Annotated in this window: 100 protein-coding genes (2 of these 100 only partly in view); 75 read left to right on the forward strand and 25 right to left on the reverse strand. The window is 71.6% G+C overall.

What is annotated here, in order from left to right; translation table 11 throughout:
• From QSK37_RS19425 to QSK37_RS19485, 13 genes are all read left to right on the forward strand, one after another.
• On the forward strand, positions 1 to 112 hold the final stretch of the coding sequence (locus QSK37_RS19425; RefSeq protein ID WP_285622921.1) for an ABC transporter permease. 998 nt of this gene lie to the left of the window's left edge; 112 of the gene's 1,110 nt are visible here — the last part of the coding sequence; the start codon falls outside the window, past its left edge; it ends in the stop codon at positions 110 to 112.
• A gap of 48 nt (positions 113 to 160) precedes the next feature.
• Positions 161 to 1,210 (forward strand): substrate-binding domain-containing protein, encoded by a 1,050-nt coding sequence (locus QSK37_RS19430; RefSeq protein WP_285622923.1) that lies wholly within the window; start codon positions 161 to 163, stop codon positions 1,208 to 1,210.
• 85 nt (positions 1,211 to 1,295) lie between these two features.
• Positions 1,296 to 2,528, forward strand: coding sequence for a Gfo/Idh/MocA family protein (locus QSK37_RS19435; protein WP_285622925.1), 1,233 nt, complete (start codon positions 1,296 to 1,298; stop codon positions 2,526 to 2,528).
• A 90-nt stretch (positions 2,529 to 2,618) separates the two neighbouring features.
• Complete coding sequence (locus QSK37_RS19440; RefSeq protein WP_285622926.1) at positions 2,619 to 3,404, forward strand: ThuA domain-containing protein; 786 nt, start codon at positions 2,619 to 2,621, stop codon at positions 3,402 to 3,404.
• A 94-nt stretch (positions 3,405 to 3,498) separates the two neighbouring features.
• On the forward strand, positions 3,499 to 5,961 hold the full coding sequence (locus tag QSK37_RS19445) for a PQQ-dependent sugar dehydrogenase (protein ID WP_285622929.1): 2,463 nt from the start codon (positions 3,499 to 3,501) through the stop codon (positions 5,959 to 5,961).
• Positions 5,962 to 6,027: 66 nt separating this feature from the next.
• On the forward strand, positions 6,028 to 7,194 hold the full coding sequence (locus QSK37_RS19450; protein ID WP_285622932.1) for an inositol-3-phosphate synthase: 1,167 nt from the start codon (positions 6,028 to 6,030) through the stop codon (positions 7,192 to 7,194).
• Entirely contained in the window at positions 7,191 to 8,099 is a 909-nt protein-coding gene (locus QSK37_RS19455) for an SCO3242 family prenyltransferase (protein WP_285572132.1), read from the forward strand. Before QSK37_RS19450 ends, QSK37_RS19455 begins: the two co-directional genes overlap by 4 nt.
• Positions 8,096 to 8,944, forward strand: coding sequence for a sugar phosphate isomerase/epimerase family protein (locus tag QSK37_RS19460; protein ID WP_285622935.1), 849 nt, complete (start codon positions 8,096 to 8,098; stop codon positions 8,942 to 8,944). The genes QSK37_RS19455 and QSK37_RS19460 overlap by 4 nt, the downstream gene beginning before the upstream one ends.
• Complete coding sequence (locus tag QSK37_RS19465; protein WP_285622938.1) at positions 8,941 to 9,555, forward strand: EboA domain-containing protein; 615 nt, start codon at positions 8,941 to 8,943, stop codon at positions 9,553 to 9,555. Before QSK37_RS19460 ends, QSK37_RS19465 begins: the two co-directional genes overlap by 4 nt.
• Before the next feature lies 1 nt (position 9,556).
• On the forward strand, positions 9,557 to 10,414 hold the full coding sequence (locus QSK37_RS19470; RefSeq protein WP_285622940.1) for a TatD family hydrolase: 858 nt from the start codon (positions 9,557 to 9,559) through the stop codon (positions 10,412 to 10,414).
• Between the two features lies 1 nt (position 10,415).
• Entirely contained in the window at positions 10,416 to 11,543 is a 1,128-nt protein-coding gene (gene eboE / locus QSK37_RS19475; RefSeq protein WP_285622942.1) for a metabolite traffic protein EboE, read from the forward strand.
• A complete protein-coding gene (locus tag QSK37_RS19480; protein ID WP_285622945.1) occupies positions 11,540 to 12,937 on the forward strand; it encodes an alkaline phosphatase family protein in 1,398 nt (465 codons plus the stop codon). Before eboE ends, QSK37_RS19480 begins: the two co-directional genes overlap by 4 nt.
• A gap of 21 nt (positions 12,938 to 12,958) precedes the next feature.
• Positions 12,959 to 13,969: a sugar phosphate isomerase/epimerase family protein gene (locus QSK37_RS19485; protein ID WP_285622948.1), complete on the forward strand. Its 1,011-nt coding sequence runs from the start codon at positions 12,959 to 12,961 to the stop codon at positions 13,967 to 13,969.
• Between the two features lie 73 nt (positions 13,970 to 14,042).
• On the opposite strand, the gene QSK37_RS19490 is transcribed toward QSK37_RS19485, so the two are convergent.
• Positions 14,043 to 15,533 (reverse strand): alpha/beta hydrolase, encoded by a 1,491-nt coding sequence (locus QSK37_RS19490; RefSeq protein WP_285622951.1) that lies wholly within the window; start codon positions 15,531 to 15,533, stop codon positions 14,043 to 14,045.
• Between the two features lie 147 nt (positions 15,534 to 15,680).
• The gene (locus QSK37_RS19495; protein ID WP_349497973.1) at positions 15,681 to 17,957 is read right to left on the reverse strand and encodes an ATP-binding cassette domain-containing protein; all 2,277 of its coding nucleotides are present in this window, start codon (positions 17,955 to 17,957) and stop codon (positions 15,681 to 15,683) included.
• A 63-nt stretch (positions 17,958 to 18,020) separates the two neighbouring features.
• Here QSK37_RS19495 and QSK37_RS19500 point away from each other — a divergent pair, with 63 nt between their 5' ends.
• From QSK37_RS19500 to QSK37_RS19560, 12 genes are all read left to right on the forward strand, one after another.
• Positions 18,021 to 18,983, forward strand: coding sequence for a helix-turn-helix transcriptional regulator (locus tag QSK37_RS19500; protein ID WP_285623546.1), 963 nt, complete (start codon positions 18,021 to 18,023; stop codon positions 18,981 to 18,983).
• Positions 18,984 to 19,039: 56 nt separating this feature from the next.
• Positions 19,040 to 19,555, forward strand: a complete 516-nt coding sequence (locus QSK37_RS19505) for a nitroreductase family deazaflavin-dependent oxidoreductase (protein ID WP_285622954.1) — start codon at positions 19,040 to 19,042, stop codon at positions 19,553 to 19,555.
• 84 nt (positions 19,556 to 19,639) lie between these two features.
• Positions 19,640 to 21,259: an IclR family transcriptional regulator domain-containing protein gene (locus QSK37_RS51460; RefSeq protein WP_349497974.1), complete on the forward strand. Its 1,620-nt coding sequence runs from the start codon at positions 19,640 to 19,642 to the stop codon at positions 21,257 to 21,259.
• A gap of 147 nt (positions 21,260 to 21,406) precedes the next feature.
• A complete protein-coding gene (locus QSK37_RS19520) occupies positions 21,407 to 22,186 on the forward strand; it encodes an amino acid ABC transporter permease (protein ID WP_285572144.1) in 780 nt (259 codons plus the stop codon).
• Positions 22,187 to 22,188: 2 nt separating this feature from the next.
• The gene (locus QSK37_RS19525; RefSeq protein ID WP_285572146.1) at positions 22,189 to 22,956 is read left to right on the forward strand and encodes an amino acid ABC transporter ATP-binding protein; all 768 of its coding nucleotides are present in this window, start codon (positions 22,189 to 22,191) and stop codon (positions 22,954 to 22,956) included.
• 26 nt (positions 22,957 to 22,982) lie between these two features.
• Entirely contained in the window at positions 22,983 to 23,804 is an 822-nt protein-coding gene (locus QSK37_RS19530; protein WP_285622960.1) for a substrate-binding periplasmic protein, read from the forward strand.
• An 18-nt stretch (positions 23,805 to 23,822) separates the two neighbouring features.
• On the forward strand, positions 23,823 to 25,718 hold the full coding sequence (locus tag QSK37_RS19535) for a CocE/NonD family hydrolase (RefSeq protein WP_285622962.1): 1,896 nt from the start codon (positions 23,823 to 23,825) through the stop codon (positions 25,716 to 25,718).
• A gap of 21 nt (positions 25,719 to 25,739) precedes the next feature.
• Complete coding sequence (locus QSK37_RS19540; protein WP_285622964.1) at positions 25,740 to 26,822, forward strand: DUF5937 family protein; 1,083 nt, start codon at positions 25,740 to 25,742, stop codon at positions 26,820 to 26,822.
• Between the two features lie 81 nt (positions 26,823 to 26,903).
• On the forward strand, positions 26,904 to 28,706 hold the full coding sequence (locus QSK37_RS19545) for a sensor histidine kinase (RefSeq protein WP_285622966.1): 1,803 nt from the start codon (positions 26,904 to 26,906) through the stop codon (positions 28,704 to 28,706).
• Positions 28,707 to 28,776: 70 nt separating this feature from the next.
• Positions 28,777 to 29,109 (forward strand): DUF3147 family protein, encoded by a 333-nt coding sequence (locus QSK37_RS19550; protein WP_285622969.1) that lies wholly within the window; start codon positions 28,777 to 28,779, stop codon positions 29,107 to 29,109.
• Positions 29,106 to 29,525, forward strand: coding sequence for a DUF3147 family protein (locus tag QSK37_RS19555; protein WP_285622971.1), 420 nt, complete (start codon positions 29,106 to 29,108; stop codon positions 29,523 to 29,525). The genes QSK37_RS19550 and QSK37_RS19555 overlap by 4 nt, the downstream gene beginning before the upstream one ends.
• A gap of 84 nt (positions 29,526 to 29,609) precedes the next feature.
• Complete coding sequence (locus QSK37_RS19560) at positions 29,610 to 29,906, forward strand: hypothetical protein (protein WP_285622973.1); 297 nt, start codon at positions 29,610 to 29,612, stop codon at positions 29,904 to 29,906.
• A 31-nt stretch (positions 29,907 to 29,937) separates the two neighbouring features.
• On the opposite strand, the gene QSK37_RS19565 is transcribed toward QSK37_RS19560, so the two are convergent.
• Both QSK37_RS19565 and QSK37_RS19570 read right to left on the reverse strand, forming a co-directional pair.
• Positions 29,938 to 30,381 (reverse strand): PPOX class F420-dependent oxidoreductase, encoded by a 444-nt coding sequence (locus QSK37_RS19565; RefSeq protein ID WP_285622975.1) that lies wholly within the window; start codon positions 30,379 to 30,381, stop codon positions 29,938 to 29,940.
• Between the two features lie 668 nt (positions 30,382 to 31,049).
• Complete coding sequence (locus tag QSK37_RS19570; RefSeq protein WP_285622977.1) at positions 31,050 to 31,613, reverse strand: dihydrofolate reductase family protein; 564 nt, start codon at positions 31,611 to 31,613, stop codon at positions 31,050 to 31,052.
• A gap of 127 nt (positions 31,614 to 31,740) precedes the next feature.
• Between QSK37_RS19570 and QSK37_RS19575 the strand changes: the two genes are divergently transcribed.
• Entirely contained in the window at positions 31,741 to 32,487 is a 747-nt protein-coding gene (locus QSK37_RS19575; RefSeq protein WP_285622979.1) for a TetR/AcrR family transcriptional regulator, read from the forward strand.
• 59 nt (positions 32,488 to 32,546) lie between these two features.
• Positions 32,547 to 32,864, forward strand: a complete 318-nt coding sequence (locus tag QSK37_RS19580) for a hypothetical protein (RefSeq protein ID WP_285622980.1) — start codon at positions 32,547 to 32,549, stop codon at positions 32,862 to 32,864.
• 32 nt (positions 32,865 to 32,896) lie between these two features.
• Here the strand turns inward: QSK37_RS19580 and QSK37_RS19585 are convergent, their stop codons facing one another.
• Together QSK37_RS19585 and QSK37_RS19590 are read right to left on the reverse strand one after the other, a co-directional pair.
• Entirely contained in the window at positions 32,897 to 33,970 is a 1,074-nt protein-coding gene (locus QSK37_RS19585; protein ID WP_285622982.1) for an enolase C-terminal domain-like protein, read from the reverse strand.
• Complete coding sequence (locus tag QSK37_RS19590) at positions 33,967 to 36,945, reverse strand: FAD-binding and (Fe-S)-binding domain-containing protein (RefSeq protein WP_285622985.1); 2,979 nt, start codon at positions 36,943 to 36,945, stop codon at positions 33,967 to 33,969. The genes QSK37_RS19585 and QSK37_RS19590 overlap by 4 nt, the downstream gene beginning before the upstream one ends.
• Before the next feature lie 90 nt (positions 36,946 to 37,035).
• Between QSK37_RS19590 and QSK37_RS19595 the strand changes: the two genes are divergently transcribed.
• The gene (locus tag QSK37_RS19595) at positions 37,036 to 38,823 is read left to right on the forward strand and encodes a thiamine pyrophosphate-requiring protein (RefSeq protein WP_285622987.1); all 1,788 of its coding nucleotides are present in this window, start codon (positions 37,036 to 37,038) and stop codon (positions 38,821 to 38,823) included.
• Positions 38,824 to 38,887: 64 nt separating this feature from the next.
• On the opposite strand, the gene QSK37_RS19600 is transcribed toward QSK37_RS19595, so the two are convergent.
• Positions 38,888 to 40,978 carry a catalase gene (locus tag QSK37_RS19600; protein ID WP_285622989.1) on the reverse strand — a complete coding sequence of 697 codons (2,091 nt, stop codon included), beginning with the start codon at positions 40,976 to 40,978 and terminating at the stop codon, positions 38,888 to 38,890.
• 186 nt (positions 40,979 to 41,164) lie between these two features.
• Between QSK37_RS19600 and QSK37_RS19605 the strand changes: the two genes are divergently transcribed.
• Both QSK37_RS19605 and QSK37_RS19610 read left to right on the forward strand, forming a co-directional pair.
• Positions 41,165 to 42,073 carry an ANTAR domain-containing protein gene (locus tag QSK37_RS19605; protein WP_285622991.1) on the forward strand — a complete coding sequence of 303 codons (909 nt, stop codon included), beginning with the start codon at positions 41,165 to 41,167 and terminating at the stop codon, positions 42,071 to 42,073.
• Between the two features lie 89 nt (positions 42,074 to 42,162).
• A complete protein-coding gene (locus QSK37_RS19610) occupies positions 42,163 to 42,588 on the forward strand; it encodes a ChaB family protein (protein WP_285622993.1) in 426 nt (141 codons plus the stop codon).
• Positions 42,589 to 43,101: 513 nt separating this feature from the next.
• On the opposite strand, the gene QSK37_RS19615 is transcribed toward QSK37_RS19610, so the two are convergent.
• Positions 43,102 to 43,668, reverse strand: a complete 567-nt coding sequence (locus tag QSK37_RS19615; protein WP_285622995.1) for a hemerythrin domain-containing protein — start codon at positions 43,666 to 43,668, stop codon at positions 43,102 to 43,104.
• 94 nt (positions 43,669 to 43,762) lie between these two features.
• On the reverse strand, positions 43,763 to 44,539 hold the full coding sequence (locus QSK37_RS19620; protein WP_285622997.1) for an IclR family transcriptional regulator: 777 nt from the start codon (positions 44,537 to 44,539) through the stop codon (positions 43,763 to 43,765).
• 84 nt (positions 44,540 to 44,623) lie between these two features.
• Between QSK37_RS19620 and QSK37_RS19625 the strand changes: the two genes are divergently transcribed.
• The 9 genes from QSK37_RS19625 (at position 44,624) to QSK37_RS19665 (ending at position 54,632) form a co-directional block, all read left to right on the forward strand.
• Complete coding sequence (locus QSK37_RS19625; protein ID WP_285622999.1) at positions 44,624 to 45,637, forward strand: ABC transporter substrate-binding protein; 1,014 nt, start codon at positions 44,624 to 44,626, stop codon at positions 45,635 to 45,637.
• A complete protein-coding gene (locus QSK37_RS19630; protein ID WP_285623001.1) occupies positions 45,634 to 46,641 on the forward strand; it encodes an NrtA/SsuA/CpmA family ABC transporter substrate-binding protein in 1,008 nt (335 codons plus the stop codon). The genes QSK37_RS19625 and QSK37_RS19630 overlap by 4 nt, the downstream gene beginning before the upstream one ends.
• Entirely contained in the window at positions 46,638 to 47,459 is an 822-nt protein-coding gene (locus QSK37_RS19635) for an ABC transporter permease (RefSeq protein ID WP_285623003.1), read from the forward strand. Before QSK37_RS19630 ends, QSK37_RS19635 begins: the two co-directional genes overlap by 4 nt.
• Complete coding sequence (locus QSK37_RS19640; RefSeq protein ID WP_285623005.1) at positions 47,456 to 48,193, forward strand: ABC transporter ATP-binding protein; 738 nt, start codon at positions 47,456 to 47,458, stop codon at positions 48,191 to 48,193. The genes QSK37_RS19635 and QSK37_RS19640 overlap by 4 nt, the downstream gene beginning before the upstream one ends.
• On the forward strand, positions 48,190 to 49,005 hold the full coding sequence (locus QSK37_RS19645) for an LLM class flavin-dependent oxidoreductase (RefSeq protein ID WP_285623008.1): 816 nt from the start codon (positions 48,190 to 48,192) through the stop codon (positions 49,003 to 49,005). The genes QSK37_RS19640 and QSK37_RS19645 overlap by 4 nt, the downstream gene beginning before the upstream one ends.
• Positions 48,998 to 50,107 (forward strand): LLM class flavin-dependent oxidoreductase, encoded by a 1,110-nt coding sequence (locus QSK37_RS19650; protein ID WP_285623011.1) that lies wholly within the window; start codon positions 48,998 to 49,000, stop codon positions 50,105 to 50,107. The genes QSK37_RS19645 and QSK37_RS19650 overlap by 8 nt, the downstream gene beginning before the upstream one ends.
• Positions 50,104 to 51,024 (forward strand): ABC transporter substrate-binding protein, encoded by a 921-nt coding sequence (locus QSK37_RS19655; RefSeq protein ID WP_285623014.1) that lies wholly within the window; start codon positions 50,104 to 50,106, stop codon positions 51,022 to 51,024. Before QSK37_RS19650 ends, QSK37_RS19655 begins: the two co-directional genes overlap by 4 nt.
• A 69-nt stretch (positions 51,025 to 51,093) precedes the next feature.
• Positions 51,094 to 52,794 (forward strand): ABC transporter ATP-binding protein, encoded by a 1,701-nt coding sequence (locus QSK37_RS19660; RefSeq protein WP_285623016.1) that lies wholly within the window; start codon positions 51,094 to 51,096, stop codon positions 52,792 to 52,794.
• Complete coding sequence (locus tag QSK37_RS19665; RefSeq protein WP_285623019.1) at positions 52,791 to 54,632, forward strand: ABC transporter ATP-binding protein; 1,842 nt, start codon at positions 52,791 to 52,793, stop codon at positions 54,630 to 54,632. The genes QSK37_RS19660 and QSK37_RS19665 overlap by 4 nt, the downstream gene beginning before the upstream one ends.
• A gap of 101 nt (positions 54,633 to 54,733) precedes the next feature.
• Here the strand turns inward: QSK37_RS19665 and QSK37_RS19670 are convergent, their stop codons facing one another.
• Together QSK37_RS19670 and QSK37_RS19675 are read right to left on the reverse strand one after the other, a co-directional pair.
• A complete protein-coding gene (locus QSK37_RS19670; protein ID WP_285623021.1) occupies positions 54,734 to 56,308 on the reverse strand; it encodes an aldehyde dehydrogenase (NADP(+)) in 1,575 nt (524 codons plus the stop codon).
• Between the two features lie 9 nt (positions 56,309 to 56,317).
• Positions 56,318 to 57,529 (reverse strand): CaiB/BaiF CoA transferase family protein, encoded by a 1,212-nt coding sequence (locus tag QSK37_RS19675; protein ID WP_285623024.1) that lies wholly within the window; start codon positions 57,527 to 57,529, stop codon positions 56,318 to 56,320.
• A gap of 186 nt (positions 57,530 to 57,715) precedes the next feature.
• Between QSK37_RS19675 and QSK37_RS19680 the strand changes: the two genes are divergently transcribed.
• Positions 57,716 to 58,768 (forward strand): LacI family DNA-binding transcriptional regulator, encoded by a 1,053-nt coding sequence (locus QSK37_RS19680; RefSeq protein WP_285623027.1) that lies wholly within the window; start codon positions 57,716 to 57,718, stop codon positions 58,766 to 58,768.
• Positions 58,769 to 58,797: 29 nt separating this feature from the next.
• On the opposite strand, the gene QSK37_RS19685 is transcribed toward QSK37_RS19680, so the two are convergent.
• The 4 genes from QSK37_RS19685 to QSK37_RS19700 all read right to left on the reverse strand — a co-directional run bounded on the left by QSK37_RS19685 (position 58,798) and on the right by QSK37_RS19700 (position 63,217).
• On the reverse strand, positions 58,798 to 60,003 hold the full coding sequence (locus QSK37_RS19685; protein ID WP_285572211.1) for a fumarylacetoacetate hydrolase family protein: 1,206 nt from the start codon (positions 60,001 to 60,003) through the stop codon (positions 58,798 to 58,800).
• A gap of 4 nt (positions 60,004 to 60,007) precedes the next feature.
• Positions 60,008 to 60,787, reverse strand: coding sequence for an enoyl-CoA hydratase/isomerase family protein (locus tag QSK37_RS19690; protein ID WP_285623030.1), 780 nt, complete (start codon positions 60,785 to 60,787; stop codon positions 60,008 to 60,010).
• Between the two features lie 10 nt (positions 60,788 to 60,797).
• Entirely contained in the window at positions 60,798 to 61,919 is a 1,122-nt protein-coding gene (locus QSK37_RS19695; protein ID WP_285623032.1) for an ABC transporter substrate-binding protein, read from the reverse strand.
• Positions 61,920 to 62,035: 116 nt separating this feature from the next.
• Positions 62,036 to 63,217: a hypothetical protein gene (locus QSK37_RS19700; protein ID WP_285623034.1), complete on the reverse strand. Its 1,182-nt coding sequence runs from the start codon at positions 63,215 to 63,217 to the stop codon at positions 62,036 to 62,038.
• Positions 63,218 to 63,449: 232 nt separating this feature from the next.
• Here QSK37_RS19700 and QSK37_RS19705 point away from each other — a divergent pair, with 232 nt between their 5' ends.
• The 6 genes from QSK37_RS19705 (at position 63,450) to QSK37_RS19730 (ending at position 70,584) form a co-directional block, all read left to right on the forward strand.
• A complete protein-coding gene (locus tag QSK37_RS19705; protein WP_285623036.1) occupies positions 63,450 to 64,274 on the forward strand; it encodes an FHA domain-containing protein in 825 nt (274 codons plus the stop codon).
• A gap of 199 nt (positions 64,275 to 64,473) precedes the next feature.
• Positions 64,474 to 66,042: an N-acyl-D-amino-acid deacylase family protein gene (locus QSK37_RS19710; RefSeq protein ID WP_285623037.1), complete on the forward strand. Its 1,569-nt coding sequence runs from the start codon at positions 64,474 to 64,476 to the stop codon at positions 66,040 to 66,042.
• A gap of 11 nt (positions 66,043 to 66,053) precedes the next feature.
• On the forward strand, positions 66,054 to 67,475 hold the full coding sequence (locus tag QSK37_RS19715) for a GntT/GntP/DsdX family permease (RefSeq protein WP_285623040.1): 1,422 nt from the start codon (positions 66,054 to 66,056) through the stop codon (positions 67,473 to 67,475).
• Positions 67,472 to 68,206 (forward strand): serine hydrolase, encoded by a 735-nt coding sequence (locus tag QSK37_RS19720; RefSeq protein ID WP_285623042.1) that lies wholly within the window; start codon positions 67,472 to 67,474, stop codon positions 68,204 to 68,206. Before QSK37_RS19715 ends, QSK37_RS19720 begins: the two co-directional genes overlap by 4 nt.
• A gap of 147 nt (positions 68,207 to 68,353) precedes the next feature.
• Positions 68,354 to 69,379 (forward strand): alpha/beta hydrolase-fold protein, encoded by a 1,026-nt coding sequence (locus tag QSK37_RS19725; RefSeq protein WP_285623044.1) that lies wholly within the window; start codon positions 68,354 to 68,356, stop codon positions 69,377 to 69,379.
• Positions 69,376 to 70,584, forward strand: a complete 1,209-nt coding sequence (locus QSK37_RS19730; protein WP_285623046.1) for an alpha/beta hydrolase — start codon at positions 69,376 to 69,378, stop codon at positions 70,582 to 70,584. Before QSK37_RS19725 ends, QSK37_RS19730 begins: the two co-directional genes overlap by 4 nt.
• Here QSK37_RS19730 and QSK37_RS19735 read toward each other — a convergent pair.
• Both QSK37_RS19735 and QSK37_RS19740 read right to left on the reverse strand, forming a co-directional pair.
• Positions 70,565 to 70,756 carry a hypothetical protein gene (locus QSK37_RS19735; RefSeq protein ID WP_285623048.1) on the reverse strand — a complete coding sequence of 64 codons (192 nt, stop codon included), beginning with the start codon at positions 70,754 to 70,756 and terminating at the stop codon, positions 70,565 to 70,567. The two genes, QSK37_RS19730 and QSK37_RS19735, sit on opposite strands and share 20 nt — an antisense overlap.
• Complete coding sequence (locus QSK37_RS19740; protein ID WP_285623050.1) at positions 70,753 to 71,151, reverse strand: hypothetical protein; 399 nt, start codon at positions 71,149 to 71,151, stop codon at positions 70,753 to 70,755. Before QSK37_RS19740 ends, QSK37_RS19735 begins: the two co-directional genes overlap by 4 nt.
• A 100-nt stretch (positions 71,152 to 71,251) precedes the next feature.
• Between QSK37_RS19740 and QSK37_RS19745 the strand changes: the two genes are divergently transcribed.
• Positions 71,252 to 74,968 carry an RHS repeat-associated core domain-containing protein gene (locus tag QSK37_RS19745; RefSeq protein WP_285623053.1) on the forward strand — a complete coding sequence of 1,239 codons (3,717 nt, stop codon included), beginning with the start codon at positions 71,252 to 71,254 and terminating at the stop codon, positions 74,966 to 74,968.
• Positions 74,961 to 75,323, forward strand: a complete 363-nt coding sequence (locus QSK37_RS19750; RefSeq protein WP_285623056.1) for a hypothetical protein — start codon at positions 74,961 to 74,963, stop codon at positions 75,321 to 75,323. The genes QSK37_RS19745 and QSK37_RS19750 overlap by 8 nt, the downstream gene beginning before the upstream one ends.
• A 127-nt stretch (positions 75,324 to 75,450) precedes the next feature.
• On the opposite strand, the gene QSK37_RS19755 is transcribed toward QSK37_RS19750, so the two are convergent.
• Positions 75,451 to 75,723 carry an HD domain-containing protein gene (locus tag QSK37_RS19755; RefSeq protein ID WP_285623059.1) on the reverse strand — a complete coding sequence of 91 codons (273 nt, stop codon included), beginning with the start codon at positions 75,721 to 75,723 and terminating at the stop codon, positions 75,451 to 75,453.
• A 483-nt stretch (positions 75,724 to 76,206) separates the two neighbouring features.
• On the opposite strand from QSK37_RS19755, the gene QSK37_RS19760 reads away from it, so the two are divergent.
• Complete coding sequence (locus QSK37_RS19760) at positions 76,207 to 76,752, forward strand: hypothetical protein (RefSeq protein ID WP_285623062.1); 546 nt, start codon at positions 76,207 to 76,209, stop codon at positions 76,750 to 76,752.
• Between the two features lie 11 nt (positions 76,753 to 76,763).
• Positions 76,764 to 77,636, forward strand: a complete 873-nt coding sequence (locus tag QSK37_RS19765; RefSeq protein ID WP_285623064.1) for a DMT family transporter — start codon at positions 76,764 to 76,766, stop codon at positions 77,634 to 77,636.
• Here the strand turns inward: QSK37_RS19765 and QSK37_RS19770 are convergent.
• The 6 genes from QSK37_RS19770 to QSK37_RS19795 form a co-directional block, all read right to left on the reverse strand.
• A complete protein-coding gene (locus tag QSK37_RS19770; protein ID WP_285623551.1) occupies positions 77,616 to 78,722 on the reverse strand; it encodes a glycosyltransferase in 1,107 nt (368 codons plus the stop codon). The genes QSK37_RS19765 and QSK37_RS19770 overlap by 21 nt on opposite strands.
• A 5-nt stretch (positions 78,723 to 78,727) precedes the next feature.
• Positions 78,728 to 79,507 (reverse strand): polysaccharide deacetylase family protein, encoded by a 780-nt coding sequence (locus tag QSK37_RS19775; protein WP_285623067.1) that lies wholly within the window; start codon positions 79,505 to 79,507, stop codon positions 78,728 to 78,730.
• A gap of 130 nt (positions 79,508 to 79,637) precedes the next feature.
• Positions 79,638 to 80,420, reverse strand: coding sequence for an IclR family transcriptional regulator (locus QSK37_RS19780; protein ID WP_285623069.1), 783 nt, complete (start codon positions 80,418 to 80,420; stop codon positions 79,638 to 79,640).
• 45 nt (positions 80,421 to 80,465) lie between these two features.
• On the reverse strand, positions 80,466 to 82,103 hold the full coding sequence (locus tag QSK37_RS19785; RefSeq protein ID WP_285623071.1) for an FAD-binding protein: 1,638 nt from the start codon (positions 82,101 to 82,103) through the stop codon (positions 80,466 to 80,468).
• Between the two features lie 5 nt (positions 82,104 to 82,108).
• Positions 82,109 to 82,531 (reverse strand): Ohr family peroxiredoxin, encoded by a 423-nt coding sequence (locus QSK37_RS19790; RefSeq protein ID WP_285623074.1) that lies wholly within the window; start codon positions 82,529 to 82,531, stop codon positions 82,109 to 82,111.
• Positions 82,532 to 82,550: 19 nt separating this feature from the next.
• Positions 82,551 to 83,621 carry a cyclase family protein gene (locus QSK37_RS19795; RefSeq protein ID WP_285623076.1) on the reverse strand — a complete coding sequence of 357 codons (1,071 nt, stop codon included), beginning with the start codon at positions 83,619 to 83,621 and terminating at the stop codon, positions 82,551 to 82,553.
• Positions 83,622 to 83,840: 219 nt separating this feature from the next.
• On the opposite strand from QSK37_RS19795, the gene QSK37_RS19800 reads away from it, so the two are divergent.
• From QSK37_RS19800 to QSK37_RS19850, 11 genes are all read left to right on the forward strand, one after another.
• Positions 83,841 to 84,707 carry an isocitrate lyase/PEP mutase family protein gene (locus tag QSK37_RS19800; protein ID WP_285623078.1) on the forward strand — a complete coding sequence of 289 codons (867 nt, stop codon included), beginning with the start codon at positions 83,841 to 83,843 and terminating at the stop codon, positions 84,705 to 84,707.
• A gap of 5 nt (positions 84,708 to 84,712) precedes the next feature.
• Positions 84,713 to 86,017 carry a 3-isopropylmalate dehydratase large subunit gene (locus QSK37_RS19805; RefSeq protein WP_285623080.1) on the forward strand — a complete coding sequence of 435 codons (1,305 nt, stop codon included), beginning with the start codon at positions 84,713 to 84,715 and terminating at the stop codon, positions 86,015 to 86,017.
• Positions 86,017 to 86,556 (forward strand): LeuD/DmdB family oxidoreductase small subunit, encoded by a 540-nt coding sequence (locus QSK37_RS19810; RefSeq protein WP_285623082.1) that lies wholly within the window; start codon positions 86,017 to 86,019, stop codon positions 86,554 to 86,556. Before QSK37_RS19805 ends, QSK37_RS19810 begins: the two co-directional genes overlap by 1 nt.
• A 1-nt stretch (position 86,557) precedes the next feature.
• Positions 86,558 to 88,192: an alpha/beta fold hydrolase gene (locus tag QSK37_RS19815; protein ID WP_285623084.1), complete on the forward strand. Its 1,635-nt coding sequence runs from the start codon at positions 86,558 to 86,560 to the stop codon at positions 88,190 to 88,192.
• A gap of 52 nt (positions 88,193 to 88,244) precedes the next feature.
• Complete coding sequence (locus QSK37_RS19820; protein ID WP_285623086.1) at positions 88,245 to 89,414, forward strand: ABC transporter substrate-binding protein; 1,170 nt, start codon at positions 88,245 to 88,247, stop codon at positions 89,412 to 89,414.
• Between the two features lie 19 nt (positions 89,415 to 89,433).
• Positions 89,434 to 90,318 (forward strand): branched-chain amino acid ABC transporter permease, encoded by an 885-nt coding sequence (locus QSK37_RS19825; protein WP_285572243.1) that lies wholly within the window; start codon positions 89,434 to 89,436, stop codon positions 90,316 to 90,318.
• A complete protein-coding gene (locus QSK37_RS19830) occupies positions 90,318 to 91,211 on the forward strand; it encodes a branched-chain amino acid ABC transporter permease (RefSeq protein ID WP_285623088.1) in 894 nt (297 codons plus the stop codon). The genes QSK37_RS19825 and QSK37_RS19830 overlap by 1 nt, the downstream gene beginning before the upstream one ends.
• Complete coding sequence (locus QSK37_RS19835; protein ID WP_285623091.1) at positions 91,208 to 91,972, forward strand: ABC transporter ATP-binding protein; 765 nt, start codon at positions 91,208 to 91,210, stop codon at positions 91,970 to 91,972. The genes QSK37_RS19830 and QSK37_RS19835 overlap by 4 nt, the downstream gene beginning before the upstream one ends.
• 19 nt (positions 91,973 to 91,991) lie before the next feature.
• Complete coding sequence (locus tag QSK37_RS19840; protein ID WP_285623094.1) at positions 91,992 to 92,720, forward strand: ABC transporter ATP-binding protein; 729 nt, start codon at positions 91,992 to 91,994, stop codon at positions 92,718 to 92,720.
• Positions 92,717 to 94,342, forward strand: coding sequence for a class I adenylate-forming enzyme family protein (locus QSK37_RS19845; protein ID WP_285623096.1), 1,626 nt, complete (start codon positions 92,717 to 92,719; stop codon positions 94,340 to 94,342). Before QSK37_RS19840 ends, QSK37_RS19845 begins: the two co-directional genes overlap by 4 nt.
• A 102-nt stretch (positions 94,343 to 94,444) precedes the next feature.
• Positions 94,445 to 94,882: a GrpB family protein gene (locus QSK37_RS19850; RefSeq protein WP_285623099.1), complete on the forward strand. Its 438-nt coding sequence runs from the start codon at positions 94,445 to 94,447 to the stop codon at positions 94,880 to 94,882.
• An 88-nt stretch (positions 94,883 to 94,970) separates the two neighbouring features.
• Here the strand turns inward: QSK37_RS19850 and QSK37_RS19855 are convergent, their stop codons facing one another.
• Complete coding sequence (locus tag QSK37_RS19855; RefSeq protein ID WP_285623102.1) at positions 94,971 to 97,028, reverse strand: 3-keto-alpha-glucoside-1,2-lyase-like domain-containing protein; 2,058 nt, start codon at positions 97,026 to 97,028, stop codon at positions 94,971 to 94,973.
• 14 nt (positions 97,029 to 97,042) lie between these two features.
• Between QSK37_RS19855 and QSK37_RS19860 the strand changes: the two genes are divergently transcribed.
• From QSK37_RS19860 to QSK37_RS19925, 14 genes are all read left to right on the forward strand, one after another.
• Positions 97,043 to 98,128 carry a LacI family DNA-binding transcriptional regulator gene (locus tag QSK37_RS19860; protein ID WP_285623105.1) on the forward strand — a complete coding sequence of 362 codons (1,086 nt, stop codon included), beginning with the start codon at positions 97,043 to 97,045 and terminating at the stop codon, positions 98,126 to 98,128.
• A 198-nt stretch (positions 98,129 to 98,326) separates the two neighbouring features.
• Entirely contained in the window at positions 98,327 to 99,793 is a 1,467-nt protein-coding gene (locus tag QSK37_RS19865; RefSeq protein WP_285623108.1) for a sulfatase-like hydrolase/transferase, read from the forward strand.
• 53 nt (positions 99,794 to 99,846) lie between these two features.
• Positions 99,847 to 101,139 (forward strand): ABC transporter substrate-binding protein, encoded by a 1,293-nt coding sequence (locus tag QSK37_RS19870; protein WP_285623111.1) that lies wholly within the window; start codon positions 99,847 to 99,849, stop codon positions 101,137 to 101,139.
• A gap of 16 nt (positions 101,140 to 101,155) precedes the next feature.
• Entirely contained in the window at positions 101,156 to 102,097 is a 942-nt protein-coding gene (locus QSK37_RS19875; protein WP_432705576.1) for a carbohydrate ABC transporter permease, read from the forward strand.
• Positions 102,087 to 102,989, forward strand: a complete 903-nt coding sequence (locus tag QSK37_RS19880; protein ID WP_432705577.1) for a carbohydrate ABC transporter permease — start codon at positions 102,087 to 102,089, stop codon at positions 102,987 to 102,989. The genes QSK37_RS19875 and QSK37_RS19880 overlap by 11 nt, the downstream gene beginning before the upstream one ends.
• Before the next feature lie 66 nt (positions 102,990 to 103,055).
• A complete protein-coding gene (locus tag QSK37_RS19885; RefSeq protein WP_285623112.1) occupies positions 103,056 to 104,882 on the forward strand; it encodes a glycoside hydrolase family 2 protein in 1,827 nt (608 codons plus the stop codon).
• A 248-nt stretch (positions 104,883 to 105,130) separates the two neighbouring features.
• A complete protein-coding gene (locus tag QSK37_RS19890) occupies positions 105,131 to 105,544 on the forward strand; it encodes a hypothetical protein (RefSeq protein ID WP_285623116.1) in 414 nt (137 codons plus the stop codon).
• A gap of 25 nt (positions 105,545 to 105,569) precedes the next feature.
• Positions 105,570 to 107,495, forward strand: a complete 1,926-nt coding sequence (locus tag QSK37_RS19895; RefSeq protein ID WP_285623117.1) for an Hsp70 family protein — start codon at positions 105,570 to 105,572, stop codon at positions 107,493 to 107,495.
• Entirely contained in the window at positions 107,479 to 108,951 is a 1,473-nt protein-coding gene (locus QSK37_RS19900; protein ID WP_285623120.1) for a hypothetical protein, read from the forward strand. The genes QSK37_RS19895 and QSK37_RS19900 overlap by 17 nt, the downstream gene beginning before the upstream one ends.
• Entirely contained in the window at positions 108,951 to 110,504 is a 1,554-nt protein-coding gene (locus tag QSK37_RS19905; protein WP_285623125.1) for a hypothetical protein, read from the forward strand. Before QSK37_RS19900 ends, QSK37_RS19905 begins: the two co-directional genes overlap by 1 nt.
• Positions 110,501 to 110,758: a hypothetical protein gene (locus QSK37_RS19910; RefSeq protein ID WP_285623128.1), complete on the forward strand. Its 258-nt coding sequence runs from the start codon at positions 110,501 to 110,503 to the stop codon at positions 110,756 to 110,758. The genes QSK37_RS19905 and QSK37_RS19910 overlap by 4 nt, the downstream gene beginning before the upstream one ends.
• Before the next feature lie 29 nt (positions 110,759 to 110,787).
• Positions 110,788 to 112,320: a tetratricopeptide repeat protein gene (locus QSK37_RS19915; RefSeq protein ID WP_285623130.1), complete on the forward strand. Its 1,533-nt coding sequence runs from the start codon at positions 110,788 to 110,790 to the stop codon at positions 112,318 to 112,320.
• Complete coding sequence (locus tag QSK37_RS19920; protein WP_285623133.1) at positions 112,317 to 114,005, forward strand: toll/interleukin-1 receptor domain-containing protein; 1,689 nt, start codon at positions 112,317 to 112,319, stop codon at positions 114,003 to 114,005. Before QSK37_RS19915 ends, QSK37_RS19920 begins: the two co-directional genes overlap by 4 nt.
• Positions 114,002 to 115,343: the 5' end (the start) of a hypothetical protein gene (locus tag QSK37_RS19925; protein ID WP_285623136.1), read on the forward strand. Its footprint extends 2,177 nt past the window's final position; the window shows 1,342 of its 3,519 coding nt (coding positions 1-1,342); it begins with the start codon at positions 114,002 to 114,004; its stop codon lies beyond the right edge, outside the window. The genes QSK37_RS19920 and QSK37_RS19925 overlap by 4 nt, the downstream gene beginning before the upstream one ends.

The raw sequence follows: 115,343 nt of genomic DNA on the forward strand, positions 1-115,343 counted from the left end.
CAACAATCTCACGACCGCGACCCAGCAGATCGCCAAGGGCGTGATCATCGTGATCGCGGTGCTGTTCCAGCGGCTGCTCGCCGAACGTCGAGCCGGGTCCGGTGCCTCCTGACCGTCTCGCCGCCTCCCCTGCACACCCGGTGCTCCGAAAGGTGATGACATGACTTCGAGCCAAGCGCGAGACGTTCGCCGCCGCGGTTTCCTGTTGAGCGGCACCCTCGCCGGGGCGGGGGCGCTCGCCGCCGCCTGCACCAGCAACGCCGAGCCTGAGGCGAAGGCGCCCGCGGCGGCGACGGCGGGCGGCGCCAACGACAAGCCCGGGAAGAAGGTCACCGTCGGGTTCGCCGGCCCGCAGGCCGACCACGGCTGGCTGAACGCCATCAACGAACAGGCCAAGAAGGAGGCCGGGAGGTACTCCGACGTCGACCTGAAGATCACCGAAGGCTCGAACGACGCCGCCCAGCAGGCGAGTCAGATCCAGACGCTGATCAACCAGAAGGTCGACGTCCTGGTCATCCTGCCCGCGGACGGCAAGCAGATGACGCCGACCGCCCGCAAGGCGATGGACGCCGGCATTCCGGTCATCAACCTCGACCGCGTCTTCGACACCGCCCAGGCGTACCGGATCTGGATCGGCGGCGACAACTACCGCATGGGTCTGAACGCCGGGAACTACATCGGCCAGCGGCTCGGCGGCAAGGGCACCGTGGTCGAACTGGCGGGGATCGACACGCTCCCGCTCACGCAGGAGCGCTCCAAGGGCTTCGACGACGCGCTGAAGAACTATCCGCAGATCAAGAAGGTCGGCCGGGCGGCGGCGGAGTTCAACGTGCAGACCGGCCAGGCACGCATGGCGGAGCTGCTCCAGGCGCACCCGAAGTTCGACGCGCTGTGGAACCACGACGACGACCAGGGCGTCGGCGCACTCCAGGCGATCCGGCAGGCCGGCCGCACGGACTTCTTCATGGTCGGCGGCGCGGGGGCCAAGAGCGCGATGGACTCGATCAAGAAGGACGACAGCGTGCTCAAGGCCACCGTGCTCTACCCGCCGACGATGGCCGCGTCCGCGATCCGGGTGGCCCGGCTGCTCGGGCAGAGCAAGATCATGAGCGACCTCGCCGAACAGGAGCTGCCCTCCTCGATCACCCTGTTCTCCGCGGTCGTGACCAAACAGAACGTCGACACGTACCTCCCGTTCGCATTCGAGTGAGGCGAATGTCCCGCCCGTACGGCACGGGCGGCACCACAGGGGGGATCGGCTCAGCGATGACCAACGGAAGAGGACGGCGAAACCCATGACGCACGCAAGCAGGCCGACGCTCGGGGTCGGCATGGTCGGCTACGCCTTCATGGGGCGTGCGCACTCCCAGGCCTGGCGGAACACCGCCGCGTTCTTCGACCTGCCGTGCACGCCGGCGATGGTGGCGCTCGCCGGCCGGTCACGCGACCAGGTGACCGCGGCCGCGGAGCGGCTCGGCTGGGCATCGGTCGAGACCGACTGGCGCGAGTTGATTCGCCGCGACGACGTGCACGTCGTGGACATCTGCACTCCCGGTGACGCCCACGCCGAGATCGCGATCGCCGCGCTCGACGCCGGCAAGCACGTCCTCTGTGAGAAGCCGCTCGCCAACACGGTCGCCGAGGCGACCGCCATGGTGGAGGCGGCCGAGCGCGCGGCCGCGAACGGCGTGCGGGCCATGGTGGGCTTCAACTACCGGAGGGTCCCGGCCCTGGCGCTGGCCCGCGGCCTCGTCCTCGACGGCCGCCTCGGCACGATCCGCCACGTCCGCGCCCAGTACCTGCAGGACTGGATCGTCGACCCGAACTTCCCCCTGGTCTGGCGGCTGGAGGCCGACAAGGCCGGATCCGGCGCGCTCGGCGACATCGGCGCCCACATCATCGACGCCGCCCAGTACGTCACCGGCGACCGGCTCATCGGCGTCAGCGCGCTGCTGGAGACCTTCATCAAGGAGCGTCCCATCGCGCAGGCGTCGGCGGGCCTCGACGCCACCGTGGACGGCGACGACCGGCGCGGGAGGGTGACCGTCGACGACGCCGCGCTGTTCGCCGGCCGGATGTCCGGCGGCGCCCTCGCGTCCTTCGAGGCCACCCGCTTCGCGACCGGCCGCAAGAACGTGCTGCGCCTGGAGATCAACGGGTCGGCCGGCAGCCTGGCCTTCGACCTGGAGTCGATGAACGAGCTGTCGTTCTACGACCACACCGAGGATCCCCGCACCGCGGGCTTCCGCCGGATCCTCGTGACCGAACCGAGCCACCCGTACGCCGGCGCCTGGTGGCCGCCGGGCCACGTGCTCGGGTACGAGCACACCTTCACCCACGAGGTGAAGGACTTCGTGGAGGCGATCGCCTCCGGCACCGACCCCGAACCGTCGTTCGCGGACGGTCTGCAGGTGCAACGGGTCATTTCCGCCGTCACGCACAGCGCCGCCCACCACGGTGCCTGGACCTCCGTGGAGGGGGCGGAGGACGCCGCGCGCGCTCCCTCGCCCACCGCGACGACCGGCTGACACGAGAGGAGGCGCGCTCACCGCGGCGGTGGCCCGGCCACCGCCCCCATCACCTGCCATTGACCCGGACGCTCCGCATGGAGGACTGTCATGTCAGGCAAACGGCTATCCCTTCTCAGCACACTGGTCGCGATGCTCGTCCTCGCCGGGACCGCCGCGCATGCGGAAACCCCGTCGTTCCGTGTGCTGGTCTTCTCCAGGACCACCGGATTCCGGCACGACTCGATCCCGGACGGCATCGCGGCGATCCAGAAACTCGGCCGGGAGCACGGCTTCGCCGTGGACACGACCGAGGACGCCACCCGGTTCACCGACGAGAACCTCGCCCGGTACCGGACCGTCGTCTTCCTCTCCACCACCGGTGACCCACTCGACCTGCCGGAGGAGAAGGCGGCGTTCCAGCGCTACGTCAACCACGGCGGCGGGTACGCCGGCGTGCACGCCGCGGCCGACTCGGGCTACACCTGGCCCTGGTACCGCGACCTCGTCGGCGCCTACTTCCGCAGCCACCCCGCGCAGCAGAACGCGACGGTCGACCTCGTCGGCCAGGGCGCGCCCTCCAACCGGGGCCTGCCGAGGCACTGGACCCGGTTCGACGAGTGGTACAACTACCAGACCAATCCGCGGGACGCCGGCGTACGCGTACTGATGACGCTGGACGAGCACTCCTACGATCCCGGCCCCGACGCCATGGGCGACCACCCGATCAGCTGGTGCCACCGCTACGACGGCGGACGCGCCTGGTACACGGGCATGGGCCACACCAAGGAGAGCTACACCGACCCGCTCTTCGTCCGGCACCTGCTCGGCGGCATCGAGATGTCCGCCGGTGTGACCAGGTTCCCGTGCGACGCCGAGGGCACAGGCGGTGCCTGACCCCTCATGCGAATGACGGTCGGGCGCGCGTCGCACCGCGCGCCCGACCGGAGCGGTCAGCCCCGCCCCGAGCTCGCAGAACGGAGACGAAATCGTGGACCGACCATGGTCAAGACTACTGCGCGCGACCTGCGCGCTGGCGGTCGGCGCCGGGCTCGCGCTCAGCGCCGGCACCGCCGGAGCCAAACCCCTGCCCCACGCGACCAATCCCCTGCCCAAGGCCGCCACGGCCGACTTCCAGCAGGTCACCCTCGCCAGGGGACCTGACGCGATGGGCGAGCCGATGGCGATGGCGATCCTGCCGGACGGCAGCGTCCTGCACGACTCGCGCGACGGCACCGTCTACTACAGCCAGGACGGCGTGACGAGCGTCGTCGCCCACCTCGACGTCTACACGCACGACGAGGACGGTCTGCAGGGCATCGCCGTCGACCCGCAGTTCGCCCAGAACCACTGGGTGTACATGTACTACGCCCCGAAGCTGGACACACCGACGACCGACGCGCCGGAGGAGGGCACGGCGGCCGACTTCCAGCCGTACTACGGCTACAACCAGCTCTCCCGGTTCAAGTTCACGGACGGCAAGCTCGACCTGAGCAGCGAGCAGAAGATCCTCAAGGTCGGCCCGACCAACCGCGGCATGTGCTGCCACGTCGCGGGCAACATCGACTTCGACGGGGCGGGCAACCTCTACCTGACCGCCGGAGACGACTCGAACCCGTTCGAGTCCGACGGGTACGCCCCGATCGACCGGCGGTCCACCCGGAACCCCGCCTTCGACGCGGAACGGTCCGCGGCCAACACCAACGACCTGCGCGGCAAGCTGCTGCGGATCCACGTGAACAAGAACGGGTCGTACTCGATCCCGCGCGGCAACCTGTTCCCGAAGGGCACCGCCAAGACCCGCCCCGAGATCTACGCGATGGGTTTCCGCAACCCGTTCCGGTTCACCGTGGACCGCAGGACCGGCGTGGTGTACCTGGCGGACTACGGCCCGGACGCGCAGAACGCGGACCCGAACCGCGGGCCGGAGAACACCGTCGAGTTCGACCGGATCGCGGGGCCCGGCAACTTCGGGTGGCCGCTGTGCATCGGCGAGAACACGCCGTACCGGCAGTACGACTTCGCCACCGGCACCGCCGGGCCGCCGTTCGACTGCGCGCACCCGAAGAACGACTCGCCCAACAACACCGGGCTGCAGAACCTGCCGCCGGCGCAGCCCGCCTGGATCGCGAACCACTACGCGGGCAACCCGGCGTACCCGCAGCTGGGCGGTGAGGGCGCGCCGATGGGCGGCCCCGTCTACCACTTCGACAAGAAGCTGGACTCCCCCGCGAAGTTCCCCGCCTCCTACGACGGGAAGTTCTTCCCGTACGAGTTCGGCGCGCACTGGATCAAGCCGATCACGATGGACGGCAAGGGCGCGATCCAGTCCATCGAGACGCTCACCGACGGCCAGGACTGGTCGCAGCTGAAGGAGCCGATCGACGCCGACTTCGGCCCGGACGGTTCGCTGTACGTCCTGGACTACGGCAGCAACTGGTTCGGCGGGTCGCTCGACGCGGCTCTGTACAAGCTGGAGTACGCACCGGGTGACAAGTCCCCCACGGCGAACATCACCGTGGACAAGACCTCCGGGCAGAGCCCGCTGACGGTCCAGTTCGACGGCACCGGCTCGACCGACCCGGAGAACGACGCGCTGACCTACGCGTGGGACTTCGACGGCAACGGAACCACCGACTCCACCGAGGCCAAGCCGTCCCACACGTACTCCGGCAACGGGCAGTACCACGCGAAGCTCACGGTCACCGACCCGAGCGGCCGTTCGGGCACCGCGGCGGTACTCGTGACCGCCGGGAACACCGCCCCGACGATCACCTTCACCGAACCACCGAACGGGCTGACGTTCGGCGACGGCCAGCAGCAGGCGTGGAAGGTCCAGGTCGACGACCCGGACGGCACCGTCGACTGCTCCAAGGTCCAGGTCGAGTACTCGCTCGGCCACGACCAGCACGCGCACAACCTGTCCCAGGCGACCGGCTGCAGCGGCACGTTCACGCTGACGACCGCCGGGCACACCGACGCCGACAACTTCTACGGCATCTTCAGCGCGAGCTACACCGACACGTCCCCGGCCTCCGGGGTGCCGGACCTCACGTCGAAGACGCAGATCGTCCTGCAGCCCAAGGACAAGCAGGGAGAGTTCTTCCAGTCCGACTCCGGCGTCCAGGTCACCGCGGTGAGCGGCGCCCAGGGCAGCGCCGTCACCTCGATCAACGATGGTGACTGGACGGAGTACGACCCCTATGACCTGCAGGGCGTGAGCTCCATCGGCTTCCGGGTCGCCGCGAGCGGGTCCGGCGGCACCATCGAGGTCCACGCCGACTCGCCCACCGGAACCCTCCTCGGCTCGGCGAAGGTGACCGACACCTCCGGCGCTTTCACCACCGTGAGCGCGCCGGTGACCGATCCAGGTGGCACGCACAAGCTGTTCCTGGTGTTCAAGGGCGGCGACGGTGACCTGTTCACCCTCGACGCCTTCACCATGAACGGCTAGCCGTTCACCGGCGGCCGGCCGGGCGACCCCCGGCCGGCCGCCTCCGTTCCTGCGGAAGGGGAACACATGACCACGGGAGTATGGCTGGTCGGGGCGCGTGGGTCCGTCGCGACCACCGCGGTGGTGGGGGCGGCGGCGGTCGCCGCCGGGCTCACCCCGCCGACCGGTTGTGTCACCGAGTCGCCGGACTTCGCCGGCACACCGCTGCCCGACCTCGGTGACCTCGTCTTCGGCGGCCACGACGTCGCCGGCGCCGACCTGACCAAGCGCGCCGAGCAGCTCGTACGGTCCGGGGTGGTTCCCGCGGGGCTGCCCGAACTGGTCGCGGACGGCCTGGCCGCGGCCGACGCGGAGATCCGGCCGGGCGTCCGCGTCCCGGTGGACGCGCGCGACCAGGCCACGGCGGCGGCCGCCCTGGCCTCGGACATCGCCGCGTTCCGCGAACGCCGTGGTCTCGACCGCGTCGTGGTCATCAACGTGGCGTCCACCGAGCCACCGGCCGACGAGCACCCGGCGCACGGATCCCTGGACGCCCTGTCCGCCGCCCTCGCGTCCGGGAACGACGTGCTTCCGGCGAGTTCCCTGTACGCGTACGCGGCGCTGACCGCCGGCTGCCCGTACGTGGACTTCACCCCCTCGACGGGGGCCCGCCTGCCCGCCCTGGACGAGCTCGCCCGCCGGCGCGGCGTGCCGTACGCCGGCCGGGACGGCAAGACCGGCGAGACGCTGCTGAAGTCGGTGCTGGCCCCGATGTTCGCCCAGCGGGCCCTGCGCGTACGGGCGTGGTCGGGCACGAACCTGCTGGGCGGCGGCGACGGCGCCACCCTGGCCGACCCGGCCGCGGCGGCCGCCAAGAACGCCTCCAAGAGCCTCGTCGTCGGGGAGACCCTCGGCTATCCGGTCGACGGCCAGGTGCACATCGACTACGTCTCCGATCTCGGCGACTGGAAGACCGCGTGGGACCACGTCGTCTTCGACGGTTTCCTCGGCGCGCGCATGAGCCTGCAGTTCACCTGGCAGGGCTGCGACTCGGCGCTGGCCGCACCGCTGATCCTGGACCTCGCCCGGCTGATGGATCTGGCCCACGCGTCGGGGCGGGCGGGACCGGTGAACGAGCTCGCCTTCTTCTTCAAGGACCCGGTCGGCGCCGACGGCACGACCGGAGGACCGGGCGTGGACCACGCGCTCGCCACGCAGTACGCGACGCTCCGCTCCTGGGCGGCGTCCCGATGACCGACGCCGGCGGGCCGCTGCCCTCGCCGCGCGCGGTCGCGGAGCTCGTTCGCGCGCCCGCGGCCCTGACCGTTCCCGGCGACACGCTGGCCGGCGCGGCGGCCGCCGGCTGGCCGTTCGGCGCGGCGACTCCCGTGCTGGCGCTCTCCTCGACCCTCCTGTACTGGGCCGGGATGGCCCTCAACGACTACGCCGACCGCGACCTCGACGCGGTCGAACGGCCGGAGCGGCCGATCCCGTCCGGGCGGGTCCGGCCGGGCTTCGCCCTGGGCCTGTCGGCGGGGCTCACCGCCGCCGCGATCGGCGCCGCCGGGCTCGCCGGCGGCCGGCGGGCGCTCGGCGTCGCCGTACCCCTCGCGGCGACCGTGTGGGCGTACGACCTGGCGCTCAAGGCGACACCGGCCGGTCCGGCCGCGATGGCCGCGGCCCGTGCCCTCGACGTGCTGCTCGGCGCGGGCACCGGGCGGCTGCGCGACGCGCTGCCGCCCGCCGCGCTGGTCGGGACGCACACCCTGGCGGTGACCGCGCTCAGCCGGCGCGAGGTCACCGGCGGCGGCCCCGTGCTGCCCGCCACGACGCTCGCCGCGACCGGAGCCGTCGCGCTGTCGGCCGCGGCCTGGCCGGTACCCCGGCGGGGGCAGGGCCGGGCGGCGCGTCTGCTGCGGCAGGCCGCGGGCGCCGGCCTGCTGGGTTCGTACCTGTCCACGGCGGGGCGTGCGCAGCTGGCCGCCGTCGCGGATCCCGGTGCCGACCGTATCCGCCGGGCGGTCGGCGCCGGGATCCTCGGGCTGATCCCCCTGCAGGCGTCGCTGGCGGCCCGGAGGGGCGCGTTGCCGGCGGCCGCGGCGGTGGCGGCGGGCTTCCCGCTCGCGCGCCGGCTCTCGAGAAAGGTGTCCCCGACGTGACGCTGAGGTACGGCTACGGCACCAACGGATTCGCCAACCACCGGCTCGACGACGCACTGGAGATCATCTCCGGCCTCGGTTACCGAGGCGTCGCCCTCACGCTCGACCACAACCACCTCGACCCGTACGCGGACGACGTGTCCCGGCAGGTGGCGGCGCTGGCGGGCCGGCTGGAACGGCTCGGCCTCGGCGTCGTCATCGAGACCGGCGCACGGTACCTGATGGATCCCTGGCACAAGCACGCGCCGACGCTGGTGAGCGACGACGGCCGGGAAAAGCGGATCGACCTGCTCGTACGGGCGGTGCGGATCGCGGCCGACCTCGGCGCCGAGGCCGTGTCGTTCTGGAGCGGCATCAAGCCGGCCGGCGTGCCGGACGCGGTCGCCGCCGACCGCCTCCTGGCCGGCTGCGCGAAGGTCGCCGCCGCGGCCGACGAGGCGGGCGTGCCGCTCGGCTTCGAACCGGAGCCCGGCATGTTCGTCGAGGACCTCGACGGCTACGACCGGCTGTTCGAACGGCTCGGCCGGCCGCCGTGCTTCGGCCTCACCCTGGACATCGGCCACTGCCGCTGCCTGGAGCGCCAGTCCGTGCCCGACTGCGTGCGCCGCGCCGGGTCCCGGCTGGTCAACGTGCAGATCGACGACATGCGCCGGGGCGTGCACGAGCATCTGGAGTTCGGCGAGGGAGAGATCGACTTCCCGCCGGTGCTGGCCGCGCTCGGTGAGATCGGCTACGCGGGCCTGGTCGCGGTGGAGCTCCCCCGGCACAGCCACGCCGCCCCGGACGTCTGCCGGAGATCCCTGGACTTCCTTCGCGCGGCCGAGCCGGTCGAGGGGGCGGCGTGAGCGACCTGCGGCGAATCCTGGACGCGCACCTGACCGAGAGCGGCGCGCAGTGGCTGGACGCCGCCGCCGAGCGGATCGCCGCGGACGCCGGCGCGATCCGGCCGTTGTTCCCCGCCGTCGGGCGGCACTGCGGGCGTGCCCCGCTCGACCCGGCGGCGGACGGGCACGGCTGGACGGTCGATGACGCCGGGCGTGCGCTGCTGCTGACGTGCCTGCCGCTCACCGGCCCGGCACTGGCCAGGGAGGTCGGCGACCTGTACCGGTACGGGGACGCGGCGGAGAAACGCGGTGTCCTGCGCGGACTGCACCTTCTCGGGCTGGGCGACGAGGCGCTGCCGCTCGTCCACGACGCGCTCCGTACCAACGACACCCGGTTGATCGCGGCCGCCCTCGGCCCGTACGGCGCGGCGCGTCTCGACCCCCACGCGTACCGGCACGGGGTGCTGAAGTGCGTCTTCACCGGTGTGCCGCTGGCCGCGGTGGCCGGGTTGCGCGAGCGTCGCGACGCCGAGCTCGCCCGCATGTTCACCGCCTTCGCGCGCGAGCGGGTCGCGGCCGGGCGCACCGTACCGGCCGACGTCTGGCTCGTCACCGACCCAGAGGAGGACTGAGATGCGCATCTTCGACCCGCACATCCACATGACCTCACGGACCACCGACGACTACGAGGCGATGTACGCGGCGGGCGTCCGCGCCCTGGTCGAGCCGGCGTTCTGGCTGGGTCAGCCGCGAACGTCGGTCGGCAGCTTCACCGACTACTTCGACGGGCTCGTCGGCTGGGAGCCGTTCCGCGCCGGGCAGTTCGGCATCCGCCACCACTGCACGATCGCGCTCAATCCCAAGGAGGCCGGCGACCCGCGGTGCCGTGGCGTCCTCGACGTGCTGCCGCGTTACCTGGCGAAGGACGGCGTGGTCGCGGTCGGCGAGATCGGCTACGACGCGATGACGCCCGAGGAGGACTCGGCGTTCGCCGCGCAGCTACGGCTCGCCGTCGAACACGACCTGCCGGTCCTGGTTCACACGCCGCACCGCGACAAGGCCCTGGGCACACGACGCTCGCTCGAGATGGTGGCCGAGTCCGGCATCCCGCCCGGACGGGTGGTCATCGACCACCTGAACGAGGTGACGGTCGGGCTGGTGCACGACTCCGGCTGCTGGATGGGCTTCTCGATCTACCCGGACACGAAGATGGACGAGGAGCGCATGGTGCGACTCCTCGGCGAGTACGGCACCGACCGGATGCTGGTGAACTCCGCCGCCGACTGGGGGCGCAGCGATCCGCTGAAGACGGCCAGGACCGGCGCGGCGATGCTCGCCGCGGGCTTCACCGAGGACGACGTCGACAAGGTGCTGTGGCGCAACCCCGTCGCCTTCTACGGGCAGAGCGGTCGGCTCGACCTCGGCGGGATCGACATCGCCGAACCCACCGCGACGTACGCCGGCAACTCGGTGCTGCGCGGGGAGCGCTGAGATGCGCTTCCGGCATCCCGACGGCACGCTCGTGCACCTCGCGTACTGCACGAACGTCCATCCCGCCGAGGACCTCGACGGCGTGCTCGCGCAGCTCACTCGCTACGCCGAGCCCGTACGCGAGCGGCTCGGCGCCGGCACGCTCGGCGTGGGACTGTGGCTGGCGGCCGACGTCGCGCGGGCGCTGGCCGACGACGCGGCCCTCGCCCGCCTGCGCGGCGAACTCGCCGCACGCGGGCTCGAGGTGGTCACGCTCAACGGGTTCCCGTACCGCGCCTTCCACGCCCCCGTGGTGAAAAGGGCGGTGTACGTGCCGGACTGGACGGAGCGGGCGCGGCTGGACTACACGCTCGGCCTCGCCCGCATCCTCCAGCGGCTCCTGCCGGACGACGCGGCGCGGGGCAGCATCTCGACGCTGCCGCTCGGCTGGCGGACCCCGTGGCCCGCCGAGCGCGACGCCGCCGCCCGGCGGCAGCTCGACCTGCTGGCGCGGGAGCTGGCGCGGCTGGACCGGCCGGTGCGCGTCGCGATCGAGCCCGAGCCCGGCTGTGTCATCGAGACGACGAGCCGGTTGCGGCGCACGCTCGCCCAGGTCGACCCCGAGTGGATCGGGAGCTGCCTGGACCTGTGCCATCTCGCGGTCGGGTTCGAGGACCCGGCCGCCGCCGTGGCCGCGGCGAAGCCCGTGGTCAAGGCGCAGGTGTCCGCCGCGCTCCAGGCCGACGAGCCGGCGGATCCGGAAACCCGCCGGGCACTCGGGGCCTTCGCCGAGCCGCGTTTCCTGCACCAGACCCGCGCCGCCGACGGCCGCGCCTGGGACGACCTCGGTGAGGCGCTGTCCGCCGGCGGGCCGGGCCCGTGGCGGGTGCACTTCCACATCCCGCTGCACGCCAAGCCCGAGCCGCCCCTCGCGACCGCGCACGACACGCTGACCGACACGCTCGGCGTCCTGCTCGGCGGCCCGGAAGCACTTGTCGACCACCTGGAGGTCGAGACGTACACGTGGGACGTCCTGCCCGCCGAGCACCGGCCCGGCGGTGCGCGCTCGCTCGTCGACGGCATCGCCGACGAGCTCGCCTGGACCCGTGACCGGCTGCTCGCCCTCGGACTCCGCGAGGTGATCACATGAACGACACGAACCGCCGGCCGGTCGTCGTCCTCGACGTCGTCGGCCTGACCCCGCGCCTGCTCCCCCACATGCCGAACGTCGCTGCGGTGGGCGCGTCCGGCTTCTCGGCCGGGCTCGACACCGTATTCCCCGCCGTCACCTGCTCGGCGCAGGCGACGCTGCTCACCGGGACGTCACCGCGGGACCACGGGATCGTGGGCAACGGCTGGTACTTCCGCGATCTCGGCGAGGTCTTCCTGTGGCGCCAGCACAACGCGCTGGTCCAGGGCGAGAAGGTCTGGGACGCGGCGCGCCGCCGGTACCCCGGCTTCCAGGTGGCCAACGTGTGCTGGTGGTACGCCATGGGCGCCGCCACCGAGCATCTCGTCACGCCCCGCCCGATCTACCACGCCGACGGCCGCAAGTCGCCGGACTGCTATACCCGCCCGCCGGAGCTGCACGACGAGCTGACCGCCGAGCTGGGCCCGTTCCCGCTGTTCTCGTACTGGGGGCCGACCGCGTCGATCGCCTCCTCGCGCTGGATCATCGCGGCCGCGCGGCGGATCCTCACCGCGAAGGACCCCGACCTCACGCTCGTCTACGTGCCGCATCTGGACTACGACCTGCAGCGCTACGGGCCGGACGGGCCCGAGGCGATCGCCGCCGCGCGCGAGGTGGACGCCGCGCTCGGCCCGCTGCTCGACGCCGCCCGGGACCGCGGCGCCGCGGTCGTCGTGCTGAGCGAGTACGGCATCACCGCCGCGCACCGGCCCGTGGACGTCAACCGTGCGCTCCGGCGGGAGGGCCTGCTGGAGGTGCACTCCCAGGCCGGGATGGAGTACCTCGACCCGTGGGCGTCGCGTGCCTTCGCCGTCGCCGACCACCAGGTCGCCCACATCTATGTCGCCGACTCCGCCGACGTCCCGCGCGTACGCGACATCGTGGCCGCGCTGCCGGGGGTCGCCGAGGTCCTCGACCAGGCGGGCAAGGCGGCGTACGCGATCGACCACCCGCGCGCCGGCGACCTGGTCGCGGTGGCCGAGCCGGACGCCTGGTTCACGTACTACTACTGGCTCGACGACGCGCGGGCGCCGGACTTCGCGCGGACCGTGGAGATCCATCGCAAGCCCGGCTACGACCCGGCCGAGCTGTTCTTCGACCCCGGCGACCGTGCGGTGAAGCTGCGGGCGGCCGCGGCACTGGGCCGGAAGAAACTCGGCCTGCGCTCGACGCTGTCGGTCGTCTCCCTGGACCCGTCCTGTGTACGCGGCAGCCACGGCCGGCTCCCCGACACCCCCGCCGACGGCCCGGTGCTGCTCTGCTCCGACCCCGGACACGGGCGCGAGACGTACGCGGCGTCCGAGGTGAAAGACCTGCTCCTGCGGCTGAGCGGACTGCCCAGCCGGACACCGTGACGACGACTCCCGGAGGAAACCATGCCGCGACCGATCACCCTGTTCACCGGACAGTGGGCCGACCTTCCGTTCGAGGAGGTGTGCCGGCTCGCCTCCGGCTGGGGCTATGACGGCTTGGAGATCGCCTGCTGGGGCGACCACTTCGAGGTCCCCAAGGCGCTGGAGGACGACGGGTACGTCCGGGGCCGGCTCGACATCCTGGACAAGTACGGTCTGAAGGTCTGGGCGATCTCCAATCACCTCGTCGGGCAGGCCGTCTGTGACCACCCGATCGACGAACGCCACCAGGCGATCCTGCCGGCGCGCATCTGGGGTGACGGTGACGCCGAAGGCGTGCGACGCCGCGCCGCCGAGGAGATGAAGGACACGGCGCGGGCCGCCGCCGCGCTGGGCGTCCGTACGGTCGTGGGCTTCACCGGTTCGTCGATCTGGCACACGGTCGCCATGTTCCCGCCGGTGCCCGAGTCGATGATCGAGGCCGGGTACCGGGACTTCGCCGACCGCTGGAATCCGATCCTCGACGTGTTCGACGAGGTCGGTGTCGGGTTCGCGCACGAGGTGCACCCCAGCGAGATCGCCTACGACTACTGGACGACCGTGCGCACGCTCGACGCGATCGGGCACCGCGAGGCGTTCGGCCTGAACTGGGACCCCTCGCACTTCGTCTGGCAGGACCTGGACCCGGTGAACTTCCTGCTCGACTTCGCCGACCGGATCCGCCATGTCGACTGCAAGGACGCGAAGGTGCGCACCGGCGACGGCCGCCGCGGCCGCCTGTCGTCCCATCTGCCCTGGGCCGACCTGCGCCGGGGCTGGGACTTCATCTCCACCGGGCGCGGCGACGTGCCCTGGGAGGACTGCTTCCGCGCGCTGAACGCCATCGGCTACGACGGGCCGATCTCCATCGAGTGGGAGGACGCCGGCATGGACCGGCTGGCCGGCGCGCCCGACGCGCTCGCCTACGTCCGCCGGCTCGCCGAGATCGAACCCCCGGCCGCCGCGTTCGACGCCGCCTTCGGCTCCGGCGACTGAGCCCGGGATCCCCGACCGGCGGAGGTCACCTGGTGGCCTCCGCCGGTCGCGGCTTCACCGGCGCGGGCGCCGGTCAGGCACTGCAGCGGGTGCCGGGTGCGGGGGCCTGGCCGGTGAGCAGATAGTCCACCTCGTTCTGGCGGGCGCAGGAGGAGTTGTACAGGGCGGTGTGCCCGTCTCCGTCGTAGGTGAGGAGCCGGCTGCCGCTGATCTGCCGGGACAGGCTCCGCGCCCACGCGTACGGAGTCGCCGGGTCGTAGGTGTTGCCGACCACCAGGACGGTCGGTACTCCGGTGATGCGCTGCGGAGCCGGGGGGTCGGCCGCCTTGACCGGCCAGCCGGCGCAGCCGGTCGTCCAGTCCCAGTACTCCGAGTACCGCCACATGTGCGGGGCCGCCCCGCGGACGGCGGCCAGCCGGACCCGCAGGTCGGCGTAGCCGTGCAGGCCGGGTGGGAAGTCCTGGCAGCTGATCGCGCGGTAGGCCGGGTAGGTCGGGTCCAGGCCGACCACGGCCTGCCCCAGCGCGGACGCGTCCGACGGCGTCTTCTCGGCGGCGGCCAGCGCGGTGCCCAGCTGCGGCCACAGGAAGCGCATCGTCAGGTAGGCGTAGGTTCCAGAGGTGACCTCGGCGGCGGTCAAGGGCCGCCCCAGCGCCGGGTCCTGGACCTCGCCGCGACCGGCTCGCGCGAGGAGGGTGTCGAAGTCCGCGACGACGTCACCGCCCTGCGGAGCGCAGCCGCTCGCCGTCGCGCACCAGGCCGCGAAGCGGCGGAACTCGCGTTCGATCGCCGCGGACTCGTCGACCACGTCCCGGGTCATCGGGCGGGTGTGGTCCACGGCGCCGTCCAGCACCATCGCCCGTACCCGGCCGGGGAACAGCCGCGCGTACGCGGCGCCCAGCTCCGTGCCGTAGGAGACGCCGAGCCAGGAGATCCGCGACTCACCGAGCGCGGCACGGACCGCGTCGATGTCACGCGCCGCGCTGACGGTGTCCACGTGGCCGATCAGCGGGCCGGTCGTCTTCGCGCAGTCGAGCCCGTGCCGGCGACTGCCGGCGACCATCCGCCGGTACTGCGCCCGGTTCTGCGGAAGGGTCGGCGCGGCCGGGTCGTACACCGGCGTGGAGCAGCGGACCGGCGTGCTGTCCCCGACCCCGCGCGGGTCGAGACCGATCAGATCGAAGCGGTCGCGCAGCGGTTTCAGGTCGGCATGCCCGAGCAGCATCCCGCCCTGGGCGACCGTCGCGGTCCCCGAACCGCCCGGACCGCCGGGGTTGACCAGCAGCGCCCCGACCCGGTGCGACGTGTCGGTCGCGCGCAGCCGGTCCACCGCGATGCTGATCTTCTTCCCGCCCGGGTGGGACCAGTCCAGGGGGACGGTGACGGTGGCGCACTCCAGCTGCGGGGCGGTGTTCTCCGTATGGCAGTCGCGCCACTTCGGCGACGACGTGACCTGGCCGTCCGAGGCGCGGGTCCCCGCGGTCACGGCCGGGGCCGAACACGACCCCGTGGCCAGGACGGCGGCGAGGGCCGCGGCCATCGCCGATCCGGATCGATATCTCAACGACTCTCCACTGGCTGAGGGGGAACGGCGGCGCACCGTGCGGGCCGCGCTGTGGATGATCGCAGCCGGCGACACCGCGCCGCATCACACTCCGGGCGGACCTCGTCGCCGTCCGTGTGCGACTCCGGGCCGACCTTTCGCGCGACCTCAAGCCGAGGCTTCGTGCGACCTCGGGCGGACCGCCAACGCCGCCCCGGTGGCCGACTCGCGGCATTCGGCGAGCCGTTCGGGGATCCCTTCGAAGAGGACCCGGCCGCCGTGGCGGCCGGGGCCGGGGCCGAGGTCGATCACCCAGTCCGCCCGGCGGATCACCTCCAGGTCGTGCTCGATGACGACCACGGTGTTGCCCTTGTCGACCAGCCGGCCGAGCACGTCCAGCAGGGTGTCGATGTCGGACAGGTGCAGCCCGGTCGTCGGTTCGTCGAGAACGTAGAGGGTGTGCTCGTCCGGGCGTGCGAGCTCTCTGGCGATCTTCAGACGCTGGCACTCGCCGCCCGACATCGTGGTCAGCGGCTGGCCGAGCCGCACGTACCCGAGGCCGACCTCGGCGATGTGACGCAGGGCGCGGACGATCCCGGGATCGCGGAGCCGCCGGGTCGCCTCGCCGACGGTGAGATCGTCCACGTCCGCGATCGTCAGGCCGTCGACGGTGTGGGTGAGGACCTCATCGGTGAACCGTCTGCCTCCGCACGCCTCGCACACGGACTCGTGTCCGTCCATGAAGGCGAGATCGGTGCGGACCACGCCCACGCCTTCGCACGCCGGGCAGGCGCCGGCGGAGTTGGCGCTGAACAGCGCGGCGCTCACGCCGTTGCGCCGCGCGAACAGTCTCCGGATCGCGGGTGCGACACCGGAGTAGGTGAGCAGGGTCGAGCGGCGGTTGGCGGTCACCGGGCGCTGATCGACCACCGTGGCCGGATGCCGGTCCACGAGCTCGGCGACCAGACTCGACTTGCCCGATCCGGCGACGCCGGTGATCACCGTCAGCACTCCCACCGGGACGTCGACGCTGACGTCCCGAAGGTTGTTGCGTCCCGCGTTCTCGATCCGCAGCCTCCCGTTCGCCCCGCGCGGTCGACGGGGAGCGGGAGACTCGCGTAGCCCGCGCCCGGTCGGGGTGCCGGCGACGAGCAGATCGTCGAACCCGCCGTCGAACACGACCCGTCCTCCGTCGTCGCCGGCACCGGGACCGATCTCCACGATCCGGTCGGCGACACGCATGACGCCGGGATCGTGCTCGACGACGAGGACCGTGTTCCCCCGGTCCCGCAACAGCGTGAGCAGGCCGGTCATGGACCGGACGTCGTGCGGGTGCAGGCCCACGGTCGGCTCGTCGAAGACGTACAGCATCTCCGTGAGGCTGCTGCCGAGGTGCCGCACCGTCTTGATGCGCTGGGACTCTCCGCCGGACAGCGTGGTCGTCGGCCGGGCGAGCGACAGGTATCCCAGCCCGATCGCGGTCAACGCCGTGAGCTTCTCGCGCAGCGCCGCGACGACCGGGGCGACGTTCGGCTCCCGCACCCCGGCGATGACGCCGGCCAGCTCGCCGATCTCCAGCCGGCTCATCTCGACGATGGTGCGGTCGAGCACACGCGCCGTACGGGCTGCGGCGCCCAGCCGTTCGCCGTGGCAGTCCGGGCAGGTCGCCGACCGGGTGAACCGGTCGAGCACGGCCTGTTTGCGCTCCGACAACTGGTCCGCCGTGTGCAGGTAGAGCCGCTCGAAGAGCTCGACCAGGCCCTCGTAGTCCTTCGGCGGCCGGGGCGTGAGCCGTGCCGCCGCGGCGCCGCCGTGCAGCAGGGCCTGCCGCTCGTCGGCGGTCCACTCCCGTAGCGGTCTCGACGGGTCGAAGGAGCCGATCTCGGCGTACCGCCGGTACCGGTACTGGCCGTTGTCGAACCCCGGCAGCAGGATCGCGCCGTGGTCGAGCGACCGGTCCGGATCGAGCATCCGCTCCGCGTCGGGGGTGAGCGTCTCCCCGAGGCCCGCGCAGGTGGGGCACATGCCGGCGGGGTCGTTGAACGAGAAGTGGTTCGACTCCCCCACGTACGGCTCGCCGATGCGCGAGAACAGCAGCCGAAGGTAGCTGTAGGCGTCGGTGATGGTTCCGACCGTCGAGCGCGCGTTGCCGCCCAGGCGTCTCTGGTCGATGACCACCACCGGCGAGAGCCCCTCGATCAGGTCCACCTCGGGGCGGCTCCACTGGGGCAGGCGGTTCCGTACGAACGGCGGATAGGTCTCGTTCAGCTGGTACCCGGCCTCGGCCGCGATGGTGTCGAACACGAGCGAGGACTTGCCCGACCCCGAGACTCCCGCGAACACCACCAGTGCGCCGCGCGGCACGTCGAGGCTCACGGCCATCAGGTTGTTGGTGCGCGCACCACGGATACGGATCATGCGCTGCGTCTGCTGGAAAGGGGCCACGTCGCCACCGTAGGAGCAGACGCGGTCAGGCCATGACCGCAATAGAGTGGGGCCGTGCTCGACATGACGCACCGCACCCTCGAACTCCTGGCCCACCTGCAGACGGGCCGGCGGTTCAGCGGTGAGGAACTCGCCGCGCGCCTGGACGTCAGCCCGCGCACGTTGCGCCGCGATGTGGAGCGGCTCCGCGAGTACGGCTACCCGGTCACGACCCGGCCCGGTCCCAGCGGCTTCTACCAGCTCTCGGCCGGCCGGACGCTACCGCCGCTCATCCTCGACGACGACGAAGTGGTCGCGACGCTCGCCGGACTCGCGCTGCTCGGCTCCACCACGGCACCCGATTCCGCCGCGGACTCCCGGGGCGGAATCGGGCCCGCCGCCGATCGCGCGTACGGCAAGATCGACCAGTTCCTCCCGAAACGGCTCCGGCCACGCGTCACCGCCTTCCGGGCGACCGTCGAAGCCGCGCCCCAGTTCGCGCCCAACGTCGACGCCGACGTCCTGGCGATCCTCGGGTCCGCCTCGGCCCGGCACGAACGCGTCACCTTCACGTACACGAGCCGGACCGGCGGCACGACCGCACGCCGGGTCGAGCCCTACCGCCAGGTCCACTTCCGGCTGCGCTGGTACCTGCTCGCGTGGGACCTCGACCGGGCCGACTGGCGTACGTTCCGGCTCGACCGCGTCAGCGCGATCTCGGCCACCGGAACGCCCTTCACGCCCCGGCCACTGCCGGCCCGGTCCGCCGCCGCGTATCTCCGCGAGGAGGTGTCCGCGGGGCGTCACCAGGCCGTGGTCGTCGTCGACGCCCCGCCCGCGGTGGTCGGCGACGCGCTGAGATTCCAGGACTTCGACCTGGTGCCGCTGCCGGGAGGCCGGAGCCGGGTCACCGCCTGGGTCGACTCCTTCGAATGGCTCACCCTCAACCTCGTCCCCATCGGAGCGGACTTCCTCATCGAGGAACCGGCCGAATTCCGTGACCGCTGCAGAGAACTCGCCTCCCGGCTGAAGCGGGCCGCCCACTGAGCGGATTACGCTCGTCAATCGTCATCGTTGATCGAACAGAGCGCGGTGAAGCCGACATGGGTGATCACAGCGAGCAGTTCCGGGCCTACCTCGCAGGTCATCGGCGTAATCCCCTGACGACCACGCTCACCGGAGCCCGCGTCCTCAACGCATTCCAGGTGCCCTGGTTCAGAATCGCTCCGCCGCGCGGTTTCGGCGTCCTCACCACCGTCGGCCGCAAGACCGGAAAGACAAGGCGCACGTGCGTACGGGTGATCCGGAGCGGCCAGAAGGTCTTCCTCGTCTCTCTGACCGGTTCAGGCGCGGCGTGGTTTCTCAATGTGAAGGCGAACCCACAGGTGAGGCTCCGCATGAGAGGGGGAGGCTTCGACGGTCTCGCCCGCGAGATCACCGATCCGGCCATGATCGAGGAAGGCCGGCGGATCTACTCAACCACCGTGAATCCCTTCGACCACCTCGAGTACCGCATGCATCGCACCGGCACTCCGACCGATGAGAAGATCCGCGCGATGCACGAGAAGTGGTACACGGACGGAACACCGGTCGTCATCGAGTTGTCCGCCGGGCGGTAGCCGGACCCACGGAGACGAGGCCACGGCGCCGTCACGCCCGTGCCGGTACGGTTTCGGCGAGGGCCTGCGCGCCGAGGAGAGCAGATGACGCACGTGACCACCGAGGTGGCACGACCGCGGGAGGCGGTCGGGCCGCTGATCCGGGGGTCGGCCGTGCTGCGCGCACTGGCCGCGGCCGGCGGACGCGGGAGCGCGAGCGGGCTCGTGCGTGAGACCGGGCTGGCGCGCTCCACGGTCGACCGGAGTCTCAGCACCCTCGCGCATCTCGGCTACGTGCGACCGGACGGCCGCGACACGGTGCTCGCGCCCCGGCTGATGGAACTCGGCAACGCCTACCTGACGGCCTGCGGACTTCCCGATCTCCTCGGCGCGGTCGCCGGGCGGCTCGCCGGCGAGCTGGACGAGTCGGTGTGGATCACCGTCCCGGATCGGGACGGCGTGCGTTTCGTCCATCATGCCTCCCGGCGGCGCGCGGTGTCGGTGGCGTTCCGCGTCGGCGAGCTCCTTCCCGCGGAGTGCGGGATGGGAGGGTCGCTGTTCGCGGCCGAGTGGTCCGGCGACGCATGGCGGTCCCGGCGGCGCGGGGAGACCGGCGACGCGGCCGTGTCCCCTGGGGCGGAGTCGTTCGAGGCACGGATCGTCCGCGCGCGCCGGGACGGCTGGGCGCTCGACGACCGGCTGCTCGACCCGGGACTGGTCGCCGTCACGATGCCGGTACGCGACCGCACGGGGCGTCAGGTGTGCGCCGTGAACGTGGTCGGCCACACCAGCCGGCACAGCGCCGGATCGCTGCGGGAGGCGGGCTTGCCCCGGCTTCGCGAGGCCGTCGCGGCGATGGAGGGCGTGCTGGCGGCCGCCGTCGCTCCGGCGTCGCGGCCCGTTCCGGCCGTGCCGCGGGAACAGGTGGCCAAGCGGGACCTGGGCGCGGAGTTCGTGGCGTCCTTCGCCCGCGGCCTCGGTGTCATCACCGCCCTGGGCGTGCCGTGGGCCGGGCTGCCGCTCACCGCCGTCGCCGACGCCACCGGCCTGGCCCGCGCCACCGCCCGGCGCTCGCTGATCACGTTGGCGCACCTCGGCTACGTGGTCGCGCAGGACGGGCTGTTCAGGCTGACACCACGGGTGCTGGACCTGGGCTTTCCCTGCCTGTCGGCGCTGACGCTGCCGGAGATCGCCCAGCCCCACCTGGCCGCCCTCGTCGCGAGGGTGCGCGACTCGGCGTCCATGGCGGTCCTCGTGGGCGACGACATCCAGTACGTGGCCCGCGTTCCCACCGTCCGCATCATGAGCGTCGACATCACGCTGGGCACACGGTTCCCCGCGCACGCGACGTCGATGGGGCGTGTCCTGCTCGCCGGCCTGCCGCCCGGCGAGCGCGGCGAACGGCTGCGGCGGGCGGACCTGCGACCGCTGACCTCCCGTACCGTCACCTCGCCCGTACGGCTCGAGGCCATCCTCGGCCGGGCCGATCGCGACGGTTACGCCCTGGTGGAAGAGGAGCTGGAGGAGGGGCTGCGGTCCGTCGCGGTGCCGGTCCGCGACCTCGACCGCCGGGTCGTCGCCGCCATCAACGTCTCGATGCACGCCGGCCGGATCACGGCCGAGCAGGCCCGTGAGTCCGTTCTTCCGCCCCTCCGCGACACGGCGGCGCGGATCGAGCGGGACCTGCACGTGGCCGGGCGCTTCCTCAAGATCCGTACTTCCTGAGAGAGGCCTGACGCGGCCCCGGTGAGGCCATGCCGTGCTGTCCTGCCCCAGCCGCGGCGTTCATAGGATCTCAATTACCACTTAGGCGCAATCGTCCCGGTCAGCGGCTTGGGCCGCCCCTATGCTGCGAGCGCCGACGGCACCCGGGTGAACGGCGAAACAAAGATCGGAGCGGCCGTGCACGACTTCTTCCATACGTTCTTCGACTGGTCGGAGATCGCCGGCGCTCTCCCGTCGCTCCTTGGCGAGGGGCTGCGGAACACGCTCCTGATCGCGGTGCTGGCGATCATCTTCGGCCTGGTCTGCGGCATGCTGCTGGCGGTGTTGCTGCTGTCCCGCAGGCGGCTGGTCCGGCTCCCGGCCCGGATCTACGTGGACGTGTTCCGCGGGCTGCCCGCGATCGTGACGGTGAGCCTGATCGGCCTGGGGCTGCCGGCGGCGGGCATCCGGCCGTTCGGGCGCAGCCCGCTCGGGTACGCGGTGGTGGCCGTCGGCCTCATCTCCGCGGCGTACTGCGCGGAGATCTTCCGGGCGGGCATCCAGGCGGTGCCCGCCGGGCAGATGCAGGCGGGCCGCAGCCTCGGGATGTCCTACCTGAAGACGATGCGGCTCGTCATCGTGCCGCAGGGCGTCCGCAACGTGCTGCCCGCGCTGACCGGCCAGTTCATCGTGGACGTCAAGGAGAGTTCGCTGGTCTACCTGCTGGGCCTCAGCGTCGGGCAGCGCGAGCTGTACTTCATCGCGCAGGAGCGCCAGGCCGCCAGCTACAACGCGTCCGCGCTGGTCGCCGCGGGGCTCTGTTACCTCGTCATCACCATCCCGCTGACGTACTTCGTCAACTGGCTCGACCGGCGGATGCGGGAGGGCCGGCCCGCACGGGCGGGCGCGGAGGAGCCGCTGCCCGAACCGGCACTCGCGGAAGGATGAGCATGCCGACCACACCCCCACCGGCCCGGCCGGCCCCGCCCGGCTCGGCGATCAGCGTGCGGGACCTGCGCAAGTCCTACGGCCGCAACGAGGTGCTGCGCGGCGTCACCTTCGACGTGGCGCCCAGCGAGGTGCTGTGCGTGCTCGGGCCCTCGGGGTCGGGCAAGTCGACCATGCTGAAGTGCCTCAACCTGCTGGAGACGCCCACCGCCGGCAGCGTCGTGGTGGGCGGGGTGACGCTGACCGATCCCGGCGTGGACATCGACGCCGCACGGACCCGGATCGGCATGGTGTTCCAGCACTTCAACCTCTTCGGTCACCTCAGCGCGCTGGACAACGTCACCCTCGCGCTCCGGCACGTCAAGAAGGTCTCCAAGGCGGAGGCGGAGGAGATCGGGCACTCCCAGCTCAAGCGGCTCGGCCTCGGTCACGTCGCCCGGCACCGGCCCGCGAACCTGTCCGGCGGGCAGCAGCAGCGAGTCGCGATCGCGCGGAGCCTGGCCATGCGGCCGGAGGTGATGCTGTTCGACGAGGCGACCTCCGCGCTCGACCCCGAGCTGGTCAAGGAGGTACTGGCGGTCATGCGCGAGCTGGCCGGCTCCGGCATGACCATGGTCGTCGTCACCCACGAGATCGGCTTCGCCCGCGAGGCGGCCGACCGGGTGATCTTCATGGACGAGGGGCTGATCGCCGAGGACGGCGACGCCCGCGAGCTTCTGGACCATCCGCCGGGCACCCGCTTCCGCGAGTTCCTCGCGCAGGTCCTGTGAATCCCCTACTTCCGAAGGAAACAGCGATGTTCAGAACCCGGCTCCTCGCGGTCGGCGTGGCCGCCGCCCTGTCCCTCACCGCCTGCGGCGGCGGATCGTCCAAGGACGACCGGTACGGCCTGGAGACCGCGGGCACCATCGAGGCGGCCGTCTCCACCGACCAGCCCCCGTTCGCGACCGCGTCCAAGGGCGGCGCGCCGCAGGGGTACATCGTCGACATCACGAACGAGGTCGCCCGGCGGCTGGGACTCAAGGTGAGCTACAAGGCCAGCACGGTCCCCGCCGCGCTGCAGGGCCTGACCTCGGGTCAGTACGACCTCGCCGCCAGCGGGCTCGGCGTGACCGCGGAACGCCAGAAGCAGGTCGCCTTCACCAAGGCGCTGTACTGGAGCACGACCGCCGTCGTCACGCGGAAGGACGAGAGCGCCACCAAGGTCACCGACTTCGGCGGCAAGAAGGTCGGTGTGGTGACCGGCACCGTGCAGGAGGCGTTCATCGAGCAGAAGATGACCGGCGCCCGGGAGGTGAAGTTCGCCAACCAGAACGCCGCCGTCTCGCAGCTGCTGTCGGGCAACCTCGACGCGTTCGTGGTCGGCGGCCCGGACGCCGAGGCCTACCTCAAGCAGTACCAGAAGCTGAAGATCGCGGTCTCCGCCCCGGTCGACCACCCGACCTCCATGGCGGTGCAGAAGAAGAACACCAAGCTCCTGGGGGCGGTCGACGCCCAGGTCGCCGCGATGGTCGGCGACGGCACGTTCCTGCGGATCTACAAGAAGTGGTTCACCGAGGCGCCGGCGGACGGCCTCGTCTCCGCGTGGCCCGCGCTGAAGAGCCAGCTGGGGAGCTGAGCCGGCGAGATGACATCGGTGAACACGGAGCCGGCGGCGGATCGGATCCCGCTGCCGGACGGGGGCTCGGTGTGGCGGCGGGTCGTACGGACCCCGATGCGCGACGGCGTCGAACTGGTGGCGGACCTCTACACCACCGATCCGACGCCGGAGCGGCGCCCGGTGCTCTTGGAACGCACTCCGTACGGGCGCCGGGCCCGCCGCGAGTCGGACGGTCTCGGCCGCGACGGCCGGCCGATCATGCCGGACGAGTCCGCGGCCTACTTCGCCCGGCGGGGATTCAACGTCGTACGGCAGGACTGCCGGGGACGCGGCGACTCCGAGGGAACGTTCGTGAAGTACCTCGGTGAGGCCGCGGACGGCTACGACACCGTGGACTGGATCGCCGCGCGGGACTGGTGTGACGGCCGGGTCGCCACGACCGGTGTCTCCTACTCCGCGCACACGCAGACCGCGCTCGCGGCGCTGTCCCCGGACCATCTCGCGGCGATGTTCGTCGACTCCGGCGGATTCGCCAGCGCGTACGAGGCGGGGATCCGCATGGGCGGCGCCTTCGAGCTCAAGCAGGCCACGTGGGCGTACCGGCACGCGCTGGGCAGCGTCACCGCCCAGCGCGATCCGGTCGTGGCCGCCGCCCTGCGGTCCCAGGACCTGCGCGCCTGGTTCCACGCCATGCCCTGGCGACGCGGCGCGTCGCCGCTCCGGGCGACGCCGGAGTACGAGGACTACCTGCTGCACCAGTGGGAGCGCGGCGCGTTCGACGAGTTCTGGCAGCAGCTGGGGCTGTTCGGCCGGGGCTACTACGACCGGTTCCCCGACGTGCCGAGCCTGCACATGGTGAGCTGGTACGACCCGTACGTCCGGACCGCCGTGGAGAACTTCCAGCGGCTCGGCGCGGCCAAGTCCAGCCCCGCGTACCTCGTCGTCGGGCCGTGGACCCATGGCGCGCGCAGCGTCCGTCACTCCGGGAACGTGGACTTCGGCCCCGAGGCGACCCTGGACGGCAACCTCGCCGCCGACTACTGGGACTTCCGTGCCCGCTGGTTCGCCCGGCACCTCGGCGTGCGCCCGGACGGCGCGGAGGCTCCGGGCGGGGAGCCGGCCGACCCGCCCGTCCGCTACTTCGTGATGGGCGGCGGCAGCGGGCGGCGGACCGCCGAGGGCCGCCTCGACCACGGCGGGCACTGGCGTACGGCCGGAGACTGGCCGCCGCCCGAGGCCACGCCACTCCGGCTGTACCTGCGGCAACGGGGCGCGCTGAGCGCCGAACCGCCCGCCGCGGGCGCCGACGACCGGCTGGAGTACGACTTCGACCCCGCGCGCCCGGTGCCCACGATCGGCGGGCAGATCACCTCGGGCGAGCCGGTCATGGTGGGCGGGGCGTTCGACCAGACGCCGACGGAGGAGACCTTCGGCTGCGAACCGCCGTACCTCCCGCTGGCCAGCAGGCCGGACGTGCTGGTCTTCCAGAGCGAGCCGCTCGACCGGGACGTCGTGCTGGCGGGGCCCGTGGAGGTGCGGCTGTCGGTGTCGTCGAGCGCGCCCGACACCGACTTCACGGTCCGGCTGATCGACGTGCACCCGCCGAACGACGACTATCCCAACGGCTACGCGATGAATCTCACCGACGGGATCCTGCGCTGCCGCTACCGCGACTCCTACACGGAGCCGTCGCCGATGCGGCCGGGCGAGGTGTACACGATCACCGTGCCGGCTCCCGACACGGCCAACCTCTTCGCGGCGGGACACCGGATCCGCCTGGACGTCTCCTCCAGCAACTTCCCGCGCTTCGACGTGAACCCGGGAACGGGCGGGCCGGAGGCCACCGAACGGCGGCGCGTGGTGGCGGTCAACACCGTTCACCTCTCCCCTGAGCATCCCTCGTGGCTGCGCGTGCACGCCCTGCCGGGGTGACGGGGCCCCTACCATGCAGGCGTGGTCGTAACGCTCGACGTCGATGAGGCTCTGCCCGTGCACTTCACGGCCGGAGCCTCACCGATGTCCGAGCTCCTGGCCTGCCTGCACGCGCTGGCCGAACCCGAGCACCACCCGGAGTCCAGGGCCTGGCTGACGTCGGCGCGGGAGCGCATCCCCGACTCCCTCGTCCAGCGGCTGAACCACTACGCCCCGCTGTGGGCGCGGTACCGCTGCCGGCTGCTGTTCCCGCTGCGCGGCCCGCTGGACCGCGACCTGCCCGCCGAGCTGCGCACCCTGGCAGGCTACGACCAGCGGATGTTCGTCTCACTCGCGGCGAGCGGTATCCGAGGCACGTCCTTCGAAGGCGTGGACGATCTCCACGACACCGTACGGCAGCAGGCGTTCATCAAGGCCAGCGAGCGCCGGTCCTTCTCGCGCGGCGAGCTCGCCCGTGCACTGATCGACGACCCCGAGGCGTTCCGCGCCGGGCTGGTCGAGACGCTCGAACGCTGCGCGGACACCTTCTTCGAGGCCGAGTGGCGGCGCGTCGGCCCGCATCTGAAGGACACGGCGGCGCGGGTGCGCGGCCAGCTGCGCCGCGAGCCGCCGGCCGCCGTACTGGCCTCCGTCACGCCGACCGCCAGCGTCACCGAACGGCCGACGCGTGTCCGCTACGACAAGCTGCAATCGGCGTTCGGGAAGGTCAGTGACCACGGGTGCTTCCTCGTGCCCACCCTGCACGGCTGGCCGCACCTCATCCTCAAGCTGGACCCCGGCCTGCCGTTCGTCGTGCACTTCGTGGGCGGCGACTGGGAGCAGCGCCCGGCGGTCCCGCAGTCCCTGATCCGCGACCGGCTCGCCGCCATCGCCGAGCCCGGCCGCTTCGAGATGTGCCGGCACCTGCTCGGCGAGCCGATCACCACGTCCGAGCTGGCCGTCCGCATGGGGATCTCCGAGCCCCAGGTCTCCCGGCACCTCAAGCGGCTGCGCCAGGTGGGGCTGGTCACGTCGCGCCGCGAAGGCCGGATGATCTACCACCGCCTGCACGCCCAGCTACTTCTGGGACTGGGTTCCGACGTTCTGACGACGATCATGCGCTGATCTCGATCACGACGCCGGAGCTCTTGCGCCGCCGACGTCGCTGGACGCGCGAATCGCCGTACGGCGCGAGTACATTGAGATATGCCGTCGGGCCTGCCCGTGATCGTGGCGCGCCGGAACCGCCCTCCACTCGCACTGGGGATCGTGGTGGCGCTCTCGTGCGTCGCCGTGGAGACGGTGATCGCCGTGTTCCTCTCGCAGGTCACGCCCGCCCGGTCGCTGGGGGTCGTGTACCTGCTCGGCATCGTGGCGGTGGCGGCCGTCTGGGGCCTGTGGTTCGGGATGGCCACCGCGGTGATCAGCACCCTGGCCATGGACTACTTCCTCACCCCGCCGACGGGCAGCCTGACCCTCGGCAAGGCCGAGGACTGGACGGTGCTCGCGGTCTTCCTCGCCGTCACCCTGCTGGCCGGCTCGATCTCCCGGTTGACCAGGTCACTGGCCCTCGAGATCGACGCGCGCGGGGAAGCCGACCTGGCTGCCGGCCTTTCGCGTGTCCTCCTGGAGACGCCGGATGTCAAGGCCGCGGAGCCTGCGGCCGCCCGGCTGCTCGCGGAGACACTCGATCTTCCGTACGCGGCGATCGAGCGCGACCCCATCCCCGGCGACGGACGGCACGTGGCCTTCCCGCTGCGTGAACGCGGTGTCCCGGTGGCCTCGCTCCTCGTCCCCACCGGCCTGCCGCGGTCGACGCTGCGGCGTCTCCGGGAGCGGGTGGTGCCCTCGCTGGAGATCCTGCTGCGGGCGGCACGGGAACGCGAGCGGGCCGCGGACCAGCAGGTCGCGCTGCGGCGCCTGGCGACGCTCGTCGCGCGGGGGACCCCGCCGGAGGAGCTCTTCGGCGCGGTCGCCCGCGAGGCGGGGCAGGTCCTGGAGGCACGGCACGTGGCGGTGGTCCGGTACGAGCCAGGCGCCACCGCCACCAACGTCGGCGTCTGGAACCGAGGTTCGGTCGCCACGATGCCCCTGGGGTTCCGCTGGCGGCTGGAGCGGGGCGGCGCAGCGGAACTGGTGGCGCGGACGGGCGAGACGGGACGGGTCGGCCCCATCCGCCCCATCGAGGGCGCGGGCGAGTTCCTCACCTCGCTGCAGCGGATGGGCGTCACGGCCGCCGTCGGCTGCCCGGTCACGGTCGGCGGGCGGCTCTGGGGCGCGGTGGTCGTCACGTCGACGTCCGAGCCTCTGCCCGAGGACGTCGAGAACCGCATGCGCGACTTCACCGACCTGCTGGCCACCGCCATCGCGAACGCCGAGAGCCACGAGAAGCTGGAGGCGTCACGGGCCCGTGTGATCGCCGCGGCCGACGCGACCCGGCGCCTGATCGAACGCGATCTGCACGACGGGGTCCAGCAACATCTGGCCGCGCTCATGCTCGAACTGCGCGCCGCGACGGCCACCGCGCCGGCCGATCCGGAGGAGATCGCAGGAGTGCTGTACCACACCGTGCTCGGTCTGGACGAGGCGCTTGAGGATCTGCGGGGACTCGCCCGCGGACTTCATCCGGCGCTGCTGTCCCGGCAGGGGCTCGAGCCCGCGATCAAGGCGCTCGCGCGCTGCTCCCCCGTCCCGGTCGAACTCAGCGTCTGCGGCGACCGGGTCGCGGAACGGACCGAGATCACCGCTTACCACGTCGTCTCGGAGGCGTTGGCGAACGTGGCCGAGCACGCCGACGCGTCCGTCGCCCACGTGGACCTGACGATCGAGGACGCCGCCGTCCGCCTGTCGATCCGCGACGACGGCACGGGAGGAGCCGACACCGCCCACGGGACGGGACTCCTCAGCATCAGAGACCGCGTCGAGGCCATCGGCGGCAAACTCGAGATCAGCAGCCCGCCGGGCGGCGGGACGTCGCTGTTCGCCGAGATCCCGATCACGGGCGACTGACGGCGCGTGTGGATCGGCGGCCACGGCGGGGAGGATGACAACACGCGAATGTAGCGGCCGCGGGGGTGACATGATCGAGGTGGCGCTGAAGGCGCTGTTCGGAGGGCTGCTCGTCGTCGTGTTCGCCCTCATCTCCGAGGTGACGACACCGAAACGGTTCTCCGGCGTGTTCTCGGCGGCGCCGTCCGTGGCCCTCGGCAGCCTCGCGGTGACGCTGGTGACCAAGGGCGAATCCGACGTACGGGCCGCCGCGGCCGGCATGGTGGCGGGCGCGATCGCACTGCTCATCTACAGCGTGGTCGCGGTCCGGGCGCTGCGGAGGTTCGGCCCGCTGGCCGGTGCGGCCATCGCCGTCATCCCGTGGTTCGTGGTCGCCGGTGCGTGCGCCTGGGTGCTGCCGTGAGCGCCGGGCGCTCCGGCCCGCCGCACGTCAGGGTGAGGATCGGCCGCGTCCGCGAGGTACGGGCGAAGGCGCTGCTCGTCCGGTTCGCGTTCGGCGCCGCCGTCTCGACCGTCGCCGGGGTGGTCTCCACCGTCTTCGGCCCGCGGGCCGGCGGTGTCCTCCTCGCGTTCCCCGCCATCCTGCTCGCGTCCCTGACGCTGGTGGCCAAGGAGGAGGATCTCCGGGCGGCGCGGGACGACGCGCGCGGTGCCGCGATCGGCTCGGTGGGCATGGTGGCGTTCGCGATCGTCTGCGCGGTGTCGGCTCACGCGGTGGGCGGCTGGGTCGCGCTGGCCGTGGCCACGCTCGCCTGGGTTGTCGTCTCGGTCGCCGGATACCTGCTCGTACGCCGCCTGGGGCACGGAGCGGACGAATAGCCCGTCGCGGCGACACCACGGCATTGATCATTGCCATGTCGTATGGAATCGTTCCCACACCGGCTCCGATCGCGGCCCTGTCCCGTGGGGGACCGTAGGGCACGTGTTCGCGGATCGACGGGCCGACGCACCCCGGAACCGCGTCGCCGCCCGGCGGCGTGCGCGATCGCCGCGCTGTGCGTGGCGTCGGCCGTCGTCACGGGAACGGCGGCGGACGCCGTCACCACCCCGAGGCAGGCGTACGCCGCCCCGGCGGTGTGGCCCGCCCCGCAGTCGGCGCGGGCCTGGTCGCGCGGCTTCCCGCTCCCCTCCTCCCTGCGGCTGGTGGCGGGCGCGGACGCCGACGCGGCGGCCGTCGGGCTCGTCCGCTGGGACTCGTAAGGAGATTACGCGCCTGGGCCAGCGGCTACGGCTACCGGGAGACATCGCGGGAGTTGTACCCCTGCAGGTGCGCCGGACGCGCCGATCCGGCCGGCACGAACTCGCCGATATTCCAGCTGATGATCCGGTGCGGGTGAAGGTGGAGCGTTTCGTGGCTGAAGCCGGGAATGAGCGGAGGGTCTTGGGAGACGATCTCGATCCGACCGCGTATCTCGATCCCTCGTCCGGTCTGGCCGATGGGGTTGGGAGTCTCGGCCTGATCGTCAACCACGAAAGAGACCCTGGGGTCAGCCTTGACGTTCCGGAACTTCTGGCTCTTGGACAGCTCGGGGCCGCCGATCTCAATTATGCCGCTGTCGGGGTTGACCCAGAAGGCGACGGGGTGCGCCTGCGGGGCGCCGTCTGGCCCGATAGTGGCCAAACGTCCGAGCGGATGCTTCGTCAGGTACTCCAGCTCGGCATCGGTGAAGGTCATGCATCCAACATAAAACCTGAACCAAAGTTGAGGTCAAGGGCCTTAAGCCGCCCGCATCGATTTGCCCACACGGCGGCTTTCGATGTCGTCAGCTGGGGTTGGGAGCTGGCGAGTCGAGTCAATCGAACGGACAACGGCGAGGCTCGTCGACCCTCCGGCTCATAAATCGACCTGCTCTGTCAGAGATCACGAGCCATGGTCGCGAACTCCCGACGAATTGCCAGAACCGTCACCTAGATGGGCTCAACGCACGGTGACTGACGACCATGGCCGAAGAACAAGACCCCGCCAGTTCCCCGAACCCAAGGGCCAGAACCGTCGAAAGAGCCTGAAGGCTCGTGGGTTCATCGTGAGGACCCTTCGGTTCGCACGAACTCTGGGCTTTCCTGGGGTGCCACCGGAATACGGCAGAAACGGGCCGCGTGTTGGTCACGGGTTAGCGAGGTGAGCGTCCCAGAGAGATGATCGAGGGCGTCAGGGGCGATGGGGCGAACAGGCCCGGGTCAGGCCGTGGCGGGCGCTGAGGCCCTCATGCGTCCGATCGTTCGCGAAACCCGGCCTGGGGCCACAAGGGCAACCAGGCAAAGCAGTCACTCTTCCATCATGACCGAAACCAATTTCAACGTCCCCTGGGCGGTAACGCCCAGCCCGGTCCGTGGCCGATCGGCTCAGCGGCGGACGCGGTAGCGGATGTGGGTGGCCTCGGGCGTGTCGAGCACCTGAATGATCTCCAACTCGATCTCCGACGGCAGGACGTCGAACAACCGGCGCCCTGCGCCCAGGAGTACTGGAATGTGGTGGATCTGCACTTCATCCAGCACTCCGGCCTCAAGGGCCTGCTGCACCGTGTACGCGCCGCCACGAATCTGGACGTCCCGTTCCCCGGCGGCGGCCTTCGCCTGCGCCATCGCGCTTTCGATCCCGTCGTTCACGTAGGTCACCAGCGGATAGCCCCACCTGGCGGCCGGGCTGGGCGGCCGGTGGCTGGGGACGAAGATCGGGGCACCGCCATGAGAACCGCCCCAGTGGTCCATGAGCTCAGCGGTCCGCCGTCCCGCGAGGATCGCACCAGCCCCGTTCCATTCGTCTTGGAACTGCTTGACCAGCCCGGGATGCTGGTCCGAGTCAGCCCACTTGTGCAGCCGCTCGCCATCGTTGCCGCCGAGGAAGTCGTTGGGATCGGCGATGTACCCGTCGAGGGACATCGACATGTCGAGCACTGATCTGGACATGGCCCACTCCTTGTTTCACGGCGTGGCCCCTCGGCCACCGCCTGCTCCCGGGTCCGGAGATTAACTGTGTCCCAAGAACACTGTGTACGGTAGAGACAGTTCTGGCGGATGGCAAGCGGGAGGCGACGTGGCGGTCAACGAGGATCCGAGGACCCTGGCGGAACTGTTGTGGGGCCTGCGGAAGCCGCGCATCAGAGGCCCCAGGCCCGCCTACGACCTCGCCCGGCTGGCCGACACCGCCGTCAAGGTCGCCGATACCGAGGGTCTGGAGGCGGTCTCCATGCACCGCATCGCCGCCGAGCTCGGCCTCACCAAGATGGCCCTGTACCGCTACGTCAACGGCAAGACAGAGCTGATGGCCATCATGATCGAGGCGGCGGTCGGCACACCCCCCGACCTGAGCGGGGCGGCCGGCTGGCGGGCCAAGCTGGAGGAGTACGCCCGCGGACTGTCCACCGCCTGGCGGCGCCACCCCTGGCTGCCGTCGGTCACCGTGGGCGACCGCGTCATGGGCCCACGTGAGACCGCATGGGCCGAAACAGCCCTCAGCGCCCTCACCGACACCCCCCTGACCGAACACGAACGGCTCGACGCGGTCATGATGGTGTCCCACCACATCCGCGCCACCCACCCGGCCGCCACCCAAGGCACTCAGACCTGGACGGACGGCAGCGCCGCCCCCATCATGCGCGAGCTGCTACTCCTCAACGCCAGCCGCTTCCCGCTGCTCGCCACCACCGTGGCCATCCCCTCAACCACCACCACCCGGGAATTCGGCCTCCTGGCCCTCCTCGACGGCCTCGACCGCACCATCACTCAACGCACCCACAACAACGGCGACGAACAAACGGCTTCGCGCCCAGATCCTCCGTAAGCGGCGACCACCAGCGGGCCCCGAACACGATCTGCCCACCGACGGCCGGATTCCGGCTGGTGCCACTCCCGCGCCCCTGTGAGTCTCCTCAGGAACCGGAGTCGAGCAGATCGCCGCTGCTGCGTCTGCTGACCCTGGACGGCACGCTGAGCGTCCTCGGCCGGGCCGGCGAGATCCCGCTGCGGATCATGGACCTGATCTACGGCCGGAAGAAGCCGACCTCCTCGGGCACCGGCGGTCGTGCCGGCACCAGCCAGATGCCGGCCTTCTGCGCCGAGCACGGCATCACCGCCGACATCGAGCTGCTCCCCCCGCCCGTGTCCAGGAGGCTCTCACCCGCCTGGACCAGGGCGACGTCCGCTACCGCTTCGTGCTGAACCTGTCCGACGTCGACCGAGGCGCAGGTGGTTCAGGCGACTCGGTAGGGCTCGGCGTCCGGGCGCTTGAACTCCAGCCCCAGCCCGGGGGCGTCGTCGCGCGGGCGCACGGTGCCGCCGGCCGGGTCGAGGACGCCGTCGAAGAGCATCGACTCGATGCGCACGTGGTCGTGGAACCACTCGATGTGGCGCGCGTTCGGAATCGCGGCCATGGCGGCGGCGTGCAGGTGCGGGGCGCAGTGGGCGGACAGGTCCTTGCCGTGGGCGCGGGCGAGCCCGGCGACGCGCAGGAACTCGGTGATCCCGCCGATCCTCGTCACGTCGGCCTGGGGGCAGTCGACGACGGGCAGCAGCCGGGCGAAGTAGGGCAGGTCATAGCCGTACTCACCGGCCGCCACCTCGCACGTCACCGCGTCGCGTACGGTCGCGAGCCCGGCCAGGTCGTCGGAGGAGACCGGCTCCTCCAGCCACCGGATGTCGGTGACCCCGGCGACCCGGATCGCCTGTTTGGCGCTGTAGGCCCCGTTGGCGTCGGCGAACAGCTCCGTACCGGGCCCGACGGCCTCCCGGGCGAGGCGCAGGCGCTCGACGTCGCGCGCCTCCCGGCCTCCCCATGCCTCCCCTATCTTGATCTTGACGCGGGGGATGCGCTGCTCGCCGGCCCAGTGCTCGAGCTGCTCGCGCGTCCGCGCGTCGTCGTAGGTGGTGAAGCCGCCGGAGCCGTACACGGGCACCTCCTCCTGGACGGCACCGAGCAGGCGGTGCAGCGGCAGGCCGAGGCGGCGCGCCTTCAGGTCCCACAGGGCGCAGTCGACGGCCGAGATCGCCATGGAGCACGTGCCGGGGCGGCCGGCGTTGCGGACCGCGCGGCACATGCTCTCGTGCGCGGCGGGCGGGTTCAGCACGCCGCTCTTGGCGACCTCGGGGGCGAGCAGCTCGGCGACCACCCCCGTGATGGTCGCGGGGCCGTACGTCCAGCCGATGCCGAGCAGGTCCTCGGCTCTCGCCTCGACCAGGACGATGGTGGTCGAGTCCCACTCCAGCGTGCCGTCCGCCTCGGGGGCGTCCGTCGGGATCGTGTAGGCGGACGCGGATATCTCAATCACGAGACCTCCGTCGGCGCCTTGGCGGCGGGGGTGCGCTCACCGGCCTCCTCCGGGCACAGCAGCTCCGCGAGCAGCTCGGCCAGGTGCTTGGGCTTCGCCCGGGTGCCGGCCTCGATCTGGGTGCGGCAGGAGAAGCCGTCGGCGAGCACGGTGGTGCCGGGGTCGGCGTCGCGCACCGCCGGCCACAGGCCCAGCTCGGCGGCGCCGACGGAGACCTCGTAGTGGCCGCGTTCGAAGCCGAAGTTGCCGGCCAGGCCGCAGCAACCCTCGTCCAGCACCTCCGCCTGGACGCCGACGCGCCGGAGCACCTCGGTGTCGGCCTCGAACCCCCAGATGGCGTGCTGGTGACAGTGTGTCTGGGCGATGGCGGTACGGCCCGTGCCCGGCGGGGGCGCGGTGATCGCCTGCGGCGCCCGGTCCAGGAGGAACTCCGCCAGGGAGTGCGTCTGCTTCGAGAGCCGCTCGACGTCCGGGTCGCCGGCCAGCAGCTCCGGGGCGTCCGAGCGGAAGACCGCGCCGCAGCTGGGTTCGAGAGCGATCACCGGCACTCCGGCGCGCAGCCGGGGCGCCAGGGCGTCGACGGTCCGGCGCAGCACCCGCCCGGCGGTGGCGAGCTGCCCGGTGGAGATCCAGGTGAGTCCGCAGCACAGCGGGACCGGCGGCATCTCGACCCGGAACCCGGCCGTCTCCAGCACGCGAACGGCGGCCCGGCCGATGGCGGGATGGAAGTTGTTGGTGAAGGAGTCCGGCCACAGGACGACCGACGGCCCGTCCGCCCGCGGGCCTCCACGGCGTTTGAACCAGTCGGTCAGGCGTTCGCTCGCGAACCGGGGCAGGTCCCGGCGCTGGTCGACGCCACCGGCGCGTTTGACCACCCGGTCGAGCCCCGGCGCGTGCGTCAGGGCGTTGACCGCTCCCGGCGCGGCAGCGGCCAGGCGCGCCCACAGCGGCAGCCAGCCCATCGAGTAGTGCGAGAGCGGGCGGGGCCGCCAGCGGTAGTGGTGGGCGAGGAACTCGGCCTTGTAGGTCGCCATGTCGACGTTGACCGGGCAGTCGCCCCGGCATCCCTTGCAGGCCAGGCACAGGTCGAGGGCCTCGTGCACGTCCTTGGACCGCCAGCCGTCGGTGATGACGGCGTCCTCGCCGCCGCCAGGCATGCCGCGCATCATCTCCATCAGCAGCCGGGCGCGGCCCCGCGTGGCGTGCTTCTCCTCCCGGGTGACCCGGTAGCTCGGGCACATCACGCCGCCGGAGGAGGAGCGGCACTTGCCGATGCCGACGCACCGCGCCGCCGCGTGCGTGAACCGGCCGTGGTCTTCGGGATAGTGGAAGTAGGTGCGCGGCTCGGCCGGGTGGTAGCCCAGGTGGTCGAGGTTCTCGTCCAGCCGGAACACCCCGGGCGTGCCGACCGCGGTCTCGGCCTCCCGGGGCGAGGCGACCTTTCCGGGGTTCATCCGGTCGTCCGGATCGAAGATCTTCTTGTACCGGCCGAACAGCTGGACGACCTCGTCGCCGAACATGATCGGCAGCAGTTCGCCGCGGGACTGGCCGTCGCCGTGCTCGCCGGACAGCGACCCGCCGTAGGAGGCGACCAGGCGCGCGGCGCGCTCGACGAACCGGCGGTACTTCTCGGCCCCACCGGGATCGTCGAGGTCGAAGGCGATCCGCGTGTGCACGCACCCCTGGCCGAAGTGCCCGTACAGGGACGCCGACCCGTAATCGAACTCCTCCAGCAGGCCGCGGAAGTCGCGCAGGTAGTCTCCCAGCCGGTCGGGCGGCACCGCCGCGTCCTCCCAGCCCTCATGCGTGTCCGGGCCGCCGGGTGGGTACGCGGTCGCGCCCAGGCCGGCCTCGCGGACCTTCCACAGCCGCTCCTCTTCGCCCGGATCGTCGAGGAACGACACGCCCGGGCCGTGCTCGGACCGGTGGATGTCGGACAGCAGGCGGTCGGCGCGCTCGTCGGCCTCCTCCTGCGTGTCGCCGCCGAACCGGACCATCAGCCACCCCGACCCCTCGGGCAGCTCACTCAGCACGCCCTGCTTCGCCACGTGTTCGACGCGGGCCAGGTCGATGAGCGTGTCGTCGATCCCCTCCAGGGCCAGCGGCTCGTGCCGGGCCACGGTCGGCACGGCGTCGCCGGCGGCGGCGATGTCGTCGTAACCGAGGACGACGAGGGACTGGTACGCCGGCACCGGGACCAGTGAGATCTCCGCCTGCAGGACGGTCACCAGCGTCGACTCGCTGCCGACGAGGGCCCGGGCGAAGTTGAAGCCCTTCTCGGGCAGCAACGCGTCGAGGTTGTAGCCCGAGACCCGGCGCGGGATGTCCGGATAGCGGGTACGGATCAGCGCGAGGTTCTCCTGCACCAGGTCGTACGCCGCCCGGTAGATCTCCGCTCGCCGCCCTCCCTCGGCGAGGATCCGGTCGTATTCCTCCTTGCTGGTCGGCCCGACCCACATCCGGGTGCCATCGTAGGTCAGCACCTCCATACGGATCACCGAGTCGGCCATCTTCCCGTACGCCTGGGCCGACGCGCCGCAGGAGTTGTTGCCGATCATCCCCCCGATCGTGCACGTGTCGTGCGTCGACGGTTTCGGGCCCACCATCAGCTTGAACTTCGAGAGTTCGGCGTTGAGGTCGTCCAGGCAGGCACCGGGCTCGACGAGGGCTCGCCTCCGCTCGGGGTCCGCCGACACCAGGCGACGGCAGTACTTGGACCAGTCGATCACCACGCCGGTGTTGCAGCACTGTCCCGCCAGGCTCGTGCCCCCGCCCCGGGAGAACACCGGCACACCGTGCTCACGGCACACCGCGACGGCCTCCGCGGCCGCGTCGACGTTCCGGGGCACCACCACGCCGATCGGCACCTGCCGGTAGTTGGACGCGTCATGTGCGTAGTCGGCACGCGACCCGGCGTCGAACCGCACCTCGCCGTCGACGCGCGCCGCGAGATCGCGGAGAAGTGTCTGGGACATATGAAATCGGTTACCCGTCCATCGGGTTTCAATCGCGCTGCCCGGGAAGCGAATTCCCCAGAGCACCCCATACCGCGGAAGGATCTGATCATGGCGCCCACTGTCGGCGACTACCTGCTCGAACGCCTGCGCGAGTGGGACGTGGAGCACATATTCGGTTATCCGGGCGACGGCATCAACGGGATCATCGCGGCGCTCGGCCGAGCCGATGACAGCCCGCAGTTCGTCCAGGCCAGGCACGAGGAGATGGCCGCCTTCCAGGCGGTCGGTTACGCGAAATTCACCGGGAAACCGGGCGTCTGCATGGCCACCAGCGGACCGGGCGCGATCCACCTGCTGAACGGCCTGTACGACGCCAAGCTCGACCATGTTCCGGTGGTGGCGATCGTCGGGCAGACCGCCCGCAGCGCGATGGGCGGCAACTACCAGCAGGAGGTCGACCTGCTGAGCCTGTTCAAGGACGTCGCGAGCGCGTACGTGCAGATGGCGACCGTCCCGGCGCAGCTGCCCAACCTGATCGACCGGGCCATGCGGATCGCCCTCGCCGACCGCACTCCCACCGCCGTGATCATCCCGGCCGACCTGCAGGAGGAGGCCTACGAGGGGCCCTCGCACGCGTTCAAGAACGTCCCGTCATCGGTCCCCGGCTACACGCCTTCGGTGACCCGCGCCCCCGACACCGAGGTGACGCGCGCCGCCGAGATCCTCAACGCCGGGTCGAAGGTGGCGATCCTCGTCGGCCAGGGGGCCCGGTCCGCCGCGGCGGAGGTCATGGAGGTCGCCGAACTCACCGGCGCCGGAGTGGCCAAGGCACTGCTCGGCAAGGACGTCCTGCCCGACGACCTGCCCTACGTCACCGGCGCGATCGGCCTCCTCGGAACGCGCCCGTCGTATGAGCTGATGCGCGACTGCGACACCCTGCTGATCGTCGGATCCAACTTCCCCTACAGCCAGTTCCTGCCCGAGTTCGGGGACGCCAGGGGAATCCAGATCGACATCGACGGCCGCATGATCGGCATGCGCTACCCGACCGAGGTCAACCTCGTCGGCGACGCGGCCCAGACGCTGCGTGCGCTCATCCCCCAGCTGAACCGGGCCGAGGACCGATCCTGGCGCCAGACCGTGGAGGACAACGTCGCCCGCTGGTGGGGCACCGTCGAGCGGCAGGCCATGGTGGAGGCCGACCCGGTCAACCCGATGCGGCTGTTCTGGGAGCTGAACTCCCGGCTCCCCGACGACGCGATCATCACCGCCGACTCCGGCTCGGCCGCGAACTGGTACGCCCGCGACCTGAAGATCCGCGGCGGCGTCCGCGGTTCGCTCTCGGGCACCCTGGCGACCATGGGACCGGGCGTGCCGTACGCGATCGGCGCGAAGTTCGCCCACCCCGACCGGCCCGCCATCGCGTTCGTCGGCGACGGCGCCATGCAGATGAACGGCCTGGTCGAGCTCCTCACCATCAGGCGCTACTGCTCCGAGTGGTCCGACCCGCGGCTGGTCATCGCCGTGCTGCACAACAACGATCTCAACCAGGTCACCTGGGAGCTGCGCGCGATGGGCGGCGCGCCGAAGTTCGAGGAGTCCCAGACCCTGCCGGACATGTCCTACGCCACGTTCGCGCGCTCCATCGGCCTGGAGGGCATCGAGGTGAGCAAGCCCGAGGCCATCGGCCCGGCCTGGGAGAGCGCCCTGGCCGCCGACCGGCCGGTCCTCCTCGACGTCCACTGCGACCCCGACATCCCGCCGATCCCGCCGCACGCGGAGTTCGAACAGATGAAGGACGCCGCCGAGGCCATCATCAAGGGCGACCCCGACGCCCGCGGGGTGGTCAAGAAGGGGCTGAAGACCAAGGCCCAGGAGCTGTTCGGCCGAAACTGAGCGCCCGCGTCAAGCCGAAGCCCGCCGGGGAGTCTTCCCCGGCGGGCTTCGGCTCGCTCGGCGGTCAGGCGGGAACGGCGCTCAGGTCACGCTCGGGGTGACGGTGGGCCGCCACCGCCGTGACGAACGCCTCGGTGAAGTCGCCGTCCGCCGTACCGCCGGTCACCACGCCCTGGTCGGCGACGGTCTCCCGGTCGCTTCGCCGTACGGAGGTGAGCCGGGCGACCTCCAGCAGCGAGACGCCGTCGCCGAGGGCGCCGATCGCCTTGCCGTGCTTGAAGGCCTCGCTGACGAAGTGCACCGCGTCGCCGTCGCCCGCCAGCGCCTGGACGGAACGGTCGCCGCCCGGCACCAGCACCGCGTCGTACAGGACGGAGGCGACCGTGGTCAGTGGCCGGGTGACCTCGACGTCGTCCCCGGCGGCCGCGCTGAGCGACCCGTCGACGGCGGCGAGCACCTCGCACGTCGCCCCCGCCTCGGTCAGCGCCGTCATGGCCGCCCGTACGTGGTCGCCGTCCACGCCGTCGGCGGCCAGGATCGCGATCTTGCGCGTGGCGACCGTGTCGGTGGGGCTGTTCGCCTGGCTCAGCGCCGGAGAGCGCTGGTCGCTCACCGGCCCCGCGGGTTCGGCCGGCGGCTCGACGCCGATGCCCTCGGCGACCCTGGTGGCCAGGTCGTGGTGGACGTTGGCCAGGTTCCGTACGACGCCCTCGCGCACGTGCATGGGCTCGACCTTGCCGAGCTCGAACCGGAACGCCGCGACGATGTGGTCCTTCTCCCAGTCGGCCATGCTGTTCCAGAACAGCGTGGCCTGGGAGTAGTGGTCGGCGAAGCTCTCGCTGCGCTTGCGGATCTTGTTGCCGTCGACGCGTTCCTGGAAGTGCGCGTAGCCGTCGCCCGCGATCGCCGGGCATCCGCCGCCGAGGGAGTTGGGGTGGTACGCGGCCCGTCCGCGGTGCACCGTCGTCTGGTGGTAGCCGTCGCGGTGGTGGTTGCTCACCTCGTTCAGCGGCCGGTTGACCGGCAGCTGGGTGAAGTTGGGGCCGCCGAGGCGGATCAGCTGGGTGTCGAGGTAGGAGAACAGCCGGGCCTGGAGCAGCGGGTCGTTGGTGAAGTCGATCCCGGGCACGACGTTCGCGGTGTGGAAGGCGACCTGCTCGGTCTCGGCGAAGAAGTTGTCCGGGTTGCGGTTCAGGACCATGCGGCCGACCGGCCGTACCGGCACCTGCTCCTCCGGGATGATCTTGGTCGGGTCGAGCAGGTCGAAGTCGAAGGCGTGCTCGTCGGACTCCGGGACGAGCTGCACGCCGAGCTCCCACTCGGGGAAGTCACCGTCGTTGATGGCCTCCCACAGGTCGCGGCGGTTGAAGTCGGGGTCCTTCCCGGCGATCTTCTGGGTCTCGTCCCAGACGAGTGAGTGGGTGCCGAGTTTCGGCTTCCAGTGGAACTTCACGAACGTGCCCTCTCCGGCCTCGTTGACGAGGCGGAACGTGTGCACGCCGAACCCCTGCATCATGCGGTAGCTGCGCGGCAGCGCCCGGTCCGACATCAGCCACATCATCATGTGCGTCGTCTCGGGCTGGAGCTGCACGAAGTCCCACAGCGTGTCGTGGGCCGAGGACGCCTGCGGGATCTCGTTGTGCGGCTCGGGCTTCACCGCGTGGACGAAGTCGGGGAACTTGATCCCGTCCTGGATGAAGAAGACGGGCATGTTGTTGCCGACCAGGTCGAAGTTGCCCCGCCGCGTGTAGAACTTCGTCGCGAAGCCCCGCACGTCCCGTACGGTGTCGGCCGACCCGCGCGAACCCGCGACGGTGGAGAACCGCACGAAGACCGGGGTCCGCACGCCCGGGTCGGTGAGGAACTCCGCCGCCGTCACCCCGGCCAGCGCGTCGCCGTAGGCCTCGAAGTAGCCGTACGCGCCCGCGCCGCGGGCGTGCACGACGCGTTCGGGGATCCGTTCGTGGTCGAAATGGGTGATCTTCTCGCGGAAGTGGAAGTCCTCCATCAGCGTCGGACCGCGCTCGCCGGGACGCAGCGAGTTGTCGGTGTCGCTGACGGCGACGCCCTGGTCGGTGGTCAGAACCGCCTCTTCCGGGGTGGCCCGGACGGCGTCCAGCTGCCGATCCTTGTCGGTACGGTCCTCGGCCGGCATCACATCTCCCTTGAGTCTCGGGGCCGTGGGGGTGCCGCTCTACCCGGCCGCCGCGAGGTAAACAGCGTGGTTTGACTAGGCGGCGGCGAGCGGACAGGCTGGTCAGGTCCGATGCGGTCGTGAAGCAGCCGCGCCGCTCTCACATCGGGTCCACCTCTGGTGGCCCGAAGGCGGTGGGAGAGCGCGATGAGCACTGTGGAGCCGACCTGGCGGGCTCCGGCCCCGGAGGAGACGTTCGGCGGCGAGGTCGCCGGGAGTCCGCCCGCCGTGGGACCGGTGGAGGCGGAGATCGTCGCCGAGCTGGCCGAGCTGCGAAAGACGGTGCGGAACCTGCGCCGGCAGACCCGGTCGAACCGCGTGGTCTCGCGCGCGGTGGGGATGTTGCAGGAGCGCTACCGGCTGGCCGACGACCGGGTGGCCTTCACGATGCTGGCCCGCACCTCCCAGAACCACAATCTGCCGGTGCGCACGCTGGCATCCGCGTTCGTCGCGGCACCGCGGCCTCGCCACCCGCGCGAACGGTGGTTCGCCGGACGCGGCCGGTGGGCGGCTCCCCCGGTGAGCAAGCTGCTGCCGGGACGGCCGCCGGGACGGCTGAACCGCACCGACCTGGTGCGCGCCCTCCTGCGACAGGTGATGGAGATCTCCGGTGCCCCGATGGGGAACGTGCAGCTGGTCGACGTGGCCTCGGGCGGCCTGGAACTGGCCGCGCACCACGGCCTGACCGACGAGTTCGTCGACTTCTTCCAGCACGTCGGCGAGGACACCACCTCTTGCGCCCTGGCCGCCCAGCAGACGACCCGGGTGAGCGTCTCCGACGTCGCCACCACGTCGGCGCTGGATGACGACTCCCGCATCCACGTCCTCGCGGCCGGCAGCCGCTCCTGCCACAGCACACCCCTGCTCGACGCCGCGGGACGATGTGTCGGCGTGGTGTCCTCGCATCACGAGCGGCCCGCCAGCACGTTGACCGACGTCCAGACCGCCGAACTGGATCGCGTGACCGCCCAGGCCGGCCGGTGGCTGCAGTGGCACGACCGGACCACCGTCCTGGACGCGTTGGAGGACCTGCACGCCCTCGCCCTCGGTCGCTGACCCCGCCGCGGGTCCGCCGTCAGGGAGGTGTGGGCGCCGCCTGCGGGGTAGGTCCTGCCGTGACGGGGATCCGTTCCACGGGAGGAGAAATGCCGAAGACCACCAAGAAGGGCACGGCCAAGCAGAGCGAGCTGCCCGACACGATCAAGCGCTCCGACGCGAAGGCCCAGCGCACGTTCGCCAAGGCCCACGACGCCGCGGTCCGGGAGTACGGCGAGGGCGAGCGGGCGCACCGGGTCGCGTACGGCGCGCTCAAGCACACCCACGAGAAGGTCGGCGACCACTGGGAGCCGAAGAACAAGGGCGCCAAGGGCCCGTCGGACGAACAGTCCAAGGGCGGCCGCGGCACGTCACGCCCGTCGGCGGGCGGCGTCGACGCCAACGCCTCCAAGCAGCACCTGTACGAGCTCGCCAAGGAGATGGACGTCCCCGGCCGGTCACAGATGACCAAGAAGGAACTCGTCAAGGCGCTGCAGAAGGCCAACGACCGCGCCACCGCCAAGGCCCGCTCCTGACGTCCCGCACCGAGACCGGAAGCACGTCACCGGCTCCGGGCCGCCGTCGCCTCCGGCGGTGATCCGACTCGCCGCCTCCGGAGTGAGCCGATCACCGCCGTAGGTGGCACGAGCCGCCAGCCCTGCCCGCGCCGCCCGGAACGGCCCGACCCGGCACGGCCCGGCCGCACGGGTACACGCTCGCTGGGTCACCGATGGCGGCGGGCCATGTCGCACACGACTCTCAGACTCGACCCTCCCGCGCCGGAGGTCGGGGTAGCCGATGGCGGGCTTCTTCTGTGAGCAGAGAATTCTCCTGTCAGAAGAGCCCCTGGAGACGAACACCCACCTCTCGCCCGGACACGTCGGGTCCTCCCAGTGCCGGGAATCCGCGCCGATGACGGGCCGGCCGTGGGGTGGCCGTGCGGAACGCCCGGCCGCACCTCGGCCTTCACGTAACAAGACCGCTTCGAATCGATCAGCCGGCCACCGCCGGCTCCGGCGTAGCCGATCGCCGCAGGAGGCGCGGGGAGCTCAGTCCTGTCCGCGGCCGGTGGCGGCGTCGCGGACCCGGTCGGCTGCCGCGACCGCCGGGCCGGCGGCCTTGAGGATGCCCGGTTTCGGTGGCGTGTGCGGGTGCGGGCGGGTGGGGGCGATCTTCTTGCCCTCCTCGACCTTGTGGCCGAGTTCCTCCGCCTCCTCGGCGCTGAGTGCCTTCTCCATCGCCGGCCAGACGTTGTCCTCCTCGTAGGCGATGTGTTCGCGCCCGTCGGTGATGAAGCGTCCCACCAGTTCCTCGAACTGCGGATCGTCGGTCTTCATGCCGATCAGGTCGTTGAGGACGAACTTGGCGGCCACCTCCTGCTCGATCGCGTGATCCGCCAGGGCGTCTCCGTCCTCGAGGTGGTCGCGTACCGCCGGCCAGAAGTACTCCTCCTCGACCGCCTCGTGTTTGGACTCCTCGATGGTCAGTTCCTCGACCAGCTTCTCCCGCAGCGTCAGCTGGTCGGGGTTCGCGCCGGACGCGGCGGTCGGGCCTCGCTCCAGCTCGGCCAGGGCCCGCTTGACCTCTTCATGATCCTTGCGCAGTACCTCGAACACGTTCCCCATGATGTCCCCCGCTCAAGTAGGCTCCACGATTTTCACGCTACGCGCGGCACCGTCGCCGGAAACGGCCCGGGGGCCTCCGCACGGGTCAGGCGCGGCGGCGCTCGTCGGGGTGGAGGAGCAGGACTTCGAGGGCACGGGCGCAGGTCTGCGCATGGCCCAGGAACCAGGGCATGCGCGCGTCGGTGAGCACCTCCGGCGTGGATCGTACGGCGAGCGCGAAGCGGGCGTGGCCGGCGCGGTCCAGCAGCGGGACGGCCAGGGTGCGGATCCCCTCGGCGGACTCGCCGTCGTTGATCGCGTACCCGGCGGCGCGGACGCGCTCGATCTCGGCGCGCAGGCTGGGCAGGTCGGCGATGGTACGGCCGGTCAGCGGGCGGAGCGGGCCCAGCTCCGACAGGTCGTCCTCGCCCGGCCGTGCCCAGGCCAGCAGCACCTTGCCGAGGGCGGTGGAGTGCAGCGGGCGGCGCAGCCCGATCCCGGTGTCGTTGCGCCGCACCGAACCGCCGGAGACCAGCACGACATGCGTGCCGCCGCGGATCGCCAGGTCGGCGGTTGCCCCGGTGACCTGGGCGAGATGGTCGAGCTCCGGGCCGGTCCTCTGCAGGCCGCGCTGGTGGTAGGACAGGAGGCCGAGTTCCACGACGGACGGGCCGAGCCGGTAGCGGGCGGTGCCGTCGTCCTGGTCGAGGAAGCCCGCCCGTACGAGGGTCCGCGCGAGCCGGTGGGCGGTGGAGGAGCTGAGGTTCAGTCGCCGGGCGATGTCGGAGGCGCTGAGCGCGGCGCCGTTGTCCCGGAAGCAGTGCAGGACGTTCAGGGCGCGCAGGACCGCCTGGGTTCCGGTCGGAGTGTTCGTCCGCGGCATGTCCCGCCTTTCGCCGAGCCGTTCTGTTTCCCATCATATGAAATCTAGATTGAGTTGGTAGGTTTTGTCGTAAATACTTCCCGCATGGTCACCTCACGTCCGGACACCCTGTGGTTCACCCGCTGTCCCGTCCCCACCGCCACCGGCATCGCCGCGGATCAAGGCTGGCTGGCGGCCGAGTTCGCCGCGGACGGCATCGCCGTCCGGTCACTGCAGGAGTCCGGGGCCGGCGATGTGCGCGGTGAGCACTTCCGGCACCGGCTGGCCACGCTGTTCCGTGAAGGCGGGAACGTTCCCGCGCTGTGGGCGAGGTCCGGCGGCGCGCCGACCCGGCTGGTCGGCCTGACCTGGATCGAGGAACGGCAGGTCATCGTGGCGCGGCCGGGCTCAGGCATCGAAGGACCCGACGACCTGAAGGGCCGGCGGCTGGCGATCCCGCACCGCGCCATCGAGATCGACTTCTGGCGGGCGATGGCCCTGCGCGGATTCGACGGTGCGCTGCGCCAGGCCGGGCTGAGCCTGGACGCCGCCGTGCCGGTGGACCTGGACGGCGACGTTCCCGGTCAGTGGGAGGCCGAGCTCACCGCCCTGCGCGAGGGCCGGGTGGACGCGGTCTACACCAAGGGCGCGGTGGCGGTGGAGGCCGCCGCGCGCCACGGCGCCGAGGTGGCCATCGACCTGGACTCATTCGCCGACAGGCGGTCGCGGGTCAACAACGGCACACCTCGCCCGATCACCGTCGACCAGCGGCTGCTGGACGACCACCCCGACCTGGTCGTCCGCTTCCTGGCGGTACTGCTGGGCGCCGCCGACTGGGCCGCGGACCGGCCCGCCGAGGTCGCGCGCATCCTGCAGGACGAGACCGGGTCGGGTCCGGCCGGGGTGGCGGGCGCCTACCGCGGCGACTACCACCGCGGCCTGCACGCCGGCCTCGACGACGGCCGCCTCACGCTGCTGGCCGAGCAGGAGGAGTTCCTGCGGCGCCACGGCTTCCACGACACCCCGGTGGACGTCACCACCTGGGCCGACCCCGCACCGCTGGCCGAGGCTCGCGCCCTCGTCCCGCGCCTTCCCTTCATCGCACAGGAGCAGTCATGACACGCACGCTTTTCCGGCGCCACACCCTGGCCGCGGGCCTGCTGGCCGCGCTGCTGGCGGTGGCGGGCTGCGGCGGGTCGGGCGGCGACGCGGCCAGTGCGGCCGACGCCGCCGGCGGCCGTACGGTCACCATCCGCATCCCCGACCCGGGCAACGCGGGCGTGCTGGCCCGCGGCAAGAAGGACGGCAGCCTGGCCAGGGCACTGGCCGCCGTCCACGCCAAGGTGGCCTGGACCGGAAGCTCCGGGCCGTTCGCCCCCGCCGCGCAGGAGCTGAACGCCGACAAGCTGGACATCGCACAGGGCTCGATCACCTCGGCCATCGCGGCGCTCGCCCAGCGGCCCGGTTTCAAGCTGTTCGCCCAGGTCGCCCCCGACAAGACCGGCGAGGGCATCCTGGTGCGCAAGGGCTCGCCGATCACCTCCGTCGGCGCCCTCGTGGGGAGGAAGGTCGCCGTCAACAAGGGCGGCACCGCCGAGTACCTGCTGCTCAAGGCGCTGGCCCAGGCGAACATCCCGGCCGACCGGGTGACCCGCGTGTACCTCAACCCGGCGCAGACCGCCCCGGTGTTCAACTCCGGGAAGGTGGACGCCTGGGCGGTCTGGGCGGCGTACTCCCTCCCGGAGATCGCCGCCACCGGCGCCCACTTCCTGGTGAACGGCGGCCAGATCGGCTCGCAGAACTACTCGGTGTTCGCCGTCCGCACCGGCTTCGCGGACGCGCACGCGGACGTCCTCCGGGTGCTCTACACCTACCTGCACGACCAGAGCCTGCGGGAGAAGCAGAACCCGGCGGACTTCGTCAACGTCTTCACCACCTCCGGCCCGCAGGCGGTCAGCGGGACCGCGCGGCGGCTCACCATCGACGACGTGAGCAAGGGCGCCCCCACCGGCGTGATCGGCGAGACGAACCTCGCCGACTTCGCCCAGGTCGCCGAGTTCTTCGCCGACCAGAAGATCACGCCTACCCGGGTGGACGTGCGGCCGTACGTGGTGCGGCTGTGACCACCGCGTACCCCGATCTCGTCGTCCCGCGGCCGGACCTGCCCCGGCCGAGACGCCGGGGCGTGACACCGGTCCTGCGTACGGCCGGGCCGCTGGCGCTGCTGGCCGGCTGGTGGGTCGCCTCGGCCACCGGGGTGCTCACCCCCGACGTGCTGGCCTCCCCCGCCACCGTGGCGAAGGCCGCCGGGGAGCTCTGGTCGGACGGCCAGCTCACCGACGCGCTGGGGGTCTCGTTGACGCGGGCCGTCCTCGGCCTGCTCTTCGGGCTGACCGCGGGGCTGGTGCTGGGCGTGGTGACCGGGTTCTCCCGGCTGGGCGAGGAACTGCTGGACTCCCCGCTGCAACTGCTGCGGGCCCTGCCGTTCCTCTCCCTGGTGCCGCTGTTCATGGTCTGGTTCGGGATCGGTGAGACGGCCCGGGTGATCCTCATCGCGGTCGCCACCACCTTCCCGATGTACGTCTCGACCGCCGGCGGGGTGCGCACCGTCGACCGGCGGCTGCTGGAGGCCATGCGGTCGTTCGGGCTGGGACGGTGGCGGCTGGTCGCCGAGGTGGTGCTGCCGGGCGCGCTGCCGTCGCTGCTCGCCGGCTTCCGGCTGTCGATGACCCTCAGCGTGATCGCGCTCATCGCCGCCGAGGAGATCAACTCCACCTCCGGCATCGGCTACCTGATGACCCAGGCGCAGAGCTTCTCCCGTACCGACATCCTGTCCGTCTGCGTGCTGATCTACGGGCTGCTCGGGCTGGCGGCCGACCTGGTCGCGCGAGGCGCGGAGCGGGTGCTGATGCCGTGGCGGCCGAGAGGGGCGGCCCGATGAGCGTCGCCGTGCACATCGAGGGGCTGCGCCGGACCTTCGGCGCCCGGTCCGTCCTGGACGGGCTGGACCTGGACATCCGGCGCGGTGAGTTCGTGGCGCTGCTCGGCGCCAGCGGCACCGGCAAGACGACGCTGCTGCGCATCCTCGGCGCGCTCGAACGGCCCGACGCCGGGACCGTCCTCGTGCCCGAGGCGCGCACGATCGTGTTCCAGGAACCGCGTCTGGTGCCGTCCAAGCGGGCGCTCGGCAACGTGATCGTGGGGCTGCCGCGCACCGCGGAGTCCCGTGAGCGCGGCCTGCGAGCCCTCGCCGAGGTGGGCCTCGCCGACCACGCGCGGGCCTGGCCGCACACGCTGTCGGGCGGCGAGGCGCAGCGGGTGGCGCTGGCACGCGCCCTCGTACGCGAGCCGGACCTGCTCCTGCTCGACGAGCCGTTCGCCGCTCTGGACGCACTGACCCGGCTGCGGATGCAGGATCTGGTCGCCGATCTGGTCCGCACCCACCGTCCGGCGGTGCTGCTGGTCACCCATGACGTCGAGGAGGCGATCAAGCTCGCCGACCGCGTGGCGGTGCTCAGGGACGGCCGGCTCGTCACCGACGAGACGGTGGCCGCGGAGCGGCCCCGCGACGCCACCGATCCCGCGTTCACCGCGCTGCGCCGCCGGCTGCTGGCCGACCTGGGCGTACGGGAGAACGAACCGGCCGTGGAGTCCATCGAAGGGGGACGACGTTGACCCGTTTCCACATCACCGTGCCCACCCGCGCGCCCGAACGGGTGGAGCTGCCGGAGTTCGTCACCGACCTGCGTCCGCCCGACCGCGGCACGGGCCACCGCCTGGTCGGCCGGGCCGCCGAGCTGGCGGGCCTGGACGGCGCGCTGGTGCCGTTCGACCCCGGCGGCCTGGAGTCGCTGGTGGTCGCGGCGGGACTGCTGCGCGACTCCCGGCGTATCGAGGTGATCGCGGAGTTCCATCCGGGCATCGCCACGCCCGTCTACGCGGCGAAGCTGTCGGCCTCGTCGCAGCGCTACGCCGGCGGACGGCTCGGCTGGCGGCTCGTCGTGGACCTGGACCCGGCCGTCGCCCGCGCCCAGGGCGACTTCCTGACCGGCGCCGCCCGGTACGCCCGCGCGGCGGAGTTCCTCACCGTCGCCCGGGGCGTCTGGGACGGTTCCGGATTCGGCTTCGACGGCGAGTACTTCCAGGTCCTGGACGGCGGGCTGCCCGCGTCCCGCGCGCCGCGCCCGTTCCCCCGCGTGTACCTCTCGGGTACCTCGGACGAGGCGCTGGAGCTGTCCGCGAACCACGCCGACGTGCACGTGCTCGACCCCGGCGACGATCCGGCGCTGGTGCCGGACGGGGTCGCCGCCGCCGTCCGGCTACCGGTACGGGCGGGGCCGGACGAACAGGTGGCGGCGGAGATCAGAACGCACCTGGACCGGGGCGTCACGGAGTTCTTCCTCGAACCCGCCGCGCCGCTGGACGACGCCTACCGGATCGGGCAGCGCGTCCTGCCACTGCTGGAACAGGAGGTACGGCATGGTTGACATCTACTGGCGGATCGCCATGGAGGGCGACGCGCCCGCGCTGCGGCTGGGCGACATCACCCGGGGCGGCTTCGGGCCGTTCCTCCCCGGCAGCCTCGGCCCGGGACTCCGCGCCGGAGCCTCCGACGGGTACGGCCCGCTGGACTACATGGCCGAGGTGGCGCGCTCCACCGAACAGGCGGGCTTCGTGGGCGGGCTGATGCCGTCCTTCCCGCAGACCGACGACCCGTGGGCCGCGGCCGCCGCGCTGGCCCACGACACCAGCACGTACCGGTTCATGATCGCCTTCCAGCCGGGGTTCCTGCACCCGGTGCAGGCGGCGCGGATGTCGGCCACGCTGCAGGCCGCGACCGGCGGCCGGGTCGTGTACAACATCATCTCCGGCGGCGGCGGTCCGCAGCAGCTCTGGTGGGGCGACCGGGTCGACCACGACGACCGGTACGCCCGTACCTCGGAGTTCCTCGACGTGCTCAAGGGCGTGTGGCACGGGCCGTACGACCACGAGGGCCGGTTCTACCGGGTCGAGGGCGGAGCGCTGCCGCCGGAGTTGCGCGGGCAGCCGTTCCCGGAGATCTACTTCTCCGGGTCCTCCCCCGCCGCGATCGCCGCCGCCGGCCGTCACGCGGACTACTACCTGTCCTGGCTGGAGCCGTTCGACGCACTCAGCGAGAAGTTCGACCTCGTACGCCGCCACAGTGACACTCCCCCGAAGTTCGCCGTACGGGTGGACGTGCTGGCCCGGGAGACCGAGGAACAGGCGTGGGAGGAGATCGAACGCGGCTGGGAACGTCTCGGCGAGACCGAGCGGACCCCCGAGGCCAGTGAGTCGGTCGGCTGGCGCCGCGGCCGGGAGTTCACCGCGGGCACCGGTGACTCATACCGCGATCTGGAGGTCCAGCCGAACGTGTGGGGCGGCTTCAACCGGTTGCGCCCCGGCCCGCTCTTCGGCCTGGTCGGCGACTACCACCAGGTCGCCGCCCGGCTCGACGAACTCATCACGCTCGGCGTGGACGCCTTCATCCTCGCCGGCGTGCCCCATCTGGAGGAGGCCCAGCGCGTGGGCCGCAACGTTCTTCCCCTGTTGAAAGGAAAACCGTCATGACCCTGCGCGTCGGATACTTCCCGCAGAACAACTCCCTGTGGGTGCTGCGGCTTCGGGGCGTCCTGGAGCGGTCCGTCCCGGACGTGGAGTGGGTGGACCTGCGGTCGCTGCCCGCCGGGGAGCGGCCGAAGCCGACCGAGGGCCTGCCGTCGGCCCACGGCGACCACCTGTTCGACGGCGGCTACGACTTCATCGGCACCGGGTCCACTCCGCCGGTCACGGCCCAGGCCAAGGGCCACGACGTGGTCTACGTCGCGATCTCCGGGCCGCGGGTCGAGAACGGCCGCCTGGTCGTGCCCGCGGAGTCCCCGATCGCCACGCCCGCCGACCTGAAGGGCCGGCGCGTCGCCCTCGGACACGGTTCCTGGCAGACCACGTTGCTCCTGTTCGCCCTGGAGCAGGCCGGGCTGAGCTGGCGCGACATCGAGCCGGTCGACGCGTACGGCAACGCCACCGAGCTGTTCCTGAACGGCGAGGTGGACGCCTGGGTCGGTTCCTACCCGCACCTCACCGAGGTGGAGCGGCGCGGCCCGGTCCGGACGATCATCGAGACCGACGGGTTGTTCAGCCACCGCTCGCTGTGGTTCACCAGCCGGGCGTTCGCCACCGAACGGCGCGGCGAGTTGGCGGCGATCGTGGCGGCGCTGCAGGAGAGCGACGCCTGGATCCGGCAGAACCCGCGGGACGCCGCCGCGCTGTTCGCCGCCGACGACGGCGGGGACCTGGACGCCTGGGAGCACGCGCTGCGCACCCGGCCGTGGGGGCTGCGCCCGGTCACCGGCGACTTCGTCACCGAGCAGCAGCGCGCCGCCGACCTCTTCCACGCGAACGGCCTGATCGAGCGGAGAATCCAGGTCGCCGACGCCGTACTGCCGGAGATCAACGCGTTGATCGAGGAGACCGCGTCCGATAGATGAGACGCCGGTCCCGTGACGTGAGCAAGCAGATAAGGTAAGCCTTACCTATATCGCTGCTCCGGAGGGCGGATGAGGCGTCTTCGGCACCGGAGGGGGTCCGCGCTTCCCGCCGGGCGCTCCGTCCTGACCCGGGCCATCGCGGGACAACGCCGGCCCGCTCTGCTCGGCTCCGTGCTGATCAGCGGTCATCAGGCGGGCGAGGCGCTCGTGCCGTTCCTGATCGGCGTCGTGATCGACCAGGCGGTCGGCGGCGGACCCGGCGGGCTGGCGCTGTGGCTCGGCGTCCTCGGCGCGGTGTACCTGACGCTCAGCTTCAGCTACCGTTTCGGCGACCGGGCCGCCCAGCGCGCGTCGCAGCAGGCCGCGCACGAGCTCCGGCTCGCGCTGACCCGGCGCGTCCTCGACCACCGGGGCGGCGCCGAGGCCGGACGGCTGCCGGGCGCCCTGGTGAACATCGCCGCCGGGGACGCGGCACGCGTCGGCGCGGTCGCCGCGATGGTGCCCTCCGCGACCGCCGCCGTCGGCGGGCTCGCGCTGACCGCGGTCCTGCTGCTGATGATCTCGCTGCCGCTCGGCCTGCTGGTCCTGGTCGGCGCGCCGCCGTTGCTCTGGCTGTCGCACCGGCTCGGCAAACCGCTCGAACACCGCAGCGAGACCGAGCAGGAGCACGCCGCACGGGCGTCGGGCGTGGCGGCCGACCTCGTCTCGGGGCTCCGGGTGCTCAAGGGCCTCGGCGCCCAGCGGCACGCGCTCGACCGTTATCGGCGCACCAGCCGGGAGTCGTTGCGCGCCACCGTACGGTCGGCGCGGGCGGAGGCGACCTACCACGGTCTGACGATCGCGCTCAACGGCGTGTTCCTCGCCGTCATCGCCCTGGCCGGCGGGCGGCTGGCGGCCGGCGGGCACATCACCATCGGCGAGTTGGTCTCGACGGCCGGTCTCGCCCAGTACCTGCTGACCCCGCTGACCACCCTGGCGTGGGTGAACGGCGTGTTCGCGCAGGGCCGCGCGTCGGCCCGGCGCATCGCGACGGTGCTGTCGAGTCCGCCGGCCGTGACACCGGGCCCGCTCCCGGTGCCCGACCCCGCCGCCGGGAAGATCGCCCTGCGCGGCCTGTCCGGCACGGGCCTGCGCCGGGTCGACCTGGACATCACCCCCGGCGAGTTCGTCGGCGTCGTGGCCACCGACCCGGCCGCCGCGTCGGCGCTGCTCGCCCACCTCGGGCGTGCCGCCGACCCGGAGGAGGGCTCGGTCGAGCTGGACGGCGTCGCCCTCACCGACCTGCACCCGGGCGAACTGCGGGCCGCGATCCTCGTCGCCGGGCACGACGCGCGGCTGTTCGACGGCACGGTCCGCGACAACCTGGCCGCCGACATGGGCCTGGACGCGGCGCTGGTCGCGGCCGGCGCCGACGAGGTGGTCGCGGCCCTGCCGGCCGGGCTGGACACGGTCCTCGACGAGCGCGGCCGTTCGCTGTCCGGCGGGCAGCGCCAGCGCCTGGCCCTCGCCCGTGCGCTCGCCGCCGATCCTCCGGTGCTCGTCCTGCACGACCCGACCACCGCCGTCGACACGGTCACCGAGTCCCGCGTCGCGGAGGGCCTCCGCGCGTTCCGCCGCGACCGGACCACCATCGTGGTCACCACGAGCCCGGCGCTCCTGGCCGTCACCGACCGGGTGGTCCTCCTCGACGAGGGCGCGGTCACCGCCCAGGGCACGCACACCGCACTCGTGGCGGAACACTCCCGCTACCGGGCGGCGGTCCTGTCATGAGTGAGCGGGAACTGCTGCCGGTCGCGAGCGGACGGCGGACCCTGCGTTCGGTCGGCGCGCTCCTGCGGCCGCGCGTCTGGACGGTCGTCCTTGCCCTGGCGGTCCTCCTCGCCGGAACGCTGGCAGGGCTGCTCGTCCCTCCGCTGGTGGGGCGCATCGTCGACCTCGTCACCGGACGCCGGGGCGCGGGCTCGATCACCTGGCCCGCGATCCTGCTGGTCGCGGCGGCCCTCGTGCAGGGCGCGCTGTCCGCCGCCGGGCTCGCCGAACTGGCGCGGGCCGGAGAGAACGCGCTCGCCGAGCTGCGGGAACGCTTCCTGGCCCGCGCCCTGCGACTTCCCTTGGACCAGCTCGAGCGCGCCGGGTCGGGCGACCTCACCTCGCGGGTCACCGGCGATGTCACCGTCATCGCCGAGGCCGTGCGACGAGCGCTGCCCGCGCTGATCGGCTCGCTGCTCACCATCGTCTCGACGTTGGCCGGGATGGCCGTGCTCGACTGGCGGTTCCTGCCGGCCGCGCTGGTCGCCGTACCGGTGCAGCTGCACACGGCGCGCTGGTACTCGCGGCGGGCCGGGCCGCTGTACGCCGAGCAGCGGGCGGCGGCCGGGGCACAGCAGCACGCGCTGCTCGGCACGATCGACGGAGCCGCGACCCTACGGGCGCTGCGGCTGACCGGCCGTCACCTCGGCCGGGTGGAGCGGCGCTCGCAGGTGGCGGTCGACCTGTCCCTGCGCGGCGTGGCGCTGCGGACGCGGTTCTACAGCAGGCTCCACGTCGGCGAGTACGCCGGGCTGTGCGCGGTGCTGGCCGTGGGGTTCGTCCTGGTACGCGACGGATCGGCGACGGTCGGCGGCGCGACGGCCGCCGCGCTGTACTTCCACGGGTTGTTCGGCCCGATCAACATGGCGCTGGCGCTGGTGGACGACGCCCAGTCGGCGGCCGCCGGCCTACGGCGGCTGGTGGGCGTCGCCGACGTACGGACGCCCGCCGAGAAGGACGGCGCCGACGTACGGACGGACGGAGCCGCCACCCCGACGGACGCAACCGCCACCCCGGCAGACGCAACCAGCACCCCGGCAGACGCAACCGCCACCCCGGGGGACTCAGCCGGCACCCCGCGGGGCGCGTCGGTCACCGCGCGGGCGCTGGGGCACGCGTACGTTCCGGGTCGTGCCGTGCTGAGCGACGTCACGTTCGACGTGGCGGCCGGTGAGCGGGTCGCGCTGGTCGGCGCGAGCGGCGCGGGCAAGACGACGCTGGCCAAGCTGATCGCCGGCGTGCACCGGCCCGGCACGGGCTCGGTCCTGGTCGGCGGCCGCCCCCCGGTGCCGGGCGCGCACGTCGTGCTGGTGACCCAGGAGGTCCACGTGTTCGCCGGAACCCTGGCCGACGACCTGCGGCTGGCCGCGCCGGACGCGACCGACGCGGAGCTGTGCGCGGCCCTCGACCGCGTCGGCGCGCTCGGCTGGGCCGAAGGGCTCCCGGAGAGGCTGGCGACCCGGGTCGGCGACGGCGGGCACACCCTGACCGTCGCGGAGGCACAGCAGCTGGCGTTCGCCCGGCTCGTGCTGGCCGATCCCCGGGTCGTCATCCTCGACGAGGCGACCGCGGAAGCGGGCAGCGCGGGCGCCCGGGTCCTCGAGGCCTCGGCCGAGGCGGCGCTGGAAGGACGGACCGCGCTCGTCGTCGCCCACCGCCTCACGCAGGCCGCCGCCGCCGACCGCGTCATCGTGCTGGACACCGGCCGGATCGCCGAGACCGGCACGCACACCGAACTGCTCGCCGCGGCAGGAACCTACGCCGCCCTCTGGTCCGCCTGGTCACAGCAGCGCCGATAGCGCGAGCGAATCCGAATAGCGGGTGTTCCGCCAGGCACCCCCTGGACGCCGTGAGCCCGCGCCGGCCGGGCGCCCCACGGGATCGCCCGGCCGGCGCGTCCCTAGCGGCGGGCGCCGTCGATGCGGCGCGGCAGGCCGTAGGCGTTGTCGTCGGACACCTCGGGCGGGAGCAGTTCGGCGGGCACGTTCTGGTAGCACACCGGACGCAGGAACCGGCGGATCGCGAGCGTGCCGACCGAGGTGGTGCGCCCATCGGAGGTCGCCGGGTACGGTCCGCCGTGCACCATCGCGTGGGTGACCTCCACGCCGGTGGGCCAGCCGTCGAACAGGATGCGTCCCGCCCGTTCCTCCAGCAGCGGCAGCAGCGCCGCCGCGACCTCCCGGTCGCCCTCCCCGTGGTGGACCGTCGCGGTCAGCTGGCCGCGCAGCGCCGCGGCCACCTCGCGCAGCTGTTCCGGGTCACGGCAGATCACCACGGTGGACGCGGCGCCGAACGCCTCGTCCTGGAGCTCGGGACGCCCGAGGAAGACGTCGGCCGCCACGGAGAACAGCCGCGCGACGCCGGCGTTCTCCCCCTCTCCCGGAAGGCCCGCGCAGAGCTCCCGTACGCCGTCGGTCGCCAGGAGGCCGGCCGTGGACCGTTCGTAGGCGGCGTGGATGCCCTCGGTGAGCATGGTCTGCCCGGTCGTCGCGGCGAGAACGCGCACCGCGGTGGCGAGGAACTCCGTCAGCTCCGGGCCGTCGACGGCGACGATCAGACCCGGGTTGGTGCAGAACTGACCCGCTCCCAGGGTCAGGGAGCCGGCGAACCCCTCGGCCAGCCCGGCGGCGCGTTCCCGCAGCGCCCCCGGCAGCAGGAAGACCGGGTTCACGCTGCTCATCTCGGCGTACACCGGGATCGGCACGGCGCGGGCGGCGGCCGTCCGCTGCAGGGCCAGGCCGCCCGCCTGCGAGCCGGTGAACCCCACGGCGCGGATCCGCGGGTCGGCGACCAGTGCCTGCCCGACCTCGTTGCCCGCCGCGAAGAGCAGGGAGAACACGCCCTCGGGCAGCCCGCTGTCGCGGACCGCGTCCGCCACGGCGGAGCCGACGAGTTCGGAGGTGCCGAGGTGGGCGCTGTGCCCCTTCACCACCACGGGGCAGCCCGCGGCCAGCGCCGACGCGGTGTCGCCGCCCGCCACCGAGAAGGCCAGCGGGAAGTTGCTCGCCCCGAACACCGCCACCGGGCCGACCGCCAGATGACGTTGCCGCAGGTCGGGCCGTGGAGCGGGCCTGCGGTCGGGCAGGGCCGGGTCGATACGCGTGTCCGCCCACTCCCCCGCCCTTACCTCGTCGGCGAAGAGGCGGAGCTGGGCGGTGGTGCGGTCGCGCTCGCCGCTGATCCGGCCGCGTGGCAGGCCGCTCTCGGCGACCGCCCTGTCGACCAGTTCGTCGCCCAGGTCCTCGATGCGTTCGGCGATCCGCTCCAGGAAGGCGGCCCGTTCCCCGGGCGACGTCGACCGGTACGCGACGGCGGCCGAGGCCGCGCGCTCGCAGGCGTCCGCGACGTCCTCATCCGTGCCCGTGCCGTAGGCGGGCTCCAGGGACGCGCCGGTACGGGGGTCATGCGACGTGATCGCCGGACCGGATCCCGGACGCCGTTCGGCGCCGATGAACATGGTTCCCTTCAGGGGCATGAGTGTTCCTTAGAGAGGGTTGCGGGCGGCCGGGCGCGCGCGGACGATGACCTGGTCCTTCGCCAGCCGGTCGATCCGGTCCTCGCTAAGGCCCAGTTCGCGGAGCACCTCGTGGCTGTGTTCGCCGTTGACCGGGGCCGGCCGGTCCACGGCCTGGGCGCTGCGCGAGAGCTTGAAGGGAAAGCCCGGCGTCGTCACGGTGCCCTCGGTGGGATGGTCGTAGGTGACGAACGAGCCGTTGTGAAGCACCTGGGGGTCGGTCAGCAGGTCGTCGTAGCCGTAGACCGGCCCGCACCACACTCCCGCGGCGCCGAGTTCCTCGATCCACTCCGTGGTGGTCCGCTTGCGCAGGTTCTCCTCCACCAGCGTGGAGATCGCCTCCCGTTCGCGGAAGCCGTCGCGCTCCGCCTCGTACGCGGCCAGGCGTGGGTCCTCCATCAGCCGGGCCAGGACGGCGGGCTCGGCGAACGAGAGCGCCAGGTAGCCGTCGCCGGTCGGGAAGATGCCGTAGGGCGCGCGGATGTAGCTGTGCGCGTGGATCGCCTCGCCTCGGGTCTGCGGCACCCCGCCCACCGTACGGACGCTGATCTCCTGCATCTGCGCGGCGATGATCGCGTCGAGCATGTTGACCTGGACCAGCTGCCCCTCCCCCGTCCGCTGCCGGTGGAAGAGCGCGGCGAGGGCGCCCTCGAAGGCGGAGTAGGCCGCGAACGCGTCCACCAGGAAGTACGGGGCCGGGGTCGGGGGCTCGCCCGGCCGCCCGGCGCTGAAGAGGGCCCCGCTCATCGCCTGGAGCAGGACGTCCTGCCCGGGGCGCCGGGCGTACGGCCCGGTCTCCCCGTACCCGGAGATGGACACGTAGACCAGGTCCGGCTTGACCGCGCTGAGGGTCTCGTAGTCCACGCCGAGCCGCTGGGCGACGCCGGGCCGGTAGTTCTGCAGGAACACGTCCGCCGTGGCCACGAGGTCGCGCAGCAGCCGGCCGCCCGCCTCGGACTTCAGGTCGATCGACAGGCTGCGCTTGTTGCGGTTGAGCGACAGGAACGAGGCGTTGACCTCGTTTCCGCGGGCGCCGCCGGCGGCGGCGTGCCGCTGCCACTCGCCACCCGGCGGCTCGACCTTGATCACGTCCGCGCCCAGATCCGCCAGCTTCATGGCGGCGAACGGCCCCGACATCGCGATGGACAGGTCGAGGACGCGAATTCCTTCGAGAACCTTCATGAACCGCCTCTTCACCCAGCGACTGAAAGCACGAGCGTTCCAAGGTCATGTTAGCGCTATCGTCAGCGCTAACAAAAGAGCGGCCCAGGAATGGACAACGGCCACGTGACGCCGGAGCCGGGTGCGTAGAGTTGGGCCGACAGCGCTGGGCCTCCCGGCCGGCGGCGACACCGAGGAGAGCGACAGATGAGCCGTCAGGACGGAGCGATGACCTCGCCCCGCCGCCGCTCCGCCACCCGCTCCGTGACGCTCCAGGACGTCGCGGAGCTCGCCGGGGTGTCCGCCCAGACGGTCTCCCGGGTGCTGCGCGTTCCGGACGAGGTCAGCCCGCACACCCGAGAGAAGGTCGAGACCGCCATCCGCGACGCCGGGTACGTGCCGAACCTGTCCGCTCGCAACCTCGCCTCGAACCGCAGCAAGATCGTGGCGACGGTGATCCCCTCGCTGTCCGCCTCGATCTTCTCCGAGACGCTGACCGGCCTGTCCTCCGTCCTGGCGCCCGAGGGGTACCAGCTGCTGCTCGGCTACACCGACTACGACGACAAGCGGGAGGAGGAGCTCATCCGCTCGCTGCTCGGCCGGCGGCCGGACGGGTTCTTCATGACCGGCACCCTCCACAGCCCGGCGGTGGTGCGGATGCTGACGGCGTCCGGCGTCCCCGTTGTCGAGACGTGGGACTGGACCGACACCCCGCTCGACACTCTCGTGGGCTTCTCCAACGAGGAGGCCATGTACGCGATGGTGTCCTCCCTGCACGAGGCCGGATACCGGCGGCCCTGCTTCGTCGGCCGCCTGCACAAGGGCGACCACCGCTCGCGGCGCCGGCTCGACGGCTATCTGAGGGCCGTGGCGGACCACTGGCCCGGCGCCGAGCCGCGCGTGTTCGACGCCTCGGAGTATCCGCTGACCCTGGAGGCGGGCGGGCGCCTCCTGGAGGTCGTACGCCGGCTTCATCCGGAGTGCGACGTCCTGGTCTTCGCGACCGACGTCTTCGCCAACGGCGCCCTGCTGGCCGCGGCGGAGCGCGGCATCGCGGTACCCGACGAGATCGCGGTCTCCGGTTTCGGCGACTTCGAGCTGTCCCGGCTGATCCGGCCCGGCCTGACCACCGTCGCCCTGCCGAACACCACGATCGGCCAGGAGGCCGCCCGGATGCTGCTCCGCCGGATGCGCGGGGAGAAACCGGCCAGGCCCCACGTCGACCTGGGATTCGAGATCCGCCGCCGCGCCAGCGCCTGACCGGCGCGGCGGCCCCCAGGGGTCATCGGTCAGCGCAGCAGGCCGCGCCCGGCGAGGTTGGCCATCAGGGCGCGCACGCCGAACTCCCACGGGGCGCAGTCCTGCGCGTGCCGCACCTCGTGGACGAGGGTCCCGAGTTCCGGCGTGGAGATCCGTACGATGTCGCCCTGGTGATGCGTGAAGCCCAGGCCGGGCCGCTCCCGGTCCTCGACCGGCGCGAACATCGTGCCCAGCAGCAGGACGACGCCGTCGGGGTACTGGTGGTGGTCGCCCATGAGCTGGCTCACCAGGTCGGCCGGGTCCCGGCTGATCCGCCCGTGCGGCGACTCCCCGCTCATCCGGAAGCCGTCGGCGCCGACGACCTCCAGCCGGACGGTCGTCGACCGGATGTCGTCCAGCCCGAAGCCACCGTCGAAGAGGCGCACGAACGGGCCGAGCACGCACGAGGCGTTGTTGTCCTTCGCCTTGGGCAGCAGCAGCGCGGACCGGCCCTCGTAGTCGCGGAGGTTGATGTCGTCCGCGAGCGTGGCGCCGACGATGTCCCCCCGCGAGGAGACGACCAGGCCGACCTCCGGTTCCGGGTTGTTCCACTCCGACTCGCGCAGCACGCCCGCCCGGCTGCCGTGGCCCACGGCGGACAGCGGCAGCGCCTTCGTGAAGATCTCGGCGTCGGGCCCGATGCCGACCTCCAGGTACTGGCTCCACTCTCCGCGTGCCACCAGCCGCCGCTTGACCTCGGCGGCCTCGGGCGAGCCGGGGCGCAGCGAACGCAGGTCGCCGCCCAGCGCCTCCGCCAGTTCCGCGCGGATCGCCGCGGCGGCGCCGGGGTCGCCCTGGGCCCGTTCCTCGATCAGCCGCTCCACCATGGAGGCGGCGAAGGTGACGCCGGCCGCCTTGACGGGCTGGAGGTCGACCGGCGCCAGGAAGCGGGCGGCCCCGGGGTCGCCGGGCCGGTCGACGGTCGCCGCCAGCAGGTCGTCGACGCCGCCGACCCGGACGCCCGCCGCGGACCGCAGCGCGGCCGCGGGCTCGTCCTCCTCGCACAGGCCGGCCACGGTGGGGAACGCGGCCGAGACGTCGTACACGCCGTCCGCGCGGACGGCGGCCGGCGAGGGGCCGCCCGCCGCCGGGTTCCAGATCCGCGCGAGGAGGGCACCGGTCGTACCGTCCTGCGGCAGGGTGTTCGCGGCGCGCAGCCCCGACAGACCGGCGCTCTGGTCGATGTGGGTTTCCATGAATCTACTTTCGCTGGAAGACGGCGGGACGTCGCTCCCGGAAGGCCGCCCGGCCCTCGGCGGCGTCCTCGGTGGCGAAGCACACGGTCTGCAGGTCGCGTTCGTAGGTCAGCGCCTGGTCCAGGGGCATGGTCGCCGCCGCCCGCAGGTTGGCCTTGGCCGTCTCGGCGGCGATGGGGGCCCGGGAGGCGATGACCTCGGCCACGGCGTGCGCGCGGTCCAGGAGGTCCTCGGGCCGGGTCACCTCGCTCACCAGGTGCCACCGCTCCGCCTGTGCGGCCGTGATGGGCTCCCCGGTCATCAGCATCAGGGCCGCGTTGCTCTCGCCGATGCTCGCCCGCAGCAGGGCGGACATCCCGCCTCCGCCGACCCAGCCCAGTTTGATCTCCGGCGCGCCGAACCGCGCGGACTCGGCGGCGATCCTGATGTCGCAGGTGAGGGCGGTCTCCAGGCCTCCGCCCAGGGCCCAGCCGTTCACGGCGGCGATCAGCGGCTTGCGCAGGCGGCGCAACGAGTCGCAGTAGTCGGCGCGGTTGCGGAAGTCCCAGGGGGTGGCGTACGCGTCGAGTTCGGCGATGTCCGAGCCGACGCAGAAGGCGCGGTCTCCGCTCCCGGTGAGGATGACGGCCCGGACGTCGTCGGACGCGTTGCACCAGTCCGCCAGGCGCATCAGCTCCGCCGACATCTCCGCCGTGACGGCGTTCAGCTTCGCGGGGCGATCGAGGGTGATCACGGCGACGTGGTCACTCAGCGACCAGCCGATCTCCGGCACGGTGCTCTCCATGGGGTTCCTTTCAGCGGACGGCGGTCCGGTGGGCCCGTTCCAGCTCGTCGTACGTCGCGGCGGCGGCGCGCCCCGCCGACAGGTTCTCGCGGATCAGGGCGGACGCCGATGCCTGGAACGCGGTGTAGCCGGGGTGACGCGGGCGTACCCACGCGGCCTCCGTGGTGGCGAGGGTGCCGGAGTAGAAGCCACCGCAGGCCTCGTCCACGTCCGGGTCCGTCCACGCCTCCCGCCGAGCGGGCTGCCCCTCGTGCCACGGCAGGAACCGCCGCTGCGCGTCGGCGGACATCAGCCACGCGATGTGCCCTTTCAGCGCCTCCGACACCTGGGCCCGGCGCGAGACGGCGAGGCCGGTGCCCCCGAGCGTGGAGCCGAGCGGCCCACCGGGCGTCAGGCGGGGAACGTCGCCGAACCGCACGGGGTGGCCTGGCGCCGCCGCGTAATTCACGTACCCGTAGACGAACGGGCAGTAGGCCAGCGAGCCACGGGCGAGCCGTTCCAGCAGCGCGATCGGGTTGAGCCGGGCCGTCGCGGGGTCGCAGTGCGCGAAGGCGTCGCGCATCATCTCCAGCGCCGCCACTCCTGTCGGCCGGGACACGAGCGGTCCCTCCCCCGCGGTCCGCGCCGCCTCCCCCAGCCCCTGGCACAGAGAGAAGAAGGTCAGCAGCGCGTGCGGACCCGCGACGGACAGGGCGGACGGCACGCGGCGAACGGTCTCCAGGACCTCTTCCCAGGTACGCGGCGGCTCGGGCAGCGTCTCCCGGTGACACGCCGACACCTGGGTGGCGGCGTCCAGCGGCGCCGCCCACAGCCGCCCGCGCGCGGTGTACGAGGCGGCGCTCGCTCCGACCGCGGCGGCCCGCCACTCATCGAGCGCGGAGACGGGGAACAGGTCGTCGAGCGGCCGCAACGCGTCGGCGGCCAGCGCGTCGCCGAGGTGCGGGTGGTCCAGCACCACCAGGTCGTAGCGCGCGCAGAGGTCGCCGATGGGATGCGACTCGAAGCCCTCGAGCGGCTGGCTGTCCCAGCCGAGCGTGTCGCCGTGCGCCTCCCGCGAGAACCGCTCGGCCGCGGTGTTCAGGGCCACCGTGCCGCGCGGATGGTCCCAGGTGAGTCCTCGGTAGTCCGTCATAGCAAACCCTCGCAGTACGGCGGGGAAGTTAGCGCTGCCGTTAGCGCTAACTTAACAGACGTGCTTCCGGCCGCACCAGGCTCAGTGCATGGTCACCGCGCGCGGCCGGGCGGGTCCTACGACGTCTCGGCCATGGGCACGTCGGGCTTCTTGGCCTCCTGGTCGCCGCGCGACGCGACGACGAAGAAGACGATCGCGGCGATGAGCAGCGCCACGCCGGGGAGGAACCCGTTGTAGATCCAGGCGCAGATCCCGCAGATGATCTCGACGAACCCGGCCAAGTAGCCGTAGCCGAACAGCGTCTCCGGCTCGGGGTCCTTGCGGGCCGTACGTCCCGCGACGGCGGCGCCGTGCTTGGCCGCCGCGCCGGCCTCCCATGTGAGGATCTCGTCCGCCGCCTGCCGGGCGGCCTCCAGGGGCAGGGCGCGGTAGGCCAGGGGGACGAGCCGCGCCTCGTCCTCCGGCCGGCCGGCGCCACGGACCAGCAGCGCCAGCTCCCTGCCCCGGATCCGGCACTCCGCGACGCCCAGCGTGCGCAGACCGCCGATGATCTGTTCCGCCAGCGGGATCTGCGTGGCGTCGACGTTGGGCGAGACGTAGCCGTACCCGACGTCGCCGGCGGCGACCATGCCCTTGCCGAGCTCGGCCTGCGACGGGTCACGTTTGATCTGGATGCGCGGCAGCGCCGCGGAGAGCGGGACGAGCCACACCCGGCCGCGCGGACGCAGGGCGCGCCGTACGGTGCCCATCGTGAACGCGACCCCGTCGATCTCCCCGTCGACGACCCCGTAGACGTCGCCGAACTCCGGGAAGAGACCGCGCACCCGGTCGAGGAGCTCGGCGTCCGCGCGACGGTGACGCCAGCCGAGGCGGCTCGCCAGCCGCTCCCGTTCGGTGTTCGCCCGCCACCTCGGGAAGACCCGCGCGACGACGCAGGTCAGGAAGTAGACCAGGGTCAGCGCGGCCACCGCGCCGCCGACGACCGGCCAGCCGTGACCGACGTTGCGGACGAGCGCCAGCACACCGGTCACCAGGCTCACGACGGCGACGATCGAGAGGAAGCCGCAGGCGCCCATCGCGTAGTTGGACGCCCCCTGCGCGTCGCGCTCGCGGAACGCGCCGCTGACGGCGAGGAAGACGATGCCCAGCACCGCGCCGATGCCGACCGCGTACTTGCCGATCAGCCAGTAGAACGGCGCGGCGCCCAGGCACAGGACGAGGAGGGAGAGCATGCTTCGGCCGACGTTGTAGACGCGCAATGAGTTCTCCCCGACGCGGCGGCTGAACCGTTCCGCCACCGGCCGACCCGGCGACTTCGCGGGGACTCTAGTGAGCGACGTCTGAGGCCTCGCACCATTTCGTGCACGACTGTTCGCCGATTCGCGCACGTCCGTTCGCGCCGCGCCGGACCGTGCGGGGCGTCCCGGACGCCCCCGCGATCCGGGACACCGCCGAAGGTAGCGGTCTCGTCCGGGAGGGGTCCCGGCCGCGCGTGCCATCCTGGCCGCATCCCTGCTCGCGGAGGTCGATGTGGGCGATGGGCGGCCGGTTCCGGGCGGCCGGAGGCTTTCGGCGGGGCACGCCAGCCTGGCCCTCGGCGTGCCGCCGTCGACGCCGGGCATGATCTACGCCCTGGCCATCACCGGAGGCATCGTGGTCCGGCCGCGGGAGGGCCGCACCATCACCTTCGGGCGCAACCGCCCGAAGGTGCACCTGTGCATCGGCGAGGACGACCGGCGGATCAGCCGCCACCACGGCCTGCTGACCCGCCGCGACGAAACGTGGTGGGTACGGACCACGGGACGGCTGCCCGTCCGGTTCCCCGACTCGCGGCTGCTCTTCGCCGGGGACGAGGCCGTGCCGCTCGCCGAGGGCTACACGCCGTTGTTCGTCCGCGGTTCGAGCGGCCGGGAGCATCTGCTCGAGCTGTACGTGACCGGGCCGGACGAGCGGCGACCGGCGTCCCGGCACTCCGACCCGACCCAGCCGCCGCGCACCTGGCGGCTTTCGGCCGGCGAGCGGCTCGTCCTCGTCGCCCTCGCCCAGCGGTACCTGCTGTACGAGACGCACCCCCAACCGCTGACCTGGCAGCAGGTCTGTGAACACCTCGATGACCTTCAGCCCGACGCCGGCTGGACCGCCAAGAAGGTCGAGCACCGGGTCGCGGCGGTCCGCGCCCGGCTGTCGAGAGGCGGCGTGCCCGGACTCACCCGGGAGGAGGTCGGCGAGCCCGTCGGCAACGCGCTGAACCAGAACCTGATCCGCGAACTGCTGGAGAGCACCACCCTCGTCCCCCCGGATCTTGCCCTGCTCGACGACCCGATGACGGCCGACACCGACGAGGCCGCACGATAACGCAGGTCAAAGCCATGATCAACATCTTCGGGCCGTACCGGGTCCGACCGCCGGCCGGCCGGGCGGACCCGTTTGACGGCGGTCCGACATCTTGGTAGAAGTCCGTTCAGTAACTGTTTGCCCTAAAACAGCTTTTCGGGCAGGCAACGACGGCGAGGTCACCCCCCTGCCTGACCAGACCGGAGGTTGTTACCGCACGATGCCCGAACTCGACCTTGTCATCGCCGGCGGAAGCGTGCTGGACGGCACCGGAGCGGAGGCCGCGCCGGCCGACATCGGCATCGAGGGCGACCGGATCACCGCCGTCGCGGCGCCCGGAACCCTGTCCGGCGCCGACACCCTGGACGCGACCGGCCAGGTGGTGACGCCCGGCTTCATCGATCTGCACTCCCACGCCGACTTCTCCCTCCCGGCGCACCCCGCCGCGGACACCTGCCTCTTCCAGGGCGTCACGACGCTCGTCGGCGGCAACTGCGGCTTCTCCCCGTTTCCGGTCGCCGACGCGGAACGGCTGCGCCGGGCCGCGGCGTTCATGGGCCGCGAGGAACTGGCGTGGGACTGGACCGGCTTCCACGGCTACGCCGACTCCGTCGAGCAGACCGCCCCGGCCGTCAACCTCGCGGCCCAGGTCGGGTTGAACGCGCTGCGCATCGCCACCGTCGGCGACGACGAGCGGGCGGCGTCGCCGGACGAGCTCGCGGCGATGCGCCGGCTGATCGAACGCGCCGCCGAAGAGGGCGTGGTGGGCTTCTCCACCGGCCTCATCTACGCTCCCGGGACCTACGCGCCGCCGGCCGAGGTGACCGAGCTGGCGCGCACCGCGGCGCGGCTCGGCCTGCTCTACTCCACCCACATGCGCGACGAGGCCGACCGGCTGATCGACGCCGTCACCGAGGCGCTGACCACGGCGCGCGAGTCCGGCGTGCGCCTGGAGATCTCCCACCTCAAGGTGATGGGACGGGAGAACCACGGGAAGGTGCACGAGGCGCTGCGGCTGATCGACGAGGCCCGCGCGGACGGCGTGGACGTCACGGCGGACGTCTACCCCTACACCGCCTCCTCCACGACGCTGACCTCGCGGCTGCCGGGCTGGGCGCTCGACGGCGGCGTGGACCGGTTGCTGGAGCGGCTCGCGGACACGGAGGTCAGGCGCCGCATCGCCGCCGAGGCCCGGATCGACCCCGACGCCATCGTCCTCGCGCAGCTGCCACCGGGCCCGTACTCGGACTGGATCGGCCGGAGCCTCACCGAGCTCGGCGCCGAACTCGGCCTGGGCGGGGCCGAGACCGCCCTGGAGGTCCTCGCCGCGCACAACGGCTCGGCCGGCATCGTCAACCACGCGATGGCCGAGGACGACATGCGCGCGGTGCTGTCGCATCCGCAGGTCAGCGTCGCCAGCGACGGATGGACCCTCCGTCCCTCCGGTACTGGCCGGCCGCACCCCCGCAGCTTCGGCACGTTCGCCCGCGTGCTCGGGCGCTACGCGGGTGACTCGCGGCTGCTCACGCTCGCCGACGCCGTACGGAAGATGACCTGGCTGCCCGCGTCGCGGGCCGGGCTGACCGACCGTGGCCGGATCCGCGAGGGGCTGGCCGCCGACCTCGTCGTCCTGGACCCCGGCACGGTCCGGGACACCTCCACCTTCGACGACCCGTGGAACCTGGCGACGGGCGTACGCCACGTCGTCGTGAACGGCACCCCGGCGCTGCGCGACGCGGCCCTGACCGGAAACCGTCCCGGACGCGTGCTCCGGCGACCCAGGCCCTGAGGAGTCCCCCGATGAGTACGACCACCCCCGCCGAGAACACGGCGGCGGCCCCGGAGAAACGTGACCGGCGCCTGCCGATGATCGCCACCGGAGCGTTCGCGGTCGCGCTGGTGATCGGCATCGTGATCGCCGTGGGCGGCGCCAAGGCCGGGCTGTGGGGCCTGATCCCGATCTTCCTCTACGCGGTGCTCGCGCTCTTCGGCGTGGACGTGGTGCTCGCGACCGCCGGCGCGCTCATCGTCGCCGCGGTGATGACCCGGACCGGCCCGATCCCTCTCGGCGCCCAGATGGCGACGTCGCTCGGGTCGCTGGTCGCGGTCATCGGCGTGATCATTCTGCTGGGTTCGGCGCTCGGGCAGGTGACGCAGGAGACGGGCGCGGCGCAGGCGCTGATCAAATTCGTGATGGGCCGGATCGGGCTCAACACGCGCACGCGCGTGCAGATCGGCGTCATGGTCTCCTCGCTGATCATCGTCGGCGCGCTGGGCACGCTGGCCGGCGGTAACGCGATCCTGGCGCCGATCATCATCCCGATCGCGGCGCGCACCGGCTGGCGCCCGCCGGCGGTGGCGGCGATGCTGCACGCGGCCGGCGCGGCGGGCCTGATGACCGGCCCGTTCACGCCGCCCGTCGTGACGATCATGGCGGCGACGAAGCTGAGCTACGGCACCTACTTGCTCCACGCGGGCCTGCCGGTCGCGGCCGTGACGATCGTGACGGGCTTCTTCATGGCGCGCTGGATCCAGCGCCACACCGACCAGGAGTACACCGCCGCCGACGCGGCCGACAACACGGCCGAGACCGAACGCCCCGGCGCCCGCCGGGCCGCGCTGGTCCTGGCGCTCGTGCTGCTCGCCCTGGCGATCTACGGCATCGCCGAGAAGGCCGCCTACTCGTACGCCCTGGTCGTCATGATCGTCACCGCCGTCGCGACCGGGCTGGCGGGCGGGCTGGCGCCCAAGAAGATCCTGGACGCGATGTACACCGGAGCGGCGCGGCTGATCTGGCTGTTCCTGCTGTTCTGGATGCTCGATCCGATGCTCACGCTGATCGGGAAGACCGGCGCCTTCGACGCGGTCTTCGCCGACCTGAAGCCGGTGCTCTCCCACGCCGGGCCGTGGGTGTTCCTGATGCTCGTCGTCTTCCTCGGCTACCTCCACGCGGTACCGGGCGCCGCCGTCGCCCAGGTGGTTCTGGTCAACAAGTTGTTCGGCCCGGTGGGCGCGGCGCTCGGCGTCGCCCCGGCGGTGTGGGCGGTGGCGCTGCTCGGCACCTCCCAGGTCGACCAGCTCGGCCCGCTGCCGGGCGCCGACATGATCGGGCAGATGGGCCTGGCGCGCTCGTCCAGCCTTCGCATGATGCTGTTCAACGGCTGGGCGATCATCGTCACGAACACGGCGCTGTTCGCCCTGCTCTTCCTGGTCCTGACGTGAGTCTTCGCGCGTCGCTGGCCGAGCTGGCCCGGCCGGCCGGCGGCCGGGTGGGCGTCGTCGTCCGCCCGCTCGACGGCGCCGGAGAGACGATCGAGGTCGCGGCGGACCACCGGTTCACGGCGGCGTCATTGATCAAGCTGCCGATCCTGGCCGCCGCGCTCGATTCAGGCGTGCCGCTCGACGAGCGCCTCCCCGTACGGCCCGCCGTCCCGGGCTCCGGCGTGCTGGCCCACCTGGCCGACGTCGGTGACATGAGCGTCCGCGACCTGCTCACCCTGATGATCGCCGTCAGCGACAACACGGCGACGAACGTGCTCATCGACCGGATCGGCCGGGACGAGGTCAACGCCTGGTGCGCGCGCCACGGCCTGACCGCCACCGTGCTGGCCCGGCACATGATGGACTTCGAGGCGCGCGCCCGTGGCCTGAACAACCTGACCAGCGCCGCCGACGTCGCGACGGCGCTGTCCCGGCTCGCGGACTCTCCGTTCGCGGTGCGGGCGCTGGAGGCGCAGCAGTTCAACGACCGGCTGCCGCGTCACCTGCCGACCGGGTTCCGCCTCGCGCACAAGACCGGCGAGCTGACCGGCGTCCGCCACGACGCCGGTATCGTCTATCCGCCCGCCGGCCCTCCGGTGGTCGTCGCGGCGCTGACCGAGGGCGTCGCCGACGGCGCCGGCCTCATCGCCGAATGCGGCCGGCTGGTCTTCTCCGCCCTCACCCGCTCGTGACGCGCGAAGGTAAATGCGGCCTAACTCCGCGCTGAGGATCCTCTGACCCGCGCTCTCCTACTGTGGCGGCACGTACTCGCCAAGGGGGGAGCCGAGCATGTCCACCCGTGACCTCTCGCCCGGCAGGGATGACCGCGCGGCTCGCCGATGGGGCTGACCGGAGCCGGTTTCGTCGGGACGCTGATGGTCGTCGCGCTGGCCGCGGTGACCGCCTGCGTATGGCTTCTGCCCAGGTACTCCGGCGCCGGCCGCGCGCAGGTCGCGGCGCGCACGGGACTGCTGGCGGGCGGCCAGGCCGTGCTGCTGCTGGCGTTGCTCGTACTGATCAACTCCGGCATGCAGTTCTACTCGTCCTGGCGTGACCTGTTCGGGATGAACACCGGTACGGTGCGCGTCTCCGACCAGCGGCCCGGACCCGTCCCCGTCGCCGCGCCGTCGGTGAAGCCGTCGCGGGACGCCCTCACCCGCCGGCTGCCGGCCGCCGACGGGCGGCTGGACACCCTCCGGGTGCGCGGCGCGCGGTCGGGGATCTCCGCCCGCGTGTACGTGTACGTGCCACCGCGGTACGCGAGCGACCGGCAGCGGCGGTTCCCCGCCGTGCTGCTCCTCGACTCTCCGCGCGACGCGATCGTGCGGCGGCGCGTCCCCGCGCTGGCGGCGGCCGAGATCGCCGCCGGGCGGCTGCGGCCGATGCTGATCGTCATCGCGCCGGTCGGAGCCGGATGCGTGGACGCGCCGGGCCGCGCGCAGGGCGAGACGTTCTTCGGCCAGGACCTGCTCGCCACGGTCGGCGCGGCGTACCGCGTGAGCGGTGCCGCGAGCGGCTGGTCGGTCGCCGGAGTGCAGGGGCCGGCGGCGTACTGTGCGGCGCTCCTCGCGATGCGGCACTCCGACCGGTTCGGCTCGGCCGTCTTCACCGCCGCCGCGCTCACGCCTCCGGCGGGCGACCTGTACGGCGGCAGCCGAACCATCCGCGACGAGTACGACCCCCGCTGGCGGCTCCGGCACCGGCCGCCCCCGCCGATCAGCGTCGGCGTCGTCGGGGACGACGGGTTCGCCGCCGGGGTCCGGCCGCCGATGCGCGCCGACCCGCTGCCCCCGGCCGCCTGGCAGAGCCCGCCCACCGTGCTGCGCTGGCTCGGCGCCCACCTCGCCTCCGGGAGCACGTCGTGAGGCTCACCGGCGTTCCCCTGCAGATCACGGTCGTCGTCGTCGCGCTGGCCGCGATCGTCGCGACGGTACGGCTCGCGCCCCGGGTGTCGGGCGGGCGCGCCATGGACGTGCTGGCCCGGCTCGGCCTCATCCTCGGCTGCCAGCTCTGCGTGGTCCTGGCCGTGCTGGACGTGGCGAACGCCTCCTTCGACTTCTACGGCTCGTGGGGCGATCTCGTCGGCGTCCGCGCCAAGACCCGGAATCTCGCCGTTCCCCCGGCGAACGCCTCGGCCGCGAACCGGAGCGCGCTGGTCACCCCGGACCCGACCGCTCCGCGGTACCGGCTTCCCGCCGGGCAGGGCCGCATCGACTCCGTCGTCATCCACGGGACGCGTACGCTGATCAACGAGCGTGCGTTCGTCTACCTGCCGCAGCAGTACTTCGCGGCGTCGGACCGGACGCGCTTCCCGGTGCTCGTGGCCTTCACCGGGTACCCGGGCGACGCCCAGAACCTGATCACCCACCTGGGGCTGCCGAGGACGGTCGCGCAGGAGGTCGCCGCGGGGCGGATGCCGCCGACGATCGTCGTCATGCTCCGCTCGACGGTCGCGCCGCCGCGCGACACCGAGTGCACCGACATCCCGCACGGCCCGCAGGCCGAGACGTTCTTCGCCCAGGACGTACCGGTCGCCCTCGCCTCGGCGTACCGCACCGCCGACCGGGCGGCCGGCTGGGGCGCGATGGGCGACTCCACCGGCGGGTACTGCGCGGCCAAGCTCGTGATGCGGAACTCCGACCGGTACTCCGCCGGTATCTCTCTCGCGGGCTACTACCACGCGCTCCAGGACTTCACCACCGGCGACCTCTACGGCCGCAGCAAGGCGTACCGCGACGAGAACGACCTGCTCTGGCGGCTGCGGCACCTGCCCTCTCCCCCGGTCAGCATCCTGCTGACCACCAGCCGCGTGGGAGAGAAGGACTACGCGCAGACCCGGCGGTTCCTCGCGCTGACCCGCCCGCCGATGCGCGTCGCCTCCATCACGCTTCCGTTCGGCGGCCACCACTTCAGCACGTGGCGGCGTGAGCTGCCGCCGGCCCTGCAGTGGCTCGGCGCCCGGCTGGCGGGCGGAACACCGACCGGTTCCTTCACCGGCAGGCCGACGGGCCCGGGGACGAGTGGGGCCCCCGGGCCCGGCGGCCGATCTCTCAGCGTCGGGAGACGGTGATCGTTAATCCGGTCCTGACCTTGCCCGCGGACACGGTGACGACCGCAGCCCCCGCGCGGATGGCGTGGAGTGAGCCGTCCCGCTCGACCTTGACCACGCGGTTGTCGCCACTGGTCGTCTCCAGCCCGTCGGTCAGGACGGGCTGTGAACCATCGGAGTAGACACCGGTCACGGTGAGCCGCCGGCCGTCATCCTCGCGTTCCTGGCCACCTTCAGGCCCGTCAAGCGCTGCACGGTCACCGGCGAGTATGTCACGATCCCGTTCTCATCGATGATCGACGCGTACCATCCCTCGCTAGGCGTCTTCGCCCTGTAGCCGAAGGTGACGTCGCCCTTCAGCCTCGCGTCGTCCCGAACGTTGATCTGGTAGTCCTTGTCCGGGTCGAACCGGTGTGGTCGAGGATGTCGTGAACGGCACCGGTGTCCGCCGCGGAGGATGCCGGAGCCGCGTGAACCGTGGTCGATCGGAGATCGAAGATCACGGTGCGACCAGGTGTTCGACAGTGTCCTGGCAGCGCTCAGACTCGCGCTCCGGTCCCCTGAACCGAGGAGCGCCTCGCCCCGCACGCGGACGCACACTCGCATCGGTGATCGGTATCCGCTGTAATCAGAGGCATGTTCGGATACGGGGCATGCGTCTCTTCGGCACGCTCGGGGGCGAATCTCATTGGCTGAGGCGGAAGCGGCGGTCGGACTGTTCCGACCAGTGTTGCGGTTGTTCACCAGGCCCGTGGCGGCGGTTGCCAGGTCGGCACGCGGATTGGCCAAGCCATTGCGGTATGGGCTGCAGAAGGGCCGTGACCGGGCGGTGCCGTACTCGCGGCGGGTCAAGCGGGGCGATCCGGTCGATGTGAGCAGCGGTGAAGTGCTGATGCACCAGGTCGATGTCGAGTTGGCCGGGGTGCTGCCCTTGGTCCTCGAGCGTACGCACGTTTCCTCGTATCGGAACGGACGATTGTTCGGCTCGTCATGGGCGTCGACGCTGGACCAAAGGCTGGAGGTGGGCTCGGACGGAGTGCACTACGCCGCCGCCGACGGCGCGATTCTCACGTACCCTCCTGCGACGACGACGGTGTACCCGTTCGAAGGATCTCGATGGCCCTTGGAGCACACTGCTGACGGGTACGCGGTCGTAGATCCACCGCGCGGACGCACCCTGCATTTCCGGGCGACGGAGGAGAGCACGATCCTCCCGCTGACGGCCGTCAGCGATCGGAACGGGAACCGCATCGACTTTCTTTATGAGCGAGGCGTGCTGTCGGAAGTCCGCCATTCCGGTGGTTATCGGATCGGCGTCGACACCGGCGAAGGAGGACGCGTAGCCGCCCTGCGCTTGCTCGACACGGATGACGGCGACGCGGACGGGCACGTTCTCATGCGTTACCGCTATGACGAGTTCGGACATCTGACGGAGGTGATCAACGCCTCCGGGCGGCCGCTGCGATTCGAGTACGACGCCGATGGCCGATTGACCGGATGGATCGACCGGAACGGCTACTGGTACCGCTACACCTACGACGAATCGGGCCGGTGCGTACGAGGTGCGGGTAAGGACGGATTCCTGAACGCGACCTTCACCTATGACGTGCGCGGCGACGGTGACGTCGGTTCCGACCGTGCCACCGTGGTGACCGATTCATGCGGCGCGCCCACCACCTACCATTTCAACGCGCTTGGACAAGTGGTGGCCGAGGTCGGCCCTCAGGGCACCACCACGCGTTCGGAGCGGGACCACCAAGACCGCTTGCTGGCTCGTGTCGATCCGCTGGGCCACACAACCTCCTACACCTACGATGAGCAGGGTAACGTCGCCGCGATCGACCGCCCGGACGGCACGCGGATCTCCGCCGTCTACAACGAATTCGGCCTGCCCGTCGAAATCGTTGATCCGGACGGGGCGGTGTGGCGACGCGCGTACGACGAACGAGGGAATCTGGTCGCCGTCACCGACCCTTTGGGCGCGACGAACCGTTATGGCTACGACGAGCGCGGCCGCCTGACCGCGATCACGGACCCATTGGGCCGTACGACCCGGGTGTGGACGAACGCGGCTGGGCTTCCGGTCTCGGTGGCCGATCCGCTGGGAAACGTGACCCGGTACGAACGGGACTCGTTCGGACGAGTGTCCGCGATCATTGATCCTCTTGGGAACATCGCACGCTTTGGTTGGACGATCGACGGCCGGCTCTCTTGGCGGACCTGGCCCGGCGGCACCGTCGAACATTGGACGTACGACGCCGAGGGCAATCTCCTCGAACACCTCGATCGCGCGGGAAACGTCACCCGGTACGAGTACGTCTTCGACCAGCGCTCCGCGCAGACCGGACCGGACGGCGCACGACTGGAGTTCGCTTACGACACCGAGCTGCGGCTTACCGCCGTGACCGACCCGCAGGGATCCGTCTGGAAGTACGAGTACGGCCTCGCAGGCGTTCTAGCCCGGGAGACCGACTTCAACGGCAGGGAGGTCAGGTACGCGTACGATGCCGGCGGACGCCTGGTCGAGCGGGTCAGTGCCAGCGGACAGGTCACCCGCTATTCCCATGATCCGCTGGGCAACGTCGTCGAGCAGCGCTGCGGGGACGACGTCTCGTCATTCGGCTACGACCGTGCGGGCCGCATGGTCCGAGCGGTGAACGCCGACGCCGACGTCAGGTTCCAACGCGACGGACTCGGGCGCGTGACCGCCGAGGTCTGCAATGGTGAAGAGTTGTCCTCGGAGTACGACGCATCGGGTCTTCGGGTTCGCCGGCATACACCGTCCGGCGTCGAATCCGTATGGCGTTACGACCCCGCCGGTCGCCCGGTCAGCCTGCAGATGGCCGATCATGCGCTGTCATTCGCCTACGACGCGTCAGGCCGGGAGATCCGGCGCCTGATCGGCGACGTCGCGGTGCTCGATCAGCGCTGGGACGGCGACAACCGGTTGCGTTCACAGACGCTCTGGGGAAACCTCGGTCGGCGCGGAACGCCCGCACCCGCGTATCGGGCGGAGCCGGAATCCGCCGGGCAGATCCGCCCTCTGGAGCACCGTTCGTACGAATACGGTGCGACGGGGCGGATCGTCGGTATCGAGGACCAGGCCTTCGGGGCTCGCCGATTCACCCTGGATGCGAGTGGTCGCGTCACGAAGATCACCGCTTCTGAGTGGGCGGAACTCTATTCATACGATTCGGCCCAGAACCTCACCGCGAGCACGCAGGGCCCCAGGGGTGGTTCTGGGGCCGATTCGCTTGTCGAGCGCGAGTACGCCGGGACGCTCATCCGCCGCGCCGGGACGATGCGATACGAGCACGACGCCGATGGCCGGATGACTCTGCGCCAACAACGGCGGATGTCCGCCGGGCCGAAGACGTGGCGCTACGGCTGGGACGCCGACGACCGCCTCGTCCGCGTCGTCACCCCGGATGGGCAAGAGTGGCGCTACCGCTACGACGCGATCGGTCGTCGCATCGCCAAGCAGCGGCTCTCCCGCGACGGGAATTCCGTCGAGGAGCAGATCACCTTCGCCTGGGACGGGGTCGTTCTCGCCGAACAGGCCCACATGCGCGGCGAACCGTCGGGCGCCGCGGTGGTCCACGCCACGACTTGGGAGTACGCCCCTGGAGAGTGCCGTCCGATCGGGCAGGTCACTCATACGTCGCTGCGCGATGCGCCACAGGAGTCGATCGACCAGCGCTTCTACGCCATAGTGTCAGATCTCGTCGGCTCTCCGGCCGAACTCATCGACGCCGACGGACGCATCGCGCGGCGGCCTCGTTTCACCCTGTGGGGCGCATCCGCCTCCGGCGACGAGACATTTCCCTGCCCGCTCCGGTTTCCTGGGCAGTACTACGATGCGGAGACGGGGTTTCATTACAATCTTCACCGCTATTACGACCCGAACAACGGTCGCTACCTGAGCGCCGACCCCCTCGGACTCGTACCCGCGCCCAATCCTTACGGTTATACCACCAACCCGACCGCCCAGATCGACCCTCTCGGTCTCGTCCCGTATGAGCCAGAGCTTCATATGGCGCTCGGGCTCGGCGAAAACAACCTGCTTGAGAACTTCGCCAAATCCATCGACGCCCACACGTGGGAAGATCTTCCCTATAAGTGGTACATCAGCAACAAGTTCGAAAATGTATTTCTCAATATATTGAAGCATCCGAAGACCAAGCTCTCGTTCAACCTCACCGGCGTCGATGATCCGCTCATGTCGGTTTCCCGGGTAGAGCTTGATGGAGGAAAGGCCGGCCCTCTCAGCAGCCTGACCGATTGGGAGCTGTATCAGATCAGCAAGCATCCGGAGACCTGGCCGAAGATAACGTGGTACCGCCATCGAATGACCAGAGAGGGGGAGGTATATGACAAGAGAGTCGTGGAAAATCCCTATGCGTGAGATATTGGCACCGATCGCCTTCGATGCGACATTCCGATTGTGGCTCTATACGGTAAGTCACGGTCAGTTGCTGTTCAGGTCCACCGATGCCGAGCCCGGACGAAATGTCGACATCGTCTTCATGGGCGTTCAGCACATGAAGGTTCGATCGACCTACGATGGCCTGCTGTTGAGGGAGGCCGGCGAAGACCATGCATCCCGCCGCGCGGACGCGGCCGGCCAGACAGGCCTTGTCGTACTGCTCGACACTCCAGGCGACGACTATGTCGTGTGCAAGGCGTTCCGTATCAGCACGAACACGCTCGGGAGATTTCAAGTCGATTTCCCGGTCTTGTTCAGGGAGGCCGAGTCCTGATACAGAGGGCCTGACGCATCAGCGAAGCAAGGTGGAGGCCATCCACCTGCGCCGGCGCGCCAGGAGAAGCGGACCTCCCTCTCTGACGGCGCTCGCCTTCGTGGGCTTCGCGGAAGGTCCGACAGTCTCAGACGTCGTCCGACAGGCGGTCGTAGCGGTCGAGGAGGTCGTCGAGGGGCAGCACCGGTCCGTACGGGTCCTTCGCCGCGTCGTCCCAGCGGCGCAAGGCGATCGCGTCGGTCGCCCACGGGTGGACGCCGAACTCCGCGACCTCGCCGGGCGTCATGGGACCGCCCTGAGCGCGCAGCGACCGTACCGACACCGGGCTGAGCCCCGCATCGTAGTCCGGGTCCACGGCCACGAGATAACGCTTGGCCGGACGTGCTGCTCGATGGCCCACGCGATCCGCTCCGTCAGGCGCTCGCGGGCGAACGCGGCTCCGGCCTCCTCGTGCGGCATGCCCCGATGGCGTGCGGCGACGGCGCCCGCGCGGCCGATGTCGTGCAGGCGGCCGCGACGACGAGTTCGTCGTCGGCCCCCGCCTCCACGCGTGCACGGCCGTCTGGAGGGCGTGGGTGCGCTGTTCCACCGCCTCCCCGCCGTACGGCAGGTCGGCCAGGCCCTCGATCAGTTCGGCGAATTCGTCCCGCGTCAGCGGGCTCATGAGTCCTCCTTCGGCCGCACAACCTCCTCCGGCCCGGCGACGGCGCGGTGACGTCACGGTGGCCGTGCAGGTCCGGCGCGGTGACGAGCGTCCCTTTCCAGCGAGAGTTCGCGGCCTGTTCACGAGTGGGTTCGTGCCCCGAAAGGAGAGTCCGACCCGCACAACACCGGTCCCGCCGACCGTGGCAACCGATCCGATTATGCGAGCGAAAGAACGATCATGAAACTGAAGGTCACGGTCGCGGCGCCGGCGGGTGCCATCGCGCTGACTGCGGCGGCGTGCGGTGCGGCGAGCGGGAGTTCCGGGAGCGATGGCGGTGACACGCCGCGCTTCGCCGCCGTGCCGACCGAGCAGTGGCTGGACACCGGCCGCGTCTGGTGGGCGCGTACGGACCGGCCTGCGTCGCTGCGGACGTCGGGCCGGACCGCCCTCGACGGCGCGGCCGTTTCGCCGCTGCGCCCCGCCCCGCCCCGCCGAACCGGGACCGTCCGCGGTATGGCGGGCGATCGCCCGGCGAGTGGCGCGGGTCCGGATCCTGTCGGCGAGCCGTCTGGAGGCCGCCCTGGCCGCCGAGGGGCCGCCGACACGCACGACCTCGCCGCCGTGCTCGTCCTCGCCGAGGTCGGTGGCGGGGCGGTCCGCGACGTGTTCGGCCGGCCGCTGGACCTGGACCTGACCCGGCGCTGGAGCGGCGTGGTCGCCGCGACACCGGAACCCGCCGACGCCCTCCGTGTCGCGCACGCGGGCGATCCGGTGGGCCGGTAGTTCCGCGCGCCGTGGCGGAGTCGAGCGTTCCGCTGGCGTTGCTCAGCGCGCTGCTGTTCGCCGTGTCCGCCGCGCTGCAACAGCACGCGGCGCGGCGTACGGCCGCCGGGCCGGCGCCGCCCGGGGTCCCGGCGCTGCTGGCCGGGGTCGCGCGCGAGCCGCTGTGGTGGTGGGGCTGGTCGGCGGGCGCCGCCGGGTTCTGCGTCCAGGCGCTGGCCCTGCGTCTGGGGTCCATCGTCGTCGTGCAGGCGCTCAACGTCACCCAGTTGCTGTTCGCCCTGCCGCTCGCAGCGGCGCTCACCGGCCGCCGGCCGCTGCGCCGTGACTGGTGGGGAGCGGCGGCGGTCTGCGCCGGGCTGATCCTGCTGGTGACCGTGCGCGGCGGGGTGGAACCGGCCGCCGGACATCGGTCGCGGACCTGGCTCGTGGTCGTCGTGTCGGCCGGGATCGTCGCGTCCCTGCTGGTCCTCGCCCGCCGGCTCCGGCCGTGTCCGCAGGCCCGTGCCGTCGCGCTCGCCGTCGCCTCCGGGGTCTGCTTCTGCATGACCGCGGTGTTCCTGGTGTTCGCCGGCGAGGAGGTGTCCCGGCACGGCCTGCTCGCCGGCGCCTTCGGCCCGCCGACCGCCGGGCTGGTGGTCTCGACGGCCACCGGAACGGTCCTGGTGCAGAACGCCTTCGCCGGCGGTTCCCTGCCCACCGCGCTCACCGCGATGACCATCACCGATCCGGTGGCGAGCTGGATCGCCGGCGTGGTGGTGTTCGGCGGCCGGCCCGCCGTCGGCGCGGGCGCGCTGGGGGCGGGCGTGCTCGTCGCGGCGGGGGTGGCGCTGCTGGCCTCCTCCCCGACGTCGCACGACCAGCGGCTACCGCCGAGCCGAGCGTGAGCCGATCGTCTCGTACCGGTGGACCAGCGCGGCGACGGTGTCGGTCCACGGGTAGCGTTCGGCCGCAGCCCGCGCGGCGGCGCGCCGCAGGCGTTCGGGCACCTCGAGCAGATCGCGTACGGCGTCGGCCATGCCGGCGGGCGTCTCGTCGCTCACCACGCCCGAGCCGGGACCGCCGAGCAGCTCGCGTGCCGCGCCGGCCGCCGGCACCACGACCGGCGTGCCGCACGCCAGCGCCTCGAGAGTCGCCAGCCCGAAGGTCTCCGCCGGCGAGGGGAACAGCGCGACATCGGCGCTAGCGACCCGGCCGGCCACGTCACGCCGGTCGCCGAGGTGCCCGAGGAACGTGACGGGAAGCCCGCGGGCACGGCGCCGCAGTCGATCGCCGTCCGGGCCGTCGCCGATCACGGTCAGCTCGGCCGCCGTTCCCCGCTCGCCCAGGACGCGCAGGCAGTCGATCGCGCGCTCCGGGCGTTTCTCCCGCGACAGGCGGGTGACGGTGACCAGGCGCACCGCCCGGTCGCCCGCCGAGGCGCGGGACACCGGCCGGAACGTCTCGAGGTCGACGCCCAGCGGGATCCGCCGTACGTTGCGCGCGCCGACCCGGTCGAACTCGGCGCGGGAGAAGCCCGAGGTGACGATGACCTCGTCGGCGAGGCGAGCGAGGCGGCGGTTGACGGTGTCCGTGGCGGCCCGCAGGGGGAACCAGCGCGGCACCCGCGAGTACAGGATCGCGTCGAGACGTTCGTGGGAGAACAGCACCAGCGGCACCCCGCGGCGGCGGCTCCAGCGGGCCAGCCACAGCAGGCTGGTCTTGTCGCTCACCTCCAGCACGTCCGGCGGGCGCGCGTCCAGCAGCCGTCGTACGCGCCGCCGGCCGGTCAGGACCCGGTAGTTCCCGAGCCCGGGAAGGCTCAGGCCGCGTACGGTGACGCGCTGCCCGGAGGGCGTCTGCTCGACCGAGCCGGTGCGCCCCGGCACGATGAGGATCCGCTCGTGCCCGTACCGGCCGAAGCCCCGGCCGGTCTCGTCGAGCGCGACGCGCAGGCCGCCCGACGTCGGAGCGTAGAAGTTGGCGACCTGCACGATTCTCAATGCGACCCCGCGGTGTCCGGCACCACGTCCGAGTACGTGACCGCCCGCCCGCCGGCCGCCAGCACCGCCTCGATCGCGCGCAGCGCGGCGTCCCGGAGTCCGGGCCGGGCCAGGTCGTCGGGGTGCAGCGCGACCCGTATCAGGCCGCCGCGGCCGGCGTTCCACCGCGCCCAGCGTTCCATCGTCGCGGCGCCCAGCCGCTCTCCCGTGCCGCCGGGCCGGTGAGAGAGGGCGAATCCGCGCCGCATCCGCCCACTCCGCAGGTCGAGCACGCCGAGGTGCGAGGTGGTGTAGTGGAATCCGGCCCGGGCGAGCGCCCGATCGGTCGCGGCGGAGGCCAGCCAGCCGGGCGGGGTGAAGCCCCGTACGGACAGGCCGAGCTCTGCCAGCACCGCGCGGCCGCGCGCCAGCCGGTCGGCCGCCTGCGCCTCGTCGAGCGCGGCGAACTCGGCCGCTCCCCGGGCCACGAGCCGGCCCAGCAGCCGGCGCGGCGGCGATCCCTCCGGTCCGGCGCGGTGGGTCCAGCCGTGCAGCACGAGCTCGTCGCCGCGTGCCGCCCTCGCCCGCAGCACCTCGGCGTACCCCGGCTCGTCGGCGAGAGGGGCACCGCGCCACGGTCCGGGGATGACCAGAAGCGACACCGGGATCCCGAGCGAGTCGGCGTCCGCGCACCAGCGCCGCGTCTGGCCGGCCGTGGCCGGGGCGACGTCGTGGACACTCACCACCAGCCGCGTCACCCGGTTGCTCGCCGGCCCGTGCGTCTTCGTGTCCCTCATGTCAGGCGGCCCGCACTCGTCACGTTGGCGACCTTCACGAGAGTGATCGTGACCCACCGGGTGCGCATCCCCGGCCACGCCGCGGTACCGCCGCGGCGAACATCAGGCGAACGCCGGTGACCGCCGGGGATCAGTGGCCGAGGCGGGTGGACAGCTCGCGGGCGGACGAGGTGACGGCCTCGATGATCTCCAGCAGGCGGCTGCCGCGGAACCCGTCGTTCACCCCGCCGAGGCTGAGCGTCGCGGCGATCTCGCTCTGCGCGTCGAACACCGGGGCGGCCACCGCGCCGACGCCGTACAGGTAGTCCTCCTCGCTGATCGCGTAGCCGTCGCGGACCACCTTGTCGAGCCGGTCCGTGAGGGTCTGCGCGTCGACCATGGTGTTGGAGGTGTACTGGTCCAGCGTCCGGGCCAGCCAGCGGTCGCGCAGCTCCTCGGAGAAGGCCAGCATCACGACCGGCCCGGCGGCCGTGTGGTAGGGCAGCACGGTGCCGACCCCGACCGTGTTGACCCGCACCGGGTTGTTGCCCTGGACCATGTCGACGCAGACGGCGCCCTCCTGGCCGGGGATCATCAGGTACGCCGTGTCGCCGAAGCGGTCGGCGAGGCCGCGCAGGAACGGCACGGCCTCGTCGCGCAGGCTGAGCTCGGCGAGCGCGACCGCGCCGACGCGGAAGGGCCGCATCGTGAGCCGGTACGTGGCGCCGTCGCCGCGGGTCAGCCAGCCGGCCCGGATGAGCGTCGAGGCCAGCCGGTGGACCGTGGTCTTGTTCATGCCGGTGGCCGCGGTGAGGTCGGTCAGCGTGAGAGTCGGCTTCTCCCGGGTGAAGCACTCCATGAGCTGACACGCCTTCAACACCGAGACCACCAGGTTCTTGGGGTCGACGGCCGCCGTCCCCTGGTCGCCGGTCATCGACCCTCCCCCGCGTGTTCCGTAATCCGGTCCATATTCCGAATTCTATCGGCGGGCCTGGACCGTCGCGGCCAGCGCGTGTGACGCCGCCGCATAGGCATAGGTGTAGTTGCGCGCGTTGGCCAGACCGGTGACATAGCCCCTGAGTTCCTTGGTGGCGGCGGCGTTGCCGGTGGCGTACAGGCCGGTCACCGCGCTGCCGTCGCGGCGCCGTACCCGTCCGTGCCCGTCGATCCACAGCCCGAGGGTGCCCATCCCGAAACCGACGATCGACAGCGGCAGAGCATAGTACGGCGGGGTGGCCAGCGGGCCGAGGTTCGGATTGGGCGCCTGGAGCGGATCGCCGTAGGCGCGGCGGATGAACGGCAGGGTGCCGCGGCCGAACTCCGGATCCTCGCCGCGCGCCGCGCCGTCGTTGTAGGCGGCCACGGTGGCGGCCAGGCCGTCCGGGTCGATCCCGGCGACCTCGGCGAGCTCGCGCACCGAGCCGGCCCGCACGATCGGGTCGGGCCACGCCTCCCCGGGCCCGTACGGCCCCAGGCGATAGCGGCGGCGGAACTCCTCGTCGGCGACGAACCAGCAGGGGAAGTTGGCCCACCGCTTGTTCCGCCCGTCGTAGCGGCGCAGCGCGCCGATCAGCGCGCCGTAGTAGCTCTCGTCGCCGAACCGCCGTCCGTCGCGGTTGACGATCATCGAGTGCGGCAGCCCCAGGTGTTCCAGCAGCGGCCGGCACAGGGGCACGTCACCGCCGGGGTGGGTCTCGCCGGGGAAGTGGAAGCCGACGCTGAAGAACGGGTCCGCGCCGCGGACGGTGGCCGCGCCGGCCCGCTGCGCCAGCAGCAGGTTGTCGCCCTCCACCACGGGCGGCGCCGACTCGACGAGCGCGGGCACGTCCTCCAGCTCGCAGGCGTCCGGCGCGCAGCCGTACCCGCCGGTGGCGATCAGCACGCCGCGCCGCACGCGGACCGTCGTACGACCGCCGGGCCCGTCCAGGACCGCGCCCGCGACGACGTCGCCGTCCATCACCAGCCCGGAGACGCGGTGGTGCAGCAGGCAGTCGACACCGCGTTCGGTGAGCGCGGCCCGTACGAAGGCGGCCGACAGCCCGGAGCCGTGGGTCAAAAGGTCCGTCTCCTCGCCGTGCCGGCGCAGCCGGTCCAGCTCGGCGGGATCCAGCGCCCGCTCGCCGTAGAGGTCGTCGCGGCTGACCCCGGTCTGGTAGTACGGACTCGGTCGCAGCCGGTCCCGCCAGGCGCCGAGGGTCGCGCCGGGCACGACGCACTCCAGGAGGCGTCCCTCGGCCGTGGAGCCGGGTGCCGGGTGGTAGAGGTCGGGGCAGTTCCGGATCACCTGGAAGGGCACGCCGGCCTCCCGATACCAGCGCGTGGCCTCGACCGCCAGCTCCAGGTAGGCACGGCGCGACGGGCGGTCGACCGGGCGGCCCTCGCCCTGGACGTGGTCGAGATAGGCCTCCGTCGCGGACAGCGAGTCGTCCAGCCCTTCGTCGGCGGCGAGGTCGGTCGCGCCGGCCCAGACGAAGCCTCCGCTGTAGGCGGCCACGCCGCCGACCATGCCGGATCGCTCCACGACCAGCACGTCGGCCCCGAGAGCGTGCGCGCGCACGGCGCCGGCCAGGCCGCCGAGGCCCGCTCCGACGCAGAGGAAGTCGACGACGCGGTCCATGGCTCTCAGCTCTCGATCCGCACGTCCACCGGGATGTTCCCGCGCACCGCCGCGGCGTACGGGCAGACCTGCTCGGCCTCGGCCACGGCGTCGCGCAGTGCGGCGGCGTCCGCCTGCGGCGCGGCGACCGTGAGCCGTACGCCCAGGCGGAACCCGCCCCCGTCACCCCGGTGCAGGTCGACCTCGCCGCGCGCGGACAGCTCGCCAAGCTCCAGCCGGCGCCGCCGGCCCACCGCCGCGACGCTGCTGAGGAAGCAGGCGGCGAACCCGGCCGCGAACAGCTGCTCGGGGTTGGTGCCGGCCCCGTCGCCGCCCAGTTCCTTCGGCGCGGCGAGGGTGATGTCCAGGACACCGTCCGCGCTGCGGGCGGAGCCGGCGCGGCCGTGGGCGACGTCCACGAGGGCGGTGTAGAGGGGTGCGTCGGACATGGTCCTCCTTGCTGGCCGTTCAGATGACGGCGACAGGGGTGATGGGTGAACCCGTCCCGCCGGGCACGGCCAGCGGAGCGAGGATGAGCATGAAGTCGTCGCGCCCCTCGGCGGCCAGCGTCTCGGCGAGAGCGTCGAGCGCCATGCTGTGCACGAGGTGCACGCCGAGGTAGACGAGGGCGAGAACGTGCACCGGGAGCCGGCACTCGTCGACCGGCACGGGAAAGGCGTCCCCCGGCCCGTCGGTCCCGACCAGCGCGGCGTCCCGCTCGTGCACGAACCGCAGCGCGTCCGGATGCAGTCCGGACAACCGCCCGTACCGCCCACCCGACCCGGAAGCGGAGCCGGACACGGGCGCGGTACCGGGCACCGAACCGGACGCGAAACCGGCCCCGGACGCGAGCGCCGACTCCGGCGCAGAGCCAGACGCGGCACCGGAAACCGACCCGGGCGCGGAGGCGGACACCGACCCGGACGTGGAGCCGACGGTGGGGGCCGAGCCGGGCTCGGGTGTCGTTGCCGACCATCGGCCGGTGCGTACGATCAGGGCGTCTCCCGGGGCGAGGCTCGGTGCCGCCGCGGCGAGTTCGTCGTGACCCACCGCGGTGCCGGGCGGCAGGTGGTCGACCCCGCGCAGCCGAGGGATGTCGGCCAGTACGGCCCGGGTCACCACCGGGACGGCGGTCGTGATGTCGCAGGCGCTGACGCCCTCGGGTCCGGCCATCTCCCTGAAGTCGCGACCGCCGTAGCCGCGACCACGGTGCGCGATGTGGCTCAGCGCGTCCATGTGGGTGATCTCCAGGCCGTGGCACTCCGAGCGCACCCGGTCGCTCGCGGCCTGGACGTCGCCGCCCGCGTTGGAGCCCCACCAGGTGATCATCCGGTGGTCGAAGGCACTCTCGCCGGCCCGCGGATAGTACGGCGGGAGGCCGTTGCGCAGCGGGCGGGCGAGGGAGAGTGCCCGGCCGCTGCGCACGAGCGCCGCCGCGGCGCGGATCCGTTCGGCGTCGATGAGGTTGAGCGCGCCTCGCTCGTCGGCCTCGCCCCACCGGCCCCAGTTGCCGCCGACGCCGGGCCAGAACGTGTCCATCGAACTCCTCCAGCCGGGCCGCCACGAACAGGTCAGTGAAAGTAGTTCCGGATGACGGACTATCACACGAGACCGCGACACCGGTCAAGACCATCGCCGCAGACCCTTCTGACCAGCAATCCGGGTCGAATGTTTCGGCACCGTGAACCTATTGACAGCCCATAGGGCGAAACCTAGTGTCTCCTCCGAAATCTATTCCGTATTCCGGAAAGGGGAAGCATGACAGCGACGCGCCTCCGTGAACTGATGGCCGACGACATGGTCTTCGCCCCGGGTGTGTGGGACGGTCTGACCGCACGCCTCGCCGAGCAGGCCGGCTTCCGCGCCCTGTGCGCCTCGGGCTTCGCGATCTCCGCCGCGCTCGGCCTGCCCGACGCCGAGCTGTACACGATGTCGGAGAACCTCGACGCGGTGCGCCGGATCATCGAGGCAAGCGACCTTCCGGTGATCGCCGACATCGACACCGGCTACGGGAACGCCGTCAACGCCGCCCGTACCGCACGCCGGTTCGCCGACGCGGGCGTCGCCGCGGTCTTCATGGAGGATCAGGAGTCGCCCAAACGCTGCCCGATCTGCGTCGGCGACCCGGTCCCGGTGATCAGCCTGGAGGAGGCCACCGGGAAGATCCGCGCGGTGCGCGACGCCGTCGGCGACCGCCTCATCGTGATCGCCAGGACCGACGCCGCCGGCGAGGAGGCCCTGGCCCGCGCGGAGGCGTACGTCGCCGCGGGCGCCGAGATGATCATGCCGGTCACCAAGACGTTCACCACCGTCGAAGAGTGGGCCGGGTGCCACAAGCGGGTCGGCGTCCCGCTGATGGCCACGCTCACGGCCTCCACCTGGGTGGAACGCGACTTCACCCCCGAGCTGCTGCGCGAGGTCGGCGTACGACTGGCGCTGCTGCCGACCCAGGTCCTGCTCTCCGCCACCGGCGCCATGCGTGAGACCCTGCGCCGCCTGCGCTCGGGTGAACCGCCCGCCCAGGTCAGCGCGGACGCGCTGCCGCACCACGACTTCGTCGACCTGATCGGCTTCGCCGACGTGGAGAAGGCGCAGGAGAAGTACCTGCCGGCGGCCGGGGCGTGAGCGACGTGACCCAGCCGACGGAACAGCCGACGCCCCGGAACGGCACGGCGCTGACCATCACCGAGAAGATCCTCGCCCGCGCGGGGGGCCTCGGCGAGGTGCGCCCCGGGCAGAACCACCCGTTCCGCCCGGACTACATGGTGGCCTACGACTTCCCCGGCTACACCGACCTGATGTTCAAGCAGATGCACGACGACTTCGGCATCACCGAGGTCGACGATCCGGAGCGGTACCTGGTCTTCATCGACCACATGCTGTCCAACGGGGACCAGCGCGAGGAGGAGGTGCACGACGTCACCCGGCGCTGGGGCGAGTTCTACGGCATCACCGTGCACGAGGGGCGCGGGATCGGGCACCAGGTGGCGGCGGAGCTGGGCTACGCGCTGCCCGGCAAGTTCCTCATCCACTTCGACGGCCACATCAGCGGTCTCGGCGCGTTCGGCGCGCTGGGCTGGGGCGTGCGCCGCGACCTGCTCGAGGCGTGGGTGAGCGGGCGGATCTTCCTCGACGTGCCCGCCTCGACGCGCTTCCACCTGACCGGGTCCTTCGCACCGGGCGTGGACAACCGCGACCTCATCCACGAGATCATCTCCCGGGTCGGCGCGGACGGCTGCGCGCACCAGGTCATGGAGTTCACCGGGCCGGGCGCGGAGAACATGAGTCTCGGACGCCGCCAGGGGCTGTGCGGGATGGCCATGTTCACCGGCGCCGTCTCCGCGATCTTCAACCCCGACGACGCGGCGCTGGAGTACGCCCGCCGCGTCGCTCGCGCCGAGTTCGAGCCGCTGACCAGCGACCCCGGCGCGGCCTACACGGCGACGCACGAGATCGACCTCGACGCGCTGCGCCCGCGGGTCGTACTGCCCGGCTCGGCCCGCGCCGCGAACACCCTCGGCGTGGATGAGGCGGCCGGCACGCCCATCACCCGCGCGTTCATCGGGTCGTGCGCGAGCGGCCGGATCGAGGACATCCGGGCCGCCGCCGAGGTGCTGCGCGGCCGCAGGGTCGCGCCCGGCGTGCAGCTCAACGTCGTCCCGACCTCGCAGCTCATCCACCGGCAGGCCGAAGAGGAGGGCCTGCTGGACGTGCTGCGCGAGGCCGGCGCGAACGTGGCCATCTCCAGCTGCGACTTCTGCTTCGGCTACGCCCGGCCGCTCCAGCCGGACGAGAAGTGCATCTCCACCGGCGTGCTGAACATCTCCGGCCGGATGGGCAGCACCGGCGCCGACATCTACATGGGCTCGGCCTACACCGTGGCGGCCAGCGCCGTCTCAGGCCGGATCACCGACCCGCGGGAGGTGGTGGAGTGATGGAGCCGGCATCCGTCCTGCCCGACGTCCTGCGCGGGCGCGTCGCCTGGATCTTCGGCGACGACTTCGACGTCGACCTGATCGTCGGAGTGGAGAACATCAAGTACTACGACCCGGACAAGCTGCGCGCCGTCTGCATGAAGGCATTCGACCCGGAGTTCGTGGACCGGGTCCAGCCGGGCGACGTCGTCGTCGGCGGGCGCAACTTCGGCTACGGCCACCCGCATTACCCGCCCCTCGTCGCCCTGCGCAACCTGGGGATCAGCGCGGTCCTCGCCGAGTCGTTCTCGCCCGGCTTCTGGCGCGGCGAGACCTACAACGGCATGCCCCTGGTCGCCGTCCCGGGCATCGCCACGGCGGTGCGGCGGTTCGACGCCGTGGAGGTCGACTGGCGGCGAGCCGTCGTACGGCTGCCGGACGGGACGGAGCTGACCGGCGACCCGCCCAGCGAGCGCGTGGTCAAGGTGCTGGAGTCCGGCGGCAGTCTCAACCTGCTGCTGCGGGAGCACGGCCGCCGCCGGACCCCGGCGGAGGGCTGACATGCGGGGCCGCTACCTCGACACCGGCCACGGGCAGATCCGGGTCTGGCTCACCGCGGACCGTCCGGGCGTACTGGTGCTGCCCGGGATCCGCTGGTCCGGCCGGCCGCTCGCGGAGGAGCTCACGCTCCGCGCGCCGGACCGGCCGGTCGCCGTCGCCGACCTGCCGGGCACCGGCGGATCGGCGCCCGGCGCGGCGGCCCGCGTGGGCACGGCGGCCGACGCGCTCGCCCGGGTCGCGACCGCGCTCGGCGCGCACACCGTCGTCGGGCTGGACATGAGCTGCGACCTGGCCGCCGCCGTGGCGGGCCGGGCGCCGGGCTGCCGCGAGCTGTTCCTGGTCGACCCCGGGTACCTCGCGGCCGCGCGGGAACTCCCCCCGCCCGACCTGACGCCGCGCGCCGACGGCACCCACCTGTCGCGGCTGTGGCACCTCGTACGGGACGCGCACCTCTTCCCGCCCGGAGCGCCGCGCGCCGCGGTGCCCGGCCGGGCCGAGCTGCCCGGACCCGCCGCGCTCGACCGTACGGTCGTCGCGTTCGCCGAGCACCCCGAGGACTTCGCGGCGCTCTGGCAGACCTGGTGCCGCGCGGCCGAGGACCCGCTCGCCGGCGCCGGTCCCGCCCCGCGCACGGTCGGAGCCGACGGCACCGGGCCGACGCCGGGCGACCGCTGGCTGACCCTGCTCTCCCGCGCGCACGGCGACTCGCGGCCCTCCCCCGAACCACGGCCCGCCCGGCGGGCGTTGCCTCTCGCCGGCGCGCCCGGCGACGTACGGGACACGGAGGTGCGGCGGGAGTTCGCCGACACCTCGGCGGGGCAGGTGCACCTGCGGCTCGCGGGCGACGCGACCGCGCCGCCGCTACTGGCGCTGCATTCGGCGCCCGGATCCGCGCGGCTCCTCGAACCGCTCATGCGGGGACTGGGCGCGGACTTCCACGTGCTCGCCCCGGACTACCCGGGCAACGGCGAGTCGGACAAGCCCTGGCGTGACGAGGTGGACATCGGGCGGCTGGCCGACGCGATGGCCGAGGTCGTCGAACGGCGGGCCGGCGGGCCCGTGCACCTGTGGGGCACCCACACCGGCGCCGTGATCGCGCTGGAGCTGTGCGTGCGCCGCCCGGACCTGGTGCGCCGGGCCGTACTGGAGGCGCCGCCGCTGCTGCCGCCCGAGCTCACCGCCGACATCCTGGAGCACTACCTGCCGCCGCTGCGGCCGGACCGGTTCGGCTCCCACCTCGTACGGGCCTGGGGGATGCGCCGCGACATGTTCCTGTTCTGGCCGTGGTACCGCGACCGGACCGCCGCGAGCCGCCCCCTGCGCGTGCCGCGCGCGCGAGAACTGCACGACTGGACCGTCGGCCTGCTGCAGAGCGGTCCGACCTATCACCTCAGTTACGCGGCGGCCTTCCGGTACCCGACGCGGGACCGGCTGCCCGAGCTCACGACGCCGGCGCTGATCTGCGCCGGCCCCGACGACATGCTGGCCGACAACCTCCCGGCCCTGCGCTCCGCGGCCCCGGACGGCGTCACCCTCGCCCCGACGCCCGCGACCTGCTGGTACCCCGACCAAGATCCCGCCGCGGTCGCCGAGACCGTGCGGCGGTACCGGGATTTCCTCACCGCCGCCGGCTGACGACGCCGGCCGAAGACGCGCAGTCCCGGGATCCCTTCTCTGAGGAGACGCAATGGCACCATCCCTTCGCCGCCGCGGACCGCTCGGCGTGCTGATCACCGTCGCCGCCCTGCTGGCCTCGGCGTGCAACGGCGACACGCAGAGCGGCGACGTCAAGGTCGGCTTCATCACCGCGCTGACCGGGCCCGTCGCCTTCGCCGGGCAGACGTTCGCGCACGGCACCGAACTCGCCGTCGACCAGCTCAACCAGGAGGGCTACCTGGGGAGCGGCCGGAAGATCGAACTGGTGAAGAAGGAGGGCGCCGAGACGCCCGCCCGCGCCGTGGAGCAGGCCAAGCAGCTCGCCGGCGACCAGAGCGTCGTCGGCACCATCTGCTGCATCCTGTCGCCGACGGCCGGCGCGGTGAAGCCCATCACCACGGCGGCCAAGATGCCGCTGGACATCTACGGCGCCACCGACCTCGGCCTGGAGAAGCCGCCGTACGTCGTGCGGACCACGACGATGCCGCAGGACGCCAACAAGAGCCTCGCGCAGAAGGTCGCCCAGCAGGTCCGCCCGGCGTCGGTGGCGTACGCGGTGACGCAGGACAACTCCGGCTGGGTCTCCCAGCTCAAGAGCTTCCAGGAGGGCTTCGCCGGCACCGGCGTACGGGACCTCGGCACCGTCAACACGCTCGCCGCGCAGACCGACTTCAGCGGGGCGGCCGGTCAGCTCATGGCCAAGAACCCGGCGGCCGTCGTCGTCGCCTGCCTCCAGCAGTCGTCCATCTCGCTGATCAAGGCGCTGCGCAGCCGCGGCTACAACGGGCTCATCGTGGCGAGCGAGGCGATCGGCAGTCCCGGCGCCTACAAGGCCGCGGGCGGCGCGCTCGCCGGCATCCCCTTCCCGGTGTACTTCTTCGCCGGCAAGGCCGACGCGCAGGGACAGAAGTTCGCGCAGACGTACAAGGCCAAGTACGGCACCGACCCGGACGACTACGCGGCCCAGGGCTACATCGCCGCGTACACGATGGCCACCGCGATCAAGAACGCCGGCAAGAACGTCACCCGGGCGAGCGTCACCAAGGCGCTGTCGTCGCTGAAGCAGCTGGACGGCACCATCTACGGCACGGTCGGCTTCCAGAACGGGCAGCTGCACGCCCCCGAGAGCATCGTCCACATCACCTGGACCAAGGACGGGCGGCAGACCGAGTGGACGCCGTCGGGCGCGGGCAAGTCGTGAACGGGCCGGTGACCTGACCATGTTGTTCGTTCAGCAGCTCATCAACGGCCTCGCCCTCGGCGCCGTGTACGCCCTGTTCGCGGTCGGGTTCGGCGTCGTCTTCTCCACGATGCGGATCCTGAACCTGGCCCAGGGCGTGTACGCCACCTGGGGAGCGATCTTCGCCTACTGGGCGGTCGCGCACGCCGGACTGCCGTTCGCGGTCGCCTGCCTGGTCGGCACCGCGATCGGCGCGGTGGCGGCGGTGGCGGTCGACCAGGTGGCGTTCCAGCCGCTGCGGTCCCGCGGCGGCGAGCAACTCCTCGGCACGATCATCACGAGCGTCGCCCTGTGGATCTCGCTGCGCGAGGCGGCCAGCCTCGCCACCGGCGCGGCGCCGCTCGGCTTCCCGCCGGGCACGGTGCCGGGCGGCCTGATCCGCTTCGCCGGCCTGCGGGTGCTGGCCACCCAGGTCATCGCGGTCGTCTGCGCGATCGCGGTGACCGCCGTGATCCACGTGATCCTGCGGCACACCCGGCTGGGCGCGGCGATCCGCGCCGTGGGACACGACCGCGGCGCGGCCATGCTCGGCGGGGTGAACCCGCGCGTCGCGATCCTGACCGCGGCGGCGCTGGCCGGGGCCGCGACGGGACTGGCCGGGGTGTTCTACGCCGACGGGCAGACCTTCACCTTCGGCCTCGGCGACGGCCTGCTGCTCCAGGGCTTCGCGGCGGTCGTCATCGGCGGCATGGGCGACGTGCGCGGCGCGGCGTTCGGTGGGTTCGCGATCGGCGTCGTCCAGGTGCTGTCGGCCCAGTACATCTCCAACTCCTTCCAGGACGCGATCACCTTCGGCCTGCTGCTGGTCGTCCTGGTCGTACGGCCGCGCGGCCTGCTCAAGACGGTCGAGCTGGGGAGGGCCTGATGGGACAGCAACTCACGCTCCTGATCAGCGCCGCCGAGTTCGCGCTGGCCGGCGCGGTCCTGGCGCTGAGCACGTACATGACGCTGTGGGCCGGCCTGCTCAGCTTCGCCACGGTGAGCTTCGCCGCGGTCGGCGCGTTCTTCGCGACCCACCTGATGAACTCCGCCGGGCTGGGGCTGTGGCCCGCGTTGCTCGTCGGCGGGCTCGGCGGCGGAGTGGTCGCCGCGGTCACCGGGCTGCTGCTGATCCGGCTGGCCGGCCACTGGCTGGCACTGGCCACGGTCGCCCTCATCCTGGTCACCCGGGTCGTCGTGGTGAACCTCGGCGGGCTGACCGGGGGCTCGCAGGGCGAGGTGGTCCCGGTCGAGGTGCACCTGTGGCAGCTCATCGTGGTCCTGGGGGTGGCCTGCCTGATCCTGGCCCGGCTCGCCCGGTCGAGGTTCGGCACGGCGGCGGTGGCGACGCGGGAGGACCCCACGGTCGCCGCGACGATGGGCATCCCGGTACGCCGTGTGCAGGCGGTCGCCTTCGTGATCAGCGGCGTGCTCGGCGGGGTCGGCGGCGTGCTGCAGGCGGGACTGCTGCGCTACATCGACCCGGACAGCTTCTACATCGACCTCGCCGTGACGGTGATCGCCTGTGTCGTGCTCGGCGGCGCGTACCACTGGTTCGGGTCGGTCATCGGCGCGGTGGTCTTCACCGGGCTGCCGGTGTACGTGAACCAGTTCATCGGCCAGGGCCAGGCCATCATCGACGGGGCGCTCCTGCTGATCATCATGATCTGGCTGCCCGGCGGCCTGGTGGACCCGCTGCGCTGGCGGCGGCTGCGGGACGGACGCCGCCCCGCGCCCACGCCGGACAAGAGGCGCGAACCGGCGGAGGTGAACTCATGAGCGGTACGGAGGCGCTGGCCGTCGACGGCCTGGCCAAGCGGTTCGGCGGGCTGAGCGTGCTGCGCTCGGTCAGCCTCACCGTCCCCCGCGACACCGTCTTCGGGATCGCCGGGCCCAACGGGGCCGGCAAGACGACGCTGCTCAACATCATCAGCGGTCTGCTCCCCGCCGACGGCGGTTCGATCCGGCTGTACGGCGACGCGTGCCACCACCTGCCGGCGCAGGCCCTGGCCCGCCTGGGCGTCTCCCGTACGTTCCAGAACATCCGGTTGCTGCGCGGCCTCACCGTCGTCGAGCAGGTGCTCGCGGGGACCTACCGGCGCCGGCGGGTCGGCGGCCTCCGGGGTTCGGCCGGCACGCCACGGGCCCGCGCGGAACTGCGCGACCTGCGGGAACAAGCGCTGGAGACCCTGGAGTCGGTCGGCCTGCGCGACGCCGCCGACCGGCTGGCCGAGACCCTGTCGTACGGCGACCAGCGCCGGCTGGAGATCGCGCGGGCGCTGGTGTCGCGGCCCCGGCTGCTGCTTCTGGACGAACCGACCGCCGGCATGAACGCGGCCGACTGGACCGGGATCGGCGAGCTGGTGACCGGCCTGCGCGAGAGCGGCACGACGATCGTCGTGGTCGAGCACAACATGCGCCTGATCCAGGCGATCTGCGACCGGGTCGCGGTGCTCGCCTCCGGCGAGGTCATCGCCTGCGACGAGCCCGGCGTCTGCCTGCGCCGCCCCGAGGTGCGCAAGGCGTACTTCGGCAAGTGATAGAGAAGGAGACGAGGCCATGCTGACCGTCGAGTCGCTCGAGGTGACCTATGGTTCCATCCGCGCCGTGTCACGTCTCGACCTCTCCCTCGGCAAGGGGCGGGTCGCCGCCCTCCTGGGCGCGAACGGCGCGGGCAAGTCGAGCACGATGCGCGCGATCGGCGGGCTGCTGCGCCCGAGCGGCGGGCGGGTCGTCTTCGACGGGACCGACATCACCGGGATGCCCGCGCACCGGGTCGCCCGGCGCGGCCTCGCGCTGGTGCCGGAGGGCCGGATGGTCGTCGGCTGCCTGACCGTACAGGAGAACCTCGATCTCTCCGCGTACGCCCGTGGCCGGCGTCGCACCGCCCTGGTCGATGAGGTGTACGACCTGTTCCCCCGGCTGGCCGAACGCCGTCGGCAGACCGCGGCGCTGATGTCGGGCGGCGAGCAGCAGATGCTGGCGATCGGCCGGGCGCTGATGACCGCGCCGTCTCTGCTGCTGCTCGACGAGCCGTCGATGGGCCTGTCCCCCGCGTTGGTCGACACCGTCTTCGCGGCGATCTCCGCGATCCGCGCCACCGGCATGACCATGCTGCTGGTCGAGCAGAACGCCGCCCTCGCCTTCCCGCTGGCCGACCACGCGTGCCTCATCCAGCGAGGTGAGATCGTCGCCGAGGGCGCCCCGGAGGAGCTGGAGAAGGACCCCGCGACCATCGCCCGCCACCTCGGCATCGAGGACGAGCCGCGCGTGAAGGAGAGTTCATGAGTCCGTACTGGCAGGCGCTTTACGGACCGGGCGTGCCCGGCGAGATCGACGTCGAGGCGGACAGCGTGGTGGAGCTGTTCCGCCGCCGCGTCGCCGAGCGGCCGGGCGCGCCGCAGCTCCACTACTTCGGCACCACCCTCGACCGTGCCGAGGTCGACCGGCTGAGCGACGCGTTCGCGGCGGGGCTCGAGCGGCGCGGCGTCGGCGCGGGCGACCGGGTGGCGGTCGCGCTGCAGAACACCCCGGTCTGCGTGCTGGCCGTGCTCGCGGTCTGGAAGCTCGGCGGCACGGTCGTGCCGGTCAACCCGATGTACAAGGAACGGGAGCTCGCCCACCTGCTCGCCGACTCCGGCGCCCGGGTCCTGGTCGCACACCCCGCCGCCCGGGACGTGGTCGCCGCGCTGCCCGCCGGGAACGCGCCCGCGCACGTCCTGTACTCCCGCGACGGCGCCCTCGCCGCGGACGCCACCGGGCCCTGGCCGGACGGCGCGGACGACGACGTTCTCGCCATCCTGGAGGAGGGCGGCGCACCGCAGGCCGCGGCGGCCCCGGGACCGGACGACGCGGCGCTGCTCAGCTACACCTCCGGCACCACCGGCCCGGCCAAGGGCGCGATCAATCTGCACCGCAACCTCGCCTACCAGGTCGCCGCCTGCCGCACCTGGATCGGCCTGGGCGACGCCGACTCGATCCTCACCGTCGCGCCGCTGTTCCACATCACCGGCCTGGCCATGCACCTGGCGCTCGGCCTCGGCGGCGGTCTGCCGCTGGTGCTGACCTACCGGTTCGACGCCCGTACGGCGGCGGCGCTGGTCGAACGCTACCGGCCGACGTTCACCATCGGGTCGATCACCGCGTTCATCGCCCTGCTGGGCGAGCCCGCGGCCCGCGAACACGACCTGGGCTCGCTGTCGAAGGTGCTCAGCGGCGGCGCGCCGGTGCCGGCCGCCACCGTCCGCCGGTTCGCCGACGAGTTCGGCGTCTACATCCACAACGCCTACGGCCTGACCGAGACGACCTCGGCCGCGGTGGCCGTGCCGCTCGGCACCCGCGCGCCGGTCGACGAGACGTCCGGCGCCCTGGCGATCGGCGTCCCCCTGCCCAGCGTCCGGGTGGAGATCCGCGGCGACGACGGCCGGCCGCTGCCGGCCGGAGAGGTCGGCGAGCTGGCCATCAGCGGCCCGCAGGTCGCCGCGGGCTACTGGCGGAACCCGGCGCAGACCCGCGCCTCGTTCCCGGAGGGCACGCTGCTCAGCGGGGACGTCGGCTTCATGGACGCCGCGGGCTGGGTCTACCTCGTCGACCGCAAGAAGGACATGATCGTGGCGGCCGGCTACAAGGTCTGGCCGCGTGAGGTGGAGGACGTCCTGTACGAGCATCCGGCCGTACGCGAGGCGGCCGTGGTGGGCGTCCCCGACCCGTACCGGGGCGAGACCGTGCGGGCGTTCGTCAGCCTCCGCCCCGGCGCGACCGCGACGGAGGCCGAACTCCGGGACTTCTGCCGCGCCCGGATGGCCGTGTACAAGGCTCCCGCCCAGGTGCTGATCGAGGACGACCTGCCGAAAAGCGTCACCGGCAAGATCCTCCGCCGAGAACTGCGCGACGCGCCGGCGCGATCGTGAGTGCCTGATCGACTGGCCGAACGGCGTTCACCGCGGCCCAGTGTCCGGCTTGTTGGACGCGGCCGAGCGGGCCAAGCCTGAAACCGGTCGTACGGTGACAGGATGGCGCTCATGGCCAGGCGGACCATCCACGTCGCCGAGTACGACCCGGCATGGCCGGCTCGGGCTGCCGCAGCGATCGAGGAGCTGGAGCAGGCGTTGCCCGGAGTGATGGTCGAGATTGAGCACATCGGCTCGACGGCTGTGCCAGGGCTGGCGGCCAAGCCCATCATCGATCTGATGGCCGCGGTCACTGACCTGGAAATCGTCGAGCGAGACGAGGAGACTCTGGCCGCTCTGGGTTATCACCGTCATTTCAACGGCATGGTCGACCGTCTGCTGTACGTGCGCGCCCCTGGAGGCGTGCGCGATCACATCCTGCACGTGGTCACGCTGGCGAGTTGGCCGACCCGCAACCAGCGAATTTTCGCCATCACCGCAGGAAGGACAGCGCACATCCATCTTGGACAGGGATGCCGCTGCTGTCGCTGCCGGACCTGAAATGCCTTCGGGAGGGGTGGACCGCACGGCCCCGCCCTGAGGCGAGGCCGCGTCGATCCCACGCCTGCGGCCCTTCGGCCCGGCTCGTCTACCGCCCGGGATGTGTCACTGTGACGTTCCGCCACGCGGCAGTGCCGCTCTGGTCGCGCACGCCGATCGCGCCGTGCGTGAAGCAGCCGGCGTCCGTGTGGCTGAAGGCGATCGGAGCGGTCTCGCCGCCGTCGGAGCCGGTGATCGTGAACCTGCATCCCACGGCCCGGATCGTCAGGTGGTACCACCTGTCGTGCGCCAGTCCACCGGGGATGGCCGCTTGCGAGAGAAGCGTCCAGGATCCGTTCTCTCGTCCCAGAATCAGTCGCGTCGAGCTGACGCCGACGTAGTAGCCGTTGAACGCGTCCGCTCCCACTCTGGGATCGGTGGCGCGGAACACGAATCCGGCCTGCGTTCCCGAGGTGATCATGACGTCGCCGCTGATCGTGTAGTTCGTCCACCCGGTCGAGCCGGCGAGTGCCTTGTTGCCGCCGTCGCCCCCGCACGTCTCGACGTACGTGTCCGAGGCGGTCGTCCAGCAGCCGCCGTAGTTCAACCATCCGGCGTCACCCGCGCCGAAGTCCGACGCGTACGGCAGTACCCCCGCGTTGGCCTCTCCGGTGCTCTCCTCGCATCCATACGTTCCCGCCGCTCGCGCCGCGGTGTAGCGCAGCATCCGCCCCGAGCTGGAGGGCAGCAGATCCGGGCTGTAGTTCTGGTAGCAGTTGGCCGTCGGCCCGGCACCGCCGACGTTGATCGGGGCAGGCATCCAGCTCCAGGTTCCGGTGCCGTTGTCGGAGTTCACGAAGACCGCTTGGTGGTCCTCTGGCGAGAATCCGTTGCCCGACGCGAAGCGGGTGCGCATTCCGGTCAGGAGCAATTCACCGTTCGCACCGCCGGACGGACTCCACGTGATGAAGGGACTGCTGCCGAGGTAGCGACCGTCATCGGTGACGACCTCGGTCCCGAGGTCGGCCGGCCCCGAACCCCAGGTCCGCCCCTCGTCTTTCGATGTCTTCACGTGGGCTTCGCAGAAGTGATTCGTACCGCACAGTTCGAAACTCATGATCCAGTCGCCGTTCGGCAGGACGGCGATGGTCACCATGCCCGGCCGGTCGGACCGTGTCGGACTCGCCACGTCCTCGACCTCGCCGGGTGAGACCCGTGTGCTGCCATCGGCGTTCGCACTCCAGGTACGTCCTCCGTCAGCGGAGACGATGTGCACCAGTTTCTGGCTGTGCTCCTTGTTCTGACGTTCGTCGGAGAAATAGCACTCGATCTCCCCCCGTGAGTTCATGATCAGGAACGGTTCCCAGATGCCCGCCCCGACGCCGCCGGGCTCGAACTTGGCACTGGCGCCGCCGATCTGGAAGGTCTCGACATGATTCCAGGTGGCACCGTGATCAGTGCTGCGCCACTCCTCGAAGTGGGTCGTGGAGCGGCCGGGAGGCAACACGTTGCCCACGAGGAGCAGCGTTCCGGCAGGCAGGCCGCCGGTCGCGCGGGGGAACTCGAACAGGAACGGCTGGAACAAGGTGTTCCACGGATGCCCCTCTCCCGTCTCGCCGTCGCTCACCGTCGCCAGTGTCGACCACGTCTGGCCGTCATTCGTGCTTTGCCGGATGACATATCGCGATGGCGCACCGCCCAGGCCCGAACGCTCGAAACTCGCCAGCAGGCGTCCGTTCGCCCGGCCGCTGTGCTGAAGCCGGATCATGCGGTTATAGGCAAGCGCCTCATTGCTGGAACTCGGGCTGTAGAGCGCGTTTCCCGATACGTTGCCCAGCGCCGGAGTTCCGGGGAGGGCGAGTACCGCGACGGCGGCCACGACGGCGCCGAGCAGACATACGGCGCGTCTGATCATCGACTTCATCCAGAAGTGTTGTCGCACGGCGAGGCTCCATTTCTCGATCCTGCGAATGTGCGGGAATCGCGGTTTGCTCAACCCGACAGTTCCTGGCCATCGGCATGACTCGACGGTCGGCTCGGCCGACCGTATGGGCGGCGTCCGTCGGTCGATGCGCAGACTCTTGCATCGATGGCAAAGCCGATGTGAGCGCAGACTATGGCATAGGCTTAGCAACGATGCAATAGTGCGCCGCGCCGACAGCAACAACGGGAGATCGAGCCATGGCTGGCCCTACACTTCGCGATGTCGCAGCGGAAGCCGGGGTGTCGATCCGCACGGTGTCGAACGTGGTGAGCGACTACCCCTACGTGGCCGACGACACCCGCGCGCGAGTGCAGGCGGCGATCGACCGGCTGGGGTACCGGCCGAATCTTCTCGCCCGCAGCCTCAAGCAGGGCCGCTCGCACGTGATCGCGCTGGTCGTACCCGAACTCGACGTGCCGTACTTCGCCGAGCTGGCCCGGCTGATCATCGCCGAGGGGCGGGAACGCGGATACCTGGTGATGATCGACCACACCGACGGAGACAAGAACCTGGAGCGGGAGCTGATCCTCCAGAACGCCCGCCCCATGAACTTCGACGGCGTGATCCTCAGCCCGCTGGCGTTGTCCGGCGCGGACCTGAGCGAAAGACCGCCCGGCGCCCCGATCCTGCTGCTCGGCGAGAAGAGCTTCGACTCGCTCGCCGACCACGTGGCGATCGACAACGTCGCGGCGGCGGACGAGGCGACCACTCATCTGATCGACATCGGCCGGAGCCGCATCGCGGCGATCGGCGTCCAGCCGTCGGGGTACGACACCGCGAAGCTTCGGCTGAAGGGATTTCGCCGGGCACACCGGCGTGCCGGCATCCCCGTGGACCGGTCACTGCTGATGACGGCGACCCGGTTTCACCGCACGGACGGAGCGGAGGCGATGCGGCGACTGCTCGCCCGCCCGGACCGGCCCGACGCGGTCTTCTGCTTCAACGACCTGCTCGCCCTCGGCGCGATGCGGACGGTACTCGCGGCGGGCCTTCGGGTCCCCGAGGATGTGGCCATCGTCGGCTTCGACGACATCGAGGACGGACGGTTCAGCACCCCGACCCTCACCACCATCTCGCCGGACAAACAGCTGATCGCACGCCAGGCGATCGAGCAGATCCTGACCAGGATCTCCAAGTCGGACGACGCCGCCCCGATCGAGATCCGGGCGCCGTTTCGCCTGGCGATCCGGGAGAGCACGGCCGGCGTACCGCGCGACGGCGGTTCGCGACACCAGGCCGACCGGCCGGCGAGTCGGCCCACCCGGTCGGACTCACAGCCCTAGTGCCCTGAGTCGTTAACGCGGCTCACGCCCTCGTCACGCACGACTTGTGAACGACGCGGTTTCGTCAGCGTTACCAATTCGTGACTTGCATCGATGCAGACCAATGGCAAGCTTGCATCGATGCAGGGCCGTGAGCAGGAACACGCGGCCGGATGACCGTGCTGGGGCCAGGAGGCGACAGTGAAGCCGAACATCGTCGTGATCATGACCGACCAGCATCGTGCCGACTTCTCGAAGATCGCGGGCTTCCCCCTCGACACCACGCCGTTCCTCGACGGCATGGCGGCGGAGGGCACCTACTTCCCACGCGCGTACACCAGCTACCCGGCGTGCGTACCCGCCCGCACGAGCCTGCTGACCGGCCGCTTTCCCGTTGCGCACCGAGTCACGCAGAACAGCAACGCCGCTCATGCCTACTACTCACGCGATCTGCTCGACGTCCTTCGTGCCGCCGGTTACCAGCTGCTGTTCTCGGGCAAGCCGCACATGCATCCGGAGCCGGCGGACTTCGACGCGTACGCCGGCCCCTACTTCCACACGGGTGGTCCGCACGAACGAGCCGGTGATGCCGCTTTCGACGAATGGCTCGAGCGGCTCGACCACGGGGTGGCGCACGAACCCACGCCCTTCCCGCTCAAGCGTCAGCTGCCGCACCGGATCGTCACCGACGCACTGGAGCAGGTGGGTTCACGGGCCGACGACAAGCCGGTGTTCCTCTGGGTCTCCCTTCCCGAACCGCACAATCCGTACCAGGTCCCGGAACCGTACTTCAGCCTGTTCGACGAAGCGGAGGTTCCCGCCCCGGCGACCGGGGCGGAGGTGGCGCGCGCCCGGGGCGGCCACTGGCGGTGGCTCCAAGCTCTCATCGAAGAGAAGCGCCCTGGTTACGAGGCCGAGTGGCGGCGCTACCGAGCGAACTACTGCGGCATGCTTCGCCTGATCGACGATCAGGTGAAGCGGCTCGTGGAGAACGTCGACGCGGAGCTGCCGGGAGAGACGATCTATGTCTTTGTGAGCGACCACGGCGACTACGTCGGGGAGTACGGGCTGCAACGCAAGGGCGCGGGAATGCCGGAGTGCCTCATGCGCATACCGATGTTCTTCTCCGGTTCCACGATGGTCGCCGAGCAGGTCAGGCCGGAGCTCGTGTCGATCGTCGACGTGTTCCCCACCTTGTGCGAACTCGTGGGTGAGGCGTTGCCGCCGGGCGTACAGGGACGAAGTCTGGCGCCGCTGCTCGCGGGGGACGGCGTCGCCACCGGCGAATTCGACAGTCTCTATGCCGAGCGTGGCTATGGCGGCCTGACCTACGGAGCCGATGAGCGGCCGCCCCTGCACTTCCCGTACGACGGGCCGACCTTCGACGAGTTGAACACGGTCACCCAGAGCGGACGCACGAAGATGCTCCGCTTCCGGGACTACAAGCTGCTGGTTCACAGCACGGGCCAGGGCGAACTCTTCGACCTGAGCGTCGACCCCCACGAGACCAAGAACCTCTTCGACGACCGGTCCCTGACGGCTGTCCGGGACCAGATGATCTGGCTGTTGCTGCAGTGGACGCTGCGCTTGCAAGACGACCTGCCTGAAGGCGCGTACACGCCCAAGGCCGCGGATCGGAACTGGGCGGGCATCGAGGCCTCGCCCACGACTACGCCTGGGCGCTGAGTCCCGGCATCGTTCGGCAATTTTCGAATGGCAACACAACTCTCGGAGGAGAGATGTCTGACGTATTCAGCCGACGGCGTTTTCTCGGCCTCAGCGCGATGGGGTTGAGCACCGTGGCACTCAGCGCCTGCGGCAGCTGGGGCGGAAAGTCCAGCGGCTCCGGATCGTTGCGCGCCGCGTGGTACGGCGGGGACGCCGTCCACACGGCCTTGGAGAAGGTGCTCGCGCACTATCAGTCGACGCGTTCCGGGCAGAAGGTCGGTGGCGAGCACGCCGCGTTCGCCGACTACTGGAGCAAGCTGTCGACGGAGACCGCCGCCCGCAACTCCCCCGACGTCATGCGGATGTCGATGACGTACTTCACGGACTACGCCGGCCGGGGCGCCCTCCTCGACATGACCAAATACATCGGCAAGACGATCGACATCAGCACGATGGAAGAAGGAGTCGCGGGCAGCGGTGTCGTGGACGGCAAGCGGTACGGAGTGGGACAGAGCTCGATCGCCAATGCGGTCTTCGTCAACCGTGAGCTGATCGAGTCGGTCGGGGCCAAGGTTCCCACCGCGGACTGGACCTGGGACAGCCTCGCATCCTGGGCGAAGGCGGTGGGCCAGAGCAGCAACGGGAAGGTCGCCGGCACATCGGATCAGAGCGGCCACCTCGAGCTGTTCGAGCCGTATGCGCGCCAGCACGGAAAGAGCCTCTTCACGACCGACGGCAAGGCGCTCGCGGCCGGGCAGGACCTGGTCGAGCAGTGGTGGGCCTACTGGCAGGACCTGCGCGCGGGCAAGGGAACGCCTGCGGCGTCGGTGACCGCGGCCGCCACCGGCTTCGAGACCGATCCCATCGTGACCGGCAAGGCCGCCATCGACTTCGGGTGGGTTCAGCAGATCCAGTTCCTCCAGGGCCTGATGAAACAGGAGCTGGAGATCATGACGATCCCGAACCTGCCGAACGGCAAGCCGGGGCTCTACGTCGACAGCCAGGACATGTGGTCCATCGCCGCGACTTCGACGAATCCGGACGCCGCGGCCGAACTGATCAACTACCTGGTCAACGACGACTTCGCGATCAAGACGATCGGCGTCGTACTGGGCGTGCCGCCCTCGAAGCACGCCGTGGATCTCCTCTCGCTCGAACCGAAATCCCCGGCGGGCAAGGCGGTGGCGTACGTGCAAGGTCTCGGCGACAAGGCGGCCACGCCACCTCCGCCGTGGCCCAAGGGATACAGCCAGCTGTCGACCCTGTTCACCAAGATCTCCCAGGACATCGGCTTCGGCAGATCGACGCCGAGCAAGGGCGCGGCGAGCTTCTACAGCCAGTCCAAGCAGATCCTCGGCGCCTGACACTGGGAGTGCTGTCTTGACGGTGATCGACGAGTTGCGCACACTCAGCGAGAAGACGGGGCGGCGCGACAAATCCTCAGCGGCCGCGAAGGAGGAGCGGGCCGCCTACCTTCTCCTCCTCCCATGGATCATCGGCCTGGTGGGCGTCACGGCCGGTCCGATGCTGGTCTCGCTCTACATAGCCTTCACCGACTACAACCTGATCCAGGCTCCGCACTGGACCGGCCTGCACAACATCAGCCGCATGCTCTCCGACCCGCGGCTGCACAACTCGCTACGCGTGACGTTCGAGTACGTGGTGGTCTCGGTTCCGATCCAGCTCATCGTCGCCCTGGCCCTGGCGATGCTGCTCGACAAAGGCCTGCGCGGGCTGCCGCTCTACCGTTCGGTCTACTATCTTCCGTCCCTCCTAGGCGGGTCGGTGGCCGTGGCCGTCCTGTGGCGGCAGATCTTCGGTGACCACGGCCTCGTGAACCAGTTGCTGGGCCATCTCGGCATCGAGAACGCGCCGGCATGGGTTTCCGACCCGTCGACCGCGCTGGGCACGCTCATCGTGCTCAATGTGTGGACGTTCGGCGCGCCGATGGTGATCTTCTTGGCGGGGCTGCGGCAGATTCCGGCGATCTACTACGAGGCGGCCAAGGTCGACGGCGCCTCGAAATGGCGTCAGCTCCGGAGCATCACGCTTCCCCTGCTCAGCCCGATCATCTTCTTCAACCTGGTCCTGCAGATCATCCACGCTTTCCAGGCGTTCACCCAGGCTTTCGTCGTATCGAGCGGCACCGGGGGCCCGTCCGACTCGACGATGTTCTACACGCTCTACCTCTATCAAGTGGGATTCAACAACTTCCAGATGGGCTATGCGGCCGCGATGGCCTGGCTGCTCCTCCTGATCGTCGCGGCCCTCACCGCGCTGAACTTCTACGCCGCAAGGTTCTGGGTGTTCTATGACAATTAGCAGCACGCGCACCGCACACACCGTGTCGCAGCGCCGCGAAACGCCGCGCTCCAGCACGAGGCGGCTGAAGACGGCACGCGGTTTCGGCAGGCACTGCGCACTCATCGCCCTGGCGATCGTCATGCTCTATCCACTGTTGTGGATGCTGGCGAGCTCCTTCCGATCGAGCGACGACATCTTCCGCCTCTCCGGGATCTTGGTCACGCACTTCAAGACCGGCAACTACGGGAAAGGGTGGAACGGGCTGAAGTTTCCGTTCGGCCTGTATCTCATCAACTCGGCGATCATCGCCGCGGGCGCCATCGCGGGGAACCTCATCTCCTGTTCCATGGCCGCGTACGCGTTCGCACGGCTGCGATTCCGTTTCAAGCGGACCCTGTTCGCGATCATGCTGATCACGATCATGCTGCCCATGCATGTCGTGATCGTTCCTCAGTACATCCTGTTCTCGAGGATGGGCTGGCTGAACACGTTCCTCCCCCTGATCGTGCCGAAGTTCCTGGCGACGGACGCGTTCTTCGTCTTCCTGATGGTCCAGTTCATCCGCGGCATACCCCGGGAGCTCGACGATGCCGCACGGCTTGACGGCTGCGGCTACTTCCGCACTTTCACGCGAGTCATCCTGCCGCTCATGAAGCCCGCCCTGGCGACCACCGCGATCTTCACGTTCGTCTGGACGTGGAACGACTTCTTCAGCCAGCTGATCTACCTCACGGCACCGAACGTCTACTCCGTGCCGGTAGCGCTTCGATCGTTCGTCGACGCCAACGGCGACACCTCCTGGGGGCCGCTCTTCGCGATGTCGGTCGTGGCGCTGCTACCGGTGTTCGCCGCGTTCCTCTTCGGCCAGCGGTTCCTGACCCGCGGGATCTCCACGACCGGCATCAAGTAACACGCCGCGAGCGCGAGATCGCGGACCGGCACATCGAACCATCCAGTCCACGAGAGTGAGTTGCGAATGACGCATGACCTGGCGGTCCCCCGAAACGAGCACCCTCGTCCGCAGTGGCGCAGAGATCAATGGCTCTGCCTCAACGGCGAGTGGCAGTTCGAGCTGGACAAGTCGGACTCCGGGTTCGAGCGCGGGCTTCGCGACGCGGAACTGAACAGCCGGATCATCGTGCCGTTCGCTCCCGAGTCGTCCCTCTCGGGCATCGGACACGTCGACTTCATGGCGGCGGTCTGGTACCGACGCGAGTTCACCGTCCCCGATGAATGGCTCAGCGGCCGGGTGCTCATCAACTTCCAGGCGGTGGACTACGACACCACCGTCTGGGTGAACGGGGTCGAGGTCGGCCGTCATCGCGGCGGCTTCACACCTTTCGGCCTGGACATCACCGCGGCTCTGGCCGGCAAGACACGAGCCACGGTCGTGGTACGGGCCAGGGACTCACGCGACTCGGTCCAACCACGAGGGAAACAGGCGACCTGGTACGCCAACACGCACTGTTTCTACACGCGAACCACGGGCATCTGGCAGTCAGTGTGGCTCGAGGCGGTCCCCGCCACCCACCTGCGGCGGCCTCGCATCACACCGGACGTCACAGGCTCCCGTTTCCACGTCGAGACGCCGGTTTCCGACCCGAAGCGCGGCATCACCGTCCAGGTCGAACTCAGCGATGCCTCAGGCGTCGTGAGCCGGGAGAGCATTCCGCTGGGACACGACCTGTGCCCCCGCCTGGTCCTCGATGTTCCCGCCGAGCGCCGGCGGCTGTGGACTCCGGCCGACCCGCATCTGTACTCCCTGCGGTTCCGGCTCATCGACCCCACCGGCGCGGTCATCGACGAGGTCCACAGCTACGCGGGGCTGCGATCGGTGTCCATCGAGGGGCAGGCCGTGCTGATCAACGGTGAGCGCGTGTTCCAGCGCCTCGTTCTCGATCAGGGGTACTGGCCCGACGGCATCATGACCGCGCCCAGCGACGCGGCCTTGGTACGCGACATCGAACTCGCCCGCGACGCCGGTTTCAACGGCGCCCGCCTGCATCAGAAGGTCTTCGAGGAGCGGTTCCTCTACCACGCGGACCGGATGGGGTACCTCGTCTGGGCGGAGTTCCCCGACTGGGGCGCCGGCGGCCAAGGGCCGCGGGGGGACAATCAGCGGCCGACCCCGTCATACGTCGCCGAGTGGATCGAGGTGCTGGAACGAGACCACAACCATCCGTCGATCATCGGCTGGTGTCCTCTGAACGAGACCCATCAGGCGCTGCAGGACCGCACGACCGTGCTGGACGACGTCACCAAGGGGATGTTCAAAGCCGCCAAGAACGCCGATCCGAGCCGGCCGGTGATCGATGCCTCCGGCTACAGTCACCGGGTCCCGGAGACAGACGTCTGGGACAGCCACTGCTACGAACAGGACCCCGCGGAGTTCGCGATCGCGCAGTCCGGCCTCGCCTACGGGAAGCCCTTCACGAACCTGACCCCGGATGGCGAACCGATGTCGCTGGCCTACGCCGGGCAGCCGTACATGGTCAGTGAGTACGGAGGCATCTGGTGGAACCCGGAGCTGGCACGCGCGTCGGACGGCACGGACCGAGCAGAGTCGTGGGGTTACGGCCAGCGGGTGAGCTCGGAAGAAGAGTTCTTCGAACGCTTCGAGGGCCTGACCAAGGTACTGCTCGAGAACCCGTCGATGTTCGGCTATTGCTACACGCAACTCACCGACGTGTTCCAGGAGCAGAACGGCATCTATCGGTTCGACCGCTCGGAGAAGTTTCCCCTGGACCGGATCCGCGACGTTCAGCGGACGATCGCGGCGTTCGAGAAGGTCGACCCGGCATGACGAGTCGGTCCGAAGCTTATCGGGCTACCGCTTTCCGCCGTCCGCGTCGATGTAGCCCCACTTAATTCCCTGCTTTTTGCTCGGCTTTCGGTCGCGCCTTTATGTCGATCGCATTGGGACGATGATCGACTTATCGTCAGTCACTCGGGAATCTTTCCGCCCGCCGCATCTCCGCACACAAGAATTGGTTGCACCAAACCGTGCGAGCCGTCAAGAATAAGGATCTCCAACAGGTCAGGGAGGCAGGTTTGGAACTGTTCCCCGCACCGCTGAGCCCTCCGGTCACGACCGACTACACGCGCCTCGGGCTCGGCCCCGAGGCCTCCGTCGACGAGATCCGCGCCGCCTCCAGCAGGCTCGATCAGCGGCTGCGCCGCCAGGGTGCGGACGAGGCCGAGCTGGCGGCCGCGCACGCGATCCGGCTGGAGAGCGCCGACGACCGCGCGGCCTACGACGCGGCGCACCCGCCGCTGGCGCTGCTCAAACTCCGTCCCGCCTGGCATCCGGTGCTGGACGACGCCGCCGTCCAGCACCACGTGCTCCGCCGCGAGCTGGAGCTGTTCCTGCAGGAGCGGGGCGAGCCGGTCTACCGGCCCTCCGACCTGACCCGGACCGACTTCACCGCCGATCACACGCCCGACCCCCTGCTCGACGGAGCCTGACGAGACCCCCAAGGGAGAAGACCGGATGGACGAATCCCCCCTCCACCACGTCGTCGGAATCGACCTGGGCACCACCTACTCGGCCGTCGCGGCCTACAACCCCGAGGAGGCCTACGCCGAGATCATTCCGGACGCCGCCGTCGACGAGGAGCTGGGCGCCGCCACCCCCTCGGTGGTCCGCTACCAGCCGCAGAACGGCCGCGCGACGGTCGGCCACCACGCCAAGGACGCCATCGCCGGCACCCGCGGCGACGCCCAGACGATCATCGAGATCAAGCGTGAGATGGGGGCCACCTTCACCGAGGACTCGCTGGCCCGCTTCGCCGCCGGGACCGACCACCGGGTGGACGACCCGGTACGGGTCCGGGTCGGCGGAGAGTGGCTGCGGCCGCAGGAGGTCAGCGCGCTCATCCTCATGAAGATGAAGCAGATCGCCGAGGCCGGCCTCGGCTCCACCGTGCACGACGCCGTGGTGACGGTCCCCGCGTACTTCACCGAGCGGCAGAAGAAGGCGACCGAGGAGGCCGCGCTGCTGGCCGGGCTCTACCCGCGCCAGCTCATCCCCGAGCCCACGGCGGCCGCCATCGCCTACGGCGTGGACCGCGCCGACGAGGAGCGGCAGGTCTACCTGGTGTACGACCTGGGCGGTGGCACCTTCGACGTGTCGATCATCGAGACCCGCGAGGACGCCATCGACGTCCTGGCAACGGCCGGTGACCAGCGGCTCGGGGGCGGCGACTTCGACGACGCGCTGGTGGACGAGCTGCTGAAAGGGCGGCCGGAGCCGTCGGCCGACGATCGGCTGAAGGTCAAGATGGCCGCCGAGAAGGCCAAGCGGGCCTTATCCTTCGCCGACACCACCACCGTGGTCTTTCCGGACGGCGCCACACGGGAGCTGGCCCGTACGGAGTTCGAGGCGACCATCAAACCCGTCCTCGACCGCTCGCTCACCCAGGTCGAGGAGGCGCTCCGATTCGCCGCGGAGAGCAAGGGCATGGACCGCGGCAAGATCGACGCCATTCTGCTGGTCGGCGGTTCCACCCGGATCCCGCTGGTCAAGCAGATGCTGCTGGAGCACTTCGACAAGGGCGACGACTTCGTCCGCAGCGACGCCGACCCCGACACCCTCGTCGCCCGCGGCGCGGCCCTCGTGGCCAAGGACTTCACCCCGTCCGACGGCTTCGACCTGGCCGAGCGTCCGCCGACCGACCCCGACCCGGACGAGGACAGCCTGCAGGTCAGCCTGATCACCGAGCACACCCTCGGGCTGGCCATTCAGAACGACCGGTTCGACGGCCTCATCCCCCGGGGCACCCGGATCCCCGCCAGCCGGAAGAAGACCTACACCAATCCCGACATGGCCTCCCAGATCGCCGCCGTCGTCTACCAGGGAGAGGGTGAGTACACCTACGAGAACGCTCTCGTGGGCACCGTCAACCTGGAGGACATCGAGCCCCGGCCGGAGGGCTACCACCGGTTCGAGGTGGAGTACACCATGACCCGCAACGGTCTGCTGGAGGTGGCCGTCCAGCACCTGAACACCGGCCGTACCTTCGAGGCGAAGTTCGAGCGCAGCACCGAGATCGGGCGGCAGGACGAGCTGGCGGAGCGGCGCGAGGCGCTGCTGGGGCTGTACGACCCCGAGGGTCGGGTCACCGCGCCGGCGCCGGTCGAGCACACGCCGTCGAGCCACGGAGATCCGGCACCGGACTTCGTCCTGCCGCCCCCGGTCGCCGCGGCCGCTCCGGCCGTGCTGCCGGCCGACGCCGTGCCGACCGAGCTGCGTCGTACCTACCGGAAGATCGTCGCGTACCTGACCGGCGGTGCCGCGGCCCCGGCGGTGCGCTCGGCCTACGACGCGTTCGGTTCCGCCGTCGCCGCCAAGGCGCCGGAGGCCGAGATCGAGGCGCTCTTCGACCGCCTCGAGGCGGCGTATGACGACGCCCGTTGAGGCGGAGCGGGTCCCCGTCGGCGGCGGCATGTGGGGCGAGATCCACAGCCGCCCTGGCGGCCGCCGCTGCTACCGCCTGGTCCCGGCCGACGAACTCCTCGCCAAGCAGCGGGACCAGCTCGACCGCCTGCGAGAACGAGCCAGGTATCCCGGTGTCGCGCCCCTCCTCCAGAACGAGGAGGACGACGTCGTGGAGTGGGAGGGCCATTACTACGACGTCGTCACCTACGAGCTGGAGCTGGACGCCACCCTGGCCCGGGTCGTGGGCGAACCGCGTCCCGAGCCGCGGCTCGCCGCGGTCTCCGCGGTGCTGCGGGCGCTGCCCGGCTGGTGGGGCCGCGTCGAGGGCATGATCCCGACCGGCGCCGACATCGTGTTCTCCCGCGGCCAGCCGTACCTCCTGGAGCTGCCGCCCTGGGGCGTCCCGGCCGTGGGCACACTGCTGCGCTCCCCCGAGCGCATCCCCTACCTGGCTCCCGACGTCGTGCGCGGCGTGTCGGGCCCCGACCGGGCCGCCGACGTGTACGCGCTGACCGTCACGGCGTTACGCTGCTTCCTCGAACCGCCCGCGGCCGAGCCGGAACGCCTGCTGCACTGGGCGGCGGCGGGGCGTCCCGAAGACGGGGCGAGCCGCCTCCCGCACTGGATGCGGCAGGTCGGCCCCGTCACCGAGACCCTCGCCTACCTCCGCGGTGTCCTCGCGGCCGGCCACGCCGAACGCCTGGCGATCGACCCGGCCGAGATCGCCGACCTGCTCGACCGCTGCCGCGAGAGCATGGACCCGCTGATGGCCGTCCGGCGGCTGCGGGAGGAGGGCAACCCCGAGCGCGCGCTGCACCTGGCGCACACGATCCTGCTCACCGATCCGTCGTACGAGCTGCTGGTGCTGGCCGCGGAGCTGTCCTACCGGGATCTGCACTCGCCGCAGCCGCTGGAGGCGTGGGACCTGCTGGAGCGGGCGGTACGGATGCAGCAGGGGCGGCGTGAGGCGTACATGACCCAGTTCGCCCTGGTCGGCCGGTTCCGCCACGATCTGGCCCGGCGGCTGTCGGACGCCGTCGATCCCTCCTTCGCCGAGCGGATGGACGCCACCGTCCGCACGGCATTCGACCATCTGCCGCCGGAGGGCGCGGAGGGCAAGGGCGCCAAAGCCCACGACCTGGCCGTCTACCTGCTCGAACGGGGCAACGCGGAGGACGCCAACCAGGCCGCGTACACCTGGCTGAACAAGAACGGGCGGCTGGAGTGGTGGCGGTTCGACCTCATGATCGACTACGCCCGCTCGTTCATGCTCCTGGACCGGCTCGACGACGCGGAGGCCGTCGCCGAGACCGTACGGCAGGGCCTGCAGAAGGTGCGCGCCAACCGGTCGATGAACGACGCGGAGATCGGCGCGCACGGGCACCGGCTCAACAACCTCCGGCATGACCTTCGCAAACTGCGTGAGGAGCGGTGATGGGCCTCCAGGTGCTGCTGATCGTCGTGCTGGTGGTGCTGCTGGCCGCCGGCGGCACGTACTTCTTCGGGGTGGTGCCGCGTCGCTGGCGGATCCCGCTGGACGAGTCACGGGAACTGCTCGACAGCGCCGACCGTGCCGACCTGGAGCGGGCCGACCGGCTCATCGCCCAGGCCGTCAACGCCGGGCCGCGCGGCTGGGCGCTGGAGGACGCCCGCTTCGCCCAGGCGTACGTCCGGGCCCGGCTGGGCGACTTCGACCCCGACCAGTACGCGGCGGCCGCCGCCGCGCTGGCCGACCTGGTGGCCGCGTCCGGGCACGACGAGGCGACGGCATTCCTCGACCTGTGGCTGCGTTCCAAGATGGGGCAGCACTCCCGGGTCTGCGACCTGTTCGAGAGCGAGCGGGCGCTGCTGGACTGGTCGCCGCAGGCCCGGCTGATCGCCTCGATCTCGTTCCTCAAGCAGGCCGTGGCGAGCTGGCGCCGCCGCGAGCCGCAGGGCGCGCTGCACTACTTCCGCCAGGTCCGCGAGCTCGACTGCCTGACCGCCGAGATCCCCGAGCACGTGGACGACATGGAGCTGGTCGAGGGCGTCCAGGCGCTGTTCGACGACCGGATGAGCGACGCCCGCGACTGCTTCACCAACGCCCACGAGCACGCCGTGCAGGAGGGCAAGTCCGCCGCCCGCGCGACGCTCGGCCTGCTGGTGTGCGACTGGCGGGAGGGAGAGCGGGCGAACGCCGACGGCGGTCTCGGCGCCGTGCTGGAGGAGCTGGCGCAGACTCCCGACCCGGATCCGGAGGAGCAGCGGCTGCGGGTCAACGCCGCACTGTTCCACGTCGTCACGCTGCTGCACGAGTGGCAGCGGCCGGAGCTGGCCGGGGTGGCCCCGGGCCGGGCCGACTTCGCCCGGCTGGACGAGCGGATCGACCGGGTCGTGCGTGCGGAGCCGGACCACGGCGACGCGCTGCTGATCGCCGGGCTGTGCCGCTACTACTTCGCCGTCCGCGACCCGGCGATGCGTGAGCAGGGCGTGGCGCTGCTGGAGCGCGGCCTGGAGACGGCCCGGCCGATCGTGCACCCGGAGGCCCGGCGGATCGTGCGGTTCGAGCGGGAGCTCGGTGACACGACGACCGGACGCGACCGGTACGTCGAGCTGATCGACGAGTCCCTCCGGAACGGCGACCTGAGCCCGGAGAAGCGTCGTGAGCTGCTGGCACTGCGCGCGGAGATGGAACGCCGGTACGCCCGGTACGGCGACCCGGCCGCCGTGGCCGCCGACGCCGGTCCGGCCGAGCACCCGAGCGTCCGCGACATCAGCGAGAGCAACGAGCTGATGCGGGCGCGGCTACGCGGCATCGCCGGACCGCTGCTCCGCGACGACCCCGAGCGGCCGGGGGTCGAAGAGCTGAAGCAGAGCGTCGACGAGGTGGACGCGGCGAGCAAGCGGTTCAAGGACGGGTTCGAGGCGGTGCAGAGCGCCCGCCAGGACCTGATCGTGCGGACCGGCGAGTTCCTGCTGAACGAGGCGCCCCCGGAGAAGGAGTCGTGATCAGTCTCATTCGGTCATCCCTGCGGCTGCCGCGCCGACGCCTCCGGCCCGAGCGCTACTCCCTGGTCGGCCGGCTGAGCCCGATCGAGTACGAGCCGGACGCCGACGAGCGGGAGCTGTTCGAGCAGGCCGGGCTCGGCCGGGTGCTGCCGCTGCTGCTGGGCCTCGACCAGGACCTGGAGTTCGGCCTCTGCCACGACGTCGCCCGGCACCGGCTGGGTGCCGAGCCCGATCCGGGTGCGCTGCCCTTCTGAGCCGCCCGGCCACGAACTCTGGGAGAACCGTGGACGAACCACAGACACTGCGCACGCTGGGCTCCGCCCAGACGCTGCGCATGCCGGCCTTCGACGTGCCGGCGCGGGCGACGGCCGTCGACCTGACCGAGGAGCTGCAACGGGCCAGACGCGAGCTGCAGGGCGGGCGGCACGAGGAGCGGGTCCCGGTGCTGCGCGAGTTCGAGGACGGCGAGGTGCCACTCTCGCTGGAGTACGCCTCGTACGAGGACGGGCTGATCGAGGACGCCAAGGCCAACATCGCCGCGGGCAACCTCGAACTGGCGCTCGCTCAGCTCGACGAGGTGCTGGAACTGCTGCCCGGCCACTACGAGGCACGCTACCTGCGGTCGTACTGCCTGCTGTTCGGCGGCGACGAGATGGCGGCGCTCACCGAGCTGGAGTCGCTGCGCGCCGACCGGCCAGGGCCCGACCTGACCGCACGGGTGCTGGAGCTGCGCACCACCTTACGCGGCCGGCTCACCGACCGGCTGCTGGCCGACCCGGACGAGAAGGCGCTGGTCGAGTACCTGCGCCTGGTGCCCGAAGAGGGCGGCTGCTGGCTGGAGCTGACGGTCCAGCGGGCGTCGCGCGGCGACCTGCACGGTGCCGTGGCCACGGCGCGGGCGGGGGCCGGGGTCGCCGACGCGGAGGCGGACCGCCGCGCCCTCGACCGGCTCGTCCACCGGCTCCGGCTGCACCTGCTGCGGGCGCTGGCGCCGCGCTTCGTCGAGCCGCTGCACGCGGGCGCCTACGACACGGCGCTGGAGGAGCTGCGACGGCTCGGCCCGGAATGGAGCGACTTCGAGCCGGTCATCGACCTGGCCTCCTACATCCTGCGGATCGCGCGGGAGGGCCCCGGGCGGCCGGACCTGCCCCATGACCGCGCCGACGTGGTCTATGACCTGCTGGCCGGGTACGACCTCGGCCGGACCGGCGCCCTCCTGGACGAGGGACGCCCGGAGCAGGGCCTGGCCCTCATGCGGCGCACCGTCCGGCTGGTGCCCACCGACCCGTGCACCAACTTCGTGCTGGGCCTCTGCCTGCTGGTCACCGGTGGCGACCTGGACGAGATCGAGGCGGCCGCCCGCGTCGCCGGCACCGACGAACGGGTCACCGGTGCCGGCGATCTGCTGGACGCCGTCGCCCTGCGGCGCGTGGACCGGGAGGCGGTGGCCATCCACGACTTCGTCGGCGACATCAACGACTGCCCGTCCGCCCGGATCAAGCAGGCCCTGCAGCGCACGCGGACGTTGCGCACGCACGCCGAGGGGCTGTTGCGGACCATCGGCGAGCCGTTCCGCGACCAGCTGCGCTCGCTGGTGGGCGTCCTCGCCGTGAACGCCGTGCAGCTCGACGTGGTCCTGGTGTCGAACGAGCTGGCCCGCGTGCTGCGAGCCGGCTGGCACGCCGGCATAGGAATCGAGCTGGACCGGGTCATCCAACGATGTGCGGCCCTGCGCCGAACGACCCGCGACGCCGACACGACACGGATCATCCACCAGATCGAGCAGACGGCGCGGACGGCGAGGGGGCGTGTATGACCAAGAAGTGGGACGTGTTCCTCAGCTACGCCAGAGAGGAGAGCCTGACCGCGAACCGCCTGTACGACAAGCTGCTCGGCTGCAGCACGGCCGACGGCCGCCGCCCGGTCGTCTTCCTGGACACCTCGCGGGACGGCATCGCGCCCGGGGACAAGTGGACCAGCTCCCTGGCCGAGGCGCTCCAGGAGAGCCGCTGCTTCATCCCGCTCTACTCGCCGCTCTACTTCGAGGACTCCAAGCCGATCTGCAAATGGGAGCTGGACGAGGCCTTCGACCTCAGCATGACCTCCGGCCTGAAGATCATTCCCGTGCTCCTCGACCCCGCCTGCAAGGACCTCGTGCCGCACAAGCTCAACCGGGTCCAGTGGCAGGACACCAACGACCCCGACTGGTTCGACCGGATACGCGAGGCCCTGGGCCTCACCAGCGGCCGCCCGCCGGGCCTGCTGCGGTTCACCGGCGCCGTGATCACGCGGACCACCGTCAACCTGACCCTCCCGGAGGTCGTGGTCGAGGCCGAGGGCGACACTCCCGTGGAGATCGAGCTGTCGGCCAGGTCTCCCGCCGGCGAGGTGCCGTTCACCGGGACCGCGCGCCGTTCCCTGTACGGCCGCACGGCCACCTTCCCCGACCTGTCGTTCCCGGCTCCGTACGACCAGGTGCGGCTCATCGCCCGGGCGCCCGGCTGCGCGGAGGCCACGACCGGCTGGTTCAGCGTCGACCCGCCCGACCGTCCGCGGCGTGCCCTGACCGGCGGCGCGCACCCGGTGCTGGACGGCACGGGTCAGCCGTACTTCCTGGGCGGCCGCGCGGTCGCCCTGCTCGGCGCGACCGAGACCGTGGTGTACGACCTGACCGGGCAGGTCCTGGCCCGCTCTCCGGTGCCCGCGCGGATCAAGAACGTGGCGGTGGGCGAGGAGTCCTTCGCCGTGGCCGACTGGTCGGGCCTGGTCGTCCGCCTCGACACCGACGGCGGCGCCGTGACCGTGGACCTGCCGGGCGAGAGCACGCTGAACCCGCTGCGCGCGCCCGGCGCGCTGCTGTTCGACGGCGCCGAGCTGCTGGCCGGAATGTGGAACGGCGCCGTCCACCGGCTGCCGGCCGGATCCACCGAGCCGTCCCGGGTGGCGTTCTTCCCGGAGGGGGTGCAGACACTGGCCCGGCTCGACGGTCGGCTGCTGGTCGGCCGGCTCGACGGCACCGTCCAGTGCTTCGGCCCGGACGGCTGGGAACGCCGGCTCGAACCGGTGCTGCTGGGTTGCCGGGCCGTCCGCGGCCGGCTGCTGGCGGTGGGCGAGCGGCAGGTCCACCGGGTCGACCCGGTCACCGGTGACGTCGTAGAGCTGTCCCCGCCGATCGGAACCCACGTCGGTGCGCTGTTCACCGAGGAGGGAGTCGTCGTCATCGACGCCGACGGCCGTGGCGTGCTGATCGACCACGAGCTGTCGGTGCGCCGGGGTTTCCAGGGTCATCGCGGCGCCCGCCTGGTGGCCGGCGACCGCACCGGCCGAATCCTCATCCTGTCCTATCCGGAGGGCGCGCACGTGCTCATGGAGGACGGCCGGGTGGTCTACACCTGCGACACCGGGCCGCTCGGGATATCGCCGGACGCGTCGCTGATCGCCGAACCGGTCGGGGCGGGAGTCCGGATCGTCCCGCGCCGAGAGCTGGGTACGACGCCATGACGCAGAACGACCCCGTCGTGCTCCGCCACGTCGCGCTGAGACTGTGGGATCGGCGGGCGCGCGGCGAGTGGCTGGAGCCGCAGGAGTTCCACACCCTGGTGGAGGCCACGTTCCGGCTGGCCGTGCACCCGGACACGCCGCCGGAGGAGGCACTCGTCCTCCTGCGCCGCGCCCGCCGCCTCGACCCGGCCAACCCCAAGCACGGCTACCACCTGGGCCTGCTCCAGCTCCGGCACGGCCGGCTCACCGAGGCCGCCGAGGAGCTGCGCGAGGCGGGCGAACTCGCCCCGACCAGCCACCGGATCTGGGCGCACCTGGCGATCGTGCAGCGCCGCCTGGACGAGGCCCACGTCGGCACCGCCGGGTACGCCGGCGCCTTCCGTCGCCGCGCCGAGAGCATCAGCGGCGCGATCCGCGCCGGCGCCGACAACCCCGACCCCGGCCCCGACGGGCCGGACCCGAACCCCCACCTCGGCGTGACGGCCGTACGGCTGGACCGCGGCGGCGAGTGCCGCTGGAGCGGCGTGCGCGACCTGGACGTGGAGGAACGCCTGCTCGGCACGCCCAGCGAGCGCACCCGCGACTGGCTGCTGGCCGAACTCACGGAGCTGGCCCGGCTGGCGCCGCGCCGATCCGGCGGCACGGCGGCGTTCGCCGTCCTCGGCGTCCAGTGGCTGCTGCGCGGCTATCCGAAGGCGACGCTGCGCGGCCTCGCCGAGCCGCTGCGCGCGCCCGGCCCGGCCTTCCGGCTGCTGACCGACGTGCTCGACCTCTACGACCTGCCGCTCGCGGAGGTCCCCGCCCGGCTCGCCCGCCACGAACGGGAGGGGACCCTGCCGGGGTTCCTGCTCCTGCTGCTGCACCGGGCGCTGCTGCTCAGGCGGCCGCTGGAGTTCCCCGACCTTGACGCGCACCGGGCCGCCCGCGAGCTGCTGGCGGCGCCCGAGGAGCCCGATCCGGCGCAGGCCGCGCAGTGCGCGGCGGCGCTCATGGCGGCGGTACGGCGGCTCGACCCGGTACCCGCCGAACGGGTCGCCGACCCCGTGGTGGCTCAGCCGGACGACGACGCGGAGGGCCTGCTGCTGAAGCTGGAGGCCGACACGGCACTGTTCAAGAAGCACGACGCCGAGGCCCTGGACCTGGCCAAGGCGCTGCGGGCGTCCGCCAGGACCATCGACGCCGGCGGCCACGCCCGGCTGTCGGGCGACCTGGCCGTGATGGAGGAGACGACCCAGGCGCTGAAGTCGGTGGTCGCCGCTCGGCTGGCCGACTGGGACGCCGTGGGACGGGCCGAGCCCGGTGACCTGCCGCCCGAGGAGTTCCAGCGCCGTTACCAGG

It is taken from the genome of Actinoallomurus iriomotensis (genome assembly GCF_030269445.1).
Classification (GTDB): Bacteria; Actinomycetota; Actinomycetes; order Streptosporangiales; family Streptosporangiaceae; genus Actinoallomurus; species Actinoallomurus iriomotensis.

What these genes read in the sequence shown, in the direction of transcription:
- QSK37_RS19785 (WP_285623071.1), bottom strand. Translation starts at nt 82,103, where the DNA reads ATGGACCGCGTCGTCGACTTCCTCTGCGTCGGAGCGGGCCTCGGCGGC.
- QSK37_RS19830 (WP_285623088.1), top strand. Translation starts at nt 90,318, where the DNA reads ATGGGACAGCAACTCACGCTCCTGATCAGCGCCGCCGAGTTCGCGCTG.
- QSK37_RS19825 (WP_285572243.1), top strand. Translation starts at nt 89,434, where the DNA reads ATGTTGTTCGTTCAGCAGCTCATCAACGGCCTCGCCCTCGGCGCCGTG.
- QSK37_RS19670 (WP_285623021.1), bottom strand. Translation starts at nt 56,308, where the DNA reads ATGCCCCTGAAGGGAACCATGTTCATCGGCGCCGAACGGCGTCCGGGA.
- QSK37_RS19605 (WP_285622991.1), top strand. Translation starts at nt 41,165, where the DNA reads ATGAGCACTGTGGAGCCGACCTGGCGGGCTCCGGCCCCGGAGGAGACG.
- QSK37_RS19650 (WP_285623011.1), top strand. Translation starts at nt 48,998, where the DNA reads ATGGTTGACATCTACTGGCGGATCGCCATGGAGGGCGACGCGCCCGCG.
- QSK37_RS19780 (WP_285623069.1), bottom strand. Translation starts at nt 80,420, where the DNA reads ATGACCGGCGACCAGGGGACGGCGGCCGTCGACCCCAAGAACCTGGTG.
- QSK37_RS19820 (WP_285623086.1), top strand. Translation starts at nt 88,245, where the DNA reads ATGGCACCATCCCTTCGCCGCCGCGGACCGCTCGGCGTGCTGATCACC.
- QSK37_RS19655 (WP_285623014.1), top strand. Translation starts at nt 50,104, where the DNA reads ATGACCCTGCGCGTCGGATACTTCCCGCAGAACAACTCCCTGTGGGTG.
- QSK37_RS19775 (WP_285623067.1), bottom strand. Translation starts at nt 79,507, where the DNA reads ATGAGGGACACGAAGACGCACGGGCCGGCGAGCAACCGGGTGACGCGG.
- QSK37_RS19905 (WP_285623125.1), top strand. Translation starts at nt 108,951, where the DNA reads ATGGGCCTCCAGGTGCTGCTGATCGTCGTGCTGGTGGTGCTGCTGGCC.
- QSK37_RS19665 (WP_285623019.1), top strand. Translation starts at nt 52,791, where the DNA reads ATGAGTGAGCGGGAACTGCTGCCGGTCGCGAGCGGACGGCGGACCCTG.
- QSK37_RS19470 (WP_285622940.1), top strand. Translation starts at nt 9,557, where the DNA reads ATGCGCATCTTCGACCCGCACATCCACATGACCTCACGGACCACCGAC.
- QSK37_RS19440 (WP_285622926.1), top strand. Translation starts at nt 2,619, where the DNA reads ATGTCAGGCAAACGGCTATCCCTTCTCAGCACACTGGTCGCGATGCTC.
- QSK37_RS19695 (WP_285623032.1), bottom strand. Translation starts at nt 61,919, where the DNA reads ATGACGGACTACCGAGGACTCACCTGGGACCATCCGCGCGGCACGGTG.
- QSK37_RS19435 (WP_285622925.1), top strand. Translation starts at nt 1,296, where the DNA reads ATGACGCACGCAAGCAGGCCGACGCTCGGGGTCGGCATGGTCGGCTAC.
- QSK37_RS19760 (WP_285623062.1), top strand. Translation starts at nt 76,207, where the DNA reads ATGAAACTGAAGGTCACGGTCGCGGCGCCGGCGGGTGCCATCGCGCTG.
- QSK37_RS19610 (WP_285622993.1), top strand. Translation starts at nt 42,163, where the DNA reads ATGCCGAAGACCACCAAGAAGGGCACGGCCAAGCAGAGCGAGCTGCCC.
- QSK37_RS19800 (WP_285623078.1), top strand. Translation starts at nt 83,841, where the DNA reads ATGACAGCGACGCGCCTCCGTGAACTGATGGCCGACGACATGGTCTTC.
- QSK37_RS19430 (WP_285622923.1), top strand. Translation starts at nt 161, where the DNA reads ATGACTTCGAGCCAAGCGCGAGACGTTCGCCGCCGCGGTTTCCTGTTG.
- QSK37_RS19675 (WP_285623024.1), bottom strand. Translation starts at nt 57,529, where the DNA reads ATGAAGGTTCTCGAAGGAATTCGCGTCCTCGACCTGTCCATCGCGATG.
- QSK37_RS19480 (WP_285622945.1), top strand. Translation starts at nt 11,540, where the DNA reads ATGAACGACACGAACCGCCGGCCGGTCGTCGTCCTCGACGTCGTCGGC.
- QSK37_RS19630 (WP_285623001.1), top strand. Translation starts at nt 45,634, where the DNA reads ATGACACGCACGCTTTTCCGGCGCCACACCCTGGCCGCGGGCCTGCTG.
- QSK37_RS19685 (WP_285572211.1), bottom strand. Translation starts at nt 60,003, where the DNA reads ATGGAAACCCACATCGACCAGAGCGCCGGTCTGTCGGGGCTGCGCGCC.
- QSK37_RS19715 (WP_285623040.1), top strand. Translation starts at nt 66,054, where the DNA reads ATGAGTACGACCACCCCCGCCGAGAACACGGCGGCGGCCCCGGAGAAA.
- QSK37_RS19500 (WP_285623546.1), top strand. Translation starts at nt 18,021, where the DNA reads ATGACGCACCGCACCCTCGAACTCCTGGCCCACCTGCAGACGGGCCGG.
- QSK37_RS19880 (WP_432705577.1), top strand. Translation starts at nt 102,087, where the DNA reads ATGACAATTAGCAGCACGCGCACCGCACACACCGTGTCGCAGCGCCGC.
- QSK37_RS19900 (WP_285623120.1), top strand. Translation starts at nt 107,479, where the DNA reads ATGACGACGCCCGTTGAGGCGGAGCGGGTCCCCGTCGGCGGCGGCATG.
- QSK37_RS19860 (WP_285623105.1), top strand. Translation starts at nt 97,043, where the DNA reads ATGGCTGGCCCTACACTTCGCGATGTCGCAGCGGAAGCCGGGGTGTCG.
- QSK37_RS19815 (WP_285623084.1), top strand. Translation starts at nt 86,558, where the DNA reads ATGCGGGGCCGCTACCTCGACACCGGCCACGGGCAGATCCGGGTCTGG.
- QSK37_RS19725 (WP_285623044.1), top strand. Translation starts at nt 68,354, where the DNA reads ATGGGGCTGACCGGAGCCGGTTTCGTCGGGACGCTGATGGTCGTCGCG.
- eboE (WP_285622942.1), top strand. Translation starts at nt 10,416, where the DNA reads ATGCGCTTCCGGCATCCCGACGGCACGCTCGTGCACCTCGCGTACTGC.
- QSK37_RS19530 (WP_285622960.1), top strand. Translation starts at nt 22,983, where the DNA reads ATGTTCAGAACCCGGCTCCTCGCGGTCGGCGTGGCCGCCGCCCTGTCC.
- QSK37_RS19845 (WP_285623096.1), top strand. Translation starts at nt 92,717, where the DNA reads ATGAGTCCGTACTGGCAGGCGCTTTACGGACCGGGCGTGCCCGGCGAG.
- QSK37_RS19870 (WP_285623111.1), top strand. Translation starts at nt 99,847, where the DNA reads ATGTCTGACGTATTCAGCCGACGGCGTTTTCTCGGCCTCAGCGCGATG.
- QSK37_RS19565 (WP_285622975.1), bottom strand. Translation starts at nt 30,381, where the DNA reads ATGACCTTCACCGATGCCGAGCTGGAGTACCTGACGAAGCATCCGCTC.
- QSK37_RS19485 (WP_285622948.1), top strand. Translation starts at nt 12,959, where the DNA reads ATGCCGCGACCGATCACCCTGTTCACCGGACAGTGGGCCGACCTTCCG.
- QSK37_RS19595 (WP_285622987.1), top strand. Translation starts at nt 37,036, where the DNA reads ATGGCGCCCACTGTCGGCGACTACCTGCTCGAACGCCTGCGCGAGTGG.
- QSK37_RS19550 (WP_285622969.1), top strand. Translation starts at nt 28,777, where the DNA reads ATGATCGAGGTGGCGCTGAAGGCGCTGTTCGGAGGGCTGCTCGTCGTC.
- QSK37_RS19660 (WP_285623016.1), top strand. Translation starts at nt 51,094, where the DNA reads ATGAGGCGTCTTCGGCACCGGAGGGGGTCCGCGCTTCCCGCCGGGCGC.
- QSK37_RS19525 (WP_285572146.1), top strand. Translation starts at nt 22,189, where the DNA reads ATGCCGACCACACCCCCACCGGCCCGGCCGGCCCCGCCCGGCTCGGCG.
- QSK37_RS19750 (WP_285623056.1), top strand. Translation starts at nt 74,961, where the DNA reads ATGCGTGAGATATTGGCACCGATCGCCTTCGATGCGACATTCCGATTG.
- QSK37_RS19895 (WP_285623117.1), top strand. Translation starts at nt 105,570, where the DNA reads ATGGACGAATCCCCCCTCCACCACGTCGTCGGAATCGACCTGGGCACC.
- QSK37_RS19450 (WP_285622932.1), top strand. Translation starts at nt 6,028, where the DNA reads ATGACCACGGGAGTATGGCTGGTCGGGGCGCGTGGGTCCGTCGCGACC.
- QSK37_RS19790 (WP_285623074.1), bottom strand. Translation starts at nt 82,531, where the DNA reads ATGTCCGACGCACCCCTCTACACCGCCCTCGTGGACGTCGCCCACGGC.
- QSK37_RS19455 (WP_285572132.1), top strand. Translation starts at nt 7,191, where the DNA reads ATGACCGACGCCGGCGGGCCGCTGCCCTCGCCGCGCGCGGTCGCGGAG.
- QSK37_RS19885 (WP_285623112.1), top strand. Translation starts at nt 103,056, where the DNA reads ATGACGCATGACCTGGCGGTCCCCCGAAACGAGCACCCTCGTCCGCAG.
- QSK37_RS19570 (WP_285622977.1), bottom strand. Translation starts at nt 31,613, where the DNA reads ATGTCCAGATCAGTGCTCGACATGTCGATGTCCCTCGACGGGTACATC.
- QSK37_RS19840 (WP_285623094.1), top strand. Translation starts at nt 91,992, where the DNA reads ATGCTGACCGTCGAGTCGCTCGAGGTGACCTATGGTTCCATCCGCGCC.
- QSK37_RS19590 (WP_285622985.1), bottom strand. Translation starts at nt 36,945, where the DNA reads ATGTCCCAGACACTTCTCCGCGATCTCGCGGCGCGCGTCGACGGCGAG.
- QSK37_RS19795 (WP_285623076.1), bottom strand. Translation starts at nt 83,621, where the DNA reads ATGGACACGTTCTGGCCCGGCGTCGGCGGCAACTGGGGCCGGTGGGGC.
- QSK37_RS19810 (WP_285623082.1), top strand. Translation starts at nt 86,017, where the DNA reads ATGGAGCCGGCATCCGTCCTGCCCGACGTCCTGCGCGGGCGCGTCGCC.
- QSK37_RS19835 (WP_285623091.1), top strand. Translation starts at nt 91,208, where the DNA reads ATGAGCGGTACGGAGGCGCTGGCCGTCGACGGCCTGGCCAAGCGGTTC.
- QSK37_RS19920 (WP_285623133.1), top strand. Translation starts at nt 112,317, where the DNA reads ATGACCAAGAAGTGGGACGTGTTCCTCAGCTACGCCAGAGAGGAGAGC.
- QSK37_RS19545 (WP_285622966.1), top strand. Translation starts at nt 26,904, where the DNA reads ATGCCGTCGGGCCTGCCCGTGATCGTGGCGCGCCGGAACCGCCCTCCA.
- QSK37_RS19505 (WP_285622954.1), top strand. Translation starts at nt 19,040, where the DNA reads ATGGGTGATCACAGCGAGCAGTTCCGGGCCTACCTCGCAGGTCATCGG.
- QSK37_RS19690 (WP_285623030.1), bottom strand. Translation starts at nt 60,787, where the DNA reads ATGGAGAGCACCGTGCCGGAGATCGGCTGGTCGCTGAGTGACCACGTC.
- QSK37_RS51460 (WP_349497974.1), top strand. Translation starts at nt 19,640, where the DNA reads ATGACGCACGTGACCACCGAGGTGGCACGACCGCGGGAGGCGGTCGGG.
- QSK37_RS19620 (WP_285622997.1), bottom strand. Translation starts at nt 44,539, where the DNA reads ATGCCGCGGACGAACACTCCGACCGGAACCCAGGCGGTCCTGCGCGCC.
- QSK37_RS19710 (WP_285623037.1), top strand. Translation starts at nt 64,474, where the DNA reads ATGCCCGAACTCGACCTTGTCATCGCCGGCGGAAGCGTGCTGGACGGC.
- QSK37_RS19640 (WP_285623005.1), top strand. Translation starts at nt 47,456, where the DNA reads ATGAGCGTCGCCGTGCACATCGAGGGGCTGCGCCGGACCTTCGGCGCC.
- QSK37_RS19680 (WP_285623027.1), top strand. Translation starts at nt 57,716, where the DNA reads ATGAGCCGTCAGGACGGAGCGATGACCTCGCCCCGCCGCCGCTCCGCC.
- QSK37_RS19850 (WP_285623099.1), top strand. Translation starts at nt 94,445, where the DNA reads ATGGCGCTCATGGCCAGGCGGACCATCCACGTCGCCGAGTACGACCCG.
- QSK37_RS19600 (WP_285622989.1), bottom strand. Translation starts at nt 40,978, where the DNA reads ATGCCGGCCGAGGACCGTACCGACAAGGATCGGCAGCTGGACGCCGTC.
- QSK37_RS19625 (WP_285622999.1), top strand. Translation starts at nt 44,624, where the DNA reads ATGGTCACCTCACGTCCGGACACCCTGTGGTTCACCCGCTGTCCCGTC.